The sequence below is a fragment of the Streptomyces sp. S.PNR 29 genome, from assembly GCF_030386795.1.
GTDB lineage: Bacteria > Actinomycetota > Actinomycetes > Streptomycetales > Streptomycetaceae > Streptomyces.
In genome coordinates this window covers 800,676-914,302 of sequence record NZ_JANUQM010000002.1, presented here as the reverse complement: position 1 = coordinate 914,302, position 113,627 = coordinate 800,676, and the positions used below count along the sequence as shown (strand labels likewise).

The window sequence follows — 113,627 nt, the reverse complement described above, 5'->3', positions numbered from 1 at the left end:
CTCGGGAGGGACTTCCCCGGCGAGGGGGCGGCTCTCCACCGGCTCGGACGGCCGATCGTCCCGGTGGCGCTCCCTGATCCGGTGGTGGCTTGGGCAGTAACCCGGCGGGACGTTGCCGACCAGCTGCTCACCCACCCGGACATGCGCAAGAACCCCAAGTACTGGGAGGCCTACCGCACCGGCGCCATACCGGAGACCTGGCCGCTGCTGCAGATCCTCACGGCGCCGACGATGCTCGTCATGGACGACACCGACCACACCCGGCTGCGCCGGCCGATCCAGCGGGCCTTCACCCCACGGCGTGTCGAGGCCCTGCGCCCGCGTATCGAGGAGATCGCCGACGAACTGCTCAAGGGGATCGCCGAGACCGAGCCCGGCACGGTGGTGGACTTACGGCAAACGTACGCCTTCCAGCTGCCGGTGACGGTGATCTGCGAGTTGTACGGGGTCGACGACGCGACCATGCGCCGCCAGTTGGCCGCAGACGCCCGCCTGCTGCTGAGCAGCACGACACCGGCCGAGGAACGCCTCGGCGCGCAGGCGTCCATCTTCGGCACCATGGCGCAGTTGATCGACCTCAAGCGTGCACAGCCCGGTGATGACCTCACCACGGCTCTGATCGCCGAGTTCGACAGCGGCGGCATCACCGCCGAGGAGCTGGCCGGGACGCTGTTTCTGATGCTGATCGCGGGCCATGAAACCACGCAGAATCTCCTGTCCAACGCCTGCCAGCGGCTGCTCCAGCACCCCGACCGGCTGGCCCGGGTGCTGAACGCCGGCCTCGGCCATGATCCCTGGCCGGGGGTGGTCGAGGAGGCACTGCGTCTCGATGCTCCGGCCGCCACCACCATGTTCCTGTACGCGGCCGTCGACGTGACGATCGAGGGCGTGACCATCCGCGCAGGCCAACCGGTCATGATCTACACCGCCGCCATCGGACGTGATGACAGCGTCTTCCAGGACCCTCACGCCTTCGTCCCGGACCGGGCCGACGCCCACCAGCACCGTGCCTTCGGTCATGGCGTCCACCACTGCCTGGGAGCGCCGCTGGCCCGCCTTGAGGCCCGGATCGCACTGAAGGCGCTCTTCGAACGCTTGATTCTCACCGCGGCCGAGCCGTTGGACGCGGTGGAGCGGGTGCCGTCCCTGTCGAGCAATGCCCCCGCACGTCTGCCGGTCTACGTCACCGCGCGCGAGCGGCGCCTGGCGTAGCACCTCTCGGCCTGGGCCCGGCACGCCGCACGCGGTGTGCCGGGCCCAGGCGTGTCGTCCGCCGTCCGACGAGCGTCGGTCAGCGGGCGGCCTGTGCCGTCAGCTGGGTGAGCATCCGGGGCGGGAACAAGTAGTGCGAGCTGCGTGACGTGTCTCCGAGGGCCGTGTCGGACGTTGCCGGGTGTGCGGTGTCCTGCGTACCGGCGGTGAACCTGACGCGCAGGCTGGTCAGTTGCCGCACGATGATGGATCCGCCGTGCTGCACGGACGCGTCGTCCTGGAGACGGAGACTGCGGCAGCGGGCCGAGAGGCGCTCGACCGCTGTCTGCCCGATCACCCGGGCGAGTCGCTGTGCGGCCGTGGGGCACTCGTGCGGGCCCGCGCCGAATGCGAAGTGGGCCTCGTTGGTGAGGGTGTGCTTGCTGTCGTCGGTGTGGACGAGTGGGTCGGCGTTGGCGCCGGCCAGACCCAGGATCAGCAGGGCGCCACGCGGGATGGCGCATCCGCCCAGTCGTACGTCCTCCAGGGGGAAGCGGCCCAGCACGTTGTGGACCGCCGGATTGCTCCAGTGGGTGTCGTTCATGATCTCGGAGACAGTCGTTCTGCCCGCGAGCAACAGCGAGTGGAGGGCGTCGTCGGAGACCAGGCGCTCCATGGAGTTGGCGATCCAACCGGTCGTTCCCCCGGCCCCGGCCATCACCGTCAGCCAGGCCAGGGCGCGCACCTCGGCGTCGGTCAGGGACGGCCCCGGCTCGACCGGCCCGTGGATCAGCCAGGAGGCAAGGTCCCGTTCCGGCCTGGCGCGTCGTTGCGCCACGAGACGGCCGAGGATGTCCATGATCTCGGCGTTGGCGTCATGGGCGTCCTGCCCGCCCTCCAGGAGACGGAAGATGGCGGGCAGAAGCTGTTCCCCCGTCTCATGCGGTAACCCGAGCAGGCGGAGCATGACCAAAAGAGGCAGCGGAGCTGCGTAGTCAGCGACGATGTCGGCATGCCCGCTCGCGGCGAACCGGTCAATCAGCCGACCGGCCACCCACTCGGTGTAGCGGCGGGCCGCGGACGCCTCGAACTGGTTGAGCCCGGAGGTCAGGATGCCCCGCAGCCGCCGGTGCTCGGCCCCGCTCAGGAACCGGGTCGAGCCCTCCTGGTAGATGACCTGTGGCAGCAGCGGCCAGTCCGCCGCGACTCTGCCTTCCCTGAGGTCGCTCCACTCACGGGAGTCAGGAGTGAAGAGCGTCTCGTCGGCGCAGACCTCCTGGAGCGTGCGGTGTCCGATCACGAGATAGGCCGGCACGGCACCGTCCAGCTCGACGGGTACGACCGGCCCGTGCTCCTTGCGCCACTGCTCGTACAGGCCGGCCAGGGTACCGTTCATGTCCTCGCCGGTCAGCCGTACGCGGTGGGGGTGGGCCGGGCAGGCGGGCGGTAAGGGAAGCGCGCCGTCGTCGGGGTGGGTCATCACACCGTTTCCTGGTCAGAGGCACCACGGCGGCTGCCGGATGTGCCTGGAAAGGTCAGGACAGGCTTTGTGCCTGTGTCTGAGTGGAGATCCTGGTGCACCACAGCCGAGTCGGTCAACGAACCCGAAGTACGGGCGGTTGTCGGGTAGTTGACGATGGCCAGACTGAGGCGGGCGAAGAGTACAGGCCAGCTTCGGGCGCGCTCGCTCTCACGGAAACGGACGCTGGTAATCTCCGTCGGCAGACCATGCGTACACGGCCTGCTACGAGGGGATCAGGGAGCGTGGACCGGCCGACGAGGAGCAGCGCGGCTCCGGCAGCGGACCTCCGGGGGCATCACTACACTCGCGGCACTGGCACGTCAGTGCCGTCCGTCGCCCAGTCCGAGGCCTGCTGATCCGCTATGGACGTGCCCTTCGCCGTCTCTGACCATACGGCCGCGGCTGCCCACCCTCCCCTCGGCGGGCACAGTCTCGCGCATGCGGTGCGGCTGTGGTGGGCCCGTCGGCGTGCGGTCCGTGTCGCCAAGAGACTCGGCCTGCGCCCCGATGAGGGCCTGCAGGCGATGGTCGAACGGATCGAGGCCCTGCGCGGGCAGACCGTCAAGGTCACCGTCGTACCGCTGCCGCGGACGACGACGGGCTTGTGCTGCTGCACAGACGACGCAAGCATCATCGTCGTCAACGAGGCTGCCGATCCCCTGCACCGCGTGTTGATCACGCTGCACGAACTCTGGCACCTGATCGAGGACTTACCGGATCCGGGACTGTGGACGCGCCTGTGGCGCCGCTGCATCACCGGGCCACTGGAGCGCTGCGGCATACGGCAGCCGAAAGAGGCGGCGTCGGTCTTCGGCGACCACTCCGTGTTCGACCTGGACAACCTCACGGATGTGCTGGACGCGCTGCCGCCGGAGCTGGTTCAGGCCGTCCTCGCCGAGCGACGGCAGGTGAGAATGCGCGGCGAGCACAATCACCGCCTCGACCCAGCCGAAGTGTTCGCCCGGCAGATGCTGCAGATGCTGGCCCTCGGGGAGGATGCCGACGGCACCGGATCCATCACCTCCTCGCTCGACCACCGCCGGATCGGCATCTGAGGGCCGATGCTGGAACCCGCCCTCACCGCAGCCAACTTGCTGATCTTCGCCGTGTGCTTCGCCGTCGGTACGGCCAAGGCGGCCGCCTCGCGAGCCGACCGCGACGCGACGCTGCGCATCACCGCTTCCGTACTGTTGTGGGCCTCGGTGGTGTATCTGCTGTCCGCCCCGGCCGTCTACCGCATGGCCGGCACCGCGGTCGGCTCCCCCAGCCTGCCCTCGCTGGTCGTGAACATCGCGATCCTGGTCTGCGTCGGACACGCCCACGCACTGACCCTGCTCTGGCATCCCCGACGGCGTGCCCCGGAGGCGCTGCGGCGATCGGTCGTCCTGTGGGTGCCGGTGTACGGGCTGGCGATCGCTTCGATGACCATGTTGTTCTGGCTGGCTGACCTGTCCGGCCCCGCCTTCCCGCTGTCCTTCGCCACGTCCTACGCCCATGTGCCCGCCGCCTGCGCCATGCAGATGGTGTATCTCGCCGCGCTGGTCACCGGTGTCGTCGCCACCGTGCGCCAGTGCCGTGGCCCCGACGGCGTCATCGCGCTGCCCGGGCGGCCCGAGCTTCAGGACAGCCTGCGCCTGTTCCAGTTCGCCGTCGGGCTGGATCTCGGCTACGTCGGGTGCACCGCCACAGCCGTCCTCGCCGCCTCGCAGGGGTACCACGCCCTCGACTTCCTGGCCGCTGTGGGCTCCATGGCCAGCAGCAGCAGCGCCTTGCTCGCGAGCTACGGCCTGGCCAAGCCCGCGCTCGCTGCCCGAGCAACCGAACGCGCCGACCACGACACTCTGATTCCGCTGTGGCAGACCGTCACCGGCAGCACCGAGTGGCCGCGGTCGACCTGGTGGAACCGCTACGCCCTGGTGGACATCCTCGCCGAGATCCTCGACGGCACCTACCGGCTCACCCCCTGGATGAGTCCGGCTGTCGCCCAGACCGTCGACGCGCTCGTCGAGTCCCGCTCCGACCGCGATGAGACCGATGGCGGCTCCTCCGGCAAGGACGGGATCGACGTGGCCTCGCTGAAGGCCGCTGCCCAGATCCGGTACGCACGGCAACGCCACGACGCCGCCGCTCAGTTGGGACTGCCCACCCCGGACGCCTCCGCCCACACGCCTCGAAGCACCACGGCGCCGAAGCATGAGCGCGCCCGCCAGGTCGGCATCGCCCGGCACTTGGACGACCCCCTGGTGGAGGAGGCCCTCGCCGCCCTCGATCGCGTGGCATGAATCAGCCGGTCCCGGCTCCCGGTGCCCGATGGCTGTCCGTGGCACACGCCACCCGCCGGTCAAGGATTGCGCACGGGAAGAGGCAGGGAAGCCATATGGCGCATGCGATCGGCTCGAAGGGAGCCCCCATGACGCACGTAGCGCCTCCCCCCATACCCAGGGCGGCAGGGTCGATGCCGTTCCTGGGTCACGCGATACCGCTCATGCGCGACAACCTCGGTTTCATCGCCTCGCTCCGCCGCGCCTACGGCGAACTCGTGGAAATCACGCTGCAGCCCGGCACCCGCACCATCATCGTTCAGGACCCCGAACTCATCCGCACCATGCTCGTCGACCTCGGCCCGAGTCTCGACAAGGGCCGCTTCTTCGAGAAGATGGGCCAGTTGCTCGGCGACTCCGTGGTCACCGCCGCCGGCAAGAACCACGTCCGCAAACGCCGCCAGCTCCAACCCGCCTTCGCTCGAGGCGAGATCGCCCGCTACGTCGACATCATGCGCGACGAGGTCACTGCCACCGTCGGCAGATGGAAGCCCGGCCAGGTCATCGACGTTCGCGAAGCGATGGTCGGGCTCAGCCTGGACATGCTCGCCAGAACCGTGTTCTGCGGCAGTCTCGACGACGCCACCTTCCGTCGGCTGCGGGAGGACCTGTCGGTGGTGATGAACGGCGTCGGTGCCCGCATCATGCTGCCCGACTGGACCGAGAGACTGCCCCTGCCCTTCAACCGCCGCTTCGACCGGGCGCGGGACGCCGTACGTGCCACCATCCACCGCGCCGTCGAGCGGTTGCAGGCCTCCGGACACGACACCGGTGACATGCTCTCCCTGCTGCTGCGTGCCCGGGACGAGGAGACGGGACAGCCGCTGACCGGGCACCAGATATGCTCCGAGATTCTCACCCTCGCCGTCGCCGGCACGGAGACCACCGCCTCGGTGCTGTCCTGGCTGCTGTACGAACTCGCCCGCCATCCCGACGTCGAGGCCCGCGTCCTGGCGGAACTCGACGAGGTGCTCGGCGAACGGCCCGTGGCCTTCCAGGACGTCGGCCGGCTCCCTTACCTGCGGCGCGTCATCGACGAAGTGCTGCGGCTGCACCACACCGGATGGCTCGTCACCCGCCGCACCATCACCGAGACGCGGCTGGGGCAGTGGACCCTGCCCGCAGGCACCGAACTGGCGTACTGCCAGCACGCGCTCCATCGCGACCCCCGCCTCTTCCCCGACCCCCTCACCTTCGACCCCGACCGGTGGGTGGAGAGCGAACAGCCGGCTCCCTCCGACGCGTTCCTCCCGTTCGGCGCCGGCAAGCATCAGTGCATCGGGGACCGGTTCGCCCTCACCGAGTTGATCACCGCGATCGCGACGATCGTCCGCACGGTGCGACTCGCCGTCACGGACACGAAGCCGGTTCGCCCGGTGGCGCGGGCCACCGTGCGCCCTCGGACGCTGCGGATGACGGTGCAACCGCGGCAGGAGGCGATCCACCCTTGACGTCGCCGCTTCCTGCCGGATCCCGATCACAGACCGGGATCCGGCAGGGCAGCATCGTTCACAATTATTGACACTTTGGTTCGGGATCCAGCAGGATCGGAGCCGACCGATGATCGCACCTGTGCGTGCGGGCTCGCCTGCTGGGCTGCGCGGAAGCCCACACCATGGCCCTTCGCGGCGGATCGCCGCCTCACAGCCTCTTGGCCATCCCTCGGGCGCGGCACCGCGGCATTGGAGGAGCAAGATGCAGCAGAGCAGTGCCGCCACCCATGATCTGGGCTGGGGTCCACGGAGGGACGCGTCGGCAGTCGGCCCTCACGGTGACATCCGTGGCTGAGCTGAGTGACGGGCCCTACTCGGAGGATGAGCTCACCGACCTTCGCCGCCTGATGACCGACTTATTGGCCAGATGCACCGAGACCTGCGACCGGTACGCGTCGGACGGTGAATGGCGCCCGTCCGCGGACGGAGTGATCGCGGAGCGCGAGGAGGTGCGAAGGGTGATAGCCGACCTCGCCCGCGCTCTGTCGCAGACGCGCCGTGGCTTGCGCCGTGTCGAGGACCGGGCTCGGCAACGCTCGTCCGATCAGGGACTCTCCCTCCTGCCGCGCTCCTGAGAAAGCCGCTGTGAGCGAGGCGGAGGCCGCCATCCAGGGTCGGCCTCCGCCACTCATGCACCTGCCGCCCCCCCCACTGGCAGCGCGGCAGGCCAAGTGCACTTTGTTCCATGAGGAGGAACACCACTCCATGTCCCGACCTCCGACTCGGGCCGCGCGCCTGCGCCACCCGATGGTGATCGCCGCCGGTGTCACCATGGTGATCACGCTGACCGCCTGCGATGCGGACAGCAGTGCGGCCGGCAGTCCCCCCACAGAAGCGAGTTCCGCACCGCAGACCGTGGTGTCGAAGCAGACGGCCCAGAAGCTCGTCGACACCTACGAGCGGATCAACAACCGTGCCAACAAGGCCCGGGACGAGAAGTTGCTGGCCACGGTCGAGGGAGGGCAGCTCAACGAGCAGAGCCGGGCCGACTACGAACAGTGGGCGACCATGTCGCAGAAGGAGCAGCAGAGGTACGCCTCACCGTTCCACTACACGAACCGCACGTACTACCTGCCGCGCTCGGGCAGCGCAACGTGGTTCGCGGTCAAGGCCGCCTCGACAGGAGGCACCAAGGACGAATCGATGCTGGTCTTCGACAGGATCGGTGGCGCCTACAAGCTGGTGGCCGCTGTGTACGCGGAAGACGAACCCATACCCGACATCGCCGTCGACCAGCGTGGTTTCGCCACCCCCGTCGACACATCACAGAAGGTCGGGGCACTCGCGCCGGACCGGCTCGGCCCGGCCCTTGCGGATCTGCTGGAGACGGGAGGGAAGAAGGAAGGGCGGCAGCTGGCCACCACGGAGGTCACCAAGGAGTCCGTCAAGGACCACCGCGAGCGCAACAAGGGTGAGGACGGCAGCTGGCGCACGTTGAACTATTTCTCCGCAAAGCCCGCGCATCCGAAAACCTACGCGCTGCGCCTGGCCGACGGCGGTGTGCTCTCCGTCTTCCCCTTCGCGTTCAACGCCGAGTTCCTGCACAAGCAGTACATGCACGGCGGCGTGATCATCCCGGGCAAAACGGAGGCGGTCTACAACGCGAAGCGACGGCCCGTGATCACGGACGAATACCAGGGACAGGCGATGGCCGTGCTGCCTGAGCAAGGCAAGCCGCAGGTGATCGCCCAGGAATACACGATGGTTGATTCGCGGTAGCCCCAGACCGGGCGCAGGGCCACCGTATTCGGGGGATGGCCCTGCGCCTGCCCTCTCCGCAGTCAGGCACTCGGGAGTGTCAGTCGCCGGTGTGGCGTCGACTGTCCGGGTCCGTGTTCAACACGCCGGCGTCCAGGAGAGCGGTCAGGATGTCGGTCATCGCGTCCGGGTCGCGACTGAGGTCCTCCGTGCTGCGTGCCGCGACTTTGGTGACACCGTGGGCGGCTGCGTCCGCCACCTTGGTGAGGATGCGCAGCTGCTGGACGATGGGGCGCAGACGCACGACCAGGGCTTCGCTCTCGGTGTAGGAGCAGAAACCCGGCAGGACGCCGAAGAAGCGTTCAATGCAGGCGAGGTTCTCCGGGCTCGGCCGGCGGCCTTCGTTGAAGATGTAGCTGAGAGTCGCCTTGCTGATCGTTCCGCCCTGCTTCTCAACGCCGCGAGCGATCTCGGAGAGGAAGTAGGGCCTCGGTCCGCGGCTGCGCCGCAGTCTCGTCTTCGTGCGCGTGCTGCGCAGGAAGACAAGGCGCTTGAGCCATCGTTCGCCGTCCTGGTCGCCGGCCGGTTCGGCGCCGTTGAGCAGCGCGGTGACCCGCTCGGCGGGCTCGATGCCCGTTTCGTAGCTGAGCCTCTGCGGGTCGAGAACATCTGCGAACTTGTCGCGGACCGTGAGCGGCATGCCCTGTTCGAGAGTGCGGAGTTCCCGGAGCAGTTCCGCGAGTTCCTCCTGCGAGGCCGCGGAATCTGCGGGGCGAGACGCGTCTCCCTTGGCCGTCTCGTCGGCGGGTTCGTTCACCTGTGCTCTCCGTGGCTGGGCCGGCGGGACTGGACGGGCTTGCTGAGGCTTGCGTCGGAGGGTGCCTCTGGCCATGGGGGTCTTTCAGAGATCGTAATGGCACGCATCCAACTACGCCACGATCGTTCATAATCATTGACACTTTGGCTCCGGGTGCCTCAGGATCGGAAGCGGCCGAAGAGGGAGGGACTCGTCAGTGAGAGCACCATGGCTTGCGGCAGGCACCGGGCGGCCGCCGGATGCGGTCCGCACGCAGAGTCCGGGCCCCGACATGCTCGTCCATGGAGCCGGTTCACCTCATGTCCGCTGACGTGAGCGTCGGCGTTCCCAGCGCCGACGGAACGTGTATCGCCGCGGCAGGCAAGGCCTGGGACGCGGTCAAGCTGCCGCGGGTACTCGGCGCGGCCGCACTGAGTTCACTGACCGGCAAACCGGGCGCCGTCGCCGTCTCCCCCGGGAACCGCAGCCTCTACTTTCTGGTCCGGCCCGGCTCAGCCACCGCCTGGAACCTGCCCCCGGCTGTGGCGCTCAGCTCGGCCAGCCACATCGCACTGCCCCCACCGCACCGGCAGCAGCCCCCGGGCCCCTACTGGCTGATCTCCCCTCGCACGAGGCGGCTCCACACGCACTCGGGTGAACTGCGCCGCGCCGTGGAGATCGCCCTGGGGCTGCGTCCGGGCCGGTCCGCCGCGGAGCAGCCGGACCTCGCCCACCTCACTGATGCACAGATCAGGGGAGCCCACTGCGCGATATGCCGCGCACCCCTGGGCCATGCCCGGAGGCTCGGCACGTTCTGGACCGGTGAAGGCGTACTGGCAGAGCCGACCGAGCTCTGGGCATGCGATCCGGCCTGCGGCCTCCCGCCCTCCACCTCGGCCCAGTCGCAGTAAGCGGTTCCCGGCGCCGCGGCGAACGCGAAACGGGCAGACCGGCGCAATGCAGCGCCGGTCCCCCGGTCGGCGGAGTGCGCCCGACCGTGCGGGCCGGCACCGCCGCACCCGCCCGGCCGCGGGGAAACGTAAGGCGCGCGCCACCAGCGCGACACCCACTGTTCCGTGTCCGCTGGACGGACCTCGGGGGCGGAACGAACGGGGTGCCGGATAACGTGGGAATACCATGAGCGCATTGCAGACCTCCGAGGTCCCCACTCTCCTCGTCAAGATTTTCGGCAAGGACAGGCCGGGCATCACGGCCGGCCTCTTCGAGACCCTCGCCGCCTACTCCGTCGACGTGGTCGACATCGAGCAGGTCGTCACCCGTGGCCGGATGGTGCTGTGCGCGCTCGTGACCGAGCCGCCCCGCGGGCTGGAGGGCGAGCTGCGGGCGACCGTCCACAGCTGGGCGGAGTCGATGAGGATGCAGGCGGAGATCATCTCCGGCATCGGCGACAACCTGCCCCGAGGGCTCGGCCGCTCCCTGGTCACCGTGCTCGGCCACCCGCTCACCGCTGAGGCGACGGCATCGATCGCCTCCAAGATCACCAAGGTCGGCGGCAACATCGACCGGATCTTCCGGCTGGCCAAGTACCCGGTCACGGCGGTCGAGTTCGCGGTGTCCGGCGTGGAGACCGAGCCCCTGCGCACCGCCCTGGTGACGGACGCGGCGGCGCTCGGTGTGGACGTCGCGGTCGTCGCGGCCGGGCTGCACCGGCGGGCGCAGCGTCTGGTCGTGATGGACGTGGACTCCACGCTCATCCAGGACGAGGTGATCGAGCTCTTCGCGGCGCACGCCGGCTGCGAGGACAAGGTCGCCGAGGTGACGGCGGCGGCCATGCGGGGGGAGCTGGACTTCGAGCAGTCGCTGCACGCGCGCGTGGCGCTGCTGGAGGGGCTGGACGCCTCGGTGGTGGAGAAGGTGCGCAGCGAGGTGCGGCTGACGCCCGGTGCGCGCACCCTGATCCGTACGCTGAAGCGGCTCGGTTACCAGGTCGGTGTCGTCTCAGGTGGGTTCACGCAGGTCACCGATGATCTCAGGGAACGGCTCGGCCTCGACTTCGCGCAAGCGAACACGCTGGAGATCGTCGACGGGAAGCTGACGGGCCGGGTCACCGGCGAGATCGTGGACCGGGCGGGCAAGGCGCGGCTGCTGCGCCGGTTCGCCGCGGAGGCGGGCGTGCCGCTGTCGCAGACCGTGGCGATCGGTGACGGCGCCAACGACCTGGACATGCTGAACGCGGCGGGTCTCGGGGTCGCCTTCAACGCCAAGCCGGTGGTGCGCGAGGCGGCGCACACGGCGGTGAACGTGCCGTTCCTGGACACGGTCCTGTATCTGCTGGGCATCACCCGCGAGGAGGTCGAGGCGGCGGACACGCTCGACCAGCAGTGAGTCCCGCCCGGCGCTCTCCGTGCGAAAGGGGCCCGGCACCTGCGCGGTGCCGGGCCCCTTTCGCACGGTCGGGTCAGTCGGACGGCGCCCAGTAGTCGAGCAGTGTGCCCACGCCGGGTTCCAGGGTCTTCCAGGAGCCGGAGAAGGACAGGACGGCGAAGGCGGCGGCCGGGAAGCCGCGGCGGGCCATTCTGTCGCGGGCGTCGCCCTCGGCGGAGCCGGCCAGGATGTCGGCGAGGCCGTGCACGCCGGGGTTGTGGCCGACGAGGAGGACGTTCTGCGCGTCGTCCGCGGTCTCGTTGAGCACGGCGATCAGCTCGCCGGGCGAGGCCTCGTAGATCCGCTCCTCGTAGACGGTTTTCGGCCGCTGTGGGAACTCGTGGACGGCCAGCTTCCAGGTCTCCCGGGTCCGGGTCGCGGTGGAGCACAGGGCCAGATCGAAGGGGATGCCGGTGTCGGCCAGCCTGCGTCCGGCCTCTGTGGCGTCCTTGCGGCCCCGCTCAGCGAGCGGTCGCTCGTGGTCGGTCACCTGTGGCCAGTCGGCTTTCGCATGCCGGAAGAGGACAATCCTGCGGGGTTCTGCGACGCTCATGGAACCCAGCTTCGCATGAAACAGGCCATCGAGCGCAGGGAGTTGACATGCGGCTTCACCGATGAAAGAGGCATCGGACGTCCCCTCCTAGCGTGCGGCCAGCTGTTGCACCCGCTCGAAGAGGTGGGTGATCGCGGGGTCGCCCGCGGTCGCCTGCGCGTGGGACGGGTTGAGTATCAGCGTCAGCAGCGTGATGAAGGCGAGCGCGGGCAGGGCGAGGGCCCACCAGGGCAGCCGGATGTCGACGCCGCCCCGGGGCGCCGGGTGGGGCCGGGTGTGCGTACGGGCCGACATGCTGCCTCCGCGGGTCTTCGAGTGGTCCGTGGTCCCCGTGTCCGCCTCTCGCGGCCACGACTCGAAGGTACGGAACCCGGGGGCCCCGGCCCATCCGGTGATCCACCCACTTGACCCTGACCCTCACCCCCTAGGGGGTGTCCGTAAAGTCGCGTCGTTCGCCCGGAGGGCGGGCCCTGCGGCGTCCGGTGCGTGCTCTGGGGGTACCCCCTGCTCGAAGAGCTTGGGGGAGTGCCGGGCGAATGCCCGCGTACTGGTCGTACTCGGGGGTTCGCCCGGTGCGGCGAGTGGGGGTCCCCCCTGCTCGAAGAGCTTGGGGGAGCGTGCCGGGCGTCGCGGGGCAGGCGCGACTTTGCGGACACCCCCTAGGGGATGGGGGGCCAGCCCCACCTCGACCCCTGCGGGGGCGTGGTCACGGTGAGGCGATCGAGGCGATGACGCCGATGATGATGAAGATCGCGAAGAACGTGCCGAAGACGAGCAGCATCTTCTTCTGGCTGTGCTGAGGGTTCGGATCGAGCACTGGTGGCATACGGCAAGTCTCGCACCCCTCGCCCGTGGGGGCTCCGCCGGGTCCCGGGTGTCAGCGGGCCGCCTCGTCCTCCACGGTCCGGTCGCGCCCCGCCAGGACACCCACCAGCATCTGCGGGATCATCAGACCGGTCATGAGCGCGATCGGCAGGCCCCACCCGCCGCTGTGCTGGTAGAGCACGCCCACCAGGAGGGGCCCCGGGATGGAGATCAGGTAGCCGGCGCTCTGGGCGAAGGCCGACAGCTGGGCCACGCCCGCGCCCGTCCGGGCCCGCATCCCCACCATGGTGAGGGCGAGCGGGAAGGCGCAGTTGGAGACGCCGAGCAGCACGGCCCAGGCCCAGGCGCCGCCGGCCGGCGCGAAGTACAGGCCCGCGTAGCCTGCGAGGCCGCAGACGCCGAGTGCGAGGACGATCGGGCCCTGGTGGGGCAGCCGGGTGGCGAGGCGCGGGATGACGAAGGCCAGCGGTACGCCCATCACCATGGTGACGGCGAGCAGCAGCCCGGCCGTGCCCGCGGGCACGCCCGCGTCCCGGAAGATCTGCGCCATCCAGCCCATGGTGATGTAGGCGGCGGTGGCCTGGAGGCCGAAGAAGACGGCGAGCGCCCAGGCCGTACGGCTCCGGGTGATCCGCAGCGCGGGCGGCTCCTCGCGCGCGGGAGTCACGGTCGACGGCTCGGCGGGCCCCGCCGCCCGGTCCCGTACGAACGGAATCCACGGCACCACGGCAGCCGCCGCGAGGGCCGCCCACACCGCGAGGCCGGGCTGCCAGCCGCCGCCCAGCGCGTCGGTCAGGGGCACCGTCACGGCGGCCGCGAGCGAGGTGCCGAGGGCGAGGGCCATCGAGTACAGGCCGGTCATGGAACCGACACGGTCGGGGAACCAGCGCTTGACGATGACGGGCATCAGCACGTTGCTGACCGCGATGCCCATGAGCGCGAGGGCACTGGCGGCCAGGAAGCCCGCCGTGCCGCCGGTGTACGGGCGTATGAGCAGGCCCGTGGCGATGGCGACCATGCCGGCGCAGACCACCGCGCCGGCCCCGAAGCGGCGGGCGAGCCGCGGGGCGGTGACACCGAAGACGGCGAAGCAGAGCGGGGGCACGGAGGTGAGCAGTCCGGCCACGCTGCCGCTCATGCCGAGCCCGTCGCGGACCTCCTCAAGGAGCGCGCCGAGGCTGGTGATGGCGGGGCGGAGGTTCAGGGCGGACAGCACGATGCCGACGACGAGCAGGCGCACGGCCCACGCGCGCGTGGCGGGTTCCCCGGAGTTCCGGGTCTCGTGGGCGGACGAGTTCGGTGCGGTCGTGGACGCGAGCGTCCGGGTTTCCTCGCTAGCCATGGGGCCCATCATAGAATCATAGGATGATTGGTGGTCGAGTCTGGAGCGACGGCCTCGGCTGTCGGCTGCCGCAGTCTCCGTGCGAAGGTGTGCCATGCCTCTGAGCCATGCCCGCCGTTCGGCGCTCTCCGAGCAGGTCATCGCCGCGCTGCGGCACCAGATCGCCTCGGGCGAGTGGCCGGTCGGCTCCCGTATCCCGACCGAGCCCGAGCTGGTCGAGCAACTCGGCGTCGCCCGCAACACGGTCCGCGAGGCCGTCCGCGCGCTGGCCCACAACGGCCTGCTGGACATCCGCCAGGGCTCCGGCACCTACGTGGTGGCGACCAGTGAGCTGGCGGGTGTGATGCACCGCCGTTTCGCGGACGCCGACCCCCGGCACATCGCCGAGCTCCGCTCCACGCTGGAGTCGGCCGCCGCCAAGCTGGCCGCCGAGCGGCGCACGGAGAAGGACCTCAAGCAGCTCGACGCGCTGCTGCTGCGCCGGGAGGAGGCCTGGGAGTCGGGGGACGCGGAGGCGTTCGTGACGGCGGACTCGACCTTCCACCTGGCCGTCGTGGCCGCGTCCCACAACGACGTGATGTCGGCGATGTACGCGGACCTGGGCGAGGTCCTGCGGGACTGGCTGCGCGACGACGTCGGCGGGGAGCTGACGCCGGAGACGTACATGGAGCACACCCGGCTGGTCGACGCGATCCGCGCGGGCGACGCCGAGACGGCGGCGAGGGAGGCGGCGGGCTATCCCCTGGCGTGCCGTCCCGGCCGGTTCAGCTCGCCTTCCGGTGGCTGACCCACACCGAGCCGACCTCCTTCCAGCAGCGCCCGGTCAGCCGCACGGTCTGCGCGGGCTCGGCGTCCACCGGGGAGCCGTCGCTGTCGATGTCCCACCAGCGGGCGCACTCGATGTGCAGACGCACGCGGTCGGTGTCCGGATAGGGGTTGTGGCAGTAGGCGGTCACCTGGGAGCCGGTGGTCCGGATCCAGCACGTGGCGCCGAAGAGCTCCGCCGGCCGCGGCCCGGTCTTTCCGGCGGGCACGCGCGCGTGGGGCATCGCCTGGTACGGCACGGACATCACGAGGGCGACGGCGAAGGTCGCTGAGGCCAGGCTGCGAGACAGGTACACAAGGGGACCTCCTCGGCCGTGCTGGGGAGGGAAACGCGTGGGGGGACGCCCACTCCAGAGTGCCCGGTCGCCGCACTCCCCCGCCCGGCCGGGTGAGCCGAACGAGTGATGCGCCAAGGGCCCGCACCCGGCAGGATGCGAGCCCTCGTCAGTCGGCCGGACCGGCGGCGATCACGCGCCGATGGCGTGCAGACCGCCGTCCACGTGGATGATCTCGCCGGTGGTCTTCGGGAACCAGTCGCTCAGCAGGGCGACGACACCGCGGCCGGCCGGCTCGGGGTCCTTGAGGTCCCACTCCAGCGGGGAGCGGGAGTCCCACACGGAGGCCAGCTCACCGAAGCCCGGGATGGACTTGGCGGCCATGGAGCCGATGGGGCCCGCGGAGATGAGGTTGCAGCGGATGTTCTGCTTGCCCAGGTCGCGCGCCATGTAGCGGTTGGTGGCCTCCAGGGCGGCCTTGGCCGGGCCCATCCAGTCGTACTGCGGCCAGGCGAACTGGGCGTCGAAGGTGAGGCCGACGACCGAGCCGCCGTTCTGCATCAGCGGCAGGCAGGCCATGGTCAGCGACTTCAGGGAGTACGCCGAGACGTGCATGGCGGTGGCGACCGACTCGAACGGCGTGTTGAGGAAGTTGCCGCCGAGCGCGTCCTGAGGGGCGAAGCCGATGGAGTGGACGACGCCGTCGAGGCCGCCGAGCTCCTCGCCGACGATGTCGGCCAGGCGCCCGAGGTGCTCGTCGTTGGTGACGTCGAGCTCGATGACCTTGGTCGGCTTCGGCAGCTTCTTGGCGATGCGCTCGGTCAGCGTGGGCCGCGGGAACGCGGTCAGGATGATCTCGGCGCCCTGCTCCTGGGCCAGCTTGGCGGTGTGGAAGGCGATGGAGGACTCCATCAGCACACCGGTGATCAGGACGCGCTTGCCCTCGAGAATTCCGCTCATGGTGATCAGTGACCCATTCCCAGTCCGCCGTCTACGGGGATGACGGCTCCAGTGATGTACGAGGCGTCGTCCGAGGTGAGGAACCGCACCGTCGCGGCGACCTCCTCCGGCTGCGCGTACCGGCCGAGCGGCACCTGCGACACGATGTTCGCGCGCTGTTCGTCGGTGAGCACCTTGGTCATGTCGGTGTCGACGAAGCCGGGCGCGACGACGTTGAAGGTGATGTTGCGCGAGCCCAGCTCACGGGCGAGGGAACGCGCGAAGCCGACGAGGGCGGCCTTGGAGGCGGCGTAGTTCGCCTGCCCCGGCGAGCCGTACAGCCCGACGACGGAGGAGATCAGCACCACGCGGCCCTTCTTGGCGCGCAGCATCCCGCGGTTGGCGCGCTTGACGACGCGGAAGGTGCCGGTGAGGTTGGTGTCGAGGACGGACGTGAAGTCCTCCTCGGACATACGCATCAGGAGCTGGTCCTTGGTGATGCCGGCGTTGGCGACGAGGACCTCGACGGGACCGTGCGCGTCCTCGATCTCCTTGTAGGCCTGCTCCACCTGCTCGTTGTCGGTGATGTCGCACTTGACGGCGAGGCAGCCCAGTTCCGCCAGGGCGGCCGGCGGCTCGCCCGAGCGGTATGTGATGGCGACCTTGTCGCCGGCGTCGGCGAACGCGCGGGCGATGGCGAGGCCGATGCCCCGGTTGCCTCCGGTGACGAGAACCGAGCGGCTCAACGGATCACCCTTTCGATAGCGGTGTGAGTACCCGCCCCAGCACCTGGATGGCAGGCGGCGACGACAGGTGGCTTCCTCGAAAACCTATCGGGCCGAAAGCGCCCGCGGGCAATCGGGCGCCCACAGTGGCTCACGGGACTCACTGTCGGATCCCTACAGAAGCCTTCGGCGCCGGAGCGGCGCCGGAGGGATGCCGGAGGGATGCCAAAGGAAAGGTGTGGTCCACGGGCCCGCCCGCGCGACATGATCGTGGTCCACAGGCCACGACAGCAGGGAGACCTCCGTGCCTCATAGCATCGACGAAGCCTTCACGGCACTACCCCTACGCGCCCTGGCCGACGCCGCGCTGGCACGCGCGCGTGCGCTCGGTGCCGAGCACGCGGACTTCCGGTTGGAGCGGGTGCGGGGCGCGTCCTGGCGGTTCCGGGACGCCAAGCCCGCCGGATCCTCGGACACCACCGACCTCGGGTACGCGGTGCGCGTGGTGCACGGCGGTACATGGGGGTTCGCGTCGGGGGTGGACCTGTCCCTCGACGCCGCCGCCAAGGTCGCCTCGCAGGCGGTGGCGATGGCGAAACTGTCCGCCCAGGTGATCAAGGCGGCCGGGTCGGAGGAGCGCGTGGAGCTGGCCGACGAGCCCGTGCACGCCGACAAGACGTGGATCTCCTCGTACGAGATCGATCCGTTCACCGTGCCCGACGAGGAGAAGGCCGGGCTGCTGGCCGAGTGGAGCACGCGGCTGCTGGCGTCCGCCGGGGTCGACCACGTGGACGCCTCGCTGCTCACCGTCCATGAGAACAAGTTCTACGCCGACACGGCCGGGACCGTGACCACGCAGCAGCGGGTGCGGCTGCATCCGGTGTTCACCGCCGTGTCGGTCGACGAGTCGAGCGGCGAGTTCGACTCCATGCGCACCATCGCCCCGCCCGTCGGGCGCGGCTGGGAGTACCTGACCGGCACCGGCTGGGACTGGGACGCCGAGCTGGCGCAGCTCCCGGAGCTGCTCGCCGAGAAGATGCGGGCGCCGAGCGTCGAGCCGGGGCCGTACGACCTGGTCATCGACCCGTCCAATCTGTGGCTGACCATCCACGAGTCCATCGGGCACGCCACCGAGCTGGACCGCGCGCTCGGCTACGAGGCCGCCTACGCCGGCACCTCCTTCGCCACCTTCGACCAGCTCGGCAAGCTGCGGTACGGCTCGGAGCTGATGAACGTCACGGGCGACCGCACCGCCGAGCACGGACTGGCGACCATCGGCTACGACGACGAGGGCGTGGCGGCCCAGTCCTGGGACCTGGTCAAGGACGGAACGCTGGTGGGCTACCAGCTGGACCGGCGCATCGCGCGGCTGACCGGGTTCGAGCGGTCCAACGGGTGCGCGTACGCCGACTCCCCCGCCCATGTGCCGGTGCAGCGCATGGCCAACGTGTCGCTCCAGCCGGACCCCGCCGGGTTGTCGACCGAGGATCTGATCGGGGGCGTGGACCGGGGGATCTACGTCGTCGGGGACCGGTCCTGGTCGATCGACATGCAGCGCTACAACTTCCAGTTCACCGGGCAGCGGTTCTTCAGGATCGAGAACGGGCGGCTCGCCGGGCAGCTGCGGGACGTGGCCTACCAGGCGACGACCACCGACTTCTGGGGGTCCATGGCCGCCGTCGGCGGTCCGCAGACGTACGTCCTGGGCGGTGCCTTCAACTGCGGCAAGGCCCAGCCGGGCCAGGTCGCTTCGGTCTCGCACGGCTGCCCCTCGGCCCTCTTCAAGGGCGTCAACATTCTGAACACCACCCAGGAGGCCGGTCGATGAGCGCGCGTACCAGCAAGCCGCACGAGATCGTCGAGCGGGCTCTCGAACTGTCCACCGCCGACGGCTGTGTCGTCATCGCGGACGAGCACTCGACCGCCAACCTGCGCTGGGCGGGCAACGCGCTCACCACGAACGGCGTCACGCGCGGGCGCACGCTCACCGTCGTCGCCACGGTCGACGGCAAGGAGGGCACGGCCTCCGGTGTGGTGTCGCGGTCCGCCGTGACCGTCGACGAACTGGAGCCGCTGGTGCGGGCCGCCGAGGCCGCCGCGCGCGGCGCGGGTCCCGCGGAGGACGCGCAGCCGCTGGTCACGGGCGTACCGGTGTCGCCCGACTTCACGGACGCGCCCGCCGAGACCTCGTCCGCCGTGTTCGCCGACTTCGCGCCGGCGCTGGGCGAGGCGTTCGCACGCGCGCGGGCGGGCGGCCGCGAGCTGTACGGCTTCGCCAACCACGAGCTCGTGTCGACCTACCTGGGTACGTCGACGGGGCTGCGCCTGCGGTACGACCAGCCCACCGGGACGCTGGAGCTGAACGCCAAGTCGCCGGACCGTACGCGGTCGGCCTGGACCGGACAGTCCACACGGGACTTCAAGGACGTCGACCCGGCGGCGCTCGACGCCGAGCTCGCCGTACGGCTCGGCTGGGCCGAGCGGCGCGTCGAGCTGCCCGCGGGGCGCTATGAGACGCTGCTGCCGCCGACCGCCGTCGCCGACCTGCTGATCTACCAGCTGTGGTCGGCGTCGGGCCGGGACGCGGCCGAGGGCCGGACGGTGTTCTCCAAGCCGGGCGGCGGCACGCGCGTCGGCGAGCGGCTGACCGATCTGCCGCTGACCCTGCGCAGCGACCCGAACGAGCCGGGACTGGAGACCGCGCCCTTCCTGATCGCGCACTCCTCGGGGGGTGACCAGTCGGTGTTCGACAACGGGCTGCCGATCCAGGGCACCGACTGGATCCGCGAGGGCGAGCTGAAGCACCTGACGACCACCCGGCACAGCGCGGGCCTGACCGGGCTGCCGGTGGCCCCGGTGATCGGCAACCTCATCCTGGACGGCGGGTCGGACGGCTCCCTGGACGAGATGGTGGCGAACACCGAGCGCGGGCTGCTGCTGACCTGTCTCTGGTACATCCGCGAGGTGGACCCGGCCACGCTGCTGCTGACGGGACTGACCAGGGACGGCGTCTACCTGGTCGAGAACGGCGAGGTGACCGGGGAGGTGAACAACTTCCGGTTCAACGAGTCGCCGGTGGACCTGCTGGGCCGGGCGACCGAGGCCGGGCGTACGGAGCGGACGCTGCCCAGGGAGTGGAGCGACTGGTTCACCAGGGCCGCGATGCCCGCGGTGCGCGTGCCGGACTTCAATATGAGCTCTGTCAGTCAGGGCGTATAACCTCGTAGTCGGCTGTCACCCGACTGACCGAAGATCATCAAGGAGACACGAGAACCGTGACGGACATCGTCGACGAGCTGAAGTGGCGCGGGCTGTTCGCCCTGTCCACTGACGAGGACGCTTTGCGCAAGGCGCTCGCGGACGGTCCCGTCACGTTCTATTGCGGTTTCGATCCGACGGCGCCGTCGCTGCACGTGGGGCACCTGGTGCAGGTGCTCACCGTGCGCCGGCTCCAGCAGGCCGGCCACCGGCCGCTGGCGCTGGTGGGCGGCGCCACGGGTCTGATCGGCGACCCGCGCCCGACCGCGGAGCGCACGCTGAACGACCCGGAGACGGTCGCCGGCTGGGTCGACAAGCTGCGCCGCCAGATCGAGCCGTTCCTGTCCTTCGAGGGCGAGAACGCGGCCGTCATGGTCAACAACCTCGACTGGACCGAGGGCCTCTCCGCGATCGAGTTCCTGCGGGACATCGGCAAGCACTTCCGCGTCAACAAGATGCTGACGAAGGACTCCGTGGCCCGGCGCCTGGAGTCCTCCGAGGGCATCAGCTACACGGAGTTCAGCTACCAGATCCTCCAGGGCATGGACTTCCTGCAGCTGTACCGGAGGTACGGCTGCACACTCCAGCAGGGCGGCAGCGACCAGTGGGGCAACCTCACGGCCGGGCTCGACCTGATCCACCGGCTGGAGCCGGGCGCCGGCGTGCACGCCATGGCGACGCCGCTGATGACCAAGGCGGACGGCACCAAGTTCGGCAAGACCGAGGGCGGCGCCGTCTGGCTCGATCCGGAGATGACGACGCCGTACGCGTTCTACCAGTTCTGGCTGAACGTGGACGACCGGGACATCTCGAAGTACATGCGCATCCTGTCCTTCAAGTCCCGCGAGGAGCTGGAGGAGCTGGAGAAGCAGACCGAGGAGCGTCCGCAGGCCCGCGCGGCGCAGCGTGCGCTGGCCGAGGAGCTGACGACGCTGGTGCACGGCGCCGAGCAGACGGCGGCCGTGATCGCCGCGTCCAAGGCCCTCTTCGGCCAGGGCGACCTGGCGGAGCTGGACGACAGGACGCTGGCCGCGGCCCTCGCGGAGGTGCCGCACATCCAGGTCGCCGAGCTCGGTCCGGTCGTGGACCTGTTCGCCGAGGTCGGCCTGGTGGCCAGCAAGTCGGCCGCGCGCCGCACCGTCAAGGAGGGCGGCGCCTACGTGAACAACGTCAAGGTGCCCGCCGAGGACGCGGTCCCCGCCAAGGAGGACCTGCTGCACGGTCGCTGGCTGGTGCTGCGCCGCGGCAAGAAGAACCTGGCCGCGGTGGAGGTCACCGGGGCCTGAGCGCACCGCTGGGAGAGCCGCACGAGGTCTCGCGCCGTCGCGGTTTTCGGCCGTCCGGGCCGGTCACGCAGTTCGCCGCGCCAGGGGGCGCGGGGCCTCACGCTCTCCTTCTGCGGCTCTGGACCGCTGTGTACGCCCTGTCGCCGAGTACGACGAGGGCGATGGCGGCCGCGAGCTGGAAGACGTGCCGCCACCAGTCGATACCCGCTGTCGCGTCCACGCCGGCCCACCGTGCGATGGCGTTGCCGCCGACGGCGCCGAGCATGCCCAGGATGGTGGTCAGCCACAGAGGGATGTGTTGCTTGCCCGGAATGATCGCCTTGGCAAGCAGGCCCAGTACGAATCCCACGATGATCGCCCACAACCAGCCCATGGCTGCCTCCTCCTACGGCGCGAGGTGAGCACTACGGCCAGTCTCGACCCGTACGCGGTACGGCGCATGCCGGGTGCTCTCTTACACGGCAAAGCGCACGCCGTCCACGCAGGCGCGAGGGGCCCCGGTCTCGTGGGCGGCGCAGGTGCGGCGTAACGTGGGAGCTGTCCGGGACCGGTTCTGGGAGCGGCCGCGGACCTGGTACGGGGCGGGGAGAGTCCGATGCGGGCGGATGGTGGAATGTGATGCGGAAGCAGCATGGCGGCGGCAACGCCCAGGTGTTCCGGATCACCGGGGCCCGGGCGGGCCTCCAGGAGGACGTGCGCGGGCGGCAGCGCCGGTACGTCATCTCGATGACGATCCGTACGGTGTCGGTGATCCTCGCGGCGACGCTGTGGAATGTGGAACGGCACGTCGCGATCGTGGCGCTCGTACTCGGAGCGGTCCTGCCCTATATCGCGGTGGTGATCGCCAACGCCGGGCGGGAGAACGCGCCGTCGCTGCCGTCGACGTTCGTGATGGTGCCGACGCGACCGATGATCGCGCCGCCGGCGAAGGACGGGACGAACGCGGAATCCGTCCCGGAAGACGTGGTGACCGACTCGGCGTCGGGTGTGCGCAGCGAGCCGCACGACCGGTCGTGACCTCGACCGGCCGGCCGGGACAGGTGTCAGTTTCGCACCAAGCTCAAGAAAAGCTCAGATCAATCATGTTGTTCCGGTGCCGGGCGACGGGTTACCCGTGACATACTTCGTACGCGCTCCGCATCCCCCGTCGGAGCGACGGACCGACGCCGGGCAGCTCCCCCCGTGGCTGCTCGGCGTCGCCTTTTTGTGCGCTGATCGGGTTAGGGTCGGCATGTGATCGTCCCTGACCCTGATACACCGATCTGTTCCGCCAAGGGCTGCCGCGCCCCTGCTGTGTGGGTGCTCGCCTGGAACAATCCGAAGATCCACACACCGGACCGCCGCAAGACATGGCTGGCGTGCGAGGAGCACCGGGAGCATCTGTCGCAGTTCCTCGGAGTGCGAGGTTTCCTGAAGGACGTCGTCAGGTTCGAGGAGTGGGAGGCGCCCGAGGGCGCCTAGAGCTGTCGCCGTCTTCCCGACGGACTCGCGCCTGCTGCCAAGCTCAAGAAAAGCTCAGATCGATCGTGTTGTTCCGGTGCCTGGGCGACGACTCGCCCTGACACACTGACGGCCCTCGACGGACCTGCTGGAGGAGCGAAGGGGGCTTCAGTGAGTGACCACAGCGACGCGCAGCCTCGGAAGCGGCGGTGGACCGATGCGGAGAGATGGCAGGTCTGCCTGTCGGCGGCAGGGCTGATCGTGGCGATCGTCGCCGCCGTGGGGCAGTTCATGCAGTAGGCATCGGAGGGTCCGGCTCGGGGTGCCTCCCGAGTCGGGCCCTTCGGTGTCGCTCAGGGGACCTGGCCGCCGGGGTCGCTTATCCGCCGATCGCCGACATCGGCCGGTCCGGCTGGACGAACGACGGGTCGTCCAGGCCCGCGCCCGCCTTCTTGCCCCACATGGCCAGGCGCCAGATGCGGGCGATCTCCTCGTCGGGGGCGCCGGAGCGCAGGGCGGCGCGCAGGTCGGTCTCCTCGCGGGCGAAGAGGCATGTGCGTATCTGGCCGTCGGCGGTGAGGCGGGTGCGGTCGCAGGCCGCGCAGAACGGGCGAGTGACGGAGGCGATGACGCCGACGCGGTGCGGGCCGCCGTCGACGATCCAGCGCTCGGCGGGGGCCGAGCCGCGCTCGTCGGAACCCTCGGGGGTGAGCTCGAAGCGGGTGCGGAGGGAGGCCAGGATGTCGCCGGCGGTGATCATGCCGTCACGCTTCCAGCCGTGCTGGGCGTCCAGGGGCATCTGCTCGATGAAGCGCAGTTCGTAGTCGTGCTCGACGGCCCAGGCCAGCAGGTCCGGGGCCTCGTCCTCGTTCAGTCCCGGCATCAGGACGGTGTTCACCTTGACCGGGGTCAGGCCCGCGTCGCGGGCGGCGTGCAGGCCCTCGATGACGTCCTTGTGACGGTCTCGGCGGGTGAGGGTCTTGAAGACGTCCGGGCGGAGCGTGTCCAGGGAGACGTTGACCCGGTCCAGGCCCGCCGCCTTCAGGGCCGACGCCGTGCGCTTCAGGCCGATGCCGTTGGTGGTGAGGGACGTCTGAGGGCGCGGATCGAGGGCCGCGACACGCTCGACGATGCCGACCAGGCCGGGGCGCAGCAGGGGCTCGCCGCCGGTGAACCGGACCTCCTCGATGCCGAGGGAGGTGACCGCGATGTCGATCAGGCGGACGATCTCGTCGTCCGTGAGCAGGTCGGGCTTGGCGAGCCACTGCAGGCCCTCTTCGGGCATGCAGTAGGTGCAGCGCAGGTTGCACCGGTCGGTCAGCGAGACCCTCAGGTCGGTGGCCACTCGGCCGTAGGTGTCGATGAGCACGTGGGCCCCCTCCCTCGTCACGGATCACATATCTTCCGACATCTGCGAGCCTACGCGACACCACTGACAATCACGGGGTCCGGTTCCCGGGGATCGGCTGCGCCGGGACACGGCGCGGCCGCGTCGCAGGGACCTTCGGGGGTCCTGCGGCGCGGCCGCGTGAGGGAGCGGCTCAGTGGGCGCCGGTGCCGGTCAGGGACCGGACCTCCAGCTCCGCGTACTTCGCCGTGTCCGGCTCCTCCTTGGACAGGATGGTGCCGAGCCAGCCCAGCAGGAAGCCCACCGGGATCGAGATGATGCCGGGGTTCTCCAGCGGGAACCAGTGGAAGTCGACGTCCGGGAACATCGACGTCGGCTTGCCGGAGACGACCGGCGAGAACAGCACCAGGCCGACCGCCGCGACCAGGCCGCCGTAGATCGACCACAGGGCACCCTGGGTGGTGAACCGCTTCCAGAAGAGGCTGTAGAGGATCGTCGGCAGGTTGGCGGAGGCGGCGACCGCGAAGGCCAGGGCGACCAGACCGGCGACGTTCAGGTCGCGGGCGAGGGCGCCCAGGACGATGGAGACGGCGCCGATGCCGACGGTCGCCCAGCGGGCCGCGCCCAGTTCCTCCTTCTCGGTGGCCTTGCCCTTCTTGATGACGTTCGCGTAGATGTCGTGGGCGAACGACGAGGAGGAGGCCAGGGTCAGGCCGGCGACGACCGCGAGGATCGTGGCGAAGGCGACCGCCGAGATGGTGGCCAGCAGGATCGCACCCCAGTTGGAGTCGACGCCGCCCAGGTGCAGGGCGAGCAGCGGGGCGGCGGTGTTGCCGGCCTTGTTGGAGGCGATGATCTCGTCCGGCTTGATCAGCGCGGCGGCGCCGAAGCCGAGGGCGAGGGTCATCAGGTAGAAGGCGCCGATCAGGCCGATCGCCCAGATGACCGACTTACGGGCCGCCTGGGCGGTCGGGACCGTGTAGAAGCGGATCAGGATGTGCGGCAGGCCGGCGGTGCCCAGGACCAGGGCGATGCCGAGGGAGATGAAGTCCAGCTTGGTGGTGCCGGAGACGCCGTACTTCAGGCCGGGCTCCAGGAAGGCGGCGCCCTTGCCGCTGTTGTCGGCGGCGGTGCCCAGCAGGTCGGAGATGTTGAAGTTGAACTTCAGCAGGACCAGGAAGGTCAGCAGCAGCGCGCCGGCGATCAGCAGGACCGCCTTGACCATCTGCACCCAGGTGGTGCCCTTCATGCCGCCGATGCTGACGTAGACGATCATCAGGACGCCGACCAGCGCGACGATGCCGATCTTGCCCGCGTCGCTGGTGATGCCGAGCAGCAGTGAGACGAGGACGCCCGCGCCCGCCATCTGGGCCAGCAGGTAGAAGATCGACACCACGATGGTGGACGTACCGGCCGCCGTACGGACCGGGCGCTGCCGCATCCGGTAGGCGAGGACGTCACCCATCGTGTAGCGGCCGGAGTTGCGCAGCGGCTCGGCGACCAGCAGCAGGGCGACGAGCCAGGCGACCAGGAAGCCGATGGAGTAGAGGAAGCCGTCGTAGCCGAACAGGGCGATGGCGCCCGCGATGCCGAGGAAGGACGCGGCGGACATGTAGTCGCCGGAGACGGCGAGGCCGTTCTGGAAACCGGTGAACTGCCGTCCGCCCGCGTAGAAGTCGGAGGCGTCCTTGGTCTGGCGGCCGGCCCAGATCGTGATGACGAGGGTCGCGACGACGAACACCCCGAACAGGCTGATGATCAGCGGCCGGTGCTCGCTGGCCTCCCCTGCGGCCAGCACGGTCTGCGCGGAAAGGGTCTGCGCGGCGCTCATTCTGCGCCCTCCATCCGGGACTTGATGGCCTCGGCCTTGGGGTCGAGCTTGGCGGCGGCGTGCCGCGCGTACCACCAGGCGATGAGGAACGTGGTGAGGAACTGGGCGAGGCCCAGGACCAGGGCGACGTTGATGTTGCCGAACACCTTGGTGCCCATGAAGCCGCCCGCGTAGTTCGAGAGCAGCACGTACAGCAGGTACCAGGCGACGAAGGCGACGGTCAGCGGGAAGGCGAAGGAGCGGAAGGAGCGGCGCAGTTCATCGAACTCCGCGCTCTGCTGAACCTCGGAGAACTCCTCGGCGGAGGGGAGTCGGTGTTGCTCTTTCGAGGGGGGCGGTGCGTCGGTGGCCACGGAGTCTCCTCGTACGACGGACATGAACGGCTTGGACCTCACAGTGACGTGGATCACAAGAGCCGGGTGGCGATAGTAGGCGTCCCCGGCGTGATCCGACAGGGGCACGATCGTGCTCGGGCTCCCTGTTCAACGTCACGGCGGCGCGCGAGGACCGGTTCAACTCCTCGGACTGATTTCCGAAGTCGCTTCCGGTAAGTCATTGCTGGCCAGCGACTTCGGAGGATAACTTCGCCCTGCACCACCCGTCATGTACCTGCCCGAGCACCACACATGTGTCTCGGGCCGGTTTCTTTTCCGGATGATGTGGAGATCCCATGGCCCATCTGCGCTCCAGACGTCGGCTCGCCCTCGCCGTACCCGTCGTGCTGTCGCTGACCGCCTCGCTCGGCTTCCTTCCGGCGGCCGCGTCGGCCGCCCCGCGCGCGGAGGCCTCGGCCCAGGCCGCGGACGCGCCGAACCTGGCGTACGTCGTCAACACCAAGGCGGACCACGGCACGATCGCGTCGGTGAAGAAGGCGATCGACGCCGCCGGCGGCACCGTGGTCGTCACGTACGACAAGATCGGCGTGATCGTCGTCCACTCGGCGAATCCGGACTTCGGCAAGCAGATACGCACCGCGCGCGGAGTCCAGTCGGCGGGCGCCACGCGCACCACGCCGCTGACCGCCGCGGGGACGACCGACGAGGGCGCGGTCCAGATGCTCTCCGAGGAGCAGGCCGCGAAGACGGCGAACGCCTCGGCCGCCGCGGGCGACAGCGAGCCGCTTGAGGCGGACCAGTGGGACCTGCGCGCGATCGGCGCCGACAAGGCCGCCCAGATCAACCCCGGCAGCCGCAAGGTGACCGTCGCCGTGATCGACACCGGCGTCGACGACACCCATCCGGACCTCGCCCCGAACTTCTCCGCCTCCCAGTCCGCCAACTGTGTGGGCGGCAAGGCGGACACCAGTGAGGGCGCCTGGCGTCCGTACACCGCCGAGGACTACCACGGCACGCACGTGGCCGGTGAGATCGCCGCCGCGCGCAACGGCATCGGCGTCGCCGGTGTCGCCCCGGGCGTCAAGGTGTCCGGCATCAAGGTGAGCGACCCGGACAACGGCCTCTTCTACCCGGAGAGCGTCGTGTGCGCCTTCGTGTTCGCAGCCGACCACGGTGTGGAGATCACGAACAACAGCTACTACGTTGATCCGTGGCTGTACAACTGCATGGACGATCCGGACCAGCGGGCCATCGTCGATGCGGTCAACAGGGCGCAGCTGTACGCCCAGAAGAAGGGGACCCTCAACCTCGCGTCGGCGGGCAACTCGAACCACGACCTGGACTCGGACGCCATCGTCGACGACACCAGCCCCGACGACTCCACACCGGTCGAGCGCACCATCGACCCGCACGAGTGCTTCGACGTGCCGACCCAGTTGCCGGGGGTCGTCACGGTGAGCGCGACGGGCGTGCAGAACCTCAAGTCGTACTACTCCTCGTACGGCAAGGGCGTCGTCGACATCGCCGCGCCGGGCGGTGACCGGCTCTACCAGATCCCGGACACGCCGTCGAAGAACGGCCGCATCCTGTCCACCATGCCGAACGGCGAGTACGGCTTCCTGCAGGGCACGTCGATGGCCTCGCCGCACGCGGCGGGCGTCGCCGCGCTGCTGAAGTCGAAGCACCCGTGGGCGACCCCGGACCAGCTGCAGACGCTGCTGAAGGCGCAGGCGGACAACCCGGGCTGCCCCGAGTCGTACGACCAGGACGGCGACGGCACGCAGGACGCGGTGTGCGAGGGCGGCAAGCGGGTCAACGGCTTCTACGGGTTCGGCATCGTCAACGCCCTGCGTGCGGTGAAGTAGCCTGCGCCACCCGGGACTTCGGCCCCAGAACGAACGAACTGGAGACACTCACACATGACAGCGCCTCACCCGCGCTACCGCCGCGCCACCGCCATCCCGCTCGGGATGGCCCTGACGACGGCCCTGACGTTCCTGCCCGGTGCAACGGCCTCCGCGGCCGACACACCCGGCACCGTTTCCAAGGTCACCGGCACGGTGAACGACGTCCTCTCATCGGTGGGGACGAAGGACACGAAGGACGCGGCCTCGCTCAGCTACGTGGTCAACGTCCGCCCCGGCCAGGGCACTTCGGCCGCCGTGAAGAAGGCGATAACCAAGGCCGGTGGCACGGTCGTGACGTCCTACGACCGAATAGGCGTCATCGTCGTCCACTCGGCCGACCCCGACTTCGCGAAGACCATCCGCAAGGTGCGCGGCGTGGACTCGGCGGGCGCCACCCGCACCGCGCCGCTGCCCGCGCAGTCGACGGCGGACCTCGGCACCCCGAAGGTGCTCAGCGCGAAGGAGGTCGCCGACGCCAAGGCCCAGGCCGCCGACGGGCAGGATCCGCTGGAGCCCCAGCAGTGGGATCTGCCCGCCATCAAGGCGGACAAGGCGCACAAGGTGTCGCTGGGCAGCAGCAAGGTGACGGTCGGCGTGATCGACACCGGCGTCGACGACACCCACCCCGACATCGCGCCGAACTTCGACCGGGCCGCGTCGGTCAACTGCGTGTCGGGCAAGCCGGACACCGCCGACGGCGCCTGGCGGCCGAGCTCGTCCGAGAGCCCGCACGGCACGCACGTGGCGGGTGAGATAGCGGCGGCCAAGAACGGCGTCGGCATGACGGGCGTCGCGCCCGGTGTGAAGGTGGCCGGCATCAAGGTGTCCAACCCGGACGGCTTCTTCTACACGGAGGCCGTGGTCTGCGGTTTCATGTGGGCGGCCGAGCACGGCGTCGACGTCACCAACAACAGCTACTACACCGACCCGTGGTACTTCAACTGCGCCGACGACCCGGACCAGAGGGCGCTCGTGGACGCCGTCACCCGGGCCTCACGGTACGCGGAGAAGAAGGGCGTGGTGAACGTCGCGGCGGCCGGCAACGAGAACTACGACCTCGCGGCCGACGAGATCACCGACCCGTCCTCCCCGAACGACTCCACGCCCGGGGAGCGGGTGGTCGACCCGTCGAAGTGCCTGGACATCCCGACCCAGCTGCCGGGTGTCGTGACGGTCGCGGCGACCGGCGCGAAGGGCCTGAAGTCGTCCTTCTCCAACTACGGTCTGGGCGTCGTCGACATCGCCGCACCCGGCGGTGACTCCACGAGCTACCAGAAGCCGGAGGCCCCGGCGACCAGCGGCCTGATCCTGGGCACGCTGCCCGGCGGCAAGTGGGGCTACATGGCCGGTACGTCGATGGCCTCGCCGCATGTCGCGGCCGTCGCCGCCCTGATCAAGTCGACGCACCCGAAGGCCACCCCGGCCGTGGTGAAGGCCCTGCTGTACGCGGAGGCCGACGCCACGCCGTGCACGAAGCCGTACGACATCGACGGCGACGGCAAGGCCGACGCGGTGTGCGAGGGGCCGAAGAACCGCAACGGCTTCTACGGCTGGGGCATCGCGGACGCACTGGACGCGGTGACCAAGTAGGCACCACGCGTGCGGGAAGCGGGCCGGGCGGAGGCACTCGCCCGGCCCGCTTCGTCCGTACGGCAAGATCTCTGTCATGCGTGTGTACGAGGATCCAGCGACCTGGACGCCCGAACCGGTCCGGCCCCGCGGGCAGTTGGCCCTGCGCTTCGTCGCGACCCTGGTGTTCGTCCCGGTGCTGAGCGCGGTGTGGCTGGCCGTCGCGGCCGTGTTCTTCGTCGTGGGCCTGTTCGCCGACGCGATCGCGGCCGTCAGCGACGGCTTCGGACGCGGCTACGTGAGGTTCGCGGACGGCACGCTGAAGGGCATCGCCAGCCTGGCCTCCTGGTGCGTCACCTGGCCGGAGCTGCGCCACGAGGGCGACACCGGCTACTACAAGGCCCGCGTCGACAAGGTGGTCGCCCGCTGGACCGCGCGTGCTTCGGCCCCGCACGCTCCGAAGAAGGCGCGGCCGCCCATGGAGTGCGAGATACCCCTGCGCGACTACCGCGGTGTGGGCGGCCGGTACGTCGCCGAGGTCGCCCTCGCCCAGGGGTGGGAGCTGCGCCCCACGGATGTGCGCAAGGAAGTGCGCCTGTGGTGGTCGGCCGCCTCTCACATTGATTGAGTCAACACTGCATAGTGCAGTCATGATGGATAGTGCAGTCATGACGGCACTCAATACTGCTTGGTCCGCACTGGGCGGCGACTCCGCCCTTCTCGCGCGGGTGTCGGCCGTGGTGCGGGAGGGTGCTCTCCGAGCGCGGCTTCCGGTACGGGAGCTGGCGCGGGCCTGTGCCGGAGCGTGTGCGCTGGCCGCGGCGGAGCTGGGGGCACGGCGCTCCGGAGCGGGGCAGGTGCCCGCGGTGCGGGTGGACGACGGGGCCGTCGCCACGGCCTTCGTCAGTGAGCGGCATCTGCTGCTCGACGGGCGGGCGCCGGTGACGTTCGCGCCGCTGTCGCGGTTCTGGCGGACGGCGGACGGGTGGGTGCGGACGCACGCCAACTATCCCCACCACCGGGAGCGGCTGCTGGGCGCCCTGGGAATGCCCGAGGACGTGGCCGCGGTGGAGTCGGCGCTCGCCGAACGGCGCGCCCTGGAGGTCGAGGAGGCCGTGTACGCGTCCGGGGGCCTCGCCGTCGCGCTGCGCACGCCGCAGGAGTGGGCGGCGCACGGGCAGGGCGCCGCGGTGGCCCGGCGTCCGCTGGTCGAGCGGGAGCGGCTGGACGCGGCCCGCGCGCGCGTGCTCCCGCCGCTCGACGGCTCGCCCCTGCTGCCCGCCGCCGGGGTGCGCGTCCTGGACCTGACCCGGGTCATCGCGGGCCCGGTCGCCACCCGTACGCTCGCCCTGCTCGGCGCGGACGTGCTGCGCGTGGACGCCCCGCGGCTGCCCGAACTGCCGGACCAGCACGCCGACACGGGCTTCGGGAAGCGGTCGGCGAGGCTGGACCTGACCGCCGACCGGGGCCTCTTCGAGGAACTGCTCGCGGCGGCGGACGTCGTCGTCACCGGGTACCGGCCGGGCGCACTGGACCGGTTCGGGCTCACCCCCGAGGCACTGGCCGAGCGACGGCCGGGGCTGGTGGTGGCGCAGCTGTCGGCGTGGGGGGCGTACGGGCCGTGGGCCGGGCGGCGCGGCTTCGACAGCCTGGTGCAGGTCGCCACGGGCATCGCGGCGGTCGAGGGCACGCCGGACCGGCCGGGCGCGCTGCCCGCGCAGGCCCTGGACCACGGCACGGGGTACTTGCTGGCGGCGGGCGTGCTGCGGGCGCTGACCGAGCAGTCGTACGAGGGGGGCAGCCGGTTCGTGGGACTGTCGCTGGCGCGGACGGCGGCCTGGCTGAGGGACGGCATCCGGCCGGGGGTGGCCGAGGAGGCGGCGTACGACGGGCCGGAGCCCTGGCTCGCCGAGCGGGACAGCCCCCTCGGACGGCTGCGGTACGCCCTGCCTCCGGTGTCCTTCGCGGGTGGCCCGGTCGACTGGGCGCGCCCGCCGGTGCCGTGGGGGACGTCTCCCGCGCGGTGGGCCTGACGCGCGCGGCCGCAGTCCGGTGCCGATCAGGTGGTGAACGCCAGCCCCCGGCAGCTGTACCGGAGTTGAAGGACCGCCGGTTCCCGGCCCTCGAACAGACGGACGAGGCGGGGCACCTGACGGACAGGAGTGTCAGTCATGGCCCGTATCCTCAGGGACCATGCTCGAAGACCGCACGACCGCAGCGTCCTCCTCCACGACGTGGCCGGCCGCGTATCCGCAGGGGTACGCGGTCGTTGACGTGGAGACCACCGGCCTGGCCCGGGACGACCGGATCATCTCCGCAGCCGTGTACCGGCTGGACGCGCGCGGCGAGGTGGAGGACCACTGGTACACGCTGGTCAACCCGGAGCGCGACCCGGGCCCGGTGTGGATCCACGGCCTGACGAGCGAGGTGCTCGAAGGGGCGCCCGTGTTCCAGGACATCGAGGAGGAGTTCACGGCCCGGCTCCGGGGCCGGGTGCTGGTCGCCCACAACGCCGTCTTCGACTGGCAGATGATCGCCCGGGAGTACGCGCGCGCGAAGCGCGAGGCGCCGGTGCGGCAGCGACTGTGCACCATCGCGCTCTCCAAGGAGCTGGACCTGCCGCTGCCCAACCACAAGCTGGAGTCGCTGGCCGCACACTTCGGCGTCGTCCAGCGGCGGGCGCACCATGCGCTGGACGACGCGCGCGTGCTGGCGGAGGCGTTCCGGCCGAGTCTGCTCGCCGCGGCGGCGGGCGGCGTACGGCTCCCGCTGCACGAGTGCCGTCCGCTGACCGAGTGGTCGGACCGGCCCGCGCCCCTGATCGGACAGCAGGCGGGTTACGGCGGTTACCGGACCGGCAGTTGGCGCCCCTCCCGGAAGAGGCCGGCATGTCCCTATCCCAACCCAGGACGGTACGAAGAGGGCAAACGCCTCAAGCAGGGCATGCGGGTCGCCTTCTCCGGGGACACGTCCGTCGACCGGGACCTGCTGGAGGACCGCGCGACCGAGGCCGGGCTGCATGTCGCGACCAGCCTGTCCCGGCTGACCAGCCTGCTCGTCACCAACGATCCGGACTCCGGCACGTCGAAGGTGGCCAAGGCCCGGCAGTACGGCACGCCCATCGTGGACGAGGCGGCGTTCGGACAGCTGCTGCGCGATGTGGAACCGGCGGACGGATGATCCGTACGCACCTGCCCCGTCGGACCCGTACGTACGGGTGATTGGCGCGCGACTCGCCTGCCGCCCGCTCGCCCGCCCCGCGGTGACGGCTCACCCTGTGGCGCATGGCGACATGTGAGGTATGCGGAAATCATTACGGAATGACCTTCGAGGTGCACGCGCAGGGCGCGGTGCACGTCTTCGACTGCTTCGCCTGCGCGATCCATCGCATGGCACCGATCTGCGAGCACTGTCGTGTGCAGATCATCGGCCAGGGTGTCGAGGTCGGGGGCCAGTGGTACTGCGGTGCCCACTGCGCCCGCGCGGAGGGAAAGGCGGGCATCGTCGACAAGGTGTGAGCACGTCCCCGCGGCAGGGTGGAAAGCACGCACCCGCCTGAATCCACCCCACGACCGAGTTGTACCGTCGTGGGGTGTACCGCTTCCTGTTGTCCCGGCAGTGGGTGATCCTCACGCTGGTCGCCCTCCTCCTCATCCCCACGATGATCAGGCTGGGCATCTGGCAGATGCACCGCTACGAGCTGCGCACCGCCAGGAACCAGCTGGTCTCCGACGCGCTGGCCGCGAGGCCGGTGCCCGTGGAGAAGCTGACCTCCCCCGGACACACGGTCACCACCCATGACCGGTACCGCAGCGTGACCGCGAAGGGGCACTTCGACACCGCCGACGAGGTGGTCGTCCGCCGCCGCACCAATGCCGACGACGAGGTCGGCTACCACATCCTGACCCCGTTCGTGCTCGACGACGGCAAGGTCCTCCTGGTCAACCGGGGCTGGATCCCCGGCGGCCCGAGCCAGACCGCGTTCCCGGAGGTTCCGGCGCCGCCGAAGGGCGAGATCACCGTCACCGGCCGGCTGATGCCCGACGAGACGACCGCGGCGAGCGGTATCAAGGACCTCAAGGGGCTGCCGGACCGCCAGATCATGCTGATCAACAGTGAGCAGGAGGCGCGGCGCCTCGGCGCCACGGTGCTCGGCGGCTACGTCGTGCAGACGGCGCCCGAGCCGAAGGGCGGCACCCCGGAGCTGCTCGGGGAGCCCGGCAGCGAGGACGCCGCCCTTAACTACGCGTACGCCGTCCAGTGGTGGCTGTTCGCCGCGGCCGTCCCGGTCGGCTGGTTCGTCCTGGCCCGCCGCGAGGCCCGGGAACGGGCCGGGGCGGCGGCCGAGGAGGAGTCCGCGGAGGCGGAACCGGCGACGGTGTGACGCCCCCGCGGCCCCGTCAGCAACAGCGGTTCCGCGGACGTTCGTCCCTGTGCAGCATCCGCAGCACCTCGGTGAGCTCACCCACGTACCAGCGCAGGGCCCGCACCCACCGCACGGCCCTCACGCCCGCGCTCCGGCCACGTCGATGCGGGACTCGGTGTACGGCGCCTCCGTGGTCGGCAGCACCCCCGGCGACCGTACGGCCCGTACGCAGACCACCGCCGCGTTGACGATCACCACGGCGACCAGCACCAGGAAGAGGGCGATGAGGACGCCGTCCACCGTGGAGTTGGTGACGACGGTGTGCATGTCGTCGAGGTTCTTGGCGGGCGGCAGGACCTGGCCGGCGTCGAGGGCGTCGGCGTAGCGTGCCCGCTGGGCGAAGAAGCCGACCTTGGGGTCCGCGGAGAAGATCTTCTGCCAGCCGGCGGTGAAGGTGACCGCGACCACCCAGGCCAGGGGGACGCCGGTGACCCAGGCCCAGCGCAGCCGCCCGGACTTGACGAGGACGGTCGTGCAGAGCGCCAGGGCGATCGCGGCGAGGAGCTGGTTGGCGATGCCGAAGAGCGGGAAGAGCTGGTTGATGCCGCCGAGGGGGTCGGTGGCGCCGGTGTAGAGGAAGTAGCCCCAGGCCGCCACGACGAGGGCGCTGCACAGCCAGATGCCGGGCTTCCAGGTGACCCGGCCGAGCGGCCTGAACACGTTGCCGAGCATGTCCTGGAGCATGAAGCGGCCCACGCGGGTGCCGGCGTCCACCGTGGTCAGGATGAACAGCGCCTCGAACATGATCGCGAAGTGGTACCAGAAGGCCTTCATGGCCGTACCGCCGAAGACGCCGGAGAAGATCTCCGACATGCCGACGGCCAGCGTCGGGGCACCGCCGGAGCGGGCGATCAGGGTCTGTTCCTCCACCGCTTTCGCGGCCTGGGTGAGCTGGTCGGGGGTGATGGTGAAGCCCAGGCCCGCCACCGCGTGGGACGCCGACTCGGCGGTCGTACCGAGCAGGCCCGCGGGGGCGTTCATCGCGTAGTACAGACCCGGTTCCAGGGTCGCCGCGGCGATCAGCGCCATGATCGCGACGAAGGACTCCATCAGCATGGCCCCGTAGCCGATCATCCGGACCTGGGACTCCTTCTGGATCAGCTTCGGTGTGGTGCCGGAGGAGACCAGGGCGTGGAAGCCGGACAGCGCGCCGCACGCGATGGTGATGAACAGGAAGGGGAACAGCGATCCCGCGAAGACCGGCCCGGCGCCCGAGGAGGCGAAGTCGCTCACCGCGTCCGCCCGCATCACCGGGGCGGCCACGACCACGCCGACCGCGAGCAGCGCGATCGTGCCGATCTTCATGAAGGTGGACAGGTAGTCGCGCGGCGCGAGCAGCATCCACACGGGCAGGACGGAGGCGACGAAGCCGTAGCCGACCAGGCAGAAGACCAGGGTCGCCGGGCTGAGGGTGAAGGTCCCGGCGAGCGAGGAGTTCTGGATCCAGCTGCCGCCGGCGATGGCGAGCAGCAGCAGCGCCACGCCGATCAGGCTGGTCTCGACGACCCGGCCCGGGCGGATGCGGTGCAGCCAGAAGCCCATGAACAGGGCGATGGGAATGGTCATCGCGACGGAGAACGTGCCCCACGGGGAGTGCGCGAGGGCGTTCACGACCACCAGGGCCAGCACACCCAGCAGGATGATCATGATGGCGAAGACGGCGATCAGGGCGGCGGCCCCGCCCGCGCGGCCGATCTCGTCGCGGGCCATCTGCCCGAGTGACCTGCCGTCCCGCCGCATGGACAGGAACAGCACGACCATGTCCTGTACGGCCCCGGCGAAGATCACCCCGGTCACGATCCACAAGGTGCCCGGCAGGTAGCCCATCTGGGCCGCGAGCACCGGCCCCACCAGCGGTCCGGCACCGGCGATCGCGGCGAAATGGTGACCGAGGAGTACCCGGCGGTCGGTGGGGTGGAAGTCGACACCGTCCTCCAGGCGCTCGGCGGGGGTGGCCCGGCGGTCGTCCGGCTTCAGCACACGGCGGGCGACGAAGCGGGCGTAGAAGCGGTAGGCGATGGCGTACGAGCCGAGCGCGGCGATCACCAGCCAGACCGCGGAGATCCGCTCGCCCCGGGCCAGCGCGAGGACTCCCCAGGCGACGGCGCCGAGCAGGGAGACGGCGGTCCACAGCACGACGGACTTCGGTGACATTCGGGGTTTTTCCGGCGCCGGGAGGCCGGTTTCGGGCATGGCTGATACGGACATGGCGGCTCCTCGCTCGAACGGCGGGGTGACAGGGGTGGGGTGAAAGGGATCCGGTAGCTCGGGCAGACCCGCGGCCGGGCGGTCGCGACGCCCGTGGGCTCCCGCTCGCTGTCGGTCTGTGCAAGAGTTGCCCACCCGCCGGGAGCGGTTGACAGCGAATTTCCAGATGATTTCCCGCCGGTTTTCTGTCCTCCGATCCGGCCATCCGCGCAACCAATGGTCGAGGGCACAGGCACACCAAGGACGGTGACCCATGGCCGACGGCGCCATGACCACGACGTTCCTCGCCGTGATCGGCGGGGCGTCGCTGCTCGCCGTCACCGCGCGGCGGCTGCGCCCGAGCGACCGGCTGCCGTCCCTGGAGGGCTGGGCGCTGGCCGACCGCGGCCTCGGCCCGGTGTGGACCTGGCTGCTGCTCGGCGGCACGATCTTCACCGCGTACACCTTCACCGCCGTGCCCGGCCTGGCGTACGGCAACGGCGCTCCCGCCTTCTTCGCCGTGCCGTACACCGTGATCGTCTGGCCGCTCGCCTTCGTGCTGCTGAGCCGCCTGTGGACGGTGGCCCGCCGGCACGGTTACGTCACCGCCGCCGACTTCGTGCGGGGACGGTACGGCTCGCCGCCGCTGGCGCTGGTGGTCGCGCTGACCGGGATCCTCGCGACGATGCCGTACCTGGCGCTGCAACTGCTCGGGATACGGGCGGTGCTGACCGCCGGAGGCGTCTATCCGCGGGGCGCGGCCGGCGACCTGGTGATGGTGGCGCTGTTCGCGGGGCTGGCGGTGGCCACCTACCGGCACGGGCTGCGCGCTCCCGCGGTCATCTCGGCGCTGAAGGCGGTGGCGGTGTTCGTGTCGCTGACCGCCGTGTGCTGGCTGGTCCTGCAGCGGCTCGGCGGCCCCGGCCCGGTCTTCGAGGGCGCGGCCCGGCGGCTGGGCGGGACGGACGTGGCCCACTCCCCGCTGCTCCTGGCCCCCGAGCAGCAACCCGCCTATGCCACGCTCGCCCTCGGCTCCGCGCTGGCCCTGCTGATGTACCCGCACGTGCTCACCGCCGGTTTCGCCGCCGACGGCCCCCGCACCCTGCGCAAGGTCTCCGTGGCGCTGCCCGCCTGGACCGGGCTGCTCGCCCTCTTCGGATTCCTCGGCATCGCGGCCCTGGCCACGGGGGTGCGGGCCCCCGAGGGCAGCGCCGAGGCGGCCGTGCCGATGCTGGTCGACCGGCTGATGCCGGGACCGCCGGCCGGGCTGGTGTTCGCCGCGATCACCGTGGGCGCGCTGGTCCCCGCCGCCGTGATGTCGATCGCCGCCGCCACCGGCTTCGTACGGAACGTGTACGTCGAGTACGTCCATCCGACGGCCACGCCCAAGCGCCAGGTGCGCGTCGCCAAGGTGGTGTCGCTGACGGCGAAGGTGGGGGCGGTGGCGTTCGTGTTCGGGCTGCGCGACCAGGACGCCATCAACCTCCAGCTGCTGGGCGGGGTGTGGATCCTGCAGGTCTTCCCGGCCGTCGCCGTCGGGCTGTTCACCGGGCGGCTGCACCCGCGGGCACTGCTCGCCGGATGGGGTGTGGGCATGGTCGCCGGAACCTTCATGGTCGTGCGCGAAGGGTTCTCCCCCATCGTGCCCCTGGGTTTCGGGCCGCTGGGGGTCTACGCCGGGCTCGCGGCCCTGCTGCTGAACCTGGCCGTCGCCGTGACCGGCACCGCGGCCCTCGAACGTCTCGGCGTCCCGCGCGGCGCCGACGCCACCGGCCTACCGTCCCGCCTGACCGTCAGGCGGCGCCCCGAGACGGGAGCGAACCACCCGTGAGACGCAGACAGAACGCCCCGACCGTCCCGCCGAGACCACCGGGGCCCGCCCCCGAGTCCCTCGCGGTGGGCGACCCGGCCGACCTGGAGCGCGAGGTCGGCCTCGCCCGTCTCTTCGAGCTGCACTACTCCTCGATGCTGCGCCTGGCCGTGCTGCTCGGCGCGGACGATCCGGAGAACGTGGTGGCCGAGGCGTACTACCAGATCTACCGAAAATGGCGGCGCCTGCGGGACTCGAAGGCCGCGGAGGCGTACCTGCGCTCCACCGTCTGCAACCTCACACGGATGCGGATACGGCACCTCCAGGTCGCCCGCAGGCACGCGGAGAACCCCCCGGGCCCGCAGGACGAGACGGTCGCGTCCGCCGAGAGCACCGCGCTGCTCCGCGACGACCAGCGGGTGCTGATCGACGCGCTCCAGCAGCTGCCGGCCCGGCAGCGGGAGGCGCTGGTGCTGCGGCACTGGCTCGGGTTGAAGGAGAGCGAGATCGCCGCCGCGATGGGGATCTCGTGCGGTTCCGTCAAGACGCACACGGCACGCGGCATCGCCGCTCTGACCCAGGTGATGGAGGCCCGGCGATGACCCATCGAGATGCGACTTGGTCGCGTGGCACCGGACCGGACCGCACGGAACGGGAGCTGAGCGAGGCCCTCGCCGCGCTCGCGGACGGAGTGCGGGCCGCACCCGACGCCTACCGCACGGCGCGGGGCGAGTGGCTGCGCCGCGAACGCCGGCGCCGGCTCGTGCTCGCCGTGCTGATCACCGTCGTGTTCGCGCTGGCCACGCTGATCGGCCTGTGGGTGCTCAACCAGGCCCCGGCGGACCCGGGGGTGATCTTCTCGGGTACGGCCGGGTGAGCCCGGACCGGCCCTGGTTGCCTCCCGGGCCCTGAGGGAACCCGGAGCCCGTGCACCCCCGCATCGAGGACTACGCACTGATCGGCGACGAACAGACGGCGGGCCTGGTCGGCACGGACGGCTCCGTGGACTGGCTGTGCCTGCCCCGTTTCGACTCGGGCGCCTGCTTCGCCAGGCTGCTCGGCGACGAGGACAACGGTCACTGGCGTATCGCCCCCAAGGGGGCGGAGCGCTGCACCCGGCGCGCCTATCGCCGCGACACCCTCGTCCTCGACACCGAGTGGGAGACCGGCCAGGGCGCGGTACGCGTCACCGACCTGATGCCCCAGCGCGACCGCGCCCCCGACCTCGTACGCGTCGTGGAAGGACTCGCGGGCAAGGTCACCATGCGCAGCACGCTCCGGCTGCGCTTCGACTACGGCTCGATCGTGCCGTGGATGCGCAGGGCCGACGGGCACCGGGTGGCCGTCGCGGGCCCGGACGCGGTGTGGCTGCGCAGCGAGCCCCCGGTGCGCACCTGGGGGCAGGACTTGGGCACCCACTCCGAGTTCACCGTCGCCCAGGGCCAGAAGGTCGCATTCGTCCTCACCTGGCACCCTTCGCACCAGCCGCGCCCACCGCTCATCGACCCGTACGTGACGCTGGACCACAGCGTGGTGGACTGGCGGGAGTGGGCGTCCCACTGCCGCTACGACGGCCCGTACCGGGACGCCGTCGTCCGCTCCCTGATCACCCTCAAGGCCCTCACCTACGCGCCCACCGGCGGCATCGTGGCCGCCCCCACCACCTCGCTCCCGGAGGAGCCGGGCGGCGTACGCAACTGGGACTACCGCTACTGCTGGCTGCGCGACTCCACGCTCACCCTGGGCGCGCTGCTGTCGGCCGGATACCTGGAGGAGGCCGAGGCCTGGCGGAACTGGCTGGTGCGCGCGGTCGCGGGCGACCCGGCGGACCTGCAGATCATGTACGGCGTGGCGGGCGAGCGCCGGCTGCCGGAGTTCGAGCTGCCGTGGCTGTCCGGCTTCGCCGGCTCGGCGCCCGTGCGGATCGGCAACGGGGCCGTGAACCAGCTCCAGCTGGACGTGTACGGCGAGGTCATGGACTCCCTGTCGCTGGCCCGGAAGGCGGGGCTGACGCCGAAGCCGCACATGTGGTCGCTGGAGCGGGCCCTGCTGACATTCCTGCGGACGGCGTGGCGGCAGCCGGACGAGGGGCTGTGGGAGGTGCGGGGCGGTCGCCGGCAGTTCGTGCACTCCAAGGTCATGGTGTGGGTGGCCGCCGACCGGGCCGTGCACACGCTGGAGCGGTACCCCCGGCTGGAGGGCGACGCGGAGGCCTGGCGGGAGCTGCGCGAGGAGGTGCACCGCGAGGTGTGCGAACGGGGCTACGACCCGGAGCGGAACACCTTCACACAGTCCTACGGCTCGCGCGAGCTGGACGCGGCGCTGCTGCTCATCCCGCGCGTGGGCTTCCTGCCGCCCGACGACCCGCGCGTGATGGGAACGATCGACGCGGTCCGCAAGGAGCTGGACCACGAGGGCCTGCTGCGCCGCTACAGCACCGGGGACACGACCGTCGACGGGCTGCCTGGCGGCGAGGGCACCTTCCTGGTGTGCTCGTTCTGGCTCGCGGACGCGCTGCACATGACGGGCCGGACCCAGGAGGCCCGCGAGCTGTTCGAACGGCTGGTGGGCCTCGCCAACGACGTGGGACTGCTCTCGGAGGAGTACGACCCGGTCGCCGGGCGCCAGCTCGGCAACTTCCCGCAGGCGTTCAGCCACATCGGCCTGGTGAACACCGCCCTCGCCCTGTTCGGGGGCGAGGGGGCAGGATAGGGGCCATGGATCTTGGACTGAAGGACCGGGTGTACGTCGTCACCGGGGCCACCCGCGGCCTGGGCAACGCGTCCGCGCGCGAGCTGGTGGCCGACGGAGCGAAGGTGGTCGTCACGGGACGGGACGAGAAACGCGTCGCTGACGCCGCCGCCGAACTGGGTACGAACGCGCTCGGCGTGGCCGTCGACAACGCCGATCCGTCGGCGGCCACCCGGCTGATCACGGCCGCGCGTGAGCGCTTCGGCCGTTTCGACGGCGTCCTCGTCAGCGTGGGCGGGCCGCCGCCGGGGTTCGTGGCCGACAACTCCGACGAGCAGTGGCAGGCGGCGTTCGAGTCGGTGTTCCTCGGTGCCGTGCGGCTCGCCCGCGCGGCGGCCGCCGAGCTGGAGGAGGGCGGGGTCATCGGCTTCGTGCTGTCGGGGTCGGTGCACGAGCCGATTCCGGGGCTGACCATCTCCAACGGGCTGCGGCCGGGGCTCGCCGGGTTCGCCAAGTCGCTGGCGGACGAGCTGGGGCCGCGTGGCATACGGGTGGTGGGGCTGCTGCCGGGGCGCATCGACACCGATCGCGTGCGGGAGCTGGACGGATTGTCCGCGGACCCGGAGGCGACGCGGGCGGCGGCCGAGTCCCGGATTCCGCTGCGGCGGTACGGGACGCCGGAGGAGTTCGGACGTGCGGCCGCGTTTCTGCTGTCTCCGGCCGCCTCGTATCTGACGGGGGTCATGGTGCCGGTGGATGGTGGGGTCCGGCACGGGTTCTGAGGTTCAGCCGACCCTTTCCGGCCGGTGCTTGGCGCCCCGCAGCTGGACCTCCGCGGGCAGGGCCGGCAGGCCCGCCGAGTCGCGGGCGTGGGTCAGCGCCCGGGTGTGCAGGTCGTGCAGCGCGGTGCCGGGGTCCACGTGCGGTTCCAGCATGAGCCGTACGCGGGCGCGGGGCGCGTCGCGTCGGCCGGTGAGGTGGACCTGGGCGCGTTCGACGCCGCCCAGCCCGCCCGCCTCCTGGGCGAGGGCGCCCTCCAGAGCCCGGCCGCGCAGCACCGCGCCGTCCCCGTCGCGGGTGTCGACGAGCACCTCGCTGAGCCGGCGCCGGCGCAGCACCGCGGTCAGCCACCACAGGGCGAGCAGCACGAGGACGGCGAGCACCGCGATGACGGTCGGCCACCACCAGTCGGCGTCCCGCCAACGGGTCCGCTCGGCGTCGTTGAGCAGCACGTCGTGCTTCCCGTGGTGGATCCACCAGGAGGGCGCCGGTGCCCCGAGACCGATGGCGAGGACGGAGCCGCCGAGGACGAGGAGGACCAGCCCCACGATCCCGATCAGCACCCGGTTGACGGCCCTGAGCACCGCTGTCACCCCTTCCGTCCGGGACGCGCCACGCGCACCGACAGCGCGGGCGGCCGGTCGAGCCCCAGCCCCTGCACCGCCTCGGTGAGCACGGTGTCCAGATCTGTGCGTACGTCGTCCAGCTCGCGGAAGTGCGAGACGGCGCGGACGCGGGCCTTCGCGCGGCGCATCCGCACGTGCGCCGACTGCACGCCGGGGACCTCCATGGCCCGGTCGCGCAGCACGACCGCGGCGGTCTTCCGGTGCAGTCCGGCGCGTACGTCGGGGTGGGTGCGCCGCATCGGCAGGACCCCCCGCAGGCCGGGCGTCACGGCCAGCGCGATCAGCCAGAGGCCGAGAGCGGCGGCGACGGCCGCCCCGACGAGCACCCAGGTGTCGTCGAGGTGCCGCTCGGCGAGCTGCTGGGCCAGTTCCCGGCGCCAGGCCAGGGCGTTCCGGCCGGCGCGCACGGCGGCGACGTCGTACAGGAAGGCACCGGCGACCACGAAGAGCAGCAGCGCGACGATGCCCGCGGGGACACGGCGTGCCGACCAGAAGCGCCGGGTGCCGCTCCTGCCGCGGTCCGGCTCGGGCGGGGGCGTCGGCTCGGTGCCGGCGTCCTTCTCGATGACCGGCAGTCGCCGGGTGGTGCCCTCGGAGCCCTGGGGCTCGCTCATCGCGTCCTCCGCTGTGCCGCGCCGTACTCCGGTGCCAGGTGCAGCCGCTCCACCCGGACGGCGACCTCGGGCACCGCCATTCCCACCAACGCGCTCACCCGGTCGGTGACGTGGCGGCGCACCTGTGCGCAGCGGGCTCCGACGTCGGTCGGGTAGCCGAGTTCCAGGTGGACGTGGACGTGGGCCACGTCGTGGTGCACGACCACGTCGGCGTGCGGGGGCGCGGCGCCCCTGGGCAGCGTGCCGAGTGCCTCGCGCGCCGCCTGCGTGGCGACCTTCGCGACCACGCGGTCGGCGATCCTCGTGGCACCGCGCTCGCCCGGCGGGACGGTGACCGACGGTTTCCGGAGCTCGTCGGCCCCACTGCTCACGTCGGTCACCGCCGCCGGTTCTCACGGGTGTGGAAGAAGTCGCCGAGCTCCCAGTCCCCCTCCACGAACCGGCCGACGACGAAACCGACGGCACCCAGGGCCGCCACCACCAGGAAGGCGCCGAATCCGCCGAAGTACCCGGCGAAGCCCAGCGCCATTCCGGCGATCATGCCGAACACGGCCATGTTCATGGTGCGCTCCTCAGCTCGTCAGCCCGCCAGCTCGTCACCTGTCGAATGTCCGGTCCCCTGCTGGTCACTGGATCCGGCGCTCCGGTTCCTCTTCCTCTTCCTCCGGCAGCTTCACATCGCTCACCGCGATGTTGACCTCCACGACCTCAAGCCCGGTCATCCGCTCGACGGCCGTGATCACGTTCTCGCGGACTCCACCCGCCACGTCCTCGATCGACACGCCGTAGTCGATGACGATCTCCAGGTCGAGCGCGGTCTGCCGCTCGCCGACCTCGGCGCTCACGCCGCGCGTCACCGACTTCTGGCCACCCGGCACACGGTCGCGCACGGCCCCGAAGGTCCGCGACAGACCGCTGCCCATGGCGTGTACGCCGACCACGTCACGCGCGGCCAGCCCGGCGATCTTCTCCACGACGCCGTCGGCGATGGTGGTCCGTCCACGCGTGGCGGGGTCGCCGCCACCGCGCCGGGCCGCCTGCGCCCTGCGGGCCTCGTCCTTCTCCTCTGTGGCCCTCGGCCGGTTCGTCATCTCGGTCATGGCCGTACGTCCCTTCCGGTATACGCCCCTTTGACCACGTTAAGCCGGGTTGCGCCATTGCGCGCCAGGGATACGGCAGGCTGGAGGAATGACGACGACGGAACGGTGGACGCAAGCGGTACGGCAGCAGCTCGGGCTCGGCAGACTCCTCCCCCTGGGCGGTCCGCGCGACGGCGCGTGGATCACCGAGCGGGCGGCCGAGGCGGTGCTGCGGCGCGCGGCACTGGACGCGCGCGGCGTGCGCCTCGACGCGCTGCGCATCGGGCTGGCCGACCCGGAGAGCGCTGACGAGCCCGCCGTACTGCCCCCGCCGAGCGCCCTGCCCCCGGGCCCGCTGCGGATGACGGCCGACCTCGCGGCCACGGCCTCCGAGCCGCTTCCGACGACGGCCTCCCGCCTGCGGTCCGCCCTGGCGACCGCCGCGGTGGAACGACTCGGCCTGACGGTGACGGACGTGGACCTGCGGGTGACGGCCCTGCTCGACGAGGAGACGGAGCCCTCGTCCCAACGCGTGCCGGAGCCGCCGTCGGCCGCGGAGGCGAAGGGCACGGACGAGATCCGTGCGGCCACCGCCGCGCTCGCGGTCGCGGGCGTCACCCGGCTGACGGCCACGCTGGGCCACCCGGTCCACATCAGGGAGCTGCCGGACGCGACAGCGCTGCCCCACCGGCACGTGCAGGTGGAACTGGCGGTGAACGCGGACCGCCGAGCCGTGGAGGTGGCCCGGGAGGTCCGCGCAGCGGTGTCGGAGGCCCTGACGGACCATCCGACCGTGGCGGTCCTGATCAGCGCGGTCGACTGACCTGCCACAGCCCGCGCACCTCAGCAGCCCGCGCGGCGGAACCGGAAAGAGGGACCGGCCTCATTCACCGAGTCCGGCCAGGTCCCGCAGCCGACGTGCCTGGGCGGCCCGCTCGGCGACGCGCTGGGCCTCGTAGTCCCGGTCCAGCGCTCCGCGCACCAGGGCCTTGGTCTCGATCACCGCGTCGCGCGGCGCGGCCAGGATCGCCGACGCCAGGTCGCCCACGGCACCGTCGAGCTGCTCCGACGGCACGGCGAGGTTGGCCAGGCCGGTGCTCACGGCCTCCTCGGCCGTGACGAAGCGCCCGGTCACGCAGATCTCCAGCGCGCGGGCGTAGCCGACCAGCCCCACCAGCGGATGTGTGCCGGTCAGGTCCGGAACGAGCCCCAGGCTGGTCTCGCGCATGGCGAACTGCACGTCGTCCGCGACGACGCGCAGGTCACAGGCGAGGGCCAGCTGGAAGCCCGCCCCGATGGCGTGCCCCTGCACGGCGGCGATCGACAGGATGTCGCTGCGCCGCCACCAGGTGAACGCCTCCTGGTACTCGGCGATGGTCGCGTCCAGCTCGGCGTCATCGCCCCGCGCGAGGTCGATGAACGATGGCTCACCGTCGAAGCCCTCGGGCGTGAACGCCTGCCGGTCGAGCCCGGCGGAGAAGGACTTGCCCTCGGCCCGCAGCACCACGACCCGGACGGAACCCGGCAGCGACCGCCCGGCCTCCGTGAGCGCCCGCCACAGAGCGGGGCTCTGCGCGTTGCGTTTGGCCGGATTGGTCAGCGTCACCGTGGCGATCGCGTCGTCGACGGTGAGCCGTACGCCGTCCTTGTCGAGTACGGGATCCAGATCGTGAGCGGGCGAAGCCATGGGGCGCCTCCGATGCGTGCGGTCATCATCCCTGCCGTGCGACGGCTGCACGCCGTTGGACGGCAGGGGTTAAGTGACTGCACAGTAACCACCCGGCCGATCAACCGACCGACCGGGTGGCCACCATCGAAGCCGTGGGGCCACCCGGGGGGATCAGGCCGATGCGGCCTTCTTGCCCCGGGTCGCCCCGCCACGCCCTCGGAGCGTGACGCCCGACTCACTGAGCATGCGGTGCACGAAGCCATACGAGCGGCCGGTCTCCTCGGCCAACGCCCGGATGCTCGCACCGGCGTCGTACTTCTTCTTCAGGTCTGCCGCGAGCTTGTCGCGCGCGGCGCCGGTCACCCGGCTGCCCTTCTTCAGAGTCTCGGCCACCCGTGCCTCCTCATGGGAAGTGCGCTCTGGTCTCCTCATGATCACCCCTCCGGGGCTTCATGGCCACCCATTCGGCAAGGTCCGTGAGAGAAGGTTTTGACGACGGGAGCGCGTCCCCACAAGCGGAATGTGCAATTCCATCCGGTCGTGTCCGTACGGCCGAACGGGTTGTTTCACGAAAGGCCTGGTCAGAAAGGCGCGACGGCCGAGACCTCGGTGAGCGAGGGCTCGGCCGTGACATGGATGTAGGACACACCTCGGTACGAGGAGATCTCACACAGATGATGGATCACAGATCGGCTGAATGATCCATCCGCGGTGGATCACATCTTCGATCAACCGGTGCTGACCGCTCAGGCCAGGGCGACGAGATCCGCGTAGTCCGCGCCCCACAGGTCCTCGACCCCGTCCGGGAGCAGGATGATCCGCTCCGGCTGGAGCGCCTCGACCGCGCCCTCGTCGTGCGTGACGAGGACGACCGCGCCCTTGTAGGTGCGCAGCGCGCCGAGGATCTCCTCACGGCTGGCCGGGTCGAGGTTGTTGGTCGGCTCGTCGAGGAGCAGCACGTTCGCCGAGGACACCACGAGGGTGGCGAGGGCCAGGCGGGTCTTCTCGCCTCCGGAGAGGACACCGGCCGGCTTGTCGACGTCGTCGCCGGAGAACAGGAACGAACCGAGCACCTTGCGGACCTCGACGAGGTCCATGTCGGGCGCGGCGGAGCGCATGTTCTCCAGGACCGTGCGGTCGGGGTCGAGGGTCTCGTGCTCCTGGGCGTAATAGCCGAGCTTGAGGCCGTGGCCGGGCACGACCATGCCGGTGTCGGGCTGTTCGACGCCCGCGAGCAGCCGCAGCAGGGTGGTCTTTCCGGCGCCGTTGAGGCCGAGGATGACGACCCGGGAGCCCTTGTCGATGGCCAGGTCGACGTCGGTGAAGATCTCCAGGGAGCCGTACGACTTGGACAGGCCCTCCGCCATCAGCGGGGTCTTGCCGCAGGGCGCGGGCTCCGGGAAGCGCAGCTTGGCGACCTTGTCGGACTGGCGGACGGCCTCCAGCCCGGCCAGCAGCTTGTCGGCCCGCCGGGCCATGTTCTGGGCGGCGACCGTCTTGGTGGCCTTGGCGCGCATCTTGTCGGCCTGGGCGTTGAGCGCGGCGGCCTTCTTCTCGGCGTTGGCCCGCTCCCGCTTGCGGCGCTTCTCGTCGGCCTCGCGCTGCTGCTGGTAGAGCTTCCAGCCCATGTTGTAGATGTCGATCTGGGCACGGTTGGCGTCCAGGTAGAACACCTTGTTGACGACCGTCTCGACCAGGTCGACGTCGTGGCTGATGACGATGAAGCCGCCGCGGTAGGTCTTCAGGTAGTCGCGCAGCCAGATGATCGAGTCGGCGTCGAGGTGGTTGGTCGGCTCGTCGAGCAGCAGGGTGTCCGCGTCCGAGAACAGGATCCGGGCCAGCTCGATACGGCGGCGCTGACCGCCGGAGAGGGTGTGCAGGGGCTGGCCGAGCACCCGGTCGGGCAGGTTGAGCGCGGCGGCGATGGTGGCGGCCTCGGCCTCGGCGGAGTAGCCGCCCTTGGTGAGGAACTCCGTCTCCTGCCGCTCGTACTGCTTGAGGGCCTTCTCGCGGGTGGCGCCCTTGCCGTTGGCGATGCGCTGCTCGTTCTCGCGCATCTTGCGGATCAGTACGTCGAGGCCGCGTGCGGAGAGGATGCGGTCGCGGGCGAGGACGTCGAGGTCACCGGTGCGGGGGTCCTGCGGGAGGTAGCCGACCTCGCCGGAGCGGGTGACCGTGCCGGCGGCGGGGATGCCCTCGCCTGCGAGGACCTTGGTGAGGGTGGTCTTGCCTGCGCCGTTGCGACCGACCAAACCGATGCGGTCGCCCTTGGCGACACGGAAGGTGGCGGACTCGATGAGGACGCGGGCACCGGCGCGCAGCTCGATGCCGGAGGCGGAGATCACGGACAGACTCCAGAGCGGGGTGGGTGGCGGGATGGGCGGCTGAGGACGTTCCCGCCGTCTAATGCGCGAGGAGAATGGCCATGGAGGCCAGTCTAGCGGGGCCGTGCAACCACTTTTTCTGTGTTCGGGTGTTCGGTTCGTCTCGCCGGGTCGTTGTCGGCGGTGGGTGCGAGACTGAGCGACGTCCGGATTTTTCGTCAGGTACCGGTTCACAAGGGAGTGATCGGCATGGCAGTCACGGGCGGCGCGCGTCCGAGCATCTACCCGACGGTGCTGTACACGGACGCGAAGGCGGGGATCAGGCAGCTCACTCAGGCCCTCGGCTTCAGGGAGCTGTCGGTGTACGAGGGCGAGGACGGCTCGGTGCTGCACGCCGAGCTGGTCCAGGGCAACGGCGCGGTGATGGTCGGCTCCAAGGGCACCGGCAGCCGCTACGACGAGGTGATGAAGGGCGCGGGCCCGACGGGCGTGTACGTCGTCGTGGACGACGTCGACGCGCACCACCGCAACGCCGTGGAGCACGGCGCGGAGATCCTGATGCCCCCGACGGACCAGGACTACGGCTCGCGGGACTACATGGCCCGGGACGTCGAGGGCAACATCTGGAGCTTCGGCACGTACTGCCCCGAGATACGGACCTGACGCCGGCCGCTCAGCTCCCCCCGGTGTGCACCTGGAAGGCGGCCCTGCGCACGGCCTTGGCGAGGGCCGGGTCGGGGTGCGCGGCGGCCAGCGCCACCAGGACCTGCACGGTACGGGGATGCCCGACCGCACGCACCTCGTCGAGCAGTTGCGGGATGGTCGGCTGCAGCGCGGACTCCAGGTGCCGCACCAGCATCGGGGCCTCGCCGTGGTCGGCGACGGCGGCGGCGGTGTCGACCCACAGCCAGGTGGCCTCCTCCCGGGTGAGGACCTCGTGGGCGTCCTCCGGGTCGACCCCGTCGTGCTCGGCCAGCCACAGCAGGGCGTACGGCCTGAGCGTCGGCTCCTCGGCCACGGCGCGGACGTCGGGCTCGGCGGGGGCGCCGACCACACGCAGCGCCTCGAAGGCGAGGCCGCGCAGCAGGGCGTCCTCGCCGCGGGCGGCGCCGAGCAGTTCGGTGACGGCGCTGCCGACGGGGCGGGCGGCGAGCCAGGCGCGGTATTCGGCGCGGGCCGCGTTCGGGCGGAGCTGGGCGCAGCCGCGCAGCATCTCCTCGGCGGAGACCTCGATGTTCCCGGCGGGGCTCTGCGCGGCGACGCAGATCTGCTCCAGTTTGACCCAGACGGCCCAGCTGCCGAGCGGGGTGAGCGTGGCCTGTCCGTCGCCGTAGGTGAGGGCGCCGACGGAGGCGAGGGCGCGCAGGGCCCAGTCGAGGAGCGGGGCGAGCGGGGTGTCCGCGGGCTGCGGCGCCTCGACGGGCTCGGGCTGCGGTCCGTAGGGGATCTCGCAGCGTTCGGTGCGCAGTTCGGTGACGCGCTGCTCCAGGAGGTCGAGGAGCTGTTCGACGGGGACGGGCCCGGCGGACAGCTGGAGGAAGGAGAGCACCTGCGGCATGGCCGAGACGACCTCGGCGACGGCGGCGGGCTCATGTTCCGTGGGCTCCGGGTAGGCGAGCGACCAGGCGTCGAAGAGGGCGACCCAGCCGCGCAGGACGGCGCTGTCGTCGCGGTCCCAGGCGCGCAGCCGCCAGCCGGGGCGGGCGCTGTCGCCGTGCACCTCGACGAGACCGGCGAGGCGGGCGGTGTCCCATTCGGCCCGGACCTGAGCCGCTGTCAGGCCCAACTCCCGCGCCGCCCGTTCGGCGGTCGCGTCGGAGAGGGTGGCCGTGCCGTCGGAGGTCGCGCTCGCACGTCCCGGGCCCAGGGCGGCGTCGGCCCAGCGGGCGACGCGGGCCGCGCCGGCCAGACCGGAACGCGCCATTCTCGCCAGCTCCGACGGCGCCGGTGTGCCCTCCGGAGGGCGCGGGGCGGCACGGCGCGGGCGGCGCTGGTTCACGGCTCTGGGGGCGGCGGCCAGGGGTCGTGGGCGGACGAGTCGAAGCCTGGAGTCGCGCGGGATACGGGACGTCACGGGTGCAGTCTTGCGGTTGACGGTCCGAAAACCCAAACGGAATGTCACCGCGGGCGACAGGGAGGGCCAACGCGGAGCCCCGCGGGAGGCCGGGGGACGGAAACAGGACAGCGGTACGGAGTTAAACGGAATGACCGCCACCTGGCGCCCCCGCTCGTGCGGGCCGGCGTCACATGAGCGGCGTCAGGAAACGGCGCAGGGCCTCTTCGTAGCCGTCGGGGTCGGCGTTCCACATGGCGGCGTGCGGGGCCTTGGTCACCGTGTGGAGGGCGACCAGGTCGGGGCGGGCGTCCGCGAGACGGCGGGAGTGCTGCCAGGGGGCCACCGTGTCGTCGGGGCCGTGGACGATCAGGGTCGGGACCGTGAGCCTGCCGGGCCCGGCGCCGCCGGCCAGGCGGTCGGCGCGCAGCCCGGTGCGGCCCTGCGCGGCGCGGACCGCGAGCGGGAGCAGTACCCCCGGTGTGTGGCGGGCCGCGGCGAGGGCACGCAGGGTCGTCTCCCAGCTGAGGACGGGGGAGTCCAGGACCAGCCCGGAGACGCGGTCGCGCAGCCCCGAGTGGGCGGCGGCGCGCAGCGCCATCGTGGCGCCGGTGGACCAGCCGTGCAGGACGACCTGCTCGGCGCCGTTGCGTACGGCGTAGTGGAGCGCCGCGTCCAGGTCGCGCCACTCGGTCTCGCCGAGGTGGCCCAGTCCGTCCGGTGAGCGGGGTGCGCCGGGGTCGCCTCGGTAGGCGAGGGCGAGGACCGGGAAGTGGTGGCGGTTGAGGAACCCCATGATGTTCATGGCGTGTTCCCTGGTGGTGCCGAGTCCGTGGACCGCGATCACCCAGGTGTCGCGGGCTCCGGGCACGAACCAGGCCGGGAGGGTGCCGAGTTCGCCGGGGATGCCGACATCGGTGTGGTCCAGGCCGAGGGCGGCGCTCGGGGTGCCCACGTGCACGTTCGGGGTGAACCAGGCCTTGTCGCCGGACTCGAAGGTGCCGTGGGTGACGCGTTCCAGGCGGCGCACGACGGTGTCGGCGGAGTGCGCTGCGGAGGGCAGGACGGGGCCGACGACCGCGTGGGAGCCGTCGCCGGCGAGGCCGTACCGGCCGGGGCGCAGGGCGGCCAGGTCGCGGGTGAGCGTGATCTGCCCCGCCGCCGTGCCGTGCACGGTGAGCCGGGGTTCGGTGGGCAGGGGCCGGCCGGGGGACGCCTTGAGCGCGGCGTCGCTGGCGAGCCGGCCGGCGGCGACGCTCGCTGCGCCGGCCGCCAGGGCCACGGTGACGGCGGCGGCCGTCGCTTTGACAGTGCGCACGGGTCCAGTGTCCCGGCCGATCCTTCCCCCGGCCAGTGGTGGAACCGCCGGGGAGCGCCGAGGTGCGGCATCGGGGTGGCGATCCGCGTCAGCCGCACAGGGCCGAGCGGGAACCGGCCTCAGCCCTTCTGTCCGTACCCGCGCAGCCGCTCCCCCACCTCCGCCAGCTGTGCTTCCGACAGCAGCGACGGTGTGCGGCCCGGGACCGAGGAGGCCGTCAGCCACAGGCGGCACATCCACTCCAGCTGGGCGGTGCGGTCGTAGGCCTGGTCCAGCGACGCGCCGTAGGTGATGGTGCCGTGGTTCTGGAGGAGGCAGCCGGAGCGGTCGGCGAGGGCGTGGAGCATGTTCTCGGCCAACTCGTCGGTGCCGTACGTCGCGTACGGGGCGACCCGGACGGGGCCGCCGAGCGCGGCGGCCATGTAGTGGATCAGCGGGAGCTCGCGGACCAGCGTCGAGACGGCCGTCGCGTGCACGGCGTGGGTGTGGACGACGGCACGGGCGCCGGTGGTGCGGTACACGGCGAGGTGCATGGGCAGTTCGCTGGTCGGGACGAGCGTGCCGAGGACCTGCCGGCCGTCGAGGCCGACTCCGGTGACGTCGTCCGGCGTGAGCCGGTCGTAGGGGACTCCCGACGGCGTGACCAGGACCGTGTCCCCCACGCGGACCGAGACGTTGCCGGAGGTGCCGACGACGAGTCCGTCCGAGACGGTCCGGCGGGCCGTCGTCACGAGCTCCTGCCATGCGTGCGCCTCCTCCTCGCGCACACGCCTCCCCCGCGGCTCCGCCACGTCCTGTGCCTCCTCCCGGGCATCCCTACGCCCCGCTGGTCCCACCGCTGCACGGCCGTGCCGCGATCCTGCCAGGGACGGCCCACGGCCCATGGTCACATACCGTGCCCCGCCGCAGCCGCGTCCTCGCGGTGTCCGTGGCGGCGCTCGTCTCCGGGGGACGCAGCCGCCCGCGCTCGGCATCGCATACAACCCGGAAGACACGGGATACACCCCGCACCACAACGGTGGAGCCCGCCGGGCACAGCGGAGCGCCGGCCCCCTCTTAAGGTCACCCCGAGGCCCATCCCAGTTCATCTGCTGTTCACCCGGGTTGCCTACGGTCAACCGACCAATGACTTCGAACGATTGCCTGGGTAAATGGAAAGCTTCTCGCTGATCCTCGCGATTGTGGTGGTGACCGCACTCGCGTTCGATTTCACGAACGGTTTCCACGACACCGCGAACGCGATGGCCACGACCATTTCCACGGGCGCCCTGAGGCCCAAGGTCGCGGTCGCCATGTCCGCCGTCCTCAACCTTGTCGGCGCCTTCCTGTCCGTGGAGGTCGCCAACACCATCTCCAAGGGTCTCGTCGACGAGACCGGCATCCGTCCCGAGGTCATCTTCGCCGCCTTGGTCGGCGCGATCCTCTGGAACCTGCTGACCTGGCTGGTCGGGCTCCCCTCCAGCTCCTCGCACGCCCTCATGGGCGGTCTGATAGGCGCCACCATCGCCTCGGCGGGCGTCGGCGCCGTGCACGGCGACGCGCTCGTGACCAAGGTGCTGATCCCGGCGGTCGCCGCCCCGATCGTGGCCGGTATCGCGGCGATGTTCGCCACGCGGCTGACGTACGCCCTCGGCCGGAAGGCCGACGGCAGGACGTCCGAGAAGGGCTACCGCGCCGGCCAGATCGCCTCCGCGGGCCTGGTCTCCCTCGCCCACGGCACGAACGACGCGCAGAAGACGATGGGCATCATCACCCTCGCCCTGATCGCCGGCGGCTCCCTCGCCCCGGACTCCGACCCGCCCATGTGGGTCATCCTGTCCGCGGGCCTCGCGATCGCGCTCGGCACCTACCTCGGCGGCTGGCGCATCATCCGCACCATGGGCAAGGGCCTGACGGAGCTTCAGCCGCAGCAGGGCTTCGCCGCCCAGACCAGCGCGGCCACGGTCATCCTGGCCTCCTCCCACCTCGGCTTCTCCCTCTCCACCACCCACTCGGTCTCCGGCTCGGTGATGGGCGCGGGCCTCGGCCGCAAGGGCGGGGTGGTGCGCTGGTCGACGGCCACCCGGATGTTCGTCGCCTGGGGCCTGACCCTGCCGGCCGCGGCCCTGGTCGGCGCGCTCGCCGAGTACGTGACCGGCCTCGGCGACTGGGGCACGGCGCTCGTCGCGGTCTTCCTGATCGCCTCCAGCGCCGCCATCTGGAAGATCTCCCGGCGCGAGGTCGTCGATCACACCAACGTCAACGAGCCCGAGGAGCCGGCCGGCGTGGTGACCACGGCGATCGCCGCCGTGACCCCGCCCCCGGTGGGCACGGTGGCCGAGGACCTGACGGGCGCGATCCCGGCCCAGGCCACCGACTCGAAGGCCCCGTCGGCCCCCACCACCGTCTGATCCCGGCCCACCCGGCATCGAAGGAAGAGAAGCAGCATGAAGATCGACTGGGCGGCTCTCGGCTCCGTCTTCGGGGTCAGCCTCGTGGTCACCGTGGCCCTGGTGGGCCTGTTCACCCTCGGCGTCGCGGGCCTCTCCCGTCAGGAGCGGGCCGCCGCGCAGGGCGGCAGCGCGGCCCTCGCGGTCACCGGCGCGTACGTGTGCTTCGCGGCGTGCGCGGCGGCGGTGGCGTACGGGATCTATCTGATCGTCGCCTGAGCGACGACCCTCGCGGCACCCCTGGGGTGCGGGACGGCCTTCCGTCCCGCACCCCACACACGTGTGTGGGCCTCAGCACACTCCTCCACCGCAGGTCAACAGCAAGTTGACGGCCCTTCCACACCCGTGGTGGACTGCCGTGGCCAGTACGGCGGCAGGAGAGGAAGCCGGTGAGAGTCCGGCGCGGTCCCGCCACTGTCACCGGGGCGCACAGCCCCGGGAGCCAGGAACTCTCACCGCCGGTCTCGTCGAACCAGGGCGTGGACACCCTGAGTGAGGACATATCGCCATGCGCGGCTGCCGATCGTGGTTCATCAGCGACGCTCTGCCCGACCCCACGGCCGGCTGAGCCGATGCGGGCCGAACGCGTCTTCGCGTACGGCGCCGCCGCCGGCCTCCTCGGTGACCTGCTCCTCGGCGATCCACGCCGCGGGCATCCGGTCGCCGCGTTCGGGCGGGCCGCCGGTGCCGTGGAGCGGGCGTTGTGGCGGAACCACCGGGGCTGGGGCGCCCTGCACGCCGTCGTGTGCGCCGGCGGCGCCGTCGCCCTCGGAGCAGCCGCCGCCCGCGCCGTACGCCGCTCCCCCACCGCCTCCGTCGCGCTGACCGCCGCTGCCACCTGGTCCGTCGTCGGGGGGACCTCCCTCGCGCGCGAGGCCAGGACCATCGGGCGGGCCCTTCAGGCGGGGGACATCGAGGCCGCCCGGGCGCGGCTGCCGCACCTGTGCGGGCGGGATCCGCAGGCGCTGGACGCCGACGGGATCGCCCGGGCCGTGGTCGAGTCCGTCGCCGAGAACACCTCCGACGCGGTGGTGGGGGCCCTGGTGTGGGGGTCGCTGGCCGGGGTGCCGGGGCTGCTCGGATTCCGGGCCGTGAACACCCTCGACGCCATGGTCGGCCACAAGTCACCCAAGTACCTCCGCTTCGGCTGGGCTTCGGCCCGGCTCGACGACCTCGCCGGATGGCCGGGCGCCCGGCTGACCGCCGCCCTCGCCGCCGTCGCGGGCGACAGCCCCCGGGGGGCGGTACGGGCCTGGCGAGCGGACGCCGCGAAGCACCCGAGCCCCAACGCCGGGCCCGTGGAGGCGTCGTTCGCGGGTGCCCTGGGCGTCCGGCTGGGCGGGACACTCTCGTACGGCGGGCGGGTGGAGCACCGGCCCCTCCTCAACCGGGACGGCCGTGCCGTCCGGGTCGGCGACATCGAGCGGGCCGTACGGCTCTCCCGGCGCGTCGGCCTGCTCGCGCTCGGCGCCGGTGTCGCCGGGCGGCGCATCGTCAAGGGTCTTTCAAGGGGGCGTACATCATGAGCGGTGGTCTCCTCGTCGCCGGCACCACCTCCGACGCCGGCAAGAGCGTCGTCACCGCCGGTATCTGCCGGTGGCTGGTGCGGCAGGGGGTGAAGGTCGCCCCCTTCAAGGCGCAGAACATGTCGCTCAACTCCTTCGTGACGCGCGAGGGGGCCGAGATCGGGCGGGCGCAGGCCATGCAGGCACAGGCGTGCCGCATCGAGCCGACCGCGCTGATGAACCCCGTGCTGCTCAAGCCGGGCGGCGAGCAGAGCAGTCAGGTGGTGCTCCTCGGGAAGCCGGTGGGCGAGCTGAGCGCGCGCGGCTACCACGGTGGGCGGCAGCAGAAGCTGCTCGGGACGGTGCTGGAGTGTCTGGCCGAGTTGCGGGGCACGTATGACGCGGTGATCTGTGAGGGGGCCGGTTCTCCCGCCGAGATCAATCTGCGGCGGACCGACATCGTGAACATGGGGATCGCCCGCAATGCCGGGCTCCCGGTCCTGGTCGTCGGCGACATCGACCGCGGCGGGGTCTTCGCCTCCTTCTTCGGGACGGTCGCCCTGCTGTCGCCCGAGGACCAGGCGTTCGTCGCCGGGTTCCTCGTGAACAAGTTCCGCGGGGACGTCTCGCTGCTCGAACCCGGGCTCGACATGCTCCACGGGCTCACCGGACGGCAGACGTACGGCGTCCTCCCTTACCGGCACGGCCTCGGCATCGACGAGGAGGACGGGCTCAGGGTGTCGCTGCGCGGTGCCGTACGGGAGTCGGTCGTCGCACCGCCCGTCGGCGACGACGTGCTCCGTGTCGCCGTCTGCGCGATCCCCCTGATGTCCAACTTCACCGACGTGGACGCGCTGGCCGCCGAGCCGGGTGTCGTGGTGCGGTTCGTGGACCGGCCGGAGGAACTGGCCGACGCCGACCTGGTGGTGATCCCGGGGACCCGGGGGACGGTCCGGGCGCTGGAGTGGCTGCGGGAGCGCGGGCTCGCGGACGCCATCGCCCTGAGGGCCGCTGAACACAAGCCCGTCCTCGGCATCTGCGGTGGCTTCCAGATCCTCGGCGAGCACATCGAGGACGAGGTCGAGAGCCGCCGCGGGCACGTCGACGGACTCGGGATCCTGCCGTTGCGGGTGCGGTTCGCCCGCGAGAAGACCCTCACCCGGCCGGTGGGGGAAGCCCTCGGTGAGCGGGTCGAGGGGTACGAGATCCATCACGGGGTCGCCGATGTCGCAGGCGGTGAGCCCTTCCTGGACGGCTGCCGGGTCGGCCAGACCTGGGGCACGCACTGGCACGGCTCGCTGGAGTCGGACGGCTTCCGGCGGGCCTTCCTGCGCGAGGTGGCGGCCGCCGCGGGCCGCCGTTTCGTACCGGCCGCCGACACCTCGTTCGCCGCGCTGCGCGAGGAGCAGCTCGACCGGCTCGGCGACCTGATCGAACAGCACGCGGACACGGACGCGCTGTGGCGGCTCATCGAGTCGGGCGCGCCGCAAGGACTGCCTTTCATTCCACCGGGAGCGCCCGCATGAGCACAGTGTTGTTGTTGTCGACCGCCGACACGGATCTGCTGGCCGCCCGGGCCTCCGGCGCCTCGTACCGGATCGGCAACCCGACCCGGGTGGACGTCGCCGAGGAGCTGCCCGCACTGGTCGAGGGCGCGGACATCGCCGTGGTACGGCTGCTGGGCGGCAAGCGCGCCTGGGAGGACGGGCTCGCCGCGCTGAAAGCCTCGGGCATCCCGACCGTGCTGCTCGGCGGGGAGGCCGTGCCGGACGCGGAGCTGATGGCCGAGTCGTCCGTGCCGGCCGGGGTCGTGGCGGAGGCCCTCAGGTACCTCGTGGAGGGCGGCCCGGCCAACCTCACCGAGCTGGCGCGGTTCCTGTCGGACACCGTGCTGCTCACGGGTGAGGGGTTCGCCGAGCCGCGGAAGATGCCGGAGTACGGCGTTCACGGCGAGCGTCCGTACGTCGAGGGCCGGCCCACCGTCGGCGTGCTCTTCTACCGTGCCCACGAGCTGAGCGGCAACACCGCCTTCGTGGACACGCTGTGCGACGCGATCGAGGCGCGCGGCGCCAACGCCCTTGCGGTGTACTGCGGTTCGCTGCGCGGCGCCGACGCCGGGCTGTACGAGATCCTCGGCCGGGCCGACGCACTGGTCGCCACCGTCCTCGCCGCCGGCGGCACACACGCCTCGCAGGCGTCGGCGGGCGGGGACGAGGAGTCCTGGGACATCGGGGCGCTCGCCGAACTGAACATTCCCGTGCTGCAGGGACTGTGCCTCACCTCGACGCGAGCCGCCTGGGACGAGTCCGACGCCGCCCTCTCCCCCATGGACGCGGCGATGCAGGTCGCGATCCCGGAGTTCGACGGGCGCCTGATCACCGTGCCGTTCTCCTTCAAGGAGCAGGTCGTCGAGAAGGGCGCCGACGTGCCCGTGTACGTCGCCGACCCGGAGCGGGCCGCGCGGGTCGCCGGGATCGCCGTACGGCACGCGCGACTGAAGCACAAGCGCAACGAGGACAAGAAGGTCGCGCTCGTCTTCACGGCGTACCCGACCAAGCACTCGCGCGTCGGCAACGCGGTGGGCCTCGACACGCCGGCGTCGGCGGTGCGCGTGCTGGACGCCCTCAGGGACGCCGGATACCTGGTCCAGGGGCACCCCGACAACGGCGACGAGCTGATCCACCGGCTCATCGAGGCGGGCGGCCACGACGTCGAGTGGCTGACGGAGGAGCAGCTGGCCGCCGCGCCCGCGCGGGTGCCGCTCGCGGACTACGAGGCATGGTTCGACAAGCTCGACCCGGAGCTGCGCCAGGCCATGGTGGACGCGTGGGGCGAGCCGCCGGGCTCGTTGTACGTCGACGGGGACGACATCGTGCTGGCCTCGCTCCAGTTCGGGAACGTCGTCGTGATGATCCAGCCGCCGCGCGGCTTCGGCGAGAACCCCATCGCGATCTACCACGACCCGGACATGCCGCCCTCCCACCACTACATGGCGGCCTACAGGTGGCTGGAGAACAGCTTCGGCGCCGACGCGATCGTCCACATGGGCAAGCACGGCACGATGGAGTGGCTGCCGGGCAAGGGGCTCGGTCTCAGCGGTGGTTGCGCTCCGGACGCCGTGCTCGGCGACCTGCCGCTGATCTACCCGTTCATCGTCAACGACCCCGGCGAGGGCACCCAGGCCAAGCGCCGCGGCCACGCCACCGTCGTCGACCACCTGGTGCCGCCGATGGCGCGCGCCGACACGTACGGCGACCTGGCCAAGCTGGAGCAGCTGCTCGACGAGTACGCGCTCGTCTCCGACCTGGACCCGGCGAAGGCACCGGCCGTGCGGGCGCAGATCTGGACCCTCGTCAAGGCGGCCGAGCTGCACCACGACCTGCACGTGGACGAGCAGCCGGACGACGACGAGTTCGACGAGTTCGTCATGCACATCGACGGCTACCTCTGCGAGATCAAGGACGTGCAGATCCGGGACGGCCTGCACATCCTGGGCGGCGGTCCGGTCGGTGAGCCGCGCGTCAACCTGGTGCTGGCCGTGCTGCGTGCCTCGCAGGTGTGGGGCGGGCAGGCCAACGCCCTGCCGGGCCTGCGAGCCTGCCTGGCGGCCCATTTCGGGCTGGTCGAGAAGGAGTTGCTCGCCGAGCCGGGCGCCCCGGTGAAGGTGCCGGTGGAGCTGACGGATCTCGTCGAAGGCCCGGCGCGTACCGCGGCCGACGCGATCGACCTGCTGGAGCAGCTGTGCCGGCGGATCGCGGAGGGCATGGAATCCCGGGCGTGGGACGTCGCGGCGGCCCCGGCCCTGGTCCGTGAGGTCCTCGGCACCGAACTCCCCGACGCCGTCGCCGTGCTGGAGTTCGCCTGCGAGGAGGTCGTACCGCGTCTGGCGAGGACCACCGACGAGATCGGCCACATCCTCAAGGCCCTCGACGGTGGTTACGTCCCGGCGGGGCCGTCCGGTTCGCCGACGCGCGGACTGGTCAACGTGCTGCCGACCGGACGGAACTTCTACTCGGTCGACCCCAAGGCCATTCCGTCGAGGCTGAGCTGGGAGGTCGGTCAGTCGCTGGCGGACTCCCTCGTCCAGCGGTACCTCCAGGACACCGGCGAGTACCCGAAGTCGGTGGGCCTCACGGTGTGGGGCACCTCCGCGATGCGTACCCAGGGCGACGACATCGCCGAGATCCTGGCGCTGCTGGGCTGCCGTCCGGTGTGGGACGACGCCTCGCGGCGCGTGACGGGCTTCGAGGTCGTCGGCCTGGAGGAGCTGGGCAGGCCGCGCATCGACGTCACGGTCCGTATCTCCGGCTTCTTCCGGGACGCGTTCCCGCACGTCGTCGGGCTGATCGACGACGCGGTACGGGCGGTGGCCGAGCTGGACGAGCCCGCCGACCGCAACTTCGTGAAGGCGCACGCCGACGAGGACACCGCCGGGCACGGCGACCGGCGGCGGGCGACGGCTCGCATCTTCGGGTCCAAGCCGGGGGCGTACGGGGCCGGGTTGCTGCCGTTGATCGATGCGCGGAACTGGAGAAGCGACGCGGATCTGGCCGAGGTGTACGCCGTGTGGGGCGGCTACGCCTACGGGCGAGGGCTCGACGGGCGGGCGGCGCGCGGGGACATGGAGACGGCGTTTCGGCGGATCGCCGTCGCGGCGAAGAACGTCGACACGCGGGAGCACGACATCGCGGACGCCGACGACTATTTCCAGTACCACGGCGGCATGGTCGCCATGGTGCGGCACCTGACGGGCGCGAGCCCCGAGGCGTACGTCGGGGATTCGGCGACGCCGGACCAGGTGAAGACCCGGACTCTGGGTGAGGAGACGCACCGCGTCTTCCGTGCCCGGGTGGTCAACCCGCGCTGGATGGCGGCGATGCGGCGGCACGGCTACAAGGGTGCCTTCGAGATGGCGGCCACCGTCGACTACCTGTTCGGGTACGACGCCACGGCCGGGGTCGTGGACGACTGGATGTACGAGAAGCTGGCCGGCGAGTACGTCTTCGCCCCCGAGAACCGGGAGTTCATGAAGCAGTCGAACCCGTGGGCGCTGAGGGGCATCACCGAGCGCCTGCTGGAAGCGGCTGACCGAGGGCTCTGGGCGGAGCCGGACCAGGAGACCCTGGACCGGCTCCGGGCGACCTACCTCGAACTCGAGGGCGATCTGGAGGGGGATGCATGATCTTCCTCGTCACCCCCGCGTCGGCGGGGAGCACCGGATGTACGAGCGACTCAGCGCGGAGTACGTCGGACCACCCCCGCGTCGGCGGGGAGCAGGCTTCGACCATGACGAGGTCGCGACTCGGCTGCGAGGCGTTCCGCCATGAATTCCCCGAAGGAGTGATCACCGCGTGAGCACGCCCTATCCCTTCAGTGCCCTCGTCGGACAGGACGACCTCCGCTTGGCGCTGCTCCTGAACGCGGTAAGCCCCGCGGTGGGCGGTGTCTTGGTACGGGGAGAAAAGGGGACCGCGAAGAGCACGGCCGTACGCGCGCTGTCGGCGCTGCTGCCGGAGGTGGACGTCGTCCCCGGGTGCCGGTTCTCCTGCGACCCGGCCTCCCCCGACCCCGCCTGCCCGGACGGACCGCACGAGAGCGGCGGTGGCGTCGGGCGTCCGGCCCGCATGGTCGAGCTCCCCGTCGGCGCCTCCGAGGACCGGCTCGTGGGCGCGCTGGACATCGAGCGTGCCCTGGCGGAGGGCGTGAAGGCGTTCGAGCCGGGCCTGCTGGCCGACGCGCACCGCGGGATCCTGTACGTCGACGAGGTCAATCTCCTCCACGACCACCTCGTCGACCTGCTGCTGGACGCGGCCGCGATGGGCGCGTCGTACGTGGAGCGCGAGGGCGTCTCCGTACGGCACGCGGCGCGTTTCCTGCTCGTCGGGACCATGAACCCCGAGGAGGGCGAACTGCGGCCGCAGCTGCTGGACCGGTTCGGGCTGACCGTCGAGGTCGCCGCCTCCCGGGAGCCCGACCAGCGCGTGGAGGTCGTGCGGCGGCGGCTCGCCTACGACGACGACCCGGCCGGGTTCGCCGCGCGGTGGGCCGACGAGGAGGCCGCCGTACGGGCGCGGATCGTCACCGCGCGGGAGCTGTTGCCGTCGGTGCGGCTGGGTGACGGGGCGCTCAGGCAGATCGCGGCGACCTGTGCCGCCTTCGAGGTGGACGGCATGCGGGCCGACATCGTGATGGCGCGTACGGCCACGGCCCTGGCCGCGTGGGCGGGGCGGACCGAGGTGCTCGCCGAGGACGTACGGCAGGCGGCGCTGCTCGCGCTGCCGCACCGGCGGCGGCGCAATCCCTTCGACGCGCCGGGGCTCGACGAGGACAAGCTCGACGAGACGCTGGAGGAGTTCGGGGACTCCCCCGACGACGACGATCCCGGTCCGGACGGGCCCGGCGGGGGCGGCGGGCAGTCGCCCTCGGAGGGGCCGCAGGGCGGTGACACCGGTGCGCGTCCCGAGGCCGGCGAGGGCGGGGAGCCGCAGGCTTCGGGCTCGTCCGAGCAGTCCGCGGCTCGGGCCTCCGAGCCCTTCCGGACGAAGGTGCTGAGCGTGCCCGGCATCGGCGAGGGGGCCGCCGGGCGGCGGTCCCGGGCGCGGACCGAGCACGGGCGGACGACCGGGGCCCGGCGACCGCAGGGGGCGCTCACCAAGCTGCACCTGTCGGCGACCGTGCGGGCGGCGGCGCCGCATCAGCGGGCGCGGGGACGGTCGGGGCCGGGGCTGGTCGTACGCCGGGACGATCTGCGGCAGGCGAAGCGCGAGGGGCGTGAGGGCAACCTCGTGCTGTTCGTGGTCGACGCCTCCGGGTCCATGGCGGCGCGGCAGCGGATGGGCGCCGTGAAGGGGGCCGTGCTGTCGCTGCTGCTGGACGCCTATCAGCGGCGGGACAAGGTGGGGCTGGTGACGTTCCGGGGGGCGGGCGCGGAGGTGGCGCTGCCGCCCACGTCGTCCGTGGACGCGGCGGCGGCCCGGCTGGAGTCGCTGCCCACCGGCGGGCGGACTCCGCTCGCCGCCGGGCTGCTGAAGGCGCACGAGATGCTGCGCGTGGAGCGGCTGCGGGATCCGGCGCGGCGGGCGCTGGTCGTCGTGGTGACGGACGGGCGGGCCACCGGTGGGCCCGAGCCGGTCGCGCTGGCTTCGCGTGCGGCCCGGCTGTTCGCCGCCGACGGGATCGCCTCCGTGGTCGTCGACTGCGAGTCGGGGCCCGTGCGGCTGGGACTGGCCGGGCAGCTCGCGGGTGAGCTCGGCGGTACGGCGGTGACGTTGGACGAGCTGCGGGCGGACAGCATCGCCGGACTGGTGAAGGACGCACAGAGGAGGGCCGCGTAATGCCTCAGGGACAGCCGAGTGTGGTGCCGGACGACGGACTGACCACGCGTCAGCGCCGCAACCGCCCGCTGGTGGTCGTGCACACCGGCATCGGGAAGGGCAAGTCGACGGCCGCCTTCGGGCTCGCCCTGCGCGCCTGGAACCAGGGGTGGCCGATCGGGGTGTTCCAGTTCGTCAAGTCGGCGAAGTGGAAGGTCGGCGAGGAGAACGCGCTGCGGGTGCTCGGCGCCTCCGGGGAGGGCGGCACCGTCGACTGGCACAAGATGGGCGAGGGCTGGTCGTGGGTGCAGCGCGATCAGCAGATGGACAACGAGCAGAAGGCCCGGGAGGGCTGGGAGCAGGTCAAGAGGGACCTGGCGGCCGAGACGTACCGGCTGTACGTGCTCGACGAGTTCGCGTACCCCATGCACTGGGGGTGGGTGGACACCGATGAGGTCGTGGACGTCCTGCGGAACCGGCCCGGCACCCAGCATGTGGTGATCACCGGGCGGAACGCGCCCGGGAAGCTCGTGGACTTCGCCGACCTCGTGACCGACATGTCCAAGGTCAAGCACCCCATGGACGCCGGGCAGAAGGGGCAGAGGGGCATCGAGTGGTGATGTCCTCGTCCGTCCCCCGGCTGGTCATCGCCGCGCCTTCTTCGGGCAGCGGCAAGACCACCGTTGCCACGGGGCTGATGGCCGCGTTCGCCGCGCGGGGGCTCGCCGTGTCCCCGCACAAGGTCGGGCCGGACTACATCGACCCCGGGTACCACGCGCTCGCCACCGGGCGGGTGGGGCGGAACCTCGACGCGTACCTGTGCGGGCCGGAACTGGTCGGGCCGCTGTTCCTGCACGGGGCCCGGGGGTGTGACATCGCCGTCGTCGAGGGGGTGATGGGGCTGTACGACGGGGCCGCCGGGGAGGGCGAACTGGCGTCCACCGCTCATGTCGCCAAGCTGCTGCGGGCGCCCGTCGTCCTCGTGGTGGACGCGTCGTCGCAGTCCCGGTCGGTGGCGGCGCTGGTGCACGGGTTCGCGTCGTGGGATCCGGAGGTACGCGTCGGGGGCGTGATTCTGAACAAGGTCGCGTCGGACCGGCACGAGGAGTTGCTGCGGGAGGCGTTGGACTCGGCCGGGGTGCCCGTGTTGGGGGTGCTGCGGCGGGTGGCTCAGGTGGACGCGCCGTCGCGGCATCTGGGGCTGGTGCCGGTTGCCGAACGGCGGTCCGCGGCTGTGGAGGCGGTTGCCGCGATGGCGGCGCAGGTGAGCGCCGGATGCGATCTTGATGGGTTGGTGGCGCTGGCGCGGGGTGCGGGTGTGTTGTCCTGTGCGGCTTGGGATGCGGCTGAGGCCTTGGCTTCTTCGCCCCCGCCGCCCCTTCCCGTTCCCGGCCCCGGGGGCCCTGCCCCCGGACCCCCGGTTCGGCCTGAACGGCCTCGTCCTCAAACGCCGGACGGGCTGGTTGTCGCTGTTGCCGGCGGAGAGGCGTTCACCTTCTCCTACGCCGAGCACGCCGAACTGCTCACCGCCGCCGGGGCCGATGTCGTCACCTTCGATCCCCTTCGGGACGAGCAACTGCCGGACGGTACCGCGGGGTTGGTCATCGGCGGCGGGTTCCCCGAGGTGTACGCCGCTGAGCTGTCCGCCAACGAACCCCTGCGCAAGGCCGTCGCCGCCCTCGCGGAGAGCGGTGCTCCGGTCGCCGCCGAATGTGCCGGGCTGCTCTACCTGTGCCGGGAGCTGGACGGGCGGCCCATGTGCGGGGTGCTGGACGCGACGGCCCGGATGTCCGAGCGGCTCACCCTCGGGTACCGGGACGCCGTTGCCGTGAGCGACAGTGCGCTCGCCGCGGCGGGGACGCGGATGCGGGGGCACGAGTTTCATCGGACCGTGGTCGAGCCCGGGGCCGGAGCCGTTCCCGCCTGGGGGCTGCGGGCTCCCCGGCGGCGGGTCGAAGGTTTCGTACAACGCGGTGTGCACGCGAGTTATCTGCACACGCACTGGGCGTCCGAGCCCGGTGTCGCCCGTCGGTTCGTGGAGAGGTGCCGGACGTCATGAGCAGCAGGCTGGTCGGAGTCGGGGTGGGGCCCGGTGATCCGGAGCTGGTGACCGTCAAGGGGGTCAACGCCCTGCGGGCGGCGGCTGTCGTCGTCGTGCCCGTCATGGACACCGGCGAGCGGGGGCGGGCCGAGGCGACCGTGTTGCACTACGTGCCCGAGGAGAAGGTCGTACGGGTCGTGTTCGCGCTCAACGAGCGCAGCGACCGGGCGCGGCGCGAGGCCGCCTGGGACGCGGCCGGGGAACGGGTGGCCGAGCTGCTGAAGCAGTACGGCAGCGTCGCCTTCGCGACCATCGGCGACCCCAATGTGTACTCGACGTTCACCTATCTCGCGCAGACCGTCGCCGAGCTGGTTCCGGGGATCGTGGTGGAGACCGTGCCGGGGATCACCGCCATGCAGGATCTGGCGGCTCGGTCGGGGGCGGTGCTGACGGAGGGGACCGAGCCGTTGACGCTCGTGCCCGTCACCGCGGGGGCCGCCGTGCTCAAGGACGCCCTCGGCGGGCCCGGGACCGTCGTCGCCTACAAGTTCGGCCGGCAGGCCCGGGAGGTCGCCGAGGCGCTGCGCGAGACGGGGCGGCTCGGCGACGCCGTGTGGGGGTCGGCGCTGGGGCTGGAGACCGAGTCGATCCGGTCGGCCGCCGAACTCGACGGCGCTCCCCTGCCGTACCTGTCGACGCTGATCGCGCCCGCGCGGCGCGAGGGCGGGCGGGGCGGCAAGCTGTGAGGGCGTCGAGAGCGGCGTCAGCCCGCGATGCCGACCACCACCCAGATGAACGCCACCCCGGCGACCGTGCACAGCAGCGTCGAGTGTGCCGGGTGCTCGTGGTGGGCCTCGGGCAGGATCTCGGCGGCGGCGAGGTAGAGCAGGGCGCCGCCGAACAGGCCGAGGTAGCAGCCGAGCAGCGTCTCCGGGATCGTCACGAAGGCCGTCGAGGCAGCGCCCGCCACGGGCGCCACGGCGTCCGCGACCAGCATCGTGACCGCGCGGCGGCGGGCGTTCCCGTACAGGTGCGTGATCGTGTACGTGTTGAAACCGTCCGCGAAGTCGTGGGCGATCACGGCCAGCGCGACCGCCACGCCCATGCCGCCGCCGACCTGGAAGGCCGCGCCGATCGCCACGCCGTCCATGGCGCTGTGGCCGACCATCGCGGCGGCCGCCGTCAGGCCCACCTGGGGGACGCGGCCGTCACGTTCCCCGGCGCCGTGCGCGGCCTGGCGGGTGGCCAGCAGGCGTTCCACCAGATGGGCCAGCAGGAAGCCGGCCACGAACAGCAGCAGCGCGGCCGGCACCCCGAACACCTCGGTGCCCGCCGCCTCCAGGGCCTCCGGAAGCAGGTCCAGGCCGACCACGCCCAGCATCAGGCCACCGGCCAGGCCCAGCACCAGGTGGCGGCGGTCCGTCACGCGCAGTGCCGTCCAGCCGCCGGCCAGCGTCATGAGGAACGCGCCGAGCGCGACGAAGACCGCCATGCGCCCTTGCTATCCGATCGGCCCGCGTTCACGCACGTCCGACGGCAACAACCGCAGTAAGTATGTGAAGTGAGAGGACCGATTCCCATGGCCGATGCCCCCACCGGCAAGGTGACCTTCGTCGGTGCCGGCCCCGGCGCCGCCGACCTGCTGACGTTCCGTGCCGCGCGCGCCATCGCCGAGGCCGACGTCGTGATCTGGGCGGCCAGCCTGGTCCAGGCGGAGGTCCTCCAGCACGCGCGCGAGGACGCGGAGATCCTGGACTCGGCGACGATGTCGCTGGAGGACGTCGTGGCCGTGTACGAGCGGGCGCACGCGGAGGGGCTGCGTGTGGCCCGTATCCACTCCGGCGACCCCGCCCTGTGGGGTGGCACGCAGGAGCAGCTCGACCGGTGTCACGCGATCGGCGTCGAGACCGAGGTCGTCCCCGGCGTCTCGTCCTTCTCCGCGGTGGCCGCGCTCGCGCGGCGGGAGCTGACGATCCCCGAGATCGCGCAGTCCGTCGTGCTCACCCGGCTGGGCGGCGGCAAGACGCCGATGCCGCCCGGGGAGGAAGTGCGGGAGTTCGCCAAGCACGGCACGACCATGGCGGTGTTCCTGTCCGCGGCCCGCAGCGGGCAGCTGGTGCGGGAGCTGCTGGAGGGCGGCTATCCCACGACCACTCCCGTCGTCGTCGCCTACCAGGCGACCTGGCCGGAGGAGCTGGTCGTGAAGTGCACGATCGGCACGCTGGAGGAGACGGTCAAGGAACACAAGCTCTGGAAGCACACGCTGTTCCTGGTCGGCCCGGCCCTCGACGCGCACGGCACCCGCTCGCACCTGTACCACCCCGGTCACTTCCACGGCTACCGCAAGGCCGACCCCGAGGCCCGCAAGGCCCTGCGCGAGCGGGGTGCGAGCACATGATCAGGGTGGTCGGTACGGGGACGGGGGCGTCCGTCCCCGAGGACGTCCTCGCCGGTGCGGAGCTCGTCGTCGGCGGGCGGCGGCATCTGGACGCCGTACGGCTGCCCGAGGGGGCGGAGCGGGTCGTCCTCGGGGCGCTGGCGCCCGCCCTCGACACCATCGAGGAGTACGTGGAGAAGGAACGGCCGGTGGTCGTGCTGGCCTCCGGTGACCCCGGGTTCTTCGGGATCGTGCGGGCGCTGGCCGAGCGGTTCGGGTCCGGACGGCTCGACGTCCGGGCCGGGGTCTCCTCCGTCGCCGCCGCCTTCGCGCGCGTCGGGCTGCCGTGGGACGACGCGGTGGTGGTCAGCGCGCACGGGCGGGAGCAGCGGACGGCGGTGAACGTGTGCCGGGCGCATCCGAAGGTCGCCGTGCTGACGGGGCCGGGGGCCGGGCCGGCGGAGCTCGGGGCCGCGCTCAAGGACCGCTCTCGTGTCCTGGTCGTCGCCTCCGCGCTGGGTTCCGCGCACGAGCGCGTGGATCGGGTGACGCCCGCCGAGGCCGCCGGCCGGGACTGGGGGGCGGCGGTGAGCGTGGTGCTGTGCCTGGACGAGGAGCGGGCGCTCGGGCCCGTGCGGACGGTCGCGGGACCGTCCGGGAGGCCCGCGGGGTGGGCCCTGGAGGAGGCGGAGTTCGTCCACCGCGACTCGATGATCACCAAGTTCGAGGTGCGGGCGCTGGCGCTGGCCCGGCTCGGTCCCCGGCCGGGCGACCTGGTCTGGGACGTCGGCGCGGGCTCCGGGTCCGTGGCCGTGGAGTGCGCGCGCCTGGGCGCCGCCGTCACCGCGGTCGAGAAGACCCCGGACGGCGTCGAGCGGATCCGCGCCAACGCCGCCGCGCACGGCGTCGACGTCCATGCGGTGCACGGGACGGCACCGGCCGTGCTGGCCGGTCTCGACGATCCCGACGCCGTGTTCGTCGGCGGCGGGGGACGCGAGCTGCCCGCCGTCATCGGCGCGTGTGCGCAGCGCGCCCGGCGGACCGTGGTCGTCGCCATGGCCGCGCTCGACCGGGTGCCGGCGGCGCGCGAAGCGCTCATGAGTGCCGGGTTCACCTGCGACGGGGTGCTGTTGCACGCGTCGCGGCTGGCGCCGCTGCCGGGGGACGTGACCCGGCTCGCGGCCACCAATCCCGTATTTCTGCTGTGGGGTGTGAGGACCACGGCCCGTACCGAAGGAGTTGCCCAGTGATCGGCCTCATTTCCGCCACCGCGGCGGGCGCGGCGGCGCGGGACCGGCTGGCCGCGGCGTGGCCGGACCGCACGCGCGTGTACGACGGTCCCGTCGGGGACGCCGTGCGGGCCGCGTTCGCGGAGTGCGAGCAGCTCGTGTGCTTCCTGGCCACGGGTGCGGTGGTGCGGCTGGTGGCGCCGCTGCTGGGGGACAAGCGGACCGACCCGGGTGTGGTGTGCGTCGACGAGGGCGGGCGGTTCGCCGTGTCGCTGGTGGGCGGGCACGGCGGCGGCGCCAACGCGCTCGCGTACGAGGTCGGGGAGGTGCTGGGGGCGGAGCCCGTGGTGACGACGGCGACGGACGCCGTCGGGCTGCCGGGTCTCGACACCCTCGGCCTCCCGGTGGAGGGCGATGTCGCCGGGGTGTCGCGGGCGCTGCTCGACGGCGAACCCGTGGCTCTGCGCGCCGAGGTGCCGTGGCCGCTGCCCCCGCTCCCCGTCACCGACGAGGGACCGTACGTGATTCGCCTGACGGACCGTCTGGTCGATGCCGCCGAGCGGGAGGTCGTGCTGCGGCCGCCCTCCCTGGTCGTGGGCGTCGGCGCCTCCAAGGGCGCCCCGGCCGGCGAAGTGCTCGCACTGGTCGAAGGCTCGTTGCGCGACGCCGGCCTCTCCCCGAAGTCCGTCGCCGAGCTGGCCACCGTCGACGCCAAGGCCGGCGAACCCGGCATCGTCGGAGCGGCCGCGCGCCTCGGCGTCCCCCTCGTCACCCACTCCGCCGAGGAGTTGGCCGAGGTCGACGTCCCGAACCCCTCCGACGCGCCGCTCGCCGCCGTCGGCACCCCCTCCGTCGCGGAGGCCGCCGCCCTCATACGCGGCGGTGAACTCCTGGTCCCCAAGCGGAAGTCGGCCGCGAGCCCCGCGATGGCGACCTGTGCCGTCGTACGGCGGCCCGGGCGCGGGCGGCTCGCGGTGGTGGGGCTCGGGCCGGGTGCCCGGGACCTGCTCACGCCGCGCGCGAAGGCCGAACTCCGGCGGGCCCGTGTGCTCGTCGGGCTGGACCAGTACGTCGACCAGATCCGCGACCTGCTGCGGCCCGGCACCCGGATCCTGGAGTCGGGGCTGGGCGCCGAGGAGGAGCGGGCGCGCACGGCCGTCGAGGAGGCCCGGAAGGGGCAGGCGGTCGCGCTGATCGGGAGCGGGGACGCGGGCGTGTACGCCATGGCGTCGCCCGCGCTCGCCGAGGCATCCGACGACATCGACGTGATCGGGGTGCCCGGGGTCACCGCCGCGCTGGCGGCCGCCGCGATCCTCGGGGCGCCGCTCGGCCACGACCACGTGTCGATCAGCCTGTCCGACCTGCACACACCGTGGGAGGTCATCGAGCGGCGGGTGCGGGCGGCGGCCGAGGCGGACATCGTGGTGACCTTCTACAACCCGCGCAGCCGGGGCCGGGACTGGCAGCTGCCGAAGGCTTTGGCGATCCTCGCCGAGCACCGGGCGCCGGCGACGCCGGTCGGGGTCGTGCGGAACGCGTCGCGACCGGACGAGTCGAGCCGGCTGACGACCCTGGCCGCGCTGGACCCGGCGACGGTCGACATGATGACGGTCGTGACCGTGGGCAACACGGCGACCCGGCGGATCGCGGGACGCATGGTGACGCCGCGCGGCTACCGCTGGCAGACGAACCAGGAGGAGGCCCGGTGAACCGCGTCGTGCACCCCATCGAGCAGGAGTCGTTCCGGCGGCTGCGCGCCCGGCTCGACACCTCGCGCTTCCCGCCGCTGACCCGGGCGGTCGTGGAGCGGGTCATCCACTCCTCCGCCGACCTCGCCTACGCCGACGACCTCGTCATGGACGAGGGCGAGCTGGCGAAGGCGCATGCCGCGCTGCACGGCGGGGCGCCCGTGGTCGTGGACGTCGAGATGGTGGCCGCCGGGATCACCCGGCGGGAGACCGTCTGCCGTCTGAAGGACGCCACCGCCGGTCCCGGGCTGACGCGGTCGGCGCACGCGATGCGGCTGGCGTACGAGGAGGCCGGGCCCGGCGCGCTCTGGGTGATCGGCTGCGCGCCGACCGCCCTGGAGGAGCTGCTGACCCTGGACGCCTCGCCCGCGCTCGTCATCGGGCTGCCGGTCGGCTTCGTCGGGGCGGCCGAGTCCAAGGCCGCGCTGCGCGAGAGCGGGCTGCCCGCCGTGAGCAACGTGTCCGAGAAGGGCGGGTCGGCGGTCGCCGCCGCCGCGCTCAACGCCCTGCTGTACCACCCCCTTTCGTCCGAGGAGACATCGTGACCACCCCGCCCGCCCTGCTCATCGCCGGCCACGGCACCCGTGACGACGCCGGAGCCGAGGCGTTCCGCGACTTCGTGCGGGAGCTGGGGCGCCGCAACCCCGGCCTGCCCGTCGCCGGCGGCTTCATCGAGCTGTCCCCGCCGCCGCTGGGCGAGGCGGTCACCGAGCTGGTGGAGCAGGGCGTACGGCAGTTCGCCGCCGTGCCGCTGATGCTGGTGTCCGCCGGGCACGCCAAGGGGGACATCCCGGCGGCGCTGGCCCGCGAGAAGGAACGCCACCCCGGCATCTCGTACACGTACGGCCGTCCGCTGGGCCCGCACCCGGCGCTGCTGTCGGTCCTGGACCGGCGGCTCGACGAGGCCCTCGGCGGCACGGCCCGCACCCCCTCCGACCGGTCCGACGTGACCGTGCTGCTGGTGGGGCGCGGGTCGACCGACCCGGACGCCAACGCGGAGGTGTTCAAGGCGGCGCGGCTGCTGTGGGAGGGGCGCGGTTACGCGGGCGTGGAGACGGCGTTCGTGTCGCTGGCGGCGCCGGACGTGCCGGGCGGCCTCGACCGGTGCGTACGGCTGGGCGCCAAGAGGATCGTGGTCCTGCCGTACTTCCTGTTCACCGGGATCCTGCCGGACCGGGTGCGACAGCAGGCGGAGGGCTGGGCGGAGGCGCACCCGGAGGTCGAGGTGCGGTCCGCGGACGTCATCGGCCCGGAGCCGGAGCTGCTGGACCTGGTGATGGAGCGGTACGAGGAGGCCCTCAAGGGTGACCTGCGGATGAACTGCGACTCGTGCGTGTACCGCGTCGCGCTGCCCGGCTTCGAGGACAAGGTGGGGCTCCCGCAGCAGCCGCACTTCCACCCGGACGACGACGGTCACCATCACCACGGGCACCACCACGGCCACGGGCACGCCCACACCCATGCGCACTGAGTCCGGCGGGCACGATCTGCGGCACCACGGCGACGCCGAGGTCCGTGACGACGGCTCGGCGCTGGTCGACCTGGCCGTGAACGTGCGCGCGGACACGCCCCCGGCCTGGCTGCGGGAGCACATCGCCGGGTCGCTCGACGAACTCGCCGCCTACCCGGACGGGCGGGCCGCGCGGGCGGCGGTGGCGGCGCGGCACGGGCTGCCGGCGGAGCGGGTGCTGCTGACCGCCGGGGCCGCCGAGGCGTTCGTGCTGCTGGCGCGTGCCCTGAAGGTGCGCCGGCCGGTCGTGGTGCACCCGCAGTTCACGGAGCCGGAGGCGGCGCTGCGGGACGCGGGGCACACGGTCGACCGGGTCCTGCTGCGCGAGGAGGACGGCTTCCGGCTGGATGCGGCGGTGGTGCCCGAGGACGCCGACCTGGTGGTGATCGGCAACCCGACGAACCCGACATCGGTGCTGCACCCGGCCGCCGCTGTCGCGGGGCTCGCCCGTCCCGGGCGGACGCTGGTGGTGGACGAGGCCTTCATGGACGCCGTCCCGGGCGAGCGGGAGGCGCTGGCCGGGCGGACGGACGTGCCGGGGCTCGTCGTGCTGCGCAGCCTCACCAAGACGTGGGGGCTGGCCGGGCTGCGCATCGGCTATGTGCTGGCGGCGCCGGAGACGATCGCGGACCTGGAGCGGGCCCAGCCGCTGTGGCCGGTGTCCACGCCGGCGCTCGCGGCGGCGCAGGCGTGCGTGTCCCCGCGCGCGCTGGCGGAGGCGGACCGGGCGGCGCACCGCGTCGCCGCGGACCGGGCCCATCTCGTCGCCGGGCTCGCACAGTTCGCCTCCCACGGGCTGCGGGTCGTCGGGCCCGCCGAGGGCCCCTTCGTCCTTCTGCGCCTGCCCCGTGCCGCCGCCGTGCGCCGCCATCTGCGCGACCTCGGCTACGCGGTGCGGCGCGGGGACACGTTCCCGGGGCTGGGCGAGGAGTGGCTGCGGCTGGCGGTGCGGGACCGGGCGACCGTCAACGCGTTCCTCCAGGCTCTGGAGCGGGCGGTGACTCGGGCGGGCCGCTGAGGACGCGCTCCCGGGTGCCGTCCGGGAAGCGGATCTCCACGGTGCCGTCGGTGCCGGCCTCCGCGCTCGCCCCGGAGTACGGGGTCCGCGGGTCGGCGCTGCCGGGAAGGTGCGGCAGGTGCGTCGGTCCGTTGGTCGGCGACACATGCGGCGCGGTCATACGGGGGTGGGTCCTCCGTCTCAGGTGATCGCCGGGGGCGGGGCGCCGCTACGCCGTACGACGATGTGGGTGCCGAGCAGGTGGTGGGTGCCGGCGGCGTGCTCGGGGTCGCGCAGGGCGATGCGTACGGCGGCGCGGCCGAGTTCCTCGGCGGGGGTGCGGACGGTGGTGAGGGGCGGGTTGAAGTCCTAGGTCGTGTCCGCAAAGTCCCTCCGTCCGCCCGGAGGGCGGGCCCTGCGGCGTCTGGTGCGTGCTCTGGGGGTCCCCCCTGCTCGAAGAGCTTGGGGGAGCGTGCCAGGCGTCGCGGGGCAGGAGGGACTTTGCGGACACGGCCTAGTCGACGATCCGTCCGTTGACCACCACGCGGCGCGGTGCCGCCAGTACCCGGACGTCCGCACGCGGGTCCGCCTCGTAGACGACGAGGTCCGCCGCCGCGCCCTCGTCCAGCCCGGGACGGCCGAGCCACTTCCGGGCCGCCCAGGTCGTCGCCGAGAGGGCCTCGACCGGCGGGATGCCCGCCGTGACCAGTTCCGCGACCTCGGCCGCCACGAGGCCGTGGGGCAGGGTGCCGCCGGCGTCCGTGCCGACGTACACCGGGATGCCGGCGTCGTAGGCGGAGCGGACGGTGTCGTAGCGCGTGGCGTGCAGCCGGCGCATATGGTCCGCCCAGCGGGGGTACTTCGTCTCGCCGCCGAAGGCGAGCTTGGGGAAGGTGGCGATGTTGACCAGGGTCGGGACGATCGCCACCCCGCGCTCCGCGAAGAGCGGGATCAGGTCCTCCGTGAGGCCCGTGGCGTGTTCGATGCAGTCGATGCCGGACTCCACCAGGTCGCGGAGCGAGTCCTCGGCGAAACAGTGGGCGGTCACGCGCGCGCCCAGGCGGTGGGCCTGAGCTATGGCCGCCTCGACCGCGTCCCGCGGCCAGCAGGCCGACAGGTCGCCCACCTCGCGGTCGATCCAGTCGCCGACCAGCTTGACCCAGCCGTCGCCCCGGCGGGCCTCCTGGGCGACGTAGGCGACCAGGTCCTCCGGCTCGATCTCGTGGGCGTAGCCGCGGATGTAGCGGCGGGTGCGGGCGATGTGCCGGCCCGCGCGGATGATCTTCGGGAGGTCCTCGCGGTCGTCGATCCAGCGGGTGTCGGAGGGCGAGCCCGCGTCGCGGATCAGCAGGGTGCCGGCCTCGCGGTCGGTCAGCGCCTGCTTCTCGGCGACGTCCTGGTCGACCGGGCCGTGCGCGCCGAGGCCCACGTGGCAGTGGGCGTCGACGAGCCCGGGCAGGGCCCAGCCCTCCACCGTGCGGACGTCACGGACGCCGACGGGACGGTCATAGGAGATCCGGCCGTCGACGACCCACAGCTCGTCGCGGACCTCGTCGGGTCCGACCAGCACCCGGCCCTTCACGTGCAGCACCGCGCGATCGCTCATGTACCGCACCCTAGTGCCCCGGCACCAGGGCGTTTCATCCGGATCAGCTCGGCGTCGCGGGCCCTGGCACGCGCATCTGCCGCGTCTCCGTCGGTCGCCGCGCAAGACCCTAGTCGGTGGCCTGGCCCATCCGGTCCGGCGCCTCCTCCACCTCGGCCATCGCCGGGTCGAGGAGGCGGGAGAGGAAGTGGCGGGTACGGTCGTGGCGGGGGTTGCCGATGACCTGCTCGGGGGTGCCGTCCTCGACGATCACGCCGCCGTCCATGAAGACGACCCGGTCGGCGACCTCGCGGGCGAAGGTCATCTCATGGGTGACGACCATCATGGTCATGCCCTCCTGGGCGAGCATGCGCATGACCGCGAGGACATCGCCCACCAGCTCCGGGTCGAGCGCCGAGGTCGGCTCGTCGAACAGCATCACCTCGGGGCCCATGGCGAGCGCCCGGGCGATGGCGACGCGCTGCTGCTGGCCGCCGGAGAGGGAGGACGGGTAGGCGTCCGCCTTCTCGGACAGGCCGACCCGCGCCAGGTTCTCGGCGGCGACCCGCGCGGCCGTCGCCTTGTCCCGGCGCAGCACCCGGCGCTGCGGCAGCGTGAGGTTCTCGGTCACCGTCAGGTGCGGGAACAGGTTGAACTGCTGGAAGACCATGCCGATCCGACGGCGTACGGCGTCGATGTCGACGTCCGGGTCGGTCAGTTCGGTGCCGCCGGCGAAGACCTGGCCCCTGGTGGGTTCCTCCAGCAGGTTCACGCACCTGAGCAGGGTCGACTTGCCGGAGCCGGACGGGCCGATGACACAGACGACCTCGCCCCGGCGGATCTCCAGGTCGATGCCGCGCAGCACCTCGTTGTCCCCGAAGGACTTGTGCAGGTCGCGTACTTCGATCTCCGGACGGCTCATTTCACGGCCTCCTGGGCCTTCGCCTCCATACGGCGAACGACGAAGCCGAGCGGGATCGTGACCAGCAGGTAGCACAGGCCGGCGACCAGGATCGGCGTGGAGTTGGCGGTCTGGCTGGCCAGGTCACGGCCGTACTTGGACAGTTCCCGCTCCTGCAGTGTCACCCCGAGGAACAGCACCAGCGAGGAGTCCTTGAAGAGCAGGACCAGTTCGTTGGTGAGCGGCGGGAGGATGATCCGGAACGCCTGCGGGATGATGATCGAGACCATCGCGCGGGCCGGGGAGAAGCCCAGCGAGCGGGCCGCCTCCATCTGCCCCTTGGGGACGGCCTGGATGCCGGCGCGGATCGTCTCCGCCATGTACGCGGCGGCCACCAGGCCGAGCGCGAGGGCGACCTTGCCGTACGTCCCGCCGATGATCTCGGTGCCGGGGAAGGCCAGCGGCACGGCGACACCGATGAAGATGAAGATCAGCAGGGCGGGCAGGCCGCGGAAGATCTCGATGTAGATCCCGGCGAGCCAGCGGTACGGGCCGACGGACGACAGCCGCATCAGCGCGATCACCATGCCGAGGGCCAGGCCGACGGCGAAGCCGGACACGGTGTAGAGCACGGTGTTCTTCAGCGCCAGCGTGATGACGTCCGGGAACATCCGCTCCGCGATGTCCGCCTGCGCGAACTGGTTCTGCAGTCGCCCCCAGTCGGCCGAGACCGCGAAGGCGATCACGGCCGCGACGAAGACGGCGTACTGGACGCCGCGCGACACGCCGCGCTTCTGACGCCGGGTCATGCCCTTCTTCTTCGGCTGGACCTCGGTCGTGGCTGTGTCGGTCATGAGGCGGCGGGCGATGCCGCGGACTCGTCGTACGGGCCGATCCACTTCTCGTACAGCTTCTTGTACGTGCCGTCGGCCTCGGCGTCCTTGATCGCCTTGTTGATGGCGGCGAGGAGCTTGGTGTTGCCCTTCTTCACCGTGAAACCGTACTGCTCACCGGTGTCGAGGTTGTCGACGACCTTGAAGGCACCGGCGTTGGCCTTGTCCTTCAGCCAGCCCTGGACGACCGGGTAGTCGATGACCACGGCCTGGACCTGGCCGGTGCGCAGGCCGTTGAGGACGGCGTCGGAGGACTCGAAGGAGACCGGGTCGAGGCCCTTGCTCTTGGCGTAGTCCTCGCCGGTCGTCTGCGCCTGGGCGCCGAGCTTCCTGCCCTTCAGGTCGGCGAAGGAGCCGATGCCGCTCTTCTTGCCGACCAGCACCGCCTGGGTGGCGTTGAAGTACGGGTCGGAGAAGTCGACGTTCTTCTTGCGTTCCTCGGTGATGGTCATGCCGGCCGCGGCGAGGTCGCACTCGCCGGAGTTGAGGAACGCACCGGTCTTGAAGTTCTCGAACGGCGTGTCGAGGATGTCCTGCTTCACGCCCAGGTCCTTGGCGACCAGGTCGATCAGCGACACGTCGAAGCCCTGCACCTTGCCGTCGACCTCCGACTGGAAGGGCGGATACGGCAGGTGGGTGCAGGTGGTGAGTTGGCCCGCCTTGACGAGCTCCACGCCGCCCGCGGCCGTCTTCGAACCGCTGCCGCCGCCGTCGGTGGAGGTGCAGCCGGCCACGAGCACCAGCCCAGCCGTCGCGGTCGTGGCGGCCAAAACGCGCGCTCGGCGCCCGAGGAGCGTGATCACTGGGGCCTCCTGTCAGGGAATGATGGGTTCCGATTATAAGGAAAAGTTTGAGTATCCCAAACCAAACCGATGGCAACAGTGCGGCCCGACCTAAGAAACCGCCGGTCGGAGGGGGTCAAGGGGGTCCGGCTACCCTCGACTTCGTCTGCCCACAGCGACCGGAAACCACCCCCGTGAGCGAAGAGAGCATCGCCGTGACCCACCCCTTCCTGGACCTGGCCCCGCTGAGCGCCGACCGTTTCGCCTCCATCGAGGACCGGGTGGCGCGGCTGCTCGGCACCGAACAGGACGTCGTGATCATGCAGGGCGAGGCGCTGCTGCCCCTGGAGGGCGCGATCCGCTCCGCGTCCGGGCCGGGGACGACGGCGCTGAACGTCATCACGGGGCCGTACGGACAGACCTTCGGGAACTGGCTGCGGGACTGCGGGGCGACGGTGATCGACCTGCCGGTGCCCTTCCACACGGCGGTGACGGCCGACCGGGTACGCCAGGCCTTCGCCGAGCACCCGGAGATCGACTTCGTGTCGCTGGTGCACGCCGAGGCGGCGACCGGGAACACCAATCCCGTCGCGGAGATCGGCGAGGTGATACGGGAGCACGGCGCGCTGTTCTACCTGGACGCCGTGGCCTCCATAGCCGCCGAGCCGGTGCTGCCCGACGCGTGGGGCGTGGACCTGTGCGTGATCGGGGCGCAGAAGGCGATGGGCGGGCCCGCCGGGGTGTCGGCGGTGTCGGTGAGCGAGCGGGCGTGGGCGCGGATGGCGGCGAACCCGAGGGCGCCGCGCCGGTCGTATCTGTCGCTCCTGGACTGGAAGGAGCGGTGGATCGACGGCGGGCGCACGGCGCTGCTGCACGCGCCGGCGCAGCTGGAGATGCTGGCGCTGGAGGCGTGTGTGGAGCGGATCGAGGCCGACGGGCTGGACGCGGTGATGGCGCGGCACGCTGCGGCCGCGGCCGCCACGAGGGCCGGGGTCCGCGCGCTCGGCGGAGGGCTTGAGCCGTATGTGCACGAGGCCTCCGAGGCGGCACCGGTCGCCACGACGCTCCGGGTGCCCTCGGGAGTCGTGGCGTCGGAGCTGGTGGCCCGGGCCCTGGCGGCGGACCCCTCGTTGCCGCTGGCCGCGGGCGGGGGTGCGCTGGCCAAGGAGATGATCCGGGTCAACCACTACGGGGTCGACGCGACGCGCTCCGCCGTGCGGGCGTGCCTCGGGGCGCTGGGCTCCGCGCTGGGCGAGCAGGGACTGGACGTGGACGTGCAGGGGGCGCTGAGGGCCGTGGAGTCTGCCTGGCGGTAGCCGGCCGGCGGGGCGACGCGCCCAACGGGCCCCTTTTCCACGGCCGTTGTCACTGCCCCGTGCGATGCTTCCGACATGACCACCGACACCCCGCAGACTCTCCCCGACGGCCGCCCCATCCCCCTCATGACGGGTGACGAGCGTGCGATGCTCGAAAGCTGGCTCGCGTTCCACCGGGCCACGCTCGCGCTGAAGTGCGCCGGGCTGGACGACGCGCAGGTCCGGCTCGCGCCCGCCGAGCCCTCGTCGCTGACCCTGCTCGGGCTGGTGCAGCACCTCGCCGAGGTCGAACGGAACTGGTTCCAGCGGGTGGTCGGCGGGCTCGACGTACCGCCGGTCTTCGAGGAGGAGACCGGGTACGCGCTCGACCCCGGGCGGGGCCTCGACGAGGCGCTCGCGGTCTGGCGGCGGGAGATCGCGCGCGGGCAGGAGCTGTGCGCCGGGCGGTCGCTGGACGACACCGGGCGGATCGCCGACGGTCCGATGGCGGGTGTGGAGGTCAGTGTGCGCTGGGTGCTCATTCACATGATCGAGGAGTACGCGCGCCACAACGGGCACGCGGATATCCTGCGAGAGCGTATCGACGGGGTGACCGGGGCCTGAATTCCGCACCATTCTTTAATTCATTTCAGATCAGCTTCCCGTATTCTTCTGCCCGCTTTTCGCAGACCTAAACGCAAAGATTCTGCGAACGCCGGGCGGCGCAATTCGGGCAGGTCTTGTGAGGGTTACACGGTTGTGACGCGTTACACATCCGAATCGTTTCGCCCGGTAATTTCCGGACAAACCGCAGCGTAGCTCCGTCTTCTCGCGCGGACCCACGCGCCCGCGTGATAACACATGAGCCGCTCGTACGTAACCCCATCCGGCGATGCATTTTTGAATTTCCCTCGGTAAATTCAATTCGCATGACTGCCGCACAAGCAGACCTGCAAATCGACCGCCCGACGGTGGCGGACGGAGCCGCGCTGTGGCGGATAGCGAGAGACTCGAAGACCCTCGACCTGAACTCGTCGTACAGCTATCTGCTGTGGTGCCGCGACTTCGCCGCCACATCGGCCGTCGCGCGCGACGAGCGCGGTGAGCCGGTCGGCTTCATGACCGGCTACATACGGCCGGACCGCCCCGGCACCCTGCTCGTCTGGCAGGTGGCGGTGGACGAGGCGCACCGGGGACGCGGGCTCGCCGCCTCCCTGCTCGACGGGCTGGTCGCGCGGGCGGTCGCCGAGCACGCCGTGACCACCCTGGAGACCACGATCGCGCCGGGCAACACCGCCTCCGAGCGCTTGTTCACCTCGTTCGCCGAGCGGCGCGGTGCCCGCCTGGAGCGCGAGGTGCTGTTCGACGCGGGCCTGTTCCCCGACGGGCCGCACGACCCCGAGGTCCTCTACCGCATCGGTCCCCTCTCCCTCTGAACTTCCCCCCGACTCCCCCTGAACCTCCCCCCACGCACCGAGGAGCGATTCGTCGTGACCATCACCCAGCCCGACCTCAGCGTCTTCGAAACCCTGGAGTCCGAGGTGCGCAGCTACTGCCGCGGCTGGCCCACCGTCTTCGACCGCGCGCAGGGCAGCCGCATGTACGACGAGGACGGCCACGAGTACCTGGACTTCTTCGCCGGAGCGGGGTCGCTGAACTACGGGCACAACAACCCCGTCCTGAAACGGGCGCTGATCGACTACCTGGAGCGGGACGGCGTCACGCACGGCCTCGACATGTCGACGACGGCCAAGCGCGCCTTCCTGGAGTCCTTCCAGAACCTCGTCCTGCGCCCGCGTGACCTGCCGTACAAGGTCATGTTCCCCGGGCCGACCGGTACGAACGCCGTGGAGTCCGCGCTGAAGCTGGCGCGGAAGGTGAAGGGGCGTGAGGCCATCGTGTCGTTCACCAACGCGTTCCACGGGATGTCGCTGGGTTCGCTCGCTGTGACCGGCAACGCCTTCAAGCGGGCCGGCGCCGGAATCCCGCTGGTGCACGGCACGCCCATGCCGTTCGACAACTACTTCGACGGCCAGGTCCCGGACTTCCTGTGGTTCGAGCGGATCCTCGAGGACCAGGGCTCCGGCCTCAACAAGCCCGCCGCCGTGATCGTCGAGACGGTCCAGGGTGAGGGCGGCATCAACGTCGCCCGCGCCGAGTGGCTGCGCGCCCTGCAGGACCTGTGCCACCGGCAGGACATGCTGCTGATCGTCGACGACATCCAGATGGGCTGCGGCCGCACCGGCGCCTTCTTCTCCTTCGAGGAGGCCGGGATCGCGCCGGACATCGTCACCGTGTCCAAGTCGATCAGCGGCTACGGACTGCCGATGTCGCTGTGCCTGTTCAAGCCCGAGCTGGACATCTGGGAGCCGGGTGAGCACAACGGCACCTTCCGCGGCAACAACCCGGCCTTCGTCACCGCGACCGCCGCTCTGGAGACCTACTGGACCGACGGGTCGGCCATGGAGAAGCAGACCCGCAAGCGCGGCGAGCAGGTCGAGCAGGCGCTGGCCGCCATCGCCGAGGAGAACCAGGCCGATGTGGCGGAGTACCGGGGCCGCGGGCTCGTCTGGGGCATGGAGTTCCACGACAAGGACCGGGCGGGGCGAGTCGCACGGCGCGCCTTCGAACTCGGCCTGCTCGTGGAGACGTCGGGCCCCGAGAGCGAGGTCGTCAAGCTGCTGCCGGCGCTCACCATCACACCCGAGGAGCTGGACGAGGGGCTGAAGACCCTCGCCCGCGCCGTGCGCGAAACCGCGTGATCACACCCACCTAGGAGGCATCGCAGCACCGTGATTGTCCGTTCGTTCAAGGACATCGAAGGCACCGACCGGCACGTGAAATCCGCGTCCGGGACGTGGGAGAGCAAACGCATCGTCCTGGCCCGGGAGAAGGTCGGCTTCTCCCTGCACGAGACGATCCTGTACGCCGGTACGGAGACGTCGATGTGGTACGCGAACCACATCGAGGCCGTCGTCTGCGTGGAGGGCGAGGCCGAGCTGACCGACCACGAGACCGGGCAGACGCACACCATCACGCCCGGGACCATGTACCTCCTGGACGGACACGAGAGGCACACGCTGCGGATCAAGAAGGACTTCCGCTGCATCTGCGTGTTCAACCCGCCCGTGACCGGCCGGGAGGACCACGACGAGAACGGCGTCTATCCGCTGCTCACCGAGGAGGTGTGAGATCACCGTGACGACCACGACCGTCACCGACCTGTACCCCAGCCGCGGCACCACCGAGGTGTCGATCCCGCGTCAGGACCCGGTCGTCTGGGGCGCTCCCGACGCGCCCGGGCCGATCGAGCCCGCCGACCTCGGGGCGTTCGAGCGCGACGGCTTCCTCGCCATCGACGAGCTCATCACCGAGGACGAGGTCGCCGTCTACCAGCAGGAGCTGAACCGGCTGGTCACCGACCCGGCGATCCGGGCCGACGAGCGGTCGATCGTCGAGCCGCAGTCCAAGGAGATCCGGTCCGTCTTCGAGATCCACAAGATCAGTGAGGTCTTCGCGAACCTCGTGCGCGACGAGCGGGTCGTCGGACGGGCGCGCCAGATCCTCGGCTCGGACGTGTACGTCCACCAGTCGCGGATCAACGTCAAGCCGGGCTTCGGTGCCAGTGGCTTCTACTGGCACTCGGACTTCGAGACCTGGCACGCCGAGGACGGGCTGCCCCGGATGCGGACGGTATCCGTGTCCATCGCGCTCACCGAGAACTACGACACCAACGGCGGACTCATGATCATGCCGGGGTCGCACAAGACGTTCCTCGGGTGTGCGGGGGCCACGCCGAAGGACAACTACAAGAAGTCGCTGCAGATGCAGGACGCGGGCACGCCGTCCGACGAGGCGCTGACCAAGATGGCCTCCGCGTACGGCATCAAGCTGTTCACCGGCAAGGCCGGTTCGGCGACCTGGTTCGACTGCAACTGCATGCACGGCTCGGGCGACAACATCACGCCGTTCCCGCGCAGCAACGTGTTCATCGTGTTCAACAGCGTGGAGAACACGGCGGTGGAGCCGTTCGCGGCGCCGGTGCGGCGGCCGGAGTTCATCGGGGCGCGGGACTTCACTCCCGTCCGGTGAACCGATCCCGGCCGGGGGTCCGGGGGTCGGCCCCCGGAGAATGCAGCATCGGGGCGCGGGACTTCACTCCCGTCCGGTGAACCGATCCCGGCCGGGGGTCCGGGGCTCGGCCCCCGGAGAATGCAGCATCGGGGCGCGGGACTTCACTCCGGTGAAGTGATCGCGTGACATCAGACCGGGCGGGGCCTCCTTGTGTGGGACAGGAGGCCCCGCCCGGTCGTGTGGTCAGCCGGACAGCACGTCCAGCAGTCGGTCGACGTCGGCCGGGGTGTTGTAGAGGTGGAAGGCCGCCCGCAGATTGCCCGCGCGGTCGGACAGCTCGATCCCGGCCCTGCTCAACTCGGGCTGACGGTCGCCGAGTCCGGGCACGGAGACGATCGCCGAGCCGGGTGCGGACACGGGTGTGTGGCCGAGCTCCGCGAGCCCCGCGCGGAAGCGGTCGGCAAGGGCGAGGTCATGGGCGCGTACGGCGTCGACGCCGAGCTCCTCCAGCAGGGCCAGGGAGTGGCGGGCGCCGGCGTAGCCGAAGAGGGCGGGGCTCTCGTCGAACCGCCGTGCGGAGTGGGCGAGTTCCTCGACGGGGCCGTAGCAGGCGTCCCAGGGACGCTCCCCGGACACCCAGCCGGCGAACAGCGGGGTGAGCCCGCCGAAGTCCTCGGGGACGGTCAGGAAGGCCACCCCGTGCGGGGACAGGAGCCACTTGTAGGCGACGGCGGCGGTGTAGTCGTACACGCCCGCGTCCAGGTCCAGCCAGCCGGCGGCCTGGGAGGCGTCGACGTAGGTACGCGCGCCGTGCTCGCGCGCCGCCGCGCGGATCGCGGGCAGGTCGGCGATCCGGCCGTCGGCCGACTGGGCGGCGCTGACGGCGACCAGCGCGGTGCCGGGCCGCACCGACTCGGCGATCCGCTCCAGCGGCACGGCGCGCACCTTGAGGTCGCCGCGGACGTGGAAGGGGTTCACCACGGAGCTGAAGTCGCCCTCGGCGGTGATGACTTCGGCGCCCTCGGGCAGGGACGCGGCGATCAGCCCGCTGTACACGGCGACCGAGGCGCCGGCCGCCACCCTGCTGACGGGCACCCCGGTCAGGCGGGCGAAGGAGGCCCGGGCCGCCTCGACGTCCGCGAACATGTCGGTGTGCTGCCCGGCGGCGGCCCGCTCCAGGGCGGCACGCACGGCGTCCACGGTGCGAGCGGGGAGAAGCCCCTTGCTCGCGGTGTTCAGATAGGTGTTCTTCGGGGCGAACTCGGCACGGACGAGGGTCTCGAAGGTCTCCATGGGTCCACTCTGAGGCCCGGAGACCTCCCCGTCCATTGCGCATTTCTACGTCGATACGCGAAGGAGCGCTTATATATCGCCCCTGACCTGCGCATCCGCTCAGCGCTGCGGCACCGCGCACCCGTCCGGTCCGCACGCGTCCGCGTCACCGTCCTGGATCAGTGTCAGCGGCGACCGTTCGCCCCACGCCTGGCTCAGCGCCTGCGCGAAGACCTCGGTGGGCTGGGCACCGGAGACGCCGTAGGTCCGGTCGAGGACGAAGAAGGGCACGCCCCGGGCGCCGAGCTGCGCGGCCTCGCGCTCGTCGGCGCGCACCTCGTCGGCGTACGCGGCCGGGTCGCCGAGCACCTTGCGGGCGCGGTCCGCGTCGAGTCCGGCGGCGGCGGCCAGCTCCACGAGCCGCTCGTCGTCGTTGAAGACGGAGCGCTCCTCGGCGAAGTTCGCCGCGTACAGCAGGTCGAGCAGCTCCTCCTGCCTCCCCTGCTCCTTGGCGAAGTGGAGCAGGCGGTGCATGTCGAAGGTGCTGCCGTGGTCACGGCCCCGGGTGCGGTACGCGAGGCCCTCGGCGGCGGCCTGGGCGCCCAGGTTGTCCTCACCGGCCTCGGCCTGCGCCTCGCTCATGCCGTACTTCTTCGTGAGCATCGCGACGACCGGCTGGATGTCGTCCTTGGCGCGGCCCGGGTCCAGCTCGAACGACCGGTGCACCACCTCGACCTGGTCGCGGTGCGGGAAGGCGGCGAGCGCCTTCTCGAAGCGGGCCTTGCCCACGTAGCACCAGGGACATGCGATGTCGGACCAGATCTCGACGCGCAGGGTCACGGCTCTTCTCCAGGTCGTACGGGCACGGAGACTCTCTCCGGCTGGTACGTGAACATTCAAGCGGTCGGCTTCATTCCCGCCGGTGGTGGTCCTCCTCGGCGGGCGGGTGCTCGGGGCCCGGGACCCAGCCCTGCCGGGCGTAGAAGGCCTGCGCCCGCCGGTTGTCCACATGCACGTCGAGGACGGCCGTCCGCCTGCCGTCGGCCCGCCACGGCCGATGATGCGGCCCCGATCGACGACGCACGGCACGTGCCCGTCCGGCCGCGCGATGGCCATGCTCCAGGCGGCGAGCCAGTCGGTGCCGTCGTCGGGGAGGCCGTCCGGGCAGTACGTCGCCCGGGCCCGCGCGTGCAGGGCGGCGATGGTCTCCTCCTCGGCGGGCAGAGCGGCGCGGATCACTCGGTTGCCGGTCACGCGTTCGTCGATCACGCGAGGGAGGACGCGCCGGGGGCCGCCCCGCTTGCGAGGCGGGTGAACTGGGCGCGGTAGGCGCTGGGGGTGAGGCCGGTGCGGCGGACCAGGTGGGCGCGCAGGGAGTCGGCGGTGCCGAGTCCGCTGGCGCGGGCGACCTGGTCCATGGGGAGGCCGGTGGTCTCCAGGAGTTCCTTGGCGCGCTCGATGCGCTGGTGCAGCAGCCACTGCAGGGGGCTGACCCCGCTCTCGGCGTGGAAGCGGCGGGTGAGGGTGCGGACGCTGACGCCCGCGTGCCGGGCCAGGTCGGTGAGGGTGAGGGGCTTGTCGAGGTTGCGCATGGCCCAGCCGCGGGTGTCGGCGCAGGCGGTGCCGCGCTCGGGCGGCAGCGGGGTCTGGGTGAACTGGGTCTGGCCGCCCGGCCGTACGGGCGCGACGAGGGCGAGCCGGGCGACCTGGTTGGCGACGGCGGCACCGTAGTCGGTGCGGATCATGTGCAGGCACATGTCGATACCGGCGGCGTAGCCGGAGGAGGTCAGCACCTGGCCGTCCTGCACGTACAGCACGTCACCTTGCAGGTCGAGCGCCGGGTAGCGGTCCCGCAGCTCCTCCGCCAGCTCCCAGTACGTCGTGGCGCTGCGGCCGTCCAGCAGGCCCGCCTCGGCCAGCACGAAGGCGCCGCTGCAGATGGAGGCGATACGGCGGCCGGCGGCGGCCGCCGCGCGTACGGCGGCGACGGTGCGCGGATCCGGCGCGTACCGCTCGCCGGTGCCCGCGACGAGCACGGTGTCGGCGCCATCCAGGACGTCCAGTCCGCGGCCCACGTGGAGGTCCAGGCCGCCGGTCGTGGCGACCGGGCCGGGCTCCGGGGTGCAGACGGTGACCTCGTAGCCGGGGGCGCCGCCGACCTCGACCTTCGCGAAGAGCAGCTCGGGGATGGCGAGGTTGAACATCGACACGGGCGAGGGCGCGACGACGGCGACGCGGTGCGGTGTCCGCTTCCTCGGCTTGCTCAGCATGGCCAGAACCTCCGGATGCATGGCATTCGAGCCACTACTGTACGCGGCAGACGATCCGCAGCATGGACGCATGTCGACGAATCACCTGACGCGAGACGACCAACTCGCCGGAATCGGCGGGGCATCGGTACCCAAGAGCCCCTCCCCCGCGCTCACCCTCACCGCCGCCCTGCTCGGCTTCGCGCTGATCACCCTCGACGCGTCCGTCGTGAACGTGGCCCTGCCCGCGATCGGCGGCTCGCTCGGCGGCGGGATGTCCGGCCTGCAGTGGGTGGTGGACGCCTACACGCTCGCCTTCGCCGCGCTGATGCTGTCCACGGGCGCCTTCTCGGACCGGGCCGGGGCGAGCCGCGCGTACGCCCTCGGCATCACGGTGTTCACGCTCGCCTCGGCGGCCTGCGGGCTGGCCCCGAACCTCCCGGCGCTGATCGGCGCACGGGTGGTGCAGGGGGTCGCGGCCGCCGTGGTGCTGCCGGCCTCGCTGGCGCTGGTGCGGCAGGCGTACGCGGATCCCGCCCGCCGGGCGCGCGCGGTGGCCGCGTGGGCGGCGGGCGGCTCGGTGGCGGTGGCGCTGGGTCCGGTGGCGGGCGGCGCGCTGACGACGGCCTGGGACTGGCGGGGCATCTTCTTCATCAACCTGCCGGTCGGGGCGGTGGCGCTCGCGCTGCTGGTACGGGCCCCGCGCTCGCAGCGGCGCCCGGCCCCGCTGGACCTGCCCGGGCAGCTGACGGCGATCGTCGCCCTCACGGCGCTGACGTTCGCGGTGATCGAGGGCGGCACGACCGGCCTCGTGGCATCGGCGGTCGCGGTCGTGGCGGCGGCGCTGTTCCTCCGGATCGAGGCACGGCAGGCGCACCCGGTGGTCCCCCTCGGTCTCTTCCGCAGCCGGAACGTGTCCGTCGCGGTCGCGGCGGGGGCGGCGTGCAGCGTGGCCTTCTACGGCGTGGTGTTCCTCTTCTCCCTCTTCTTCCAGCAGGTGCAGGGGCGCTCGGCGCTGTACGCCGGCTTGGTGTTCCTGCCGATGAGCGGGCTGATCGGCGTCACCAACCTCGTGTCGGGCAAGCTGGCGGGGCGGTACGGACCTCGGCTGCCGATGCTGGCCGGGCAGGTGCTCGCCGCGGCCGGGCTGCTGGGGCTGCTGTACGTCGACGGCGGAACGTCGCCGGATGCCGTGGCCGCCCTCCTCGTACCGATGGCCGTCGGCTGCGCCCTGACGGTCCCGCCGCTGACGGCCGCGATGATGGACGCGGTGCCGGCCGAGCGGGCGGGGCTGGCGGCGGGCGTGCTCAACGCGGCGCGGCAGGTGGCCGGCGGGCTGGGGATCGCCGTGTTCGGATCGCTGGTCGCCGACGGGTTCGAGGCCGGTATGCGGATGTGCCTGGCGATCAGCGCCGCGCTGTTCGCGGCCACGGCCACCGCGACCGCGAGGCTCCGCCGGACCGTGGCCTGACCCTCAGCTGCCGTCCCTCAGATCCTTCGGCCAGTCCGGCCGGAACTCGATGTGGTCGTACGTGACCACGCAGCCCTCCCCCATGGGCGACTGGGTCATGAAGCCGACCAGGGCGGCCCCGCTCTCCTTCTCCTCCCCGAGGGTGAAGAGGCGCACGAAGGTCCAGCGCTCGCCGTCGCGGGAGGCGTGGAAGGCGAAGGCACGGCCGGTGCGGCTCACCCGCAGCCAGACCGAACTGCCGTCTACCGTGAAGGAGTTGGCGTCGTCGGAGTGTCCCCGGGTGACCACCGTGCAGACGGTGGGCACGGCCGGGGAGTACTCCAGGCAGAGCTTGGCCCAGGCCCGCTCGCCGACATGGACGTAGAGGACCCCGGCGTCGAAGGCCCCGGCGAATCCGACGGTGACCCGGGCGATCAGCTGGAAGTCCCCTTCGGGCGCCCCCAGCAGCCGCGGCGCGTCGGAGGCGGGGTCCAGCGCCTCACCGGTGGGCGGGACGAACCGGTCCTGCCGAGGGCCCGCCCAGCCGGTGAGGACGCCGTCCTCGTAGGACCAGTGCCCGTCCGGGCCGTAGCTGCGGAGGGGAAACGGGAGTTCGGGGAGTTTCATGTCCATGACCAAAGTCTCCCGGTTTCCCTTGTCTCCGTGTGGTGTTCGTCCGCGTCGGAGCTCAGCGCTCAAGACGCCCGTTGAAACGGCGGGGCAGCCCCAGCGGGTTGTCGTCCCGGAGTTCCGCGGGAAGCAGCGCCTCCGGCGTGCTCTGGTACACCACGGGCCGCAGCCACCGCTCGATCGCCGTGCCGCCGACCGAGGTGGACGTCGAGGTCGTGGCGGGGTACGGGCCACCGTGGTGCTGGGCCGGGGCGACCGCGACGCCGGTCGGCCAGCCGTTCACGAGCACGCGACCGGCCAGCGGCGTCAGCGCCTGCACGAGTTCCGCACCCCGGCCCTCGCCGGCCGCCTCGTCCGAGGAGAGCTGAACCGTCGCCGTGAGGTTGCCCGGCAGCCGGGACAGCACGGCCCGCACCTCGGCCTCGTCCTCGTAGCGGGCCACCACGGTGACCGGCCCGAAGCACTCCTCCAGGAGCAGGTCGTGCTCGCCCTCCTGGGCCAGCCGGCTCGCCGGCACGGTCAGGAATCCGGCGCTGACGGTGTGCTCACTGCCCGCGCCCGGTGTCACCGGGGACTCCACGTCGGGCAGCTCGACGCGCTCGGCGACACCGGCGATGAAGTTGTCGCGCATGCGGTGGTCGAGGAGGACCCCGGCCTCGGTGTCGCTGACGGCGTCGGTCAGGGACTTCAGCAGGCGGTCGCCCGCGTCGCCGGACGGGGCGAGCACGAGGCCCGGCTTCACGCAGAACTGGCCGACGCCGAGCGTCATCGAACCGGCCAGCCCGGCGCCGATCGTCTCGGCCCGCTCGGCGGCGGCGGCCTCGGTGACGACGACGGGGTTCAGGGAGCCCAGCTCGCCGTGGAAGGGGATCGGGACCGGACGGGCGGCCGCCGCGTCGAACAGGGCACGGCCACCGCGGATCGAGCCGGTGAAGCCGGCCGCGGAGACCAGCGGGTGCTTGATCAGCTCGATACCGGCCTCGAAGCCGTGGACCAGGCCGAGGACGCCCTCGGGGATGTCGTGCCGGGCGGCGGCCCGGCGCAGCACCTTGGCGACCAGCTCGGACAGGGCCGGGTGGTCGGGGTGGGCCTTGACGACGACGGGGCAGCCGGCCGCGAGAGCGCTGGCGGTGTCGCCGCCGGCGACCGAGAAGGCGAAGGGGAAGTTCGAGGCCGAGTAGACGGCGACGACTCCGAGGGGCACCTTGTAGCGGCGCAGGTCCGGGATCGGCGGGGTCGCGGTGTCGTCGGGGTGGTTGATGACGACGTCGAGGAAGGCGCCCTCGTCGACGATGTCGGCGAAGGCCCGCAGCTGGTAGCAGGTGCGGGCGAGCTCACCGGTGAGCCGGACCGGGCCGAGCGCGGTCTCGGCGTCGGCGGTCTCGACGAGCCAGTCCTTGGCCGCCTGGAGCTCGTCGGCGGCGGAGCGCAGGAAGGCGGAACGGACGCCGCGGTCGGCGAGGGCGCCCTGCGCGGCCCGCGCGGCACGGACGGCGGCGTCCACCTCCTGGGCTGTGGCCTCCACCGCAACCTGTTCACGCTGCTTCCCGGTACGGGGGTCGACACTCCAGACTGGTGCTGCTGCCACCGCGGGTCCCTCCACGTTTGATGCCGCATGCAATGCCGCAGTACGTACGGACTCACCAGGGACGTTCGATATGCTGAACACTGTCTCTGATGATGAATATGCTGTCGGAGACTATATCTCCAGGTTCGCGTCGAACGAAGGGGTCATGGGCGATGGCGGCAGGCGAGACAGGCGGTGGGGCGCAGGTCAAGTCCGCGGTGCGGACCGTTGAGCTGCTGGAGTACTTCGCAGGCCGGCCCGGTATGCACTCCCTCGCGGCGGTCCAGGAGGCCGTCGGCTATCCGAAATCCAGCCTCTACATGCTGCTGCGCACGCTGGTCGAGCTCGGCTGGGTGGAGACGGACGCGACGGGCACACGGTACGGCATCGGCGTACGGGCGCTGCTGGTCGGTACGTCGTACATCGACGGCGACGAGGTGGTCGCCGTGGCCCGGCCCACGCTGGACCGGCTCTCCGACGACACGACGGAGACCATTCACCTCGCCCGCCTGGACGGCACGAACGTCGTCTACCTGGCCACCCGCCAGTCGCAGCACTATCTGCGCCCCTTCACACGGGTCGGCCGCCGCCTCCCCGCGCACTCCACGTCACTCGGCAAGGCGCTGCTGAGCACGTACTCCGACGAGCAGGTCCGCAAGATGCTGCCGGAGACGCTGCCCGCGCTCACCGAGAACACGATCACCGACCGGGAGAAGCTCATCGAGGAGCTGCACCAGGTGCGGGAGCAGGGCTTCGCCGTGGACCGCGAGGAGAACACGCTGGGGCTGCGCTGCTTCGGCGTGGCGATCCCCTACCGCACACCGGCCCGGGACGCGATCAGCTGCTCGGTGCCGGTGGCGCGGCTGACGCCGGCCCACGAGCAGATGGTGAAGGACGCGCTGTTCGACGCGCGGGACCGACTGACCCTGGCGACCCGGAGGCTTTGATCGATGCGAGTGGCGCTTCGTGAGGTGCACGACAGCGACCTGCCTGTCTTCTACCGGCAGATGAACGACCCCGAGTCCCAGTACATGGCGGCCTTCGTCCCCGAGGACCCGGCCGACCGGGACGCCTTCGACGCCCAGTGGAAGAGGATCCGGTCCTCGGACGCCGTCGCACGGACGATCCTGGCCGACGGTGACGTGGTCGGCAGCGCGGCGGTGTACGGGGAGCCGGGCGAGCGCGAGGTCACCTACTGGGTGGACCGGGCGTACTGGGGGCAGGGCGTGGCGACGGCGGCCCTGCGCGGCTTGCTGACCGAGGTGCCGGAACGCCCGCTGTACGCGCGTGCGGCCGCGGACAACGAGGGGTCGATCCGGGTGCTCCGGAAGTGCGGCTTCCGGCTCACCGCGACAGCCACGGGCTACGCCAACGCCCGGGGCGCGGAGATCGACGAGGTCGTGCTGACGCTGGAGGGCTGAGGCCCCTCCCCCGTCCGGCGGAGGCGGATCGTCGCCGCGCAGGAGGTGCCCCGGCCGCCGGCGCGCCAGGGTGGACGCATGACGCAGTCACTCGCCACCCCGGCCGCACTCCATGCCGGTCTCAGCCGGGCGCGCCGCCTCCTGCGGACCGCCGCCGTCGTCTCGTGCGTGCCCTACCTCGCCCTCAAGGCCGCCTGGATCGCCGGCAGTCACGTCGGCATCCCGGAGGGCAGCCCGCTGCTGGAGCACCGGGCGACCACGGTCGTCGTCAACGGGCTCACCGTGCTGCTGGACAGCGCCGTGATCGTGCTGGCCCTGGTGCTGACCCGGCCGCGGGGGCTGCGGATGCCCGCGTGGCTGCCGGCGTTCCCGATGTGGGTCGCCACCGGGCTGCTCGCGCCGATCATGGCGGGGTTTCCGCTGCAGCTGCTGGGGAGGATGCTCGGCGGTGGCGGCTCCGGGGACTCCCCGCGCACCGGGGACGAACCCTTCCTCCACGACTGGGTGTTCACCGTCGTGTACACCGGGTTCATCGTCCAAGGACTCGCCCTGGGCGCGCTCTTCGTGCTCTACGCCCGCGACCGCTGGGGGTATCTGTGGCGCGGGCGGGTGTGGGAGCTGCCCGTCGGTACGGTCGGCGCGGCACAGCGGTTCACCGCCGTGGCCGCCGCCGTACTCGCCCTGTTCCCCCTCGGCGTCCACGTCCCGCGGGCCGGCGGTGACGTCCTGGAGGCCCTGTTCGTCCTCTTCCTCGCCGCGGCCGTCACCGGCGGCTGCCTGCTCGCCTTCCGCCGCGGACGTGCCCTGCCCGTCGCGGTGCCGCTCGCCCTGGCCTGGGTCGGCTCCGGTGCCGTGACCTGCTGGGGCGGCTGGCTGTCGCTGGCCTCGCTCGGCGGCGGGGGCGACATCGCCGGCCGTCCGACACAGCTGATGAACGTCGCCTACGCTGGCCAGATGATCGTCGGCATCCTCGTCAGCACCGTCGTGGCGTACTCGTTCGCGGAACGGTCGGCCGGGGCGGCCCGGTCCGTGCGCCGGCCATCGGCGTGAGAGCGTTCGCCCGCCTCCTGTTCGGCCGGCGGGCGCGCCGCCGCTGGATCCATCTGATCCTCGGCGGTGCGCTCGCCATGCCGTATGTGTTCGCCGGCGAGGTCGTCATCGGCCCGGCGACCGGCGCCACCAACGTCTTCGGGTCCTTCCCCCTCCAACTGGCCGCGTTCGCTGCCGGGTTGCCGCTCGCCGCCGTCACCTCCCTGTTCCCGCTGACCCGGCCCCTGGAGGCGGGGGTCGTGCGGTGGCTGTGCGGTGTCGACGCGGACCGGCTCGCCTACGGGCCCGCCCGGACGCGGGGCGAGAAGGGGCGTACGGCGGCCTGGTTCACGCTGCATCTGGGGTGCGGCGGGATCATCGCCGGGATGTCGCTCGCGGTGCCGCCGTTCGCGGTGGTGCTGATCGTGCTGCCGTTCGCGGGCCTGTGGGGCAGTCGGCTGGGGCTGCCCGAAGTCTTCGGCCACGCCTGGGCGTTGGCGCTCGCGCCGGTCGTGGGCGTGGCCTGCCTCGTCGCGCTCGCCGCGTGCGCGGCCGGCTGCGGCGCCCTGCTCGCCCGCTGGGCGCCGGCGCTGCTCGGCCCGAGCCCCGAGGACCGGCTCGCGGCCGCCGAGGCGCGCGCCGCCGACCTCGCCGTACGCAACCGGCTCGCCCGCGAGCTGCACGACTCCGTCGGTCACGCCCTGAGCGCGGTCACGCTCCAGGCGAGCGCGGCACGCCGGGTCCTCGACAGCGACCCGGAGTTCGTCCGGGAGGCCCTCGCCGCCATCGAGGACACCACCCGGCGTACGGTCGGCGAACTCGACGCCGTGCTGGGCGTGCTGCGGGACGGCGACGCCCCCGGCACAGCTCCGGCGCCCACGCTCGCCGCCGACCTCGACGGCCTGCTGCGGCGCACCCGCGCGGGCGGGCTCCAGGTGACGGCCGACATCAGAACGTCCCCTCAAGCCCTGCCGCCGCGGCTCTCCCGCGAGGCCTACCGCATCGTGCAGGAAGGGCTGAGCAACGCCCTCAAGCACGCCGGTGACCGCGTCTCGGTCGCGCTGCGGATCGAGGTCGCCGACCAGCACCTGGAGATCACCGTCGACAATCCCCTCGGCACCGCCATCGGCTCCCGCCCCGGCGGCGGCCACGGCCTGCGCGGTATCGCGGACCGGGCCCGGCTGCTGGGCGGCACCGCGGAGGCCGGTGCCGTGGAGGGCACGTGGCGGCTGCGCGTACGGCTGCCCGTCACTCACCCGGGACGGTAGTGGCCGGGCTCGCACGACGGAGCAGCGCCGCCGGTCACGGCCCCCGCTGTCAGGTCTTCTGGCGGGACGTCATGGTGCGCTGGATCAGGATGAAGGCGCACAGCAGCACACCGGTGGCGATCTTCGTCCACCAGGAGCTGAGCGTGCCCTCGAACGTGATGATGCTCTTGATCAGGCCGAGCACCAGCACACCGAAGAGTGTGCCCAGCACATAACCGGAACCGCCGGTCAGCAGGGTGCCGCCGATGACCACCGCGGCGATGGCGTCGAGTTCCATGCCGACGGCGTGCAGCGGGTCGCCCGACTGGATGTACAGCATGAACAGCAGACCGGCCAGGGCCGAGCAGAAGCCGCTCACCGTGTACACGGCGATCTTCGTGCCGCCCAGCGGAAGACCCATGAGCAGAGCCGACTGCTCGTTGCCGCCGATGGCGTACACGCGGCGTCCGAAGCGGGTGTAGTGGAGCACGTAGCAGGCGACGCCGAGGACGACCAGGGCCACGACGGCGCCGATCGAGAGGTCGCCCAGGCCCAGCGACACCCGCGTCTGGGCGAGGCTGCTCACCGAGGAGTCGCTGATGGAGATCGACTCCTTGCTGATGACCAGGCACAGTCCGCGGAAGAGGAAGAGCCCGGCGAGGGTGACGATGAACGGCTGGATCTCGAAGTTGTGGATCACATAGCCCATCAGGAAGCCGCCGAAGGCGCCCACGCCCAGCGCGAGGGGGACCACCAGCACCAGCGGCAGCCCCTGGCGTTCCACCAGCCACGCCGTGAACATGGTGGTGAAGCCGATCAGCGAGCCCACGGACAGGTCGATGCCACCGGACATGATGACGAAGGTGGCACCGATGGCGGCCACCAGCAGATAGCCGTTGTCGATGAACAGGTTGAGGAACACCTGGGGTTCGGCGAACCCGTAGTTCTGGTACCGGCTGAGGCCGCCGAGGTACATGGCGATGAACAGGGCGGCCGTGACCAGGACGGGCAGACGCCTGTCGCCGAGCACGCGCGTGGCACGGGAGGCGGTGCCGCTCCGCGCTGCCTTGGGGGTCTGGGTGGTCGCGCTCACTGCGACACCTCCATCTTCGGGGCGGCGTCGGCCGCCGGAGCGGGCTCCGCCGGGGCGGCGTCCCGGCGCGGACCCTTCAGGCCCTTCGCGCCGAAGACCTTGGCCCGGAACTTCGGGGACTGCAGCAGGCAGACGACGATGACGACAGCGGCCTTGAAGACCAGGTTGGTCTGGGTCGGCACGCCGATGGTGTAGATCGTGGTGGTCAGGGTCTGGATGACGAGGGCTCCGATCACCGTGCCGCCGATGGAGAACCGGCCGCCGAGCAGCGATGTGCCGCCGATCACCACGGCGAGGATCGCGTCCAGCTCGATCCACAGACCGGCGTTGTTGCCGTCCGCGGCCGAGGTGTTGGAGCTGATCATCAGCCCCGCGATGCCCGCGCACAGCGCGCAGAAGACGTAGACCATGACCTTGATGCGCGTGGACCTGATGCCCACCAGGCGGCTGGCCTCGGCGTTTCCGCCGACCGACTCGACCAGCAGGCCGAGTGCCGTGCGCCGGGTCAGCGCCACGGTGACGGCCACGACCGCGGCCACCACGAAGATGGAGAAGGGCAGCGTCAGCCAGTAGCCGCCACCGATCAGCTTGTACGGGTCGCTGTTGACGGTGATGATCTGGCCGTCGGTGATCAGCTGGGCGACACCGCGCCCGGCGACCATGATGATCAGCGTGGCGATGATCGGCTGGATGCCCCTCTTGGCGACCAGGAAGCCGTTCCACAGGCCGCAGACGACCGCGGCGAGCAGCCCCAGCCCCACGGCGACGAGCACCCCGGACACGGCGTTCTGGTCGGCCTGGTCGCTGATGTACCAGCACGACAGGGCCCCGGTGATGGCGACCACGGCGCCGACGGAGAGGTCGATGCCGCCGGTCGCGATGACCAGGGTCATGCCCACCGCCACCAGGATCAGCGGTGAGCCGAACAGCACGATGGAGACGAGGCTGCCGTAGAGGTGGCCGTCCGCCATCCGGATCGAGAAGAAGCCGGGCGTGAAGGGGACGTTGACGAGCAACAGGACGACCAGGACCGCGACCGGCCAGAACAGGTGGTGGCGCGTCACTGCTCGCCATCGGGAAGTGGTGGTCACTGGTGTTCTCCGCTCGCGATGGTCTCGAGGATCTTGCTGGTGGTGATCTCGGGCCCGTTGGTGAGCCGCGCCACCAGCCGGCGGTCGCGCAGCACTCCGATGGTGTGGCTGAGCCGGAGCACCTCCTCCAGTTCGGCCGCGATGTACAGCACGGACATGCCGTCCTCGGAGAGGGACACCACCAGCTTCTGGATCTCCGCCTTCGCGCCGATGTCGATGCCGCGCGTCGGCTCGTCCAGGATCAGCAGCTTCGGCTGGGTGATCAGCCAGCGGGCGAGCAGTACCTTCTGCTGGTTGCCGCCGCTGAGCTGCCCTACCCGGGCCTCCGGGTCGGCGGGGCGGATGTCCAGCGCCTTGATGTACTTGGCGACGAGTTCGTCGCGCTGGGAGGCCGGTATGGGCCGGGTCCAGCCGCGGGCCGCCTGGAGGGCGAGGATGATGTTCTCGCGCACGGTCAGGTCGGGGACCAGCCCCTCGGTCTTGCGGTTCTCCGAGCAGAACGCGACCCCGGCGCCGATGGCGTCGTTCGGGGCGTGCATGGGGACCGGCTTGCCGCCGATGGACACCTTGCCGCTGTCCGGCTGGTCGGCGCCGAAGAGCAGGCGGGCGAGCTCGGTGCGGCCGGATCCCAGCAGGCCGGCGAGTCCGAGCACCTCACCCTTCTTGATCTCCAGGTCGAAGGGGGCGATCCCGCCGCTGCGGCCGAGCCCCTCGGCCCTGACCAGCGTCTCGCCGACGTCGGAGTGCATCTGGTGCTCGTGCAGCTCCTCCAGCTGGTCCAGGGCCTTGCCGATCATCAGCTCGATCAGGCCGACCTGGTCGAGGTCGCGGACCATGTGCTCGCCGACCAGCGTGCCGTTGCGCAGGATGGTCATCCGGTCGCAGACCTCGTAGATCTGGTCCAGGAAGTGCGACACGAACAGGATCGCGACGCCCTCGTCCCTCAACTGCCGCATCAGACGGAAGAGTTCGAGGACCTCTTCGCGGTCGAGGCTGGAGGTCGGCTCGTCGAGGACCAGCACCTTGGTGCCGGATCCCTCGCTGCCCCGGTCCCCGGTGCCCACCGACCGTACGATCGCGACCAGTTGCTGCACGGCCAGCGGGTACGAGGACAGCGGCGCGGTGACGTCGATGTCGAGCCCGAGCCGGTCGACCAGCTCCGCCGCCTCCGCACGCATCCGCTTCCACTGGATACGGCCCGCGCGGGTGGGTTCACGCCCGATGAAGATGTTCTCCGCCACCGACAGGTTGGGGCAGAGGTTGACCTCCTGGTAGACCGTGCTGATGCCGGCCTGCTGCGCCTGCAGCGGGCTGCCGAACCGTACGGACTCGCCGTCGAGGGTGATCGTGCCGCCGTCCAGCGAGTAGACGCCCGTCAGTACCTTGATCAGCGTCGACTTTCCGGCGCCGTTCTCGCCCATCAGGGCGTGGATCTCGCCCGGGAAGAGCCGGAAGTCGACGCCCGACAGAGCCCTTACCCCCGGAAACTCCTTGATTACGCCCGTCATCTCCAGGACGGGCCGCGGCTCTGCCATGGCAGCGCTCCTCATGAAATGGTTCAGGTCCGCAGGGAGCCTCTCGACCGAGGGGTCTCGGTCGGCCGGAGGCTCCCTGCCGGCGGGTGCGGTCGGTCAGTACTTGCGGGTGGGGAGCGCGTCCTTGGCCTGGTCCTGCGTGAAGTCGCTCTCCTTGGTCTTGATCCACCGCTCGACCTTCTCGCCGTTGTGGACCTTCTTCACGACCTCCATCAGCTGGGGGCCGAGCAGCGGGTTGCACTCGACGATGCCGTTGATCTTGCCCTGGGACATGGCGACGAAGCCGTCCTTCACACCGTCGATCGAGACGATGAGGATGTCCTTGCCGGGCTTCTTGCCGGCCGCCTCGATGGACTGGATGGCGCCGATGGCCATGTCGTCGTTGTGCGCGAAGAGCACGTTGATGTCCGGGTTGGACTGCAGGAAGGCCGCCATGACCTGCTTGCCGCCGGCGCGGGTGAAGTCGCCGGTCTGGCTGATGACGATCTTCCAGTCGTCCTTGTGCTCCGCGTCCATGACCTCCTTGAAGCCCTTGGCGCGCTCGATCGCCGGGGCGGCACCGGTGGTGCCCTCCAACTGCGCGATCTTCACGGGGCCCTTGTGGCCGGCCTTCTGCAGAACCTTCTCCAGCATGCGGGCGGCGCGCCGGCCCTCGTCCGTGAAGTCGGAGCCGACCAGGGTCACGTACAGGGACGGGTCGGACGTCTCCACGGAGCGGTCGGTGAGGACCACCGGGATCTTCTGGGCCTTGGCCTCCTTGAGCACCGCGTCCCAGCCGGTGACGACGACCGGCGAGAAGGCGATGACGTCGACCTTCTGCGCGATGTAGCTGCGGATGGCGGAGATCTGGTTCTCCTGCTTCTGCTGGGCGTCGGAGAACTTGAGGGTGTAGCCCGCCTCCTTCGCGGCCGACTTCACCGAGTCGCTGTTGGCGGTCCGCCAGCCGCTCTCCGAGCCGACCTGGGAGAAACCGAGGGTGATCGCCTTGCTGCCGCCGGCCGAGGAGCTGGACGCGCCGTCGTCCTTCTTGGCGCAGGCCGTGAGTCCGGTCGCAGCCGCCACACCGACCGCCGCGGTGAGGAAGTTCCTTCTGTTGAGCATGCTTCTTCTCCTTCGTAGAGCCGGCCCGGGCACGGGACGCGGTTGCGTGAGCTCGGTTCTGACGTCCCGTCGGGAACCGTGCAAGCGATGTCGTTCTATGGACCGGCCAACGTTCGAAATACTGAACATGCGTGGGCGGTGCCGTCAGAGGTGGTCGGAGCCCGCCGGGCCGGCGAGCGGGACGGACTCAAGGTCCTGGCGAACCGTGTTCAGCGGAGGGGCGAAGTACTCCGGCTCCGGGGCACAGGAGAACCCGACCCCCGCTGCGCGCCAGGGAGATGCTGCTTTGCGCCGGATGTGCCACGGCCCTACCCCCTGAAGTGGTCAATGAATGCGGAGGTCATATGAGCGCCCACTGTTCCCGCCGGTCAAGAGGTAGCGCCAGAAGCGGGCCATCACGTTTGGGTAACGCGGGGCGGCGGGCGGCGGCGAGGGGCCGCTGGTCACGGCGCGCAATCACCTTTTCGGCAAACATGTTGACGCTCGGCGTGCGTGGCCCTATTTTCACCACTGAACGAAGGATCGAACTACGTACGAAATCCCGGACCGCAGGGCCCCCATGACGGTCCGTCCCCGCACGCCGCCCCCGCCCGTCGACACCGTGGCGCTCCCTACCGCGCCCCCGAGAGCGCGGTTCCTCAACGCACTGGAAACCTTGGGCTCCTGACACGTAGCCGTTGAAGGGACCCGCATGACCCGCCCACCGATCCGCGTCGTCCTCGCCGACGACGAGCGCATGGTCCGCACCGCCCTGCGCGCGATCCTCTCCGCCGAAGAGGACCTGGAGGTCGTCGGCGAAGCGGCGACCGGGGCCGAGGCCGTGTCCGTCGTGCGGGACCGGAGACCCGACGTCGTCCTCATGGACGTCCGTATGCCGGAGATCGACGGCATCCGCGCCACCGAGCAGATCCTCGCCACGGTCGGCGATCCGCCCCGGATCGTCGTCGTGACCACCTTCGAGAACGACTCCTACGTCTACGACGCCCTGCGCGCCGGAGCCGCCGGGTTCCTGCTGAAGCGGGCGGACGCCGACACGCTCGTCCAGGCGGTACGGCTCGTGGCGCGCAGCGACACCCTGCTGTTCCCGTCGGCCGTGCGCACGCTCGCGGCCGAGCACACGCGCGCGCGGCGCACGCCTCCCGGCTGGGTGGCGAAGCTCACGGAACGGGAGAGCGAGGTGCTGCGGCACATGGCGGACGGACTGACCAACGCCGAGATCGCCCGCCGTATGGAGGTCGGCCCCGCCACGGTGAAGACGCATGTGGCGTCGGTGCTGGCCAAGACCGGCACCCGGGACCGTACGCAGGCGGTGATCGCGGCCTACGAGGCCGGTTTCATGAACGCCGGATGAGAAAAAGGGGCGGAAGGGAACGTTTCGATCCGGCTGGTTCGTCTAGCTGAACGGGATGAACAAGACGATCAGGCGCGCATCGGTCTTCGCGCTGCTCCTGACGCTCGCTCTGCTGGTCAGAGCGACCTGGGTGCAGTTCTACGACGGCCAGGCACTCGCGGACGACAAGGACAACCGGCGCAACGCCATCGAGACCTACTCGGAGCCGCTCGGGAACATCATCGTGGCCGGCAAGTCGATCACCGGCTCGGCACAGACGGAGGACAGCGACCTCAAGTACAAGCGCACGTACACGGACGGCCCGCTGTACGCGGCGGTGACGGGCTACGCCTCACAGGCCTACGCGCCGACGCAGCTGGAGGGCATCTACCAGGCCCTCCTCGACGGCACGGACACCCGCCTGAAGACGGTGATGGACACGGTCACCAACCAGCGGGCCGAGCCGGGCAACGTGGTCACGACGATCGACCCGGACGTGCAGAAGGCGGCGTACGAGGCTCTCGGCGACAAGAAGGGCGCGGCCGTCGCGATCGACCCGAAGACGGGCAGGCTCCTCGGGGTGGTGTCGACGCCGTCGTACGACCCGACGTCGCTGACCGACGCCAACACGGCCGGGACGGCCTGGACGAAGCTCACCAAGGACCCGGAGAAGCCGCTGACCAACCGCGCGCTGCGGCAGCCGCTGCCGCCGGGCTCGACGTTCAAGCTGGTGGTGGCGGCGACCGCGCTGGAGGACGGTCTGTACTCGTCGGTGGACGAGAAGACCGACAGCCCGGACCCCTATCGGCTGCCGGGCACCACCCGCGACCTGTCGAACGAGAACCCCGACGCCCCCTGCACCAACGCCACGATCCGCACCGCGCTGCAGTACTCCTGCAACAACGTCTTCGCCAAGATGGCCGTCCAGCTCGGCGAGGACAAGGTGAAGGCGATGGCCGACAAGTTCGGCTTCAACAACGACGAGCAGGACGTGCCGGTGCGGGCCTACACGAGCCTGTACCCGTCGGACATGGACGAGGCCCAGACGGCCCTGACGGGCATCGGCCAGTTCGACGTGACGGCGACACCGCTGCAGATGGCCATGGTGTCGGCGGCCATAGCCAACGGCGGCAAGCTGGTCTCGCCGCATATGGTGTCGCAGATCACCGACAGCGGCGGCGATGTGCTGGAGGACTACGACGACAGCGCGGAGACGAAGGAGATCGTCAGCTCCTCGACCGCCGGACAGCTTCAGTCGGCGATGCAGACGGTCGTCGACAAGGGCACGGGCACGAACGCGCGGATCCCGGGTGCGACCGTGGGCGGCAAGACGGGTACGGCCCAGCACGGCGAGAACAACAGCCAGGTGCCGTACGCCTGGTTCACGTCCTATGCCAAGGCGGGCGGCAAGGAGGTCGCCGTGGCGGTCATGGTCGAGCAGTCGAACGCGGCCCGCTCGGAGGTCAGCGGCAACGGCCTGGCGGCGCCGGTCGCCAAGGCGATGATGGAAGCCGCGCTGAAGGACTGAACCTCCGCCGTCCGAGAAGCGTCTGACCCTACGGGCCGCCCCCTCCCCCCGGGGGCGGCCCGTCGTCCTTCACACCCGGGGCTTTGCCGCCCGAGGGCCTACTTCACACCCAGGACCTGCTCGATCGGGTCGATCGCGAAGTACACCAGGAACAGCACCGAGGTCCCCCACAGCAGCCAGTGGACCTCCTTCGCCTTGCCGAGGACCGTCTTGATCAGGACGTAGGCGAGGAAGCCGGCGCCGATGCCGTTGGTGATGGAGTACGTGAACGGCATCACGGCGATGGTCAGGAACGCCGGGATGGCGATGTCGTACCGGTCCCAGTCGATGTGCTTGACCTGGGTCATCATCAGGAAGCCGACGGCGACGAGGGCCGGGGCGGCCGCCTGGAGCGGGACGATGGTGAGCAATGGCGTGAGGAACAGGGCCAGTCCGAAGAGACCACCCGTGACCAGGTTGGAGAAGCCGGTGCGCGATCCCTCGCCGACGCCGGCCGCCGACTCGATGTAGGAGGTCGCGGAGGAGGCGGAGGCCGCGCCGCCGGCGACCGCGGCGGCACCGTCGATCAGCAGCACCCGGCCGAGGTTCGGGACCTTGCCCTGCTCGTCCAGGAGCCCGGCCTCGGCGCTGATGCCGACGACCGTGCCCATGGTGTCGAAGAAGTCGGACAGGATCAGGGTGAAGACCAGCAGGACCACGGTGATGACACTGGCCTCGCCGAACGCGCCGAACAGGCTGAAGTGACCGATCAGCCCGAAGTCGGGGGCGTCGACCAGCTTGTCGGGCCACGCGGGTGTGGTCAGACCCCAGGTCTTGATGTCGGCGACGGAGTTGATGACGATCGCCACCAGCGTCATGGTGACGATGCTGATCAGGATGGCGCCCTTGACCTTCCGGGCGAGCAGGCCGATCGTCAGCAGAACGCCGAGGCAGAAGACGAGGATCGGCCACCCGGTGAGCGTGCCGGAGCCACCCAGCTGCACCGGCACGGTGGTGTTCGCCGCGTCCGGGATGCGGCTGACGAACCCGGCGTCGACGAAGCCGATGAAGGCGATGAACAGACCGATGCCGACGCTGATCGCCTGCTTGAGCGGTTGCGGGATGGCGTGCATCACGGCCTCGCGCAGCCCGGTCACCACCAGTACGCAGATCAGCAGGCCTTCGAGAACGATCAGGCCCATCGCGTCGTCCCAGCTCATCAGCGGGGCGATCTGGAAGGCGACGACGGCGTTCAGCCCGAGACCGGCGGCGAGCGCCAGCGGCAGATTGCCGCCCAGGCCCATGATGATCGTCATGACCGCCGCCACGAGAGCGGTGGCCGTGGTGAGTTGGACCGCATCCAACTGGTGACCGAACTTGTCCTTCGCGCTGCCGAGGATGATGGGATTCAGGACAAGGATGTAGGCCATCGTGAAGAAGGTGGCGAATCCGCCGCGTATCTCCCGGCCGAAGGTGGACCCCCGCTCGGAGATCCTGAAGAACCGGTCGACGCTGTTCACCGGGGGCGGTACGGCGCCCGGCCGGTCTGTCACCTTCTGCGCTTCGGACATGGCTGCTGCTCCTTGTTGCCTGATGATCGGTGTGCGGATGCTGGCTGGATTGTTCCCTCGCTGAACCGCATTCAGGTTTTCTCCGTGTTACGGAATCGAGGGTCGACCGACCATACGGCGTTCGAAGCCCCGTACGAACCAAGCGATCGATCACTGCTACGCTTCCGGATCTCGCCGGGGGCACCCCGGAACGATCACATGTCATACATATGACACACAGGCACCCGTTCCGCCGGGTGCCGCGTAAGCCGCTGCGAGGAGAGGTCGCCCGTGGGCACAGTCGTCGACGACGCCGCCTCCGTGGAGTTCCACGCCTTCTTCGAGCGCCACTACGCCGAACTCTCCCGTCTGGCCCACCTGCTGACGGGCGAACCGGACACCGCCGACGACCTGGCGGCGGACGCGTTATTGGCGCTGTGGCACCGCTGGGACCGGGTGCGCGCGGCCGACCATCCGGCGGCGTACGCGCGCGGCGTCGTCGCCAACCTGGCCCGCACCCGCATCCGCAGCGCGGTGCGCGAGCGCCGGCGGATCGCCCTGTTCTGGTCGCAGCGCGAGGAGAAGACGGAGAACCCGGACGTGGCGGGCGTGGTCGACGTACAGGAGGCGCTGCGCAGGCTGCCGTTCCGCAAACGGGCCTGCGTGGTGCTGCGGCACGCCTTCGACCTCTCGGAGAAGGACACCGCGCTCGCCCTCGGCGTATCGGTCGGTACGGTAAAGAGCCAGACATCGAAGGGAATGGCCGAACTGCAGCGGTTGCTGGGCACACGGGGAGCCCCGCAGAAGGTGCACGCGGTGTTGGGGGCGCCTCCCTCTTCGAACGCGGTTGAGAGCTTGGGGGAGCGCACCGGTGAGGCCTCCTCAGGAAGGGACAGATGACCATGCAGCGGGACGTGCACGAGGAGCTGCGCGCCCGGCTGCACGAGGCGGCCGCGGCGCACGAGCCCGACCGGGCGCACATCCTGGCCCGTGTCGAGCGCGGCATGGCCGGCCAGGGCCGCTCCGATCACCGGGCGACGCGTCCGCCCGTGTGGGGGTGGGCCCGGGTGGTGAGCGCGACCGCCGCGGTGGCGGGTGTGCTCGCGGTCGGCGGTTACGCGGTCGCCTCCGCGGTGAAGGACGACGCTCCACCGCAACGGTCGGTGGCGGCCACCCAGACGCCCACACCGTCGCCGGAGGCGACGAGCCGCGCGCCGGTCCCGCCGGTGGACCCGGAGCCGAGCACGGCGCCGGAGACCCGGGACCCCGGCACGCCTCCCCCGTCCCGGACGCCGTCCGCTTCCGCCGGCCCGCGACCGCCCGCCGGCGTCGAGGACGGCCCGCTGTGGTCGGACGGATCGGTCGACCCGCACAGCAACGACTTCTGGGCGCAGAGCAACGTCACCCTCAAGACCGAGGAGCGACTGACCGCGCTCACCGTGCGGCTGGAGGTGGCGCAGACCGGCGGCGTCTCCTCGACGGGCGCCTGGCGGTCGCTGCCCGAGGACGACTTCACCCTCACGGTCGGCGAGCAGGACGGCTTCCTCGTCTACACCTGGGTGCTCAAGGAGGGCCGTTCGGTCCCCCAGGGCGAGTGGGTCTTCGCGGGGCAGTACGACCATGAGCGCGGCGGCCGGGACGCCGGGAAGGACCGCTACACGGCGACGGCCGCCGCGGGTTCCGAGGAGTTGTCGGTGGGGGGCGACTTCGCTGTCCGGGACGACGACGGCGAGAGCACGGCCGGTGAGGGCGACTCGTAAGAAAATCCTGGAGGGGCGGCAACCCTTCCTTCACCGGGGGCGACCAGGACACGCAAGTATCCGCTCCCCACGCAAGGAATGGGCATGACTGCACGAGCTGAACAGCGCGTCCGACACCGCCGCCGAGTCACCAAGAGGCGGGCGGTGATCGCCGGGACCGCTGCCTTCGGCATCACGGGTGCGGCCATCGTCACCACGGCGATGCTGTCCACGGCCGGCGCCGCGACGGCCTGGCCCAAGGACACCGGTAGCAAGCCCGTCTCGTCGACGATCCCGGTCAAGGGCGAGTACGACGGCGGGATGAAGAAGTTCTACGGCACCGGCGCCCTCGGCACCTCCGGTCAGGACGAGGACCAGGGCCCGATCTTCGAGCTGGCGGACGGCGCGGTCCTGAAGAACGTCATCATCGGCACCCCGGCCGCGGACGGCGTCCACTGCAAGGGTTCCTGCACGCTGCAGAACGTGTGGTGGCTGGACGTCGGCGAGGACGCGGCCAGCTTCAAGGGCAAGTCGTCGTCGGCCACGTACAAGGTGATCGGCGGCGGCGCCAAGAACGCCGACGACAAGGTGCTGCAGTTCAACGGCGCCGGCAAGCTCACCGTGACCGGCTTCCAGGTGCAGAACTCCGGCAAGCTGGTGCGCTCCTGCGGCAACTGCAAGACGCAGTACAAGCGCACGATCGTGCTCAGCGACATCGACGTGACCGCGCCGATGAACGCGATCGTCGGGGTCAACCAGAACTACGGCGACACCGCCACGCTGTCGAAGATCCGCATCCACGGCGACAGCAAGAAGAAGATCAAGACGTGCGTCCGCTTCGAGGGCAACAACACCGGCAAGGAGCCCAAGGAACTGACGCCGCCCGGCCCGGACGGCACGACCTGCAAGTTCGCCGCGTCCGACATCAGCTACCAGTGAGCACCCCTGGTCTGCCGGCCTGAAGCCCCCCTTCAGGTCGGCACGCGCCGGACTGAGCCCCCACTCAGCCGGCCGCAGAACGCCCCCGCCGGTGACGACCGGCGGGGGCGTTCGCCCACCTGAGGGGCGCGGGGAACTACCGGCCACGAACGACCCGCAGCCCGAGAACGACCGTCAGTCCATGGTGGAACCGATCGTCGAAGAACCCGTGGACAAGAACGCCGTCACCGGCAGCGCCCCGCTCGCCCGCCGTGAGGCATACGCGCTCGTGGCGTCCGTCGACCTGAAGGGCGGCGTAGCGATCCCGCTGTCCCAGTTGTTGCGGGCGGAGACCACCGAGGAGCCCTTGTTCACCGGGCCCCCCTTGTTGCCCACGGCGAGGTTCCTGCCGAGCCGTGCCTTGCCGGTCGCGAAGTAGAACCCGGCCTCCGTGTTGCCGTACGCGGTGTTGCGGTTCACGGCGATCGCACCGGTGTTGGCGTTCTCCGTGAAACCGTGCAACGTGTTGCCCCAGGCCGCGTTGTTGTTGACGACGTGCGCGACCGAGGCGCCACCGCCGCCCAGTTTGAAGCCGTTGCCGTTGCCCTCGAAAGCGGAGTCGTTCCAGCGGTTCCTGCCGTTGCCGTAGGCCCAGGAGTGCTCGATGGTGACCGGCGAGGAGAACTGCCACAGGTCGAGGCCGTCGTCCGAGTTGTTGAACAGCCGCGCCCCCGTCACCTTGTTGCCGGAGCCGGAGCCGAACTTGATGGCGATGCCGTCGGCGTTCTGGCCGTGCCCGGCGGAGTCGTAGTTGCCGTAACTGTCCAGGTTCTGCACGAGGTTGTTGCTGGTGTTGTCGCCGCGCAGGGTGAAGCCGGAGTCGCCGTTGTTCGCGGTGACCAGGTTCCTGAAGATTCCGCCGGTGGAGGAGGTGGCGACGAGGCCCTGCGCCGGGGAGTTCTGGAAGGTGAGGTTCTGGACGGTCCAGTAGCTGCCGTGGATCGCGGCGAGCCAGGAGCCGGCGGGCAGCTTCGAGCCGTCGATCCGCACCTTCTCGCTGCCGTGGGCCCGCAGCGTGATGCGGGCCGAACCGGTGCCGCCGGCCGTGGACTTGAGGGTGGCCGTCGGGTAGTAGGTGCCGCCGCGGACCTGGATGACGGTACCGGCGGTGGCGTTCTTGACGGCCGACTGGAGCTGGGCGGTGGTGGAGACGGTGACCGTCGTGGAGGCGGCCTGGGCGCCGTCGTCCGTGAGGCCGAGGTAGACGCCGCCCGCCCCCGCGGCGCAGGCCACCGCGGCGGCGATGGAGATGGTGCGCGTCCTGCGGTGGCGTCCGGTGCTGTGACGCACGGAGCGTTCCTTTCCTAGGGGTCCGGGACGAAACGGGCCGGAGGGGCCCGCCCCGGCCCGTTTCGTCAATCCGGTCGCCGCCGTGTCCGGAAAGGGTTGCCCGCGACCCGTGAAAATCCCCGAAAACTTTCGGTCCCGCTCGCCCCCCGCTCACCTGTTGACGCCCTGTCCCCCGCTGGTGAGACTCCGAGGGCACCCCACCAAACAGAACCCCCCACACTCCCACAGGAAGCCCCATGAGCCGTCCGAGACGCCGCACCGCCCGCACGCTCCTGGTCCCGTTCCTCGCCCTCCTTCTCTCCCTGCTCGCCGCACCACCCAGTACCGCACAGTCCGGAGCACCCCCCGTGAAACAGCCCAAGTACGCCGGCTACCTCTTCGCCTACTTCACGGGCGAGGGCACCGCCGACGGCGAGCAGATCCGCTACGCCCTCAGCCGCGGCAACGACCCGCTGCACTGGCGGGAGCTGAACGCCGGCAAGCCGGTCCTGACCTCCACGATCGGCGAGAAGGGGCTGCGCGACCCGTTCGTCATCCGGTCCCCCGAGGGCGACAAGTTCTACCTGATCGCCACCGACCTCAGGATGTACAGGAACAGCAGCGGCAGCTGGGACCACGTCCAGCGGCACGGCAGCAAGTCGATCATGGTCTGGGAGTCCACCGACCTGGTCCACTGGACCGACCAGCGCCTGGTGAAGGTCGCCCCGGACAACGCGGGCAACACCTGGGCGCCGGAGGCCTACTGGGACGACTCGCTCGGCGAGTACGTCGTCTTCTGGGCGTCGAAGCTGTACGCCGACGACGACCCCGACCACACCGGGAACACGTACAACAAGATGCTGTACGCGACCACGAAGGACTTCCGCACCTTCAGCGAGCCGAAGGTCTGGAACGACCCGGGCTACTCGGTCATCGACTCGACGGTCGTCAAGTACAAGGACACCTACTACCGCTACACCAAGGACGAGCGGGACCCGACCTCCAGCTCGCCCTGCGCCAAGTTCGTCACCGGGGAGAAGTCGACGGACCTGACCTCCACCACGTACGACTTCGTCGCGGACTGCATCGGCAGCGGTGCGATGGACCGCGGTGAGGGCCCGACGGTCTTCAAGTCGAACACCGAGAAGAAGTGGTACCTGTTCATCGACGAGTACGGCGGCCGCGGCTACGTCCCCTTCGAGACCACCGACCTCGACTCGGGCAAGTGGACCCCGTCCACGAACTACCAGCTGCCCGCGAGCCCGCGCCACGGCACGGTCCTGCCGGTGACGCAGAAGGAGTACGACCGGCTGCTCGCCGCGTATGCCTCGACCCCGGCGTCCGTCGTGGACGCGACGGCCGAGGACCAGAAGGGGTACGCGATCGTCACCGAGGGCGCCTCGAAGGTCGTCCTGCCGATGCGGCCGGACGCGGACCTGAGGAACCTCGCCCCGAGGCTGTGGGTCGGTGAGGGCGCGACGGTGAGCCCGAGGTCGGGCACGCGCCGCGACTTCCGCACGCCGCAGACGTACACCGTGACGGCCGCCGACGGCACGAAGCGCACCTGGACCGTCGAGGCGGTCCGCACCCGCAGCCCGATCCTGCCCGGCCTCAACGCCGACCCGGACGTCCACTACCTGAACGGCGAGTACTGGATCTACCCGACCACGGACGGCTTCCAGGGCTGGAGCGGCACGAAGTTCAAGGCGTACTCGTCGAAGGACCTGGTCCACTGGAAGGACCACGGCGTCATTCTGGACCTCGGGCCGGATGTCGCCTGGGCCGACAAGTACGCGTGGGCGCCCGCGATCGCCGAGCGCGACGGCAGGTACTACTTCTACTTCTGCGCCGAGCAGCAGATCGGCGTGGCCGTGGCCGACTCCCCCGCCGGCCCCTTCAAGGACGCCCTCGGCAAGCCCCTCGTCGCCAAGGGCGGGTCGCTGAAGGGCCAGATGATCGACCCGGCGGTCTTCACGGACGACGACGGGCAGGCGTACCTGTACTGGGGCAACGGGCACGGCTATGTCGTGCCGCTGAACGACGACATGGTGTCGTTCGACGCGTCCAAGGTGCGGGACATCACCCCGGACAACTTCCGCGAGGGATCCTTTGTGATCAAGCGGAACGGCACGTACTACTTCATGTGGTCCGAGGACGACACCCGCAGCGAGAACTACCACGTGGCCTACGCGACAGGACCGTCCCCGCTCGGCCCGTGGACCAAGAAGGGGACGATCCTGTCCAAGCGTCCCGAGTACGGCATCCTCGGCACCGGCCACCACTCCGTGGTGAACACCCCCGGCACCGACGACTGGTACATCGTCTACCACCGGTTCGCCCTGAACGGCCCCGGGAAGCCGGGCGGTGACGGCATGCACCGCGAGACGACGATCGACCGCATGGAGTTCGCGGCCGACGGGACGATCGAGCCGGTGGTGCCGACGCTGGAGGGGATCAAGCCCGTGCGGCGATGACTCAGTCCATCGTCGCGCCGATGGTGGTGCTGCCCGTGGTCAGGAACGTGGTCACGGGCAGCGCGCCGTTCGACTGGCGGGCGTTGTAGGTGCTCGACGCGTCGGTGGACCGGAAGGCGGGTGTCGCGATCCCGGAGTCCCAGTTGTTCCCGGAGGACACCACCGAGGAGCCCTTGCTGACCAGGCCGCTGCCGTTGCTCACGGCGAGGTTCTTGCCGAGCCGGGCCGCGCCCGTGGCGAAGTAGTAGCCCCACTTGGCGTTGGCGTAGGCGGTCGTCCGGTTGATGACGATGGCGCCCTTGTTGCTGTTCTCGGTGAAGCCGTTGCCCGCGTTGCCCCAGGCGGCCGAGTTGTTGACGACGTGCGCGACGACCTCGCCGTCGCCGCCCAGCTTGTAGCCGTTGCCGTCGCCCGCGAAGGCGGAGTCGCCCCAGCGGTTCTTGCCGTTGCCGAAGGCCCAGGTGTGCTCGACGGTGACCGGCGAGGAGAACGACCAGAAGTCGAGCCCGTCGTCGGAGTTGTTGTAGAGCCGGGCGCCGGTGATGAGATTGCCCGTGCCCGAGCCGAACTTCACGGCGATGCCGTCCGCGTTCTCCCCGTGGTTGGCGGGGTCGTAGTGGCCGTAGCTGTCGATGTTCTTCACGGTGTTGTTGACCGTGCCGTCGCCGGTGAGCGTGAACCCGGAGTCGCCGCCGTTGATGGTCTTGATGTTGTTCCAGTTCGTCCCGGTGCAGGACTGGCAGACGACCGCGCTGTCCGGGGAGTTCTGGAAGGTGATGTTGGAGACGTTCCAGTAGTCGGCGGTCAGCTTGAGGATCCAGGCGCCGTCGGGCAGGTTCGACCCGTCGATCTTCACGGTCTCCGAGCCGTACGCGGTGAGCGTGATGGGGGACGACGAGCTGCCGTTGGCCGTGGACTGCAAGGTGGCCGTCGGGTAGTAGGTGCCGCCGCGCACCTGGATGACGGTGCCGGCGGTGGCGTTCTTGATCGCGTTGGACAGGTCGGTGGAGTTGCTGACCACCACGGTCGCGGCCTGGGCCTGGGTGGGCAGGACGGCGAGGCCGGCGCCGGCGGTCACCACGGCGAGAGCGGTGAGGGAACTCCTGATGCGGCTCATGAGGTGGGGGGATCCTCTCTGCGTTCGGGGAGGGGCGTTCGGAATGACGGTCGGGGAGGGGGACGGTTCACAGGACGGCGTCGAGCCATGCGAAGACGGCGTCCTGCATGCGGTCCGTGAAGACATGGCCGAGCCCCGGCCAGATCTCGGTACGGAGCCGCTCCTCTGCGTGGCGGGAGCGCCAGACGGCGCGCAGCTTGGCGTAGGCCACCCGGACGCCCTCGGCGGTGAACAGCGGATCCTGCTCGCCGTCGAGGAACAGCATCGGTCCGGGGGCGGCGATGCTCGCCACGTCGGGGATGTCGAGGTGCCGGGCGAGCCCGGGGTGGAGCATGTAGTACGCCGACTGCCCGCGCAGCGTGTTGTTGCCGGGCACCATCATGTCCTTCAGCCCGGTCATCCAGCAGGCGCTCGCCGTGGCGGCGATGTGGTCGCTGAGGGCGGCGGTCTGCCAGGCGCGGTAGGCGCCCATGGAGAACCCGACGGCCGCGACCCGGCGTGCGTCCACCTGGTCGAGGCCGGCCAGGAATCCGGCGGCGCGGGCGTCCTCGCGGGCCATGAGTCCGGCGAGTGAGGAGCCGAGGTTGTAGAAGTTGGCGGCCAGCGCCTGTTGCTGGTCGTAGGTGACGGGCCCGCGGTCGCCCCAGCCGAGGGCGTCCAGGCACAGCACGACATAGCCGCGCCGGGCCAGTTCGTCGCCGACGGACCGCCCGCTGAAGTACTTCTCCGCCCAGGTCTGCGCGGAGGCGAGCCGTGTGTCGTCGTACCAGGGCCGGATCAGTTTCTCCTTCCCGATGTCGAACTTCGCCCCGTGGTCGTGCAGGAGCAGGACGGCCGGGAAGGGTCCGGTGCCGTGCGGGATGAGCAGGGCGCCGCGGACGCGGTCGTAGCGGGTGAGGGAGACGGTCACCAACTGCCGCCGGTAGCCGTCGCCCTGGGGGCCGTCGGTGAACTCGGGCGCGTACGGTGTCGCGTCCTGCCGCCCGACGAGCAGGTGCTCCTCGACCTTCGCCCTGGCGGCGCGCCGCCAGGTCCCGAAGTCGCGGATGGGTGAGGTGCCCCAGGCGAGCGGGAAGGTCAGCTCGTCCTTGAGCGCCGGGTGGAAGCCGGGGAGGTTGCCGCCCACGGGATCCGCGGCATCGGCGGCACCCGTGGCCCCTGCGAGGAGTGCCGCCGCCGCGGCTGACGTCACGAACGTCCGGCGGCCCACTGGCTCAGGCATGCGGCCTCCCGGCGCCGGCGTGGCGCAGGACGTACCGCTCGACTGCCGACGAGGAGGTCGGAGTCCGGTATGTGCAGACGTCGGCGGGGTGCCAGCCGACGTCGCCGGTCAGGCCGAGGTCGCTCGCCACCGCGTCGAGGCCGGCGGGCCGGCCGTTGACCCAGGAGCCGGTGTCACGGAAGTGCTCACCGCCGTGGGCCGCGACCGCCAGGGACGGACCGCCGCCCGGGTAGCGGAACACGTTGCGCTCGGAGAAGATCGCGGACTCCACCCCCACGCCGAGCGCGTACAAGGTGTTCCGGCCCCGGTAGACGTTGTTGACGACGGGCACCTGCCCGAAGCGGACGCGCGGCCCGCGTTGCACGATGTCGCTGAAGAGGTTGCGGACGAAAGTCACCTTGAGGTGCCCGCGGTCCCGGTCGCCGCGCCCGTCGCCGGAGCCGACGAGGATCGCCTTGTCGTGGTCGGTGAAGCGGGAGTCGGAGACGGTGATGAAGTCGGAGCCGTCCTCGATGTCCACCAGTCCGTCGTGCCGCTGGACGTGTTCGCCATGGAAGCCGAGGGGTGCGTCGCGGTCCGGGAAGCGGCCGTCGGTGAAGGTGCATTGGTCGACCCGGACGTGCTTGCCCGTGATCACGGTCATCGCGCCGAAGCGGGCGTTCCAGCTGCCACGCGTGCCGTCGTCCGGCGACCAGCTGGTGAAGTGGTCGACGGGCGCCTCCAGACGGAGGTCGCGCACGATGATGTTCGTGCCCGTGTTGACGGTCAGGAAGACCCCGAGGAGCCGCTCGTCGCCGCCGACGCCGACGAGCGTGGTGTTGCTGGGCACGGTCAGCTGGATCTGCGCCTTCTCCTTCCCCGACCCGGTCTGGCGGAGCTGACGCCGCTGCTTGCAGTAGTCGTACCGGGGGTCGGACCAGACGGCGCCGTCCGCGCCGAAGCACGACATGTACCGGGCGAGGTCGTAGCCGGGCGCGTAGTCCTGCTCGCCGAGCAGCGAACCGTCCTGCGCGGAGGCCCAGCCGACCGGGTCCCGCCCGGCGGCGGAGGCCGGCGCCGCCGCCCCGAGCAGGACCGCGCACGCCAGGAGAGCCGTGACGGCACTACGCACAGGGCCTCCAGTCACCGAGGTAGGCCTCCTTGGTGTGCGACGCGGCTTCGGCGGCCGTGAGCTGGGGCCGGTTGTCCGGAACGGTGATCACCGCCCCCGGGCCGGTGTTGCGGTACTCCCGGAACCGCATGGTCTGCCAGGGGTGGGCGTCCCGCATGTTGGTGTACGGCGTCACCGCGTCGATGCCGGGCCCGATCCGGGTCTCGCGGACCACGAGGGACGGCCGGGCGGTCGTCTCGTACGACGGAACCCAGGGCCGGGCCAGCTTGTACGCCGCGTCCTCGGCGCCGGAGGTGATGCGGCAGCGGACGGCGAGGATGCCGTGCGGGTTGGCGCGGGCGGTGGACGGGGCGAAGACCATGCCCTTGGGGGTGAAGTCCACGTCCCGTCGCAGGGTGTGGAAGTGGCACTGCTCGAAGACCGCCGTCGCCCGCCCGAAGACGAAGTCGACGTCGCCCTCGATGTGGCAGCGGCGGTAGTACTGCCGGTCGAAGGCGTCGAGCGCGCTCGTGTCGGCGAAGAGGGTGTCCTGGTGGGCCAGGAAGCGCACGTTCTCGAAGGAGGACCGGTCCCCCGTCACGTACGCGGCGACCGCCTGGGTGCCGGTGATGTCCGGATGGTCGGCGCGCAGCCAGTCGTTGGCGAGGGTGAGGTCGCGGACCGTCAGTCCCGGGGCCGCCGAGGTGAAGGTGGCGGAGCCCGCCGTGCCGTAGGTTCCGGAGCCGTCGGGCTTCGGGGTGCCGTTGGCGTTGTCGTACACGATGACGGCGTCACGCGGGTCGCGGGTGGCGCCACGCAGCGTCAACTCGGCCTTGTCCGCGGGGACTTTCACCACCTCGCGATACGTCCCCGGGTGCACGACGATCGTCCAGCCGGGTCCGTCCACCGCGTCCACGGCCGCCTGGACGGAGTCGCCGGGGCGGACGTGCAGGACGCGGCGGGCGTGGGCGAAGGCCGGGGTGGTGCCGGCGGCGACCAGGCCGCCGGCGATGCCCGTCAGGAGGGTGCGCCTGCGCATGTCAGCACGCCTCCTTCCAGGGCTGCCAGTCGCCGAGGCAGGTCTCGCGGGTCACCGACGCGGCCTGCTCGGCGGTGAGCTGGGGCCGGTTCTCGGGGACGGTGACGGCGGCACCGGGGCCGGTGTTGCGGTACTCGGCGAACCGCATCGACTGCCAGGGGAAGGAGGCCGACATGTTGGTGTAGGGCGCGACCGCGTCGATGCCGGCGCCCAGCACGGTGTCCCGGACGGTGAGCATGGGGCGGGCGGTGGTGTCGGAGCTGGGCACCCAGGGGCGGGCCAGCTTGTAGGAGGCGTCGGGGGCCTCGCTCGTCACGCGGCACCTGCTCACCAGGTAGCCGCGCGGGTTGGCGGCCGCCGTGGAGGGGGCGAAGACGAAGCCGTACGGGGCGGCCGTGAGGTCGGTGCGGTTCAGGGTCCGGAAGTGGCAGTGCTCGTACACCGCCGTCGCCCGGCCGAAGACGAAGTCGACGTCGCCCTCGGCATAGCAGTGGGAGTAGTACTGGC

The 113,627-nt window shown here is 71.3% G+C and carries 107 protein-coding genes, 2 pseudogenes and 1 riboswitch (2 of these 110 cut by a window edge); of the genes and pseudogenes, 61 read left to right on the top strand and 48 right to left on the bottom strand.

All coding sequences use genetic code 11. The features are described 5' to 3' along the window. Positions 1–1,212 carry the 3' portion of a cytochrome P450 gene (locus NW895_RS08835; protein ID WP_289934780.1) on the top strand. Its footprint begins 87 nt before the window's first position, so 1,212 of the gene's 1,299 nt are visible here — the last part of the coding sequence; the start codon falls outside the window, past its left edge; its stop codon occupies positions 1,210–1,212. 79 nt (positions 1,213–1,291) lie between these two features. On the opposite strand, the gene NW895_RS08830 is transcribed toward NW895_RS08835, so the two are convergent. After that, positions 1,292–2,671, bottom strand: coding sequence for a cytochrome P450 (locus NW895_RS08830; protein ID WP_289934779.1), 1,380 nt, complete (start codon positions 2,669–2,671; stop codon positions 1,292–1,294). Between the two features lie 410 nt (positions 2,672–3,081). Between NW895_RS08830 and NW895_RS08825 the strand changes: the two genes are divergently transcribed. From NW895_RS08825 to NW895_RS08805, 5 genes are all read left to right on the top strand, one after another. Further along, positions 3,082–3,768 (top strand): hypothetical protein, encoded by a 687-nt coding sequence (locus NW895_RS08825; RefSeq protein WP_289934778.1) that lies wholly within the window; start codon positions 3,082–3,084, stop codon positions 3,766–3,768. Positions 3,769–3,774: 6 nt separating this feature from the next. Beyond that, complete coding sequence (locus tag NW895_RS08820; RefSeq protein ID WP_289934777.1) at positions 3,775–4,995, top strand: hypothetical protein; 1,221 nt, start codon at positions 3,775–3,777, stop codon at positions 4,993–4,995. A gap of 95 nt (positions 4,996–5,090) precedes the next feature. Next, on the top strand, positions 5,091–6,485 hold the full coding sequence (locus NW895_RS08815; RefSeq protein ID WP_354670076.1) for a cytochrome P450: 1,395 nt from the start codon (positions 5,091–5,093) through the stop codon (positions 6,483–6,485). Between the two features lie 329 nt (positions 6,486–6,814). Beyond that, a complete protein-coding gene (locus NW895_RS08810) occupies positions 6,815–7,102 on the top strand; it encodes a hypothetical protein (RefSeq protein WP_289934775.1) in 288 nt (95 codons plus the stop codon). A 172-nt stretch (positions 7,103–7,274) separates the two neighbouring features. Next, positions 7,275–8,246 carry a hypothetical protein gene (locus NW895_RS08805; protein WP_289934774.1) on the top strand — a complete coding sequence of 324 codons (972 nt, stop codon included), beginning with the start codon at positions 7,275–7,277 and terminating at the stop codon, positions 8,244–8,246. A gap of 79 nt (positions 8,247–8,325) precedes the next feature. On the opposite strand, the gene NW895_RS08800 is transcribed toward NW895_RS08805, so the two are convergent. Beyond that, on the bottom strand, positions 8,326–9,042 hold the full coding sequence (locus NW895_RS08800) for a hypothetical protein (protein WP_289934773.1): 717 nt from the start codon (positions 9,040–9,042) through the stop codon (positions 8,326–8,328). Between the two features lie 299 nt (positions 9,043–9,341). Between NW895_RS08800 and NW895_RS08795 the strand changes: the two genes are divergently transcribed. Beyond that, entirely contained in the window at positions 9,342–9,932 is a 591-nt protein-coding gene (locus NW895_RS08795) for a hypothetical protein (RefSeq protein WP_289934772.1), read from the top strand. Between the two features lie 226 nt (positions 9,933–10,158). Next, a complete protein-coding gene (gene serB / locus NW895_RS08790; protein ID WP_289934771.1) occupies positions 10,159–11,367 on the top strand; it encodes a phosphoserine phosphatase SerB in 1,209 nt (402 codons plus the stop codon). Positions 11,368–11,440: 73 nt separating this feature from the next. Here serB and NW895_RS08785 read toward each other — a convergent pair whose 3' ends face one another. From NW895_RS08785 to NW895_RS08770, 4 genes are all read right to left on the bottom strand, one after another. Next, positions 11,441–11,959: a histidine phosphatase family protein gene (locus tag NW895_RS08785; protein WP_289934770.1), complete on the bottom strand. Its 519-nt coding sequence runs from the start codon at positions 11,957–11,959 to the stop codon at positions 11,441–11,443. Positions 11,960–12,046: 87 nt separating this feature from the next. Further along, entirely contained in the window at positions 12,047–12,253 is a 207-nt protein-coding gene (locus NW895_RS08780; RefSeq protein ID WP_289934769.1) for a hypothetical protein, read from the bottom strand. 412 nt (positions 12,254–12,665) lie between these two features. Then, positions 12,666–12,785, bottom strand: coding sequence for an SGM_5486 family transporter-associated protein (locus NW895_RS08775; RefSeq protein WP_289934768.1), 120 nt, complete (start codon positions 12,783–12,785; stop codon positions 12,666–12,668). A gap of 51 nt (positions 12,786–12,836) precedes the next feature. Continuing rightward, positions 12,837–14,138 (bottom strand): CynX/NimT family MFS transporter, encoded by a 1,302-nt coding sequence (locus NW895_RS08770; protein ID WP_289934767.1) that lies wholly within the window; start codon positions 14,136–14,138, stop codon positions 12,837–12,839. An 82-nt stretch (positions 14,139–14,220) separates the two neighbouring features. Between NW895_RS08770 and NW895_RS08765 the strand changes: the two genes are divergently transcribed. Further along, on the top strand, positions 14,221–14,913 hold the full coding sequence (locus NW895_RS08765; RefSeq protein WP_289934766.1) for a FadR/GntR family transcriptional regulator: 693 nt from the start codon (positions 14,221–14,223) through the stop codon (positions 14,911–14,913). Here the strand turns inward: NW895_RS08765 and NW895_RS08760 are convergent. The 3 genes from NW895_RS08760 to fabG form a co-directional block, all read right to left on the bottom strand. Next, positions 14,891–15,247 carry a hypothetical protein gene (locus tag NW895_RS08760; protein ID WP_289934765.1) on the bottom strand — a complete coding sequence of 119 codons (357 nt, stop codon included), beginning with the start codon at positions 15,245–15,247 and terminating at the stop codon, positions 14,891–14,893. The genes NW895_RS08765 and NW895_RS08760 overlap by 23 nt on opposite strands. A 171-nt stretch (positions 15,248–15,418) precedes the next feature. Next, a complete protein-coding gene (fabI, locus tag NW895_RS08755) occupies positions 15,419–16,186 on the bottom strand; it encodes an enoyl-ACP reductase FabI (protein ID WP_289934764.1) in 768 nt (255 codons plus the stop codon). Between the two features lie 5 nt (positions 16,187–16,191). After that, positions 16,192–16,911 (bottom strand): 3-oxoacyl-[acyl-carrier-protein] reductase, encoded by a 720-nt coding sequence (gene fabG, locus NW895_RS08750; protein ID WP_289934763.1) that lies wholly within the window; start codon positions 16,909–16,911, stop codon positions 16,192–16,194. A gap of 283 nt (positions 16,912–17,194) precedes the next feature. Between fabG and NW895_RS08745 the strand changes: the two genes are divergently transcribed. The 3 genes from NW895_RS08745 to tyrS are packed head-to-tail and all read left to right on the top strand — an operon-like array spanning position 17,195 to position 21,434. Continuing rightward, positions 17,195–18,718, top strand: a complete 1,524-nt coding sequence (locus NW895_RS08745; RefSeq protein WP_289934762.1) for a TldD/PmbA family protein — start codon at positions 17,195–17,197, stop codon at positions 18,716–18,718. After that, the gene (locus NW895_RS08740; RefSeq protein WP_289934761.1) at positions 18,715–20,109 is read left to right on the top strand and encodes a metallopeptidase TldD-related protein; all 1,395 of its coding nucleotides are present in this window, start codon (positions 18,715–18,717) and stop codon (positions 20,107–20,109) included. The genes NW895_RS08745 and NW895_RS08740 overlap by 4 nt, the downstream gene beginning before the upstream one ends. A gap of 56 nt (positions 20,110–20,165) precedes the next feature. After that, a complete protein-coding gene (gene tyrS / locus NW895_RS08735) occupies positions 20,166–21,434 on the top strand; it encodes a tyrosine--tRNA ligase (protein WP_289934760.1) in 1,269 nt (422 codons plus the stop codon). 97 nt (positions 21,435–21,531) lie between these two features. Here tyrS and NW895_RS08730 read toward each other — a convergent pair whose 3' ends face one another. Further along, positions 21,532–21,807, bottom strand: coding sequence for a GlsB/YeaQ/YmgE family stress response membrane protein (locus tag NW895_RS08730; RefSeq protein WP_289934759.1), 276 nt, complete (start codon positions 21,805–21,807; stop codon positions 21,532–21,534). 245 nt (positions 21,808–22,052) lie between these two features. Here NW895_RS08730 and NW895_RS08725 point away from each other — a divergent pair, with 245 nt between their 5' ends. The 3 genes from NW895_RS08725 to NW895_RS08715 all read left to right on the top strand — a co-directional run bounded on the left by NW895_RS08725 (position 22,053) and on the right by NW895_RS08715 (position 23,174). Then, positions 22,053–22,451, top strand: a complete 399-nt coding sequence (locus NW895_RS08725; protein WP_289934758.1) for a DUF3099 domain-containing protein — start codon at positions 22,053–22,055, stop codon at positions 22,449–22,451. A gap of 216 nt (positions 22,452–22,667) precedes the next feature. Next, on the top strand, positions 22,668–22,895 hold the full coding sequence (locus NW895_RS08720) for a hypothetical protein (protein ID WP_289934757.1): 228 nt from the start codon (positions 22,668–22,670) through the stop codon (positions 22,893–22,895). 150 nt (positions 22,896–23,045) lie between these two features. Then, entirely contained in the window at positions 23,046–23,174 is a 129-nt protein-coding gene (locus NW895_RS08715) for a hypothetical protein (protein ID WP_289934756.1), read from the top strand. 79 nt (positions 23,175–23,253) lie between these two features. Here the strand turns inward: NW895_RS08715 and moaA are convergent, their stop codons facing one another. The 3 genes from moaA to NW895_RS08700 all read right to left on the bottom strand — a co-directional run bounded on the left by moaA (position 23,254) and on the right by NW895_RS08700 (position 26,406). Continuing rightward, positions 23,254–24,243, bottom strand: a complete 990-nt coding sequence (gene moaA, locus NW895_RS08710; protein WP_289934755.1) for a GTP 3',8-cyclase MoaA — start codon at positions 24,241–24,243, stop codon at positions 23,254–23,256. Positions 24,244–24,415: 172 nt separating this feature from the next. Continuing rightward, positions 24,416–26,053 carry a cation acetate symporter gene (locus tag NW895_RS08705; protein ID WP_289934754.1) on the bottom strand — a complete coding sequence of 546 codons (1,638 nt, stop codon included), beginning with the start codon at positions 26,051–26,053 and terminating at the stop codon, positions 24,416–24,418. Continuing rightward, the gene (locus tag NW895_RS08700) at positions 26,050–26,406 is read right to left on the bottom strand and encodes a DUF485 domain-containing protein (protein WP_289934753.1); all 357 of its coding nucleotides are present in this window, start codon (positions 26,404–26,406) and stop codon (positions 26,050–26,052) included. The genes NW895_RS08705 and NW895_RS08700 overlap by 4 nt, the downstream gene beginning before the upstream one ends. A 317-nt stretch (positions 26,407–26,723) precedes the next feature. Here NW895_RS08700 and NW895_RS08695 point away from each other — a divergent pair, with 317 nt between their 5' ends. The 7 genes from NW895_RS08695 (at position 26,724) to NW895_RS08665 (ending at position 34,248) form a co-directional block, all read left to right on the top strand. Further along, positions 26,724–28,253 (top strand): S8 family serine peptidase, encoded by a 1,530-nt coding sequence (locus NW895_RS08695; RefSeq protein WP_289934752.1) that lies wholly within the window; start codon positions 26,724–26,726, stop codon positions 28,251–28,253. Between the two features lie 54 nt (positions 28,254–28,307). Then, positions 28,308–29,885, top strand: a complete 1,578-nt coding sequence (locus NW895_RS08690; RefSeq protein ID WP_289934751.1) for a S8 family serine peptidase — start codon at positions 28,308–28,310, stop codon at positions 29,883–29,885. A gap of 76 nt (positions 29,886–29,961) precedes the next feature. Next, positions 29,962–30,492, top strand: coding sequence for a hypothetical protein (locus NW895_RS08685; protein WP_289934750.1), 531 nt, complete (start codon positions 29,962–29,964; stop codon positions 30,490–30,492). A gap of 40 nt (positions 30,493–30,532) precedes the next feature. Further along, positions 30,533–31,897 carry a CoA transferase gene (locus tag NW895_RS08680; RefSeq protein ID WP_289934749.1) on the top strand — a complete coding sequence of 455 codons (1,365 nt, stop codon included), beginning with the start codon at positions 30,533–30,535 and terminating at the stop codon, positions 31,895–31,897. Positions 31,898–32,057: 160 nt separating this feature from the next. Beyond that, positions 32,058–33,044, top strand: a complete 987-nt coding sequence (locus NW895_RS08675) for a DEDDh family exonuclease (RefSeq protein WP_289934748.1) — start codon at positions 32,058–32,060, stop codon at positions 33,042–33,044. 104 nt (positions 33,045–33,148) lie between these two features. Further along, positions 33,149–33,382, top strand: a complete 234-nt coding sequence (locus NW895_RS08670; RefSeq protein ID WP_289934747.1) for a hypothetical protein — start codon at positions 33,149–33,151, stop codon at positions 33,380–33,382. A 74-nt stretch (positions 33,383–33,456) separates the two neighbouring features. Next, positions 33,457–34,248, top strand: a complete 792-nt coding sequence (locus NW895_RS08665; RefSeq protein WP_289934746.1) for an SURF1 family protein — start codon at positions 33,457–33,459, stop codon at positions 34,246–34,248. Positions 34,249–34,368: 120 nt separating this feature from the next. Here NW895_RS08665 and NW895_RS08660 read toward each other — a convergent pair whose 3' ends face one another. Then, a complete protein-coding gene (locus NW895_RS08660; protein WP_289934745.1) occupies positions 34,369–36,498 on the bottom strand; it encodes a carbon starvation CstA family protein in 2,130 nt (709 codons plus the stop codon). A 253-nt stretch (positions 36,499–36,751) separates the two neighbouring features. On the opposite strand from NW895_RS08660, the gene NW895_RS08655 reads away from it, so the two are divergent. The 5 genes from NW895_RS08655 (at position 36,752) to NW895_RS08635 (ending at position 41,760) form a co-directional block, all read left to right on the top strand. Continuing rightward, entirely contained in the window at positions 36,752–38,308 is a 1,557-nt protein-coding gene (locus NW895_RS08655; RefSeq protein ID WP_289934744.1) for a sodium:solute symporter, read from the top strand. A 65-nt stretch (positions 38,309–38,373) separates the two neighbouring features. Continuing rightward, positions 38,374–38,889, top strand: coding sequence for a sigma-70 family RNA polymerase sigma factor (locus NW895_RS08650; RefSeq protein WP_289934835.1), 516 nt, complete (start codon positions 38,374–38,376; stop codon positions 38,887–38,889). Further along, a complete protein-coding gene (locus tag NW895_RS08645) occupies positions 38,886–39,164 on the top strand; it encodes a hypothetical protein (RefSeq protein WP_289934743.1) in 279 nt (92 codons plus the stop codon). The genes NW895_RS08650 and NW895_RS08645 overlap by 4 nt, the downstream gene beginning before the upstream one ends. A 50-nt stretch (positions 39,165–39,214) precedes the next feature. Beyond that, positions 39,215–40,999, top strand: coding sequence for a glycoside hydrolase family 15 protein (locus NW895_RS08640; RefSeq protein WP_289934742.1), 1,785 nt, complete (start codon positions 39,215–39,217; stop codon positions 40,997–40,999). Between the two features lie 5 nt (positions 41,000–41,004). Continuing rightward, complete coding sequence (locus tag NW895_RS08635) at positions 41,005–41,760, top strand: SDR family oxidoreductase (RefSeq protein WP_289934741.1); 756 nt, start codon at positions 41,005–41,007, stop codon at positions 41,758–41,760. 3 nt (positions 41,761–41,763) lie between these two features. Here the strand turns inward: NW895_RS08635 and amaP are convergent, their stop codons facing one another. The 5 genes from amaP to NW895_RS08610 all read right to left on the bottom strand — a co-directional run bounded on the left by amaP (position 41,764) and on the right by NW895_RS08610 (position 44,098). Then, a complete protein-coding gene (gene amaP, locus NW895_RS08630) occupies positions 41,764–42,351 on the bottom strand; it encodes an alkaline shock response membrane anchor protein AmaP (protein WP_289934740.1) in 588 nt (195 codons plus the stop codon). Beyond that, positions 42,348–42,998: a DUF6286 domain-containing protein gene (locus NW895_RS08625; RefSeq protein WP_289934739.1), complete on the bottom strand. Its 651-nt coding sequence runs from the start codon at positions 42,996–42,998 to the stop codon at positions 42,348–42,350. The genes amaP and NW895_RS08625 overlap by 4 nt, the downstream gene beginning before the upstream one ends. Further along, a complete protein-coding gene (locus NW895_RS08620) occupies positions 42,995–43,378 on the bottom strand; it encodes a hypothetical protein (protein WP_289934738.1) in 384 nt (127 codons plus the stop codon). The genes NW895_RS08625 and NW895_RS08620 overlap by 4 nt, the downstream gene beginning before the upstream one ends. Beyond that, the gene (locus tag NW895_RS08615) at positions 43,375–43,560 is read right to left on the bottom strand and encodes a hypothetical protein (protein ID WP_289934737.1); all 186 of its coding nucleotides are present in this window, start codon (positions 43,558–43,560) and stop codon (positions 43,375–43,377) included. The genes NW895_RS08620 and NW895_RS08615 overlap by 4 nt, the downstream gene beginning before the upstream one ends. A gap of 64 nt (positions 43,561–43,624) precedes the next feature. Then, positions 43,625–44,098 carry an Asp23/Gls24 family envelope stress response protein gene (locus NW895_RS08610; protein WP_289934736.1) on the bottom strand — a complete coding sequence of 158 codons (474 nt, stop codon included), beginning with the start codon at positions 44,096–44,098 and terminating at the stop codon, positions 43,625–43,627. Between the two features lie 88 nt (positions 44,099–44,186). Between NW895_RS08610 and NW895_RS08605 the strand changes: the two genes are divergently transcribed. After that, positions 44,187–44,900 carry a nucleopolyhedrovirus P10 family protein gene (locus NW895_RS08605; protein ID WP_289934735.1) on the top strand — a complete coding sequence of 238 codons (714 nt, stop codon included), beginning with the start codon at positions 44,187–44,189 and terminating at the stop codon, positions 44,898–44,900. Between the two features lie 60 nt (positions 44,901–44,960). Here the strand turns inward: NW895_RS08605 and NW895_RS08600 are convergent, their stop codons facing one another. The 3 genes from NW895_RS08600 to NW895_RS08590 all read right to left on the bottom strand — a co-directional run bounded on the left by NW895_RS08600 (position 44,961) and on the right by NW895_RS08590 (position 48,091). Continuing rightward, complete coding sequence (locus NW895_RS08600; RefSeq protein WP_289934734.1) at positions 44,961–45,764, bottom strand: enoyl-CoA hydratase/isomerase family protein; 804 nt, start codon at positions 45,762–45,764, stop codon at positions 44,961–44,963. Between the two features lie 153 nt (positions 45,765–45,917). Beyond that, the gene (locus NW895_RS08595) at positions 45,918–46,139 is read right to left on the bottom strand and encodes a helix-turn-helix domain-containing protein (RefSeq protein ID WP_018567695.1); all 222 of its coding nucleotides are present in this window, start codon (positions 46,137–46,139) and stop codon (positions 45,918–45,920) included. Between the two features lie 353 nt (positions 46,140–46,492). Then, a complete protein-coding gene (locus NW895_RS08590; protein WP_289934733.1) occupies positions 46,493–48,091 on the bottom strand; it encodes an ABC-F family ATP-binding cassette domain-containing protein in 1,599 nt (532 codons plus the stop codon). A gap of 228 nt (positions 48,092–48,319) precedes the next feature. On the opposite strand from NW895_RS08590, the gene NW895_RS08585 reads away from it, so the two are divergent. Further along, positions 48,320–48,733, top strand: coding sequence for a VOC family protein (locus tag NW895_RS08585; protein WP_289934732.1), 414 nt, complete (start codon positions 48,320–48,322; stop codon positions 48,731–48,733). Between the two features lie 10 nt (positions 48,734–48,743). Here NW895_RS08585 and NW895_RS08580 read toward each other — a convergent pair whose 3' ends face one another. The 3 genes from NW895_RS08580 to NW895_RS08570 form a co-directional block, all read right to left on the bottom strand. Next, positions 48,744–49,994: a hypothetical protein gene (locus NW895_RS08580; protein ID WP_289934731.1), complete on the bottom strand. Its 1,251-nt coding sequence runs from the start codon at positions 49,992–49,994 to the stop codon at positions 48,744–48,746. 319 nt (positions 49,995–50,313) lie between these two features. Continuing rightward, complete coding sequence (locus tag NW895_RS08575; protein WP_289934730.1) at positions 50,314–51,441, bottom strand: alpha/beta fold hydrolase; 1,128 nt, start codon at positions 51,439–51,441, stop codon at positions 50,314–50,316. 119 nt (positions 51,442–51,560) lie between these two features. Next, positions 51,561–52,232: a class II aldolase/adducin family protein gene (locus tag NW895_RS08570; protein ID WP_289934729.1), complete on the bottom strand. Its 672-nt coding sequence runs from the start codon at positions 52,230–52,232 to the stop codon at positions 51,561–51,563. Between the two features lie 360 nt (positions 52,233–52,592). Between NW895_RS08570 and NW895_RS08565 the strand changes: the two genes are divergently transcribed. The 9 genes from NW895_RS08565 (at position 52,593) to cobI (ending at position 65,475) form a co-directional block, all read left to right on the top strand. Continuing rightward, positions 52,593–53,831 (top strand): inorganic phosphate transporter, encoded by a 1,239-nt coding sequence (locus NW895_RS08565; protein ID WP_289934728.1) that lies wholly within the window; start codon positions 52,593–52,595, stop codon positions 53,829–53,831. 36 nt (positions 53,832–53,867) lie between these two features. Further along, positions 53,868–54,089, top strand: a complete 222-nt coding sequence (locus NW895_RS08560) for a hypothetical protein (protein WP_289934727.1) — start codon at positions 53,868–53,870, stop codon at positions 54,087–54,089. A 121-nt stretch (positions 54,090–54,210) separates the two neighbouring features. Continuing rightward, a riboswitch (cobalamin riboswitch) is annotated at positions 54,211–54,344 on the top strand. Between the two features lie 98 nt (positions 54,345–54,442). Beyond that, positions 54,443–55,396, top strand: a complete 954-nt coding sequence (locus NW895_RS08555; RefSeq protein ID WP_289934726.1) for a cobalamin biosynthesis protein — start codon at positions 54,443–54,445, stop codon at positions 55,394–55,396. Then, on the top strand, positions 55,393–56,901 hold the full coding sequence (locus NW895_RS08550) for a cobyric acid synthase (protein ID WP_289934725.1): 1,509 nt from the start codon (positions 55,393–55,395) through the stop codon (positions 56,899–56,901). Before NW895_RS08555 ends, NW895_RS08550 begins: the two co-directional genes overlap by 4 nt. Then, a complete protein-coding gene (cobN, locus tag NW895_RS08545) occupies positions 56,898–60,557 on the top strand; it encodes a cobaltochelatase subunit CobN (protein WP_289934724.1) in 3,660 nt (1,219 codons plus the stop codon). Before NW895_RS08550 ends, cobN begins: the two co-directional genes overlap by 4 nt. Positions 60,558–60,726: 169 nt before the next feature. After that, positions 60,727–62,709 (top strand): putative cobaltochelatase, encoded by a 1,983-nt coding sequence (locus tag NW895_RS08540; RefSeq protein WP_289934723.1) that lies wholly within the window; start codon positions 60,727–60,729, stop codon positions 62,707–62,709. Further along, positions 62,709–63,308, top strand: a complete 600-nt coding sequence (gene cobO, locus NW895_RS08535; RefSeq protein WP_289934722.1) for a cob(I)yrinic acid a,c-diamide adenosyltransferase — start codon at positions 62,709–62,711, stop codon at positions 63,306–63,308. The genes NW895_RS08540 and cobO overlap by 1 nt, the downstream gene beginning before the upstream one ends. After that, positions 63,308–64,747, top strand: a complete 1,440-nt coding sequence (locus NW895_RS08530; RefSeq protein WP_289934721.1) for a cobyrinate a,c-diamide synthase — start codon at positions 63,308–63,310, stop codon at positions 64,745–64,747. Before cobO ends, NW895_RS08530 begins: the two co-directional genes overlap by 1 nt. Beyond that, positions 64,744–65,475, top strand: a complete 732-nt coding sequence (gene cobI, locus NW895_RS08525) for a precorrin-2 C(20)-methyltransferase (RefSeq protein ID WP_289934720.1) — start codon at positions 64,744–64,746, stop codon at positions 65,473–65,475. The genes NW895_RS08530 and cobI overlap by 4 nt, the downstream gene beginning before the upstream one ends. Positions 65,476–65,492: 17 nt before the next feature. On the opposite strand, the gene NW895_RS08520 is transcribed toward cobI, so the two are convergent. Then, positions 65,493–66,221: a ZIP family metal transporter gene (locus tag NW895_RS08520; RefSeq protein ID WP_289934719.1), complete on the bottom strand. Its 729-nt coding sequence runs from the start codon at positions 66,219–66,221 to the stop codon at positions 65,493–65,495. 87 nt (positions 66,222–66,308) lie between these two features. On the opposite strand from NW895_RS08520, the gene cobM reads away from it, so the two are divergent. The 6 genes from cobM to cobC are packed head-to-tail and all read left to right on the top strand — an operon-like array spanning position 66,309 to position 72,611. Continuing rightward, complete coding sequence (gene cobM, locus NW895_RS08515) at positions 66,309–67,127, top strand: precorrin-4 C(11)-methyltransferase (protein WP_289934718.1); 819 nt, start codon at positions 66,309–66,311, stop codon at positions 67,125–67,127. Continuing rightward, the gene (cbiE, locus tag NW895_RS08510; RefSeq protein WP_289934717.1) at positions 67,124–68,356 is read left to right on the top strand and encodes a precorrin-6y C5,15-methyltransferase (decarboxylating) subunit CbiE; all 1,233 of its coding nucleotides are present in this window, start codon (positions 67,124–67,126) and stop codon (positions 68,354–68,356) included. The genes cobM and cbiE overlap by 4 nt, the downstream gene beginning before the upstream one ends. Continuing rightward, on the top strand, positions 68,353–70,044 hold the full coding sequence (gene cobJ, locus NW895_RS08505) for a precorrin-3B C(17)-methyltransferase (RefSeq protein WP_289934716.1): 1,692 nt from the start codon (positions 68,353–68,355) through the stop codon (positions 70,042–70,044). The genes cbiE and cobJ overlap by 4 nt, the downstream gene beginning before the upstream one ends. After that, positions 70,041–70,628 (top strand): precorrin-8X methylmutase, encoded by a 588-nt coding sequence (locus NW895_RS08500; protein ID WP_289934715.1) that lies wholly within the window; start codon positions 70,041–70,043, stop codon positions 70,626–70,628. Before cobJ ends, NW895_RS08500 begins: the two co-directional genes overlap by 4 nt. After that, positions 70,622–71,554 (top strand): sirohydrochlorin chelatase, encoded by a 933-nt coding sequence (locus NW895_RS08495; RefSeq protein ID WP_289934834.1) that lies wholly within the window; start codon positions 70,622–70,624, stop codon positions 71,552–71,554. The genes NW895_RS08500 and NW895_RS08495 overlap by 7 nt, the downstream gene beginning before the upstream one ends. Then, entirely contained in the window at positions 71,544–72,611 is a 1,068-nt protein-coding gene (gene cobC, locus NW895_RS08490) for an Rv2231c family pyridoxal phosphate-dependent protein CobC (protein ID WP_289934714.1), read from the top strand. Before NW895_RS08495 ends, cobC begins: the two co-directional genes overlap by 11 nt. A 180-nt stretch (positions 72,612–72,791) precedes the next feature. Here the strand turns inward: cobC and NW895_RS08485 are convergent. From NW895_RS08485 to NW895_RS08465, 5 genes and pseudogenes are all read right to left on the bottom strand, one after another. After that, a pseudogene (locus tag NW895_RS08485) lies at positions 72,792–72,959 on the bottom strand (substrate-binding domain-containing protein); the annotation flags it as partial. Between the two features lie 145 nt (positions 72,960–73,104). After that, positions 73,105–74,196 (bottom strand): amidohydrolase family protein, encoded by a 1,092-nt coding sequence (locus tag NW895_RS08480; RefSeq protein ID WP_289934713.1) that lies wholly within the window; start codon positions 74,194–74,196, stop codon positions 73,105–73,107. Positions 74,197–74,305: 109 nt separating this feature from the next. Beyond that, positions 74,306–75,097 (bottom strand): amino acid ABC transporter ATP-binding protein, encoded by a 792-nt coding sequence (locus NW895_RS08475; RefSeq protein ID WP_289934712.1) that lies wholly within the window; start codon positions 75,095–75,097, stop codon positions 74,306–74,308. Then, positions 75,094–75,930, bottom strand: a complete 837-nt coding sequence (locus tag NW895_RS08470) for an amino acid ABC transporter permease (RefSeq protein WP_289934711.1) — start codon at positions 75,928–75,930, stop codon at positions 75,094–75,096. Before NW895_RS08470 ends, NW895_RS08475 begins: the two co-directional genes overlap by 4 nt. After that, on the bottom strand, positions 75,927–76,772 hold the full coding sequence (locus tag NW895_RS08465) for a basic amino acid ABC transporter substrate-binding protein (RefSeq protein WP_289934710.1): 846 nt from the start codon (positions 76,770–76,772) through the stop codon (positions 75,927–75,929). Before NW895_RS08465 ends, NW895_RS08470 begins: the two co-directional genes overlap by 4 nt. A gap of 194 nt (positions 76,773–76,966) precedes the next feature. Between NW895_RS08465 and NW895_RS08460 the strand changes: the two genes are divergently transcribed. From NW895_RS08460 to thpD, 6 genes are all read left to right on the top strand, one after another. Next, positions 76,967–78,067, top strand: a complete 1,101-nt coding sequence (locus NW895_RS08460) for an aminotransferase class V-fold PLP-dependent enzyme (protein ID WP_289934833.1) — start codon at positions 76,967–76,969, stop codon at positions 78,065–78,067. Positions 78,068–78,142: 75 nt separating this feature from the next. Beyond that, positions 78,143–78,670 (top strand): DinB family protein, encoded by a 528-nt coding sequence (locus NW895_RS08455; RefSeq protein ID WP_289934709.1) that lies wholly within the window; start codon positions 78,143–78,145, stop codon positions 78,668–78,670. A 305-nt stretch (positions 78,671–78,975) separates the two neighbouring features. Then, positions 78,976–79,482, top strand: coding sequence for a diaminobutyrate acetyltransferase (gene ectA / locus NW895_RS08450; RefSeq protein ID WP_289934708.1), 507 nt, complete (start codon positions 78,976–78,978; stop codon positions 79,480–79,482). A 54-nt stretch (positions 79,483–79,536) separates the two neighbouring features. Beyond that, the gene (ectB, locus tag NW895_RS08445) at positions 79,537–80,808 is read left to right on the top strand and encodes a diaminobutyrate--2-oxoglutarate transaminase (protein WP_289934707.1); all 1,272 of its coding nucleotides are present in this window, start codon (positions 79,537–79,539) and stop codon (positions 80,806–80,808) included. Positions 80,809–80,838: 30 nt separating this feature from the next. Further along, a complete protein-coding gene (locus tag NW895_RS08440) occupies positions 80,839–81,237 on the top strand; it encodes an ectoine synthase (RefSeq protein WP_289934706.1) in 399 nt (132 codons plus the stop codon). Between the two features lies 1 nt (position 81,238). Beyond that, entirely contained in the window at positions 81,239–82,138 is a 900-nt protein-coding gene (thpD, locus tag NW895_RS08435) for an ectoine hydroxylase (protein ID WP_289934832.1), read from the top strand. Between the two features lie 225 nt (positions 82,139–82,363). Here the strand turns inward: thpD and NW895_RS08430 are convergent, their stop codons facing one another. The 4 genes and pseudogenes from NW895_RS08430 to NW895_RS08415 form a co-directional block, all read right to left on the bottom strand. Then, entirely contained in the window at positions 82,364–83,413 is a 1,050-nt protein-coding gene (locus tag NW895_RS08430; protein ID WP_289934705.1) for an aminotransferase class V-fold PLP-dependent enzyme, read from the bottom strand. Positions 83,414–83,512: 99 nt separating this feature from the next. Next, positions 83,513–84,226, bottom strand: coding sequence for a DsbA family oxidoreductase (locus NW895_RS08425; protein ID WP_289934831.1), 714 nt, complete (start codon positions 84,224–84,226; stop codon positions 83,513–83,515). Between the two features lie 76 nt (positions 84,227–84,302). After that, positions 84,303–84,661, bottom strand: a pseudogene (locus NW895_RS08420) (GNAT family N-acetyltransferase). After that, positions 84,658–85,662, bottom strand: coding sequence for a helix-turn-helix domain-containing protein (locus tag NW895_RS08415; RefSeq protein ID WP_289934704.1), 1,005 nt, complete (start codon positions 85,660–85,662; stop codon positions 84,658–84,660). The pseudogene NW895_RS08420 and the gene NW895_RS08415 overlap by 4 nt, the downstream one beginning before the upstream one ends. Positions 85,663–85,732: 70 nt before the next feature. On the opposite strand from NW895_RS08415, the gene NW895_RS08410 reads away from it, so the two are divergent. Further along, a complete protein-coding gene (locus NW895_RS08410; protein WP_289934703.1) occupies positions 85,733–87,112 on the top strand; it encodes an MFS transporter in 1,380 nt (459 codons plus the stop codon). Between the two features lie 3 nt (positions 87,113–87,115). Here the strand turns inward: NW895_RS08410 and NW895_RS08405 are convergent, their stop codons facing one another. Together NW895_RS08405 and NW895_RS08400 are read right to left on the bottom strand one after the other, a co-directional pair. Next, complete coding sequence (locus NW895_RS08405; protein ID WP_289934702.1) at positions 87,116–87,724, bottom strand: DUF1349 domain-containing protein; 609 nt, start codon at positions 87,722–87,724, stop codon at positions 87,116–87,118. Between the two features lie 55 nt (positions 87,725–87,779). Beyond that, positions 87,780–89,309 (bottom strand): aldehyde dehydrogenase (NADP(+)), encoded by a 1,530-nt coding sequence (locus NW895_RS08400; RefSeq protein WP_289934701.1) that lies wholly within the window; start codon positions 89,307–89,309, stop codon positions 87,780–87,782. A gap of 152 nt (positions 89,310–89,461) precedes the next feature. On the opposite strand from NW895_RS08400, the gene NW895_RS08395 reads away from it, so the two are divergent. The 4 genes from NW895_RS08395 to NW895_RS08380 all read left to right on the top strand — a co-directional run bounded on the left by NW895_RS08395 (position 89,462) and on the right by NW895_RS08380 (position 93,006). Further along, complete coding sequence (locus NW895_RS08395) at positions 89,462–90,235, top strand: IclR family transcriptional regulator (RefSeq protein WP_289934700.1); 774 nt, start codon at positions 89,462–89,464, stop codon at positions 90,233–90,235. Between the two features lie 3 nt (positions 90,236–90,238). Then, a complete protein-coding gene (locus NW895_RS08390) occupies positions 90,239–90,709 on the top strand; it encodes a GNAT family N-acetyltransferase (protein WP_289934699.1) in 471 nt (156 codons plus the stop codon). A gap of 78 nt (positions 90,710–90,787) precedes the next feature. Beyond that, positions 90,788–91,759 (top strand): hypothetical protein, encoded by a 972-nt coding sequence (locus tag NW895_RS08385; protein WP_289934698.1) that lies wholly within the window; start codon positions 90,788–90,790, stop codon positions 91,757–91,759. Continuing rightward, on the top strand, positions 91,756–93,006 hold the full coding sequence (locus tag NW895_RS08380) for a histidine kinase (RefSeq protein WP_289934697.1): 1,251 nt from the start codon (positions 91,756–91,758) through the stop codon (positions 93,004–93,006). The genes NW895_RS08385 and NW895_RS08380 overlap by 4 nt, the downstream gene beginning before the upstream one ends. Positions 93,007–93,055: 49 nt before the next feature. Here the strand turns inward: NW895_RS08380 and yjfF are convergent, their stop codons facing one another. The 4 genes from yjfF to NW895_RS08360 all read right to left on the bottom strand — a co-directional run bounded on the left by yjfF (position 93,056) and on the right by NW895_RS08360 (position 97,805). Next, entirely contained in the window at positions 93,056–94,078 is a 1,023-nt protein-coding gene (gene yjfF / locus NW895_RS08375) for a galactofuranose ABC transporter, permease protein YjfF (protein ID WP_289934696.1), read from the bottom strand. Next, positions 94,075–95,169 (bottom strand): ABC transporter permease, encoded by a 1,095-nt coding sequence (locus NW895_RS08370; protein WP_289934695.1) that lies wholly within the window; start codon positions 95,167–95,169, stop codon positions 94,075–94,077. The genes yjfF and NW895_RS08370 overlap by 4 nt, the downstream gene beginning before the upstream one ends. Continuing rightward, a complete protein-coding gene (locus NW895_RS08365; RefSeq protein WP_289934694.1) occupies positions 95,166–96,704 on the bottom strand; it encodes a sugar ABC transporter ATP-binding protein in 1,539 nt (512 codons plus the stop codon). Before NW895_RS08365 ends, NW895_RS08370 begins: the two co-directional genes overlap by 4 nt. Before the next feature lie 96 nt (positions 96,705–96,800). After that, on the bottom strand, positions 96,801–97,805 hold the full coding sequence (locus tag NW895_RS08360; RefSeq protein WP_289934693.1) for an ABC transporter substrate-binding protein: 1,005 nt from the start codon (positions 97,803–97,805) through the stop codon (positions 96,801–96,803). Between the two features lie 691 nt (positions 97,806–98,496). Between NW895_RS08360 and NW895_RS08355 the strand changes: the two genes are divergently transcribed. After that, complete coding sequence (locus tag NW895_RS08355) at positions 98,497–99,156, top strand: response regulator transcription factor (RefSeq protein WP_289934692.1); 660 nt, start codon at positions 98,497–98,499, stop codon at positions 99,154–99,156. Positions 99,157–99,211: 55 nt separating this feature from the next. After that, a complete protein-coding gene (locus NW895_RS08350) occupies positions 99,212–100,663 on the top strand; it encodes a penicillin-binding transpeptidase domain-containing protein (RefSeq protein ID WP_289934691.1) in 1,452 nt (483 codons plus the stop codon). 98 nt (positions 100,664–100,761) lie between these two features. Here the strand turns inward: NW895_RS08350 and NW895_RS08345 are convergent, their stop codons facing one another. After that, positions 100,762–102,213, bottom strand: a complete 1,452-nt coding sequence (locus tag NW895_RS08345; protein WP_289934690.1) for an NCS2 family permease — start codon at positions 102,211–102,213, stop codon at positions 100,762–100,764. A 270-nt stretch (positions 102,214–102,483) separates the two neighbouring features. Between NW895_RS08345 and NW895_RS08340 the strand changes: the two genes are divergently transcribed. From NW895_RS08340 to NW895_RS08330, 3 genes are all read left to right on the top strand, one after another. Continuing rightward, positions 102,484–103,092, top strand: a complete 609-nt coding sequence (locus NW895_RS08340) for a SigE family RNA polymerase sigma factor (protein ID WP_289934689.1) — start codon at positions 102,484–102,486, stop codon at positions 103,090–103,092. After that, positions 103,089–103,952, top strand: a complete 864-nt coding sequence (locus tag NW895_RS08335; RefSeq protein WP_289934688.1) for a hypothetical protein — start codon at positions 103,089–103,091, stop codon at positions 103,950–103,952. Before NW895_RS08340 ends, NW895_RS08335 begins: the two co-directional genes overlap by 4 nt. 84 nt (positions 103,953–104,036) lie before the next feature. After that, on the top strand, positions 104,037–104,870 hold the full coding sequence (locus tag NW895_RS08330; RefSeq protein WP_289934687.1) for a pectate lyase: 834 nt from the start codon (positions 104,037–104,039) through the stop codon (positions 104,868–104,870). A 174-nt stretch (positions 104,871–105,044) separates the two neighbouring features. Here NW895_RS08330 and NW895_RS08325 read toward each other — a convergent pair whose 3' ends face one another. Beyond that, entirely contained in the window at positions 105,045–106,199 is a 1,155-nt protein-coding gene (locus NW895_RS08325; RefSeq protein ID WP_289934686.1) for a right-handed parallel beta-helix repeat-containing protein, read from the bottom strand. A 236-nt stretch (positions 106,200–106,435) separates the two neighbouring features. On the opposite strand from NW895_RS08325, the gene NW895_RS08320 reads away from it, so the two are divergent. Then, positions 106,436–108,652: a family 43 glycosylhydrolase gene (locus NW895_RS08320; RefSeq protein ID WP_289934685.1), complete on the top strand. Its 2,217-nt coding sequence runs from the start codon at positions 106,436–106,438 to the stop codon at positions 108,650–108,652. 1 nt (position 108,653) lies between these two features. On the opposite strand, the gene NW895_RS08315 is transcribed toward NW895_RS08320, so the two are convergent. The 5 genes from NW895_RS08315 to NW895_RS08295 form a co-directional block, all read right to left on the bottom strand. Next, positions 108,654–109,769 (bottom strand): chondroitinase-B domain-containing protein, encoded by a 1,116-nt coding sequence (locus NW895_RS08315; protein WP_289934684.1) that lies wholly within the window; start codon positions 109,767–109,769, stop codon positions 108,654–108,656. A 67-nt stretch (positions 109,770–109,836) separates the two neighbouring features. Continuing rightward, positions 109,837–110,991, bottom strand: coding sequence for a dienelactone hydrolase family protein (locus NW895_RS08310; protein ID WP_289934683.1), 1,155 nt, complete (start codon positions 110,989–110,991; stop codon positions 109,837–109,839). Continuing rightward, entirely contained in the window at positions 110,984–112,102 is a 1,119-nt protein-coding gene (locus NW895_RS08305) for a pectate lyase (protein WP_289934682.1), read from the bottom strand. Before NW895_RS08305 ends, NW895_RS08310 begins: the two co-directional genes overlap by 8 nt. Continuing rightward, on the bottom strand, positions 112,095–113,120 hold the full coding sequence (locus NW895_RS08300) for a pectinesterase family protein (protein WP_289934681.1): 1,026 nt from the start codon (positions 113,118–113,120) through the stop codon (positions 112,095–112,097). The genes NW895_RS08305 and NW895_RS08300 overlap by 8 nt, the downstream gene beginning before the upstream one ends. Before the next feature lies 1 nt (position 113,121). Continuing rightward, positions 113,122–113,627: the final stretch of a pectinesterase family protein gene (locus NW895_RS08295; RefSeq protein WP_289934680.1), read on the bottom strand. Its footprint extends 622 nt past the window's final position; only the last 506 of its 1,128 coding nucleotides appear in the window; its start codon lies off the right edge, out of view; it ends in the stop codon at positions 113,122–113,124.

Excerpts from the sequence above, each read along its gene's own strand:
- NW895_RS08830 (WP_289934779.1), bottom strand. The coding sequence starts at position 2,671 with ATGACCCACCCCGACGACGGCGCGCTTCCCTTACCGCCCGCCTGCCCG.
- NW895_RS08820 (WP_289934777.1), top strand. The coding sequence starts at position 3,775 with ATGCTGGAACCCGCCCTCACCGCAGCCAACTTGCTGATCTTCGCCGTG.
- NW895_RS08815 (WP_354670076.1), top strand. The coding sequence starts at position 5,091 with ATGGCGCATGCGATCGGCTCGAAGGGAGCCCCCATGACGCACGTAGCG.
- NW895_RS08805 (WP_289934774.1), top strand. The coding sequence starts at position 7,275 with ATGGTGATCGCCGCCGGTGTCACCATGGTGATCACGCTGACCGCCTGC.
- NW895_RS08795 (WP_289934772.1), top strand. The coding sequence starts at position 9,342 with ATGTCCGCTGACGTGAGCGTCGGCGTTCCCAGCGCCGACGGAACGTGT.
- serB (WP_289934771.1), top strand. The coding sequence starts at position 10,159 with ATGAGCGCATTGCAGACCTCCGAGGTCCCCACTCTCCTCGTCAAGATT.
- NW895_RS08785 (WP_289934770.1), bottom strand. The coding sequence starts at position 11,959 with ATGAGCGTCGCAGAACCCCGCAGGATTGTCCTCTTCCGGCATGCGAAA.
- NW895_RS08780 (WP_289934769.1), bottom strand. The coding sequence starts at position 12,253 with ATGTCGGCCCGTACGCACACCCGGCCCCACCCGGCGCCCCGGGGCGGC.
- NW895_RS08775 (WP_289934768.1), bottom strand. The coding sequence starts at position 12,785 with ATGCCACCAGTGCTCGATCCGAACCCTCAGCACAGCCAGAAGAAGATG.
- NW895_RS08770 (WP_289934767.1), bottom strand. The coding sequence starts at position 14,138 with ATGATGGGCCCCATGGCTAGCGAGGAAACCCGGACGCTCGCGTCCACG.
- NW895_RS08765 (WP_289934766.1), top strand. The coding sequence starts at position 14,221 with ATGCCTCTGAGCCATGCCCGCCGTTCGGCGCTCTCCGAGCAGGTCATC.
- fabI (WP_289934764.1), bottom strand. The coding sequence starts at position 16,186 with ATGAGCGGAATTCTCGAGGGCAAGCGCGTCCTGATCACCGGTGTGCTG.
- NW895_RS08740 (WP_289934761.1), top strand. The coding sequence starts at position 18,715 with ATGAGCGCGCGTACCAGCAAGCCGCACGAGATCGTCGAGCGGGCTCTC.
- NW895_RS08730 (WP_289934759.1), bottom strand. The coding sequence starts at position 21,807 with ATGGGCTGGTTGTGGGCGATCATCGTGGGATTCGTACTGGGCCTGCTT.
- NW895_RS08725 (WP_289934758.1), top strand. The coding sequence starts at position 22,053 with ATGCGGAAGCAGCATGGCGGCGGCAACGCCCAGGTGTTCCGGATCACC.
- NW895_RS08705 (WP_289934754.1), bottom strand. The coding sequence starts at position 26,053 with ATGAGCGCCGCGCAGACCCTTTCCGCGCAGACCGTGCTGGCCGCAGGG.
- NW895_RS08695 (WP_289934752.1), top strand. The coding sequence starts at position 26,724 with ATGGCCCATCTGCGCTCCAGACGTCGGCTCGCCCTCGCCGTACCCGTC.
- NW895_RS08690 (WP_289934751.1), top strand. The coding sequence starts at position 28,308 with ATGACAGCGCCTCACCCGCGCTACCGCCGCGCCACCGCCATCCCGCTC.
- NW895_RS08685 (WP_289934750.1), top strand. The coding sequence starts at position 29,962 with ATGCGTGTGTACGAGGATCCAGCGACCTGGACGCCCGAACCGGTCCGG.
- NW895_RS08680 (WP_289934749.1), top strand. The coding sequence starts at position 30,533 with ATGACGGCACTCAATACTGCTTGGTCCGCACTGGGCGGCGACTCCGCC.
- NW895_RS08675 (WP_289934748.1), top strand. The coding sequence starts at position 32,058 with ATGCTCGAAGACCGCACGACCGCAGCGTCCTCCTCCACGACGTGGCCG.
- NW895_RS08670 (WP_289934747.1), top strand. The coding sequence starts at position 33,149 with ATGGCGACATGTGAGGTATGCGGAAATCATTACGGAATGACCTTCGAG.
- NW895_RS08660 (WP_289934745.1), bottom strand. The coding sequence starts at position 36,498 with ATGTCCGTATCAGCCATGCCCGAAACCGGCCTCCCGGCGCCGGAAAAA.
- NW895_RS08655 (WP_289934744.1), top strand. The coding sequence starts at position 36,752 with ATGGCCGACGGCGCCATGACCACGACGTTCCTCGCCGTGATCGGCGGG.
- NW895_RS08645 (WP_289934743.1), top strand. The coding sequence starts at position 38,886 with ATGACCCATCGAGATGCGACTTGGTCGCGTGGCACCGGACCGGACCGC.
- NW895_RS08635 (WP_289934741.1), top strand. The coding sequence starts at position 41,005 with ATGGATCTTGGACTGAAGGACCGGGTGTACGTCGTCACCGGGGCCACC.
- NW895_RS08625 (WP_289934739.1), bottom strand. The coding sequence starts at position 42,998 with ATGAGCGAGCCCCAGGGCTCCGAGGGCACCACCCGGCGACTGCCGGTC.
- NW895_RS08615 (WP_289934737.1), bottom strand. The coding sequence starts at position 43,560 with ATGAACATGGCCGTGTTCGGCATGATCGCCGGAATGGCGCTGGGCTTC.
- NW895_RS08610 (WP_289934736.1), bottom strand. The coding sequence starts at position 44,098 with ATGACCGAGATGACGAACCGGCCGAGGGCCACAGAGGAGAAGGACGAG.
- NW895_RS08605 (WP_289934735.1), top strand. The coding sequence starts at position 44,187 with ATGACGACGACGGAACGGTGGACGCAAGCGGTACGGCAGCAGCTCGGG.
- NW895_RS08600 (WP_289934734.1), bottom strand. The coding sequence starts at position 45,764 with ATGGCTTCGCCCGCTCACGATCTGGATCCCGTACTCGACAAGGACGGC.
- NW895_RS08585 (WP_289934732.1), top strand. The coding sequence starts at position 48,320 with ATGGCAGTCACGGGCGGCGCGCGTCCGAGCATCTACCCGACGGTGCTG.
- NW895_RS08580 (WP_289934731.1), bottom strand. The coding sequence starts at position 49,994 with ATGGCGCGTTCCGGTCTGGCCGGCGCGGCCCGCGTCGCCCGCTGGGCC.
- NW895_RS08565 (WP_289934728.1), top strand. The coding sequence starts at position 52,593 with ATGGAAAGCTTCTCGCTGATCCTCGCGATTGTGGTGGTGACCGCACTC.
- NW895_RS08560 (WP_289934727.1), top strand. The coding sequence starts at position 53,868 with ATGAAGATCGACTGGGCGGCTCTCGGCTCCGTCTTCGGGGTCAGCCTC.
- NW895_RS08555 (WP_289934726.1), top strand. The coding sequence starts at position 54,443 with ATGCGGGCCGAACGCGTCTTCGCGTACGGCGCCGCCGCCGGCCTCCTC.
- NW895_RS08550 (WP_289934725.1), top strand. The coding sequence starts at position 55,393 with ATGAGCGGTGGTCTCCTCGTCGCCGGCACCACCTCCGACGCCGGCAAG.
- cobN (WP_289934724.1), top strand. The coding sequence starts at position 56,898 with ATGAGCACAGTGTTGTTGTTGTCGACCGCCGACACGGATCTGCTGGCC.
- cobO (WP_289934722.1), top strand. The coding sequence starts at position 62,709 with ATGCCTCAGGGACAGCCGAGTGTGGTGCCGGACGACGGACTGACCACG.
- NW895_RS08530 (WP_289934721.1), top strand. The coding sequence starts at position 63,308 with ATGTCCTCGTCCGTCCCCCGGCTGGTCATCGCCGCGCCTTCTTCGGGC.
- cobI (WP_289934720.1), top strand. The coding sequence starts at position 64,744 with ATGAGCAGCAGGCTGGTCGGAGTCGGGGTGGGGCCCGGTGATCCGGAG.
- NW895_RS08520 (WP_289934719.1), bottom strand. The coding sequence starts at position 66,221 with ATGGCGGTCTTCGTCGCGCTCGGCGCGTTCCTCATGACGCTGGCCGGC.
- cobM (WP_289934718.1), top strand. The coding sequence starts at position 66,309 with ATGGCCGATGCCCCCACCGGCAAGGTGACCTTCGTCGGTGCCGGCCCC.
- cbiE (WP_289934717.1), top strand. The coding sequence starts at position 67,124 with ATGATCAGGGTGGTCGGTACGGGGACGGGGGCGTCCGTCCCCGAGGAC.
- cobC (WP_289934714.1), top strand. The coding sequence starts at position 71,544 with ATGCGCACTGAGTCCGGCGGGCACGATCTGCGGCACCACGGCGACGCC.
- NW895_RS08480 (WP_289934713.1), bottom strand. The coding sequence starts at position 74,196 with ATGAGCGATCGCGCGGTGCTGCACGTGAAGGGCCGGGTGCTGGTCGGA.
- NW895_RS08475 (WP_289934712.1), bottom strand. The coding sequence starts at position 75,097 with ATGAGCCGTCCGGAGATCGAAGTACGCGACCTGCACAAGTCCTTCGGG.
- NW895_RS08470 (WP_289934711.1), bottom strand. The coding sequence starts at position 75,930 with ATGACCGACACAGCCACGACCGAGGTCCAGCCGAAGAAGAAGGGCATG.
- NW895_RS08455 (WP_289934709.1), top strand. The coding sequence starts at position 78,143 with ATGACCACCGACACCCCGCAGACTCTCCCCGACGGCCGCCCCATCCCC.
- ectA (WP_289934708.1), top strand. The coding sequence starts at position 78,976 with ATGACTGCCGCACAAGCAGACCTGCAAATCGACCGCCCGACGGTGGCG.
- NW895_RS08430 (WP_289934705.1), bottom strand. The coding sequence starts at position 83,413 with ATGGAGACCTTCGAGACCCTCGTCCGTGCCGAGTTCGCCCCGAAGAAC.
- NW895_RS08415 (WP_289934704.1), bottom strand. The coding sequence starts at position 85,662 with ATGCTGAGCAAGCCGAGGAAGCGGACACCGCACCGCGTCGCCGTCGTC.
- NW895_RS08410 (WP_289934703.1), top strand. The coding sequence starts at position 85,733 with ATGTCGACGAATCACCTGACGCGAGACGACCAACTCGCCGGAATCGGC.
- NW895_RS08405 (WP_289934702.1), bottom strand. The coding sequence starts at position 87,724 with ATGGACATGAAACTCCCCGAACTCCCGTTTCCCCTCCGCAGCTACGGC.
- NW895_RS08395 (WP_289934700.1), top strand. The coding sequence starts at position 89,462 with ATGGCGGCAGGCGAGACAGGCGGTGGGGCGCAGGTCAAGTCCGCGGTG.
- NW895_RS08390 (WP_289934699.1), top strand. The coding sequence starts at position 90,239 with ATGCGAGTGGCGCTTCGTGAGGTGCACGACAGCGACCTGCCTGTCTTC.
- NW895_RS08385 (WP_289934698.1), top strand. The coding sequence starts at position 90,788 with ATGACGCAGTCACTCGCCACCCCGGCCGCACTCCATGCCGGTCTCAGC.
- NW895_RS08365 (WP_289934694.1), bottom strand. The coding sequence starts at position 96,704 with ATGGCAGAGCCGCGGCCCGTCCTGGAGATGACGGGCGTAATCAAGGAG.
- NW895_RS08360 (WP_289934693.1), bottom strand. The coding sequence starts at position 97,805 with ATGCTCAACAGAAGGAACTTCCTCACCGCGGCGGTCGGTGTGGCGGCT.
- NW895_RS08355 (WP_289934692.1), top strand. The coding sequence starts at position 98,497 with ATGACCCGCCCACCGATCCGCGTCGTCCTCGCCGACGACGAGCGCATG.
- NW895_RS08350 (WP_289934691.1), top strand. The coding sequence starts at position 99,212 with ATGAACAAGACGATCAGGCGCGCATCGGTCTTCGCGCTGCTCCTGACG.
- NW895_RS08345 (WP_289934690.1), bottom strand. The coding sequence starts at position 102,213 with ATGTCCGAAGCGCAGAAGGTGACAGACCGGCCGGGCGCCGTACCGCCC.
- NW895_RS08335 (WP_289934688.1), top strand. The coding sequence starts at position 103,089 with ATGACCATGCAGCGGGACGTGCACGAGGAGCTGCGCGCCCGGCTGCAC.
- NW895_RS08330 (WP_289934687.1), top strand. The coding sequence starts at position 104,037 with ATGACTGCACGAGCTGAACAGCGCGTCCGACACCGCCGCCGAGTCACC.
- NW895_RS08320 (WP_289934685.1), top strand. The coding sequence starts at position 106,436 with ATGAGCCGTCCGAGACGCCGCACCGCCCGCACGCTCCTGGTCCCGTTC.
- NW895_RS08315 (WP_289934684.1), bottom strand. The coding sequence starts at position 109,769 with ATGAGCCGCATCAGGAGTTCCCTCACCGCTCTCGCCGTGGTGACCGCC.
- NW895_RS08310 (WP_289934683.1), bottom strand. The coding sequence starts at position 110,991 with ATGCCTGAGCCAGTGGGCCGCCGGACGTTCGTGACGTCAGCCGCGGCG.
- NW895_RS08300 (WP_289934681.1), bottom strand. The coding sequence starts at position 113,120 with ATGCGCAGGCGCACCCTCCTGACGGGCATCGCCGGCGGCCTGGTCGCC.